The sequence below is a fragment of the Sphingobium sp. JS3065 genome (assembly GCF_026427355.1).
GTDB lineage: Bacteria > Pseudomonadota > Alphaproteobacteria > Sphingomonadales > Sphingomonadaceae > Sphingobium.
In genome coordinates this window covers 2,218,507-2,324,223 of sequence record NZ_CP102664.1, presented here as the reverse complement: position 1 = coordinate 2,324,223, position 105,717 = coordinate 2,218,507, and the positions used below count along the sequence as shown (strand labels likewise).

General features: G+C 63.6%; 134 protein-coding genes and 4 tRNA genes (2 of these 138 cut by a window edge). 66 read left to right on the top strand and 72 right to left on the bottom strand.

The genetic code is table 11. The annotated features are described in order from the left end of the window. From thrS to NUH86_RS11285, 5 genes are all read left to right on the top strand, one after another. A protein-coding gene (gene thrS / locus NUH86_RS11305) for a threonine--tRNA ligase (RefSeq protein ID WP_267252112.1) crosses the window boundary here: on the top strand, nt 1-945 show its final stretch. The gene continues 1,038 nt to the left of window position 1, outside the view; only the last 945 of its 1,983 coding nucleotides appear in the window; the start codon falls outside the window, past its left edge; the stop codon is at nt 943-945. A gap of 222 nt (nt 946-1,167) precedes the next feature. After that, nucleotides 1,168-1,701: a translation initiation factor IF-3 gene (infC, locus tag NUH86_RS11300; RefSeq protein ID WP_013847538.1), complete on the top strand. Its 534-nt coding sequence runs from the start codon at nt 1,168-1,170 to the stop codon at nt 1,699-1,701. A gap of 271 nt (nt 1,702-1,972) precedes the next feature. Then, entirely contained in the window at nt 1,973-3,430 is a 1,458-nt protein-coding gene (gene guaB, locus NUH86_RS11295; protein WP_267249596.1) for an IMP dehydrogenase, read from the top strand. A 119-nt stretch (nt 3,431-3,549) separates the two neighbouring features. Next, on the top strand, nt 3,550-4,725 hold the full coding sequence (locus NUH86_RS11290) for an RsmB/NOP family class I SAM-dependent RNA methyltransferase (RefSeq protein ID WP_267249595.1): 1,176 nt from the start codon (nt 3,550-3,552) through the stop codon (nt 4,723-4,725). Between the two features lie 104 nt (nt 4,726-4,829). Then, a complete protein-coding gene (locus NUH86_RS11285) occupies nt 4,830-5,348 on the top strand; it encodes a tetratricopeptide repeat protein (protein WP_267249594.1) in 519 nt (172 codons plus the stop codon). 622 nt (nt 5,349-5,970) lie between these two features. On the opposite strand, the gene NUH86_RS11280 is transcribed toward NUH86_RS11285, so the two are convergent. The 5 genes from NUH86_RS11280 to NUH86_RS11260 form a co-directional block, all read right to left on the bottom strand. After that, nucleotides 5,971-6,225: a hypothetical protein gene (locus NUH86_RS11280; RefSeq protein WP_267249593.1), complete on the bottom strand. Its 255-nt coding sequence runs from the start codon at nt 6,223-6,225 to the stop codon at nt 5,971-5,973. Between the two features lie 288 nt (nt 6,226-6,513). Further along, entirely contained in the window at nt 6,514-7,371 is an 858-nt protein-coding gene (rsmA, locus tag NUH86_RS11275) for a 16S rRNA (adenine(1518)-N(6)/adenine(1519)-N(6))-dimethyltransferase RsmA (RefSeq protein ID WP_267249592.1), read from the bottom strand. 5 nt (nt 7,372-7,376) lie between these two features. Beyond that, nucleotides 7,377-8,414 carry a 4-hydroxythreonine-4-phosphate dehydrogenase PdxA gene (gene pdxA, locus NUH86_RS11270; protein WP_267249591.1) on the bottom strand — a complete coding sequence of 346 codons (1,038 nt, stop codon included), beginning with the start codon at nt 8,412-8,414 and terminating at the stop codon, nt 7,377-7,379. Continuing rightward, nucleotides 8,392-9,777 (bottom strand): peptidylprolyl isomerase, encoded by a 1,386-nt coding sequence (locus NUH86_RS11265; protein WP_267249590.1) that lies wholly within the window; start codon nt 9,775-9,777, stop codon nt 8,392-8,394. The genes pdxA and NUH86_RS11265 overlap by 23 nt, the downstream gene beginning before the upstream one ends. 86 nt (nt 9,778-9,863) lie before the next feature. Further along, nucleotides 9,864-12,128, bottom strand: coding sequence for an LPS-assembly protein LptD (locus NUH86_RS11260; RefSeq protein ID WP_267249589.1), 2,265 nt, complete (start codon nt 12,126-12,128; stop codon nt 9,864-9,866). Between the two features lie 174 nt (nt 12,129-12,302). Here NUH86_RS11260 and NUH86_RS11255 point away from each other — a divergent pair, with 174 nt between their 5' ends. The 3 genes from NUH86_RS11255 (at nt 12,303) to ndk (ending at nt 14,726) form a co-directional block, all read left to right on the top strand. Next, a complete protein-coding gene (locus NUH86_RS11255; protein ID WP_267249588.1) occupies nt 12,303-13,748 on the top strand; it encodes a leucyl aminopeptidase in 1,446 nt (481 codons plus the stop codon). Beyond that, a complete protein-coding gene (locus tag NUH86_RS11250; protein WP_267249587.1) occupies nt 13,748-14,197 on the top strand; it encodes a DNA polymerase III subunit chi in 450 nt (149 codons plus the stop codon). The genes NUH86_RS11255 and NUH86_RS11250 overlap by 1 nt, the downstream gene beginning before the upstream one ends. Before the next feature lie 106 nt (nt 14,198-14,303). Then, a complete protein-coding gene (ndk, locus tag NUH86_RS11245) occupies nt 14,304-14,726 on the top strand; it encodes a nucleoside-diphosphate kinase (protein WP_013847527.1) in 423 nt (140 codons plus the stop codon). Between the two features lie 305 nt (nt 14,727-15,031). Here ndk and NUH86_RS11240 read toward each other — a convergent pair whose 3' ends face one another. After that, complete coding sequence (locus NUH86_RS11240; RefSeq protein ID WP_267249586.1) at nt 15,032-15,706, bottom strand: glutathione S-transferase; 675 nt, start codon at nt 15,704-15,706, stop codon at nt 15,032-15,034. Between the two features lie 163 nt (nt 15,707-15,869). Between NUH86_RS11240 and NUH86_RS11235 the strand changes: the two genes are divergently transcribed. The 3 genes from NUH86_RS11235 to NUH86_RS11225 all read left to right on the top strand — a co-directional run bounded on the left by NUH86_RS11235 (nt 15,870) and on the right by NUH86_RS11225 (nt 19,448). Continuing rightward, nucleotides 15,870-16,661: a sulfite exporter TauE/SafE family protein gene (locus NUH86_RS11235; RefSeq protein WP_267249585.1), complete on the top strand. Its 792-nt coding sequence runs from the start codon at nt 15,870-15,872 to the stop codon at nt 16,659-16,661. Nucleotides 16,662-17,323: 662 nt separating this feature from the next. Further along, complete coding sequence (locus NUH86_RS11230; RefSeq protein ID WP_267249584.1) at nt 17,324-18,514, top strand: MFS transporter; 1,191 nt, start codon at nt 17,324-17,326, stop codon at nt 18,512-18,514. A 571-nt stretch (nt 18,515-19,085) separates the two neighbouring features. Continuing rightward, nucleotides 19,086-19,448 carry a hypothetical protein gene (locus NUH86_RS11225; RefSeq protein ID WP_267249583.1) on the top strand — a complete coding sequence of 121 codons (363 nt, stop codon included), beginning with the start codon at nt 19,086-19,088 and terminating at the stop codon, nt 19,446-19,448. 24 nt (nt 19,449-19,472) lie between these two features. Here NUH86_RS11225 and NUH86_RS11220 read toward each other — a convergent pair whose 3' ends face one another. The 3 genes from NUH86_RS11220 to NUH86_RS11210 all read right to left on the bottom strand — a co-directional run bounded on the left by NUH86_RS11220 (nt 19,473) and on the right by NUH86_RS11210 (nt 22,194). Further along, the gene (locus tag NUH86_RS11220) at nt 19,473-20,594 is read right to left on the bottom strand and encodes a S8 family serine peptidase (RefSeq protein WP_267249582.1); all 1,122 of its coding nucleotides are present in this window, start codon (nt 20,592-20,594) and stop codon (nt 19,473-19,475) included. A 314-nt stretch (nt 20,595-20,908) separates the two neighbouring features. After that, nucleotides 20,909-21,685 carry a transporter gene (locus NUH86_RS11215; protein ID WP_267249581.1) on the bottom strand — a complete coding sequence of 259 codons (777 nt, stop codon included), beginning with the start codon at nt 21,683-21,685 and terminating at the stop codon, nt 20,909-20,911. Between the two features lie 65 nt (nt 21,686-21,750). Continuing rightward, the gene (locus tag NUH86_RS11210; protein ID WP_267249580.1) at nt 21,751-22,194 is read right to left on the bottom strand and encodes a hypothetical protein; all 444 of its coding nucleotides are present in this window, start codon (nt 22,192-22,194) and stop codon (nt 21,751-21,753) included. A 50-nt stretch (nt 22,195-22,244) separates the two neighbouring features. Here NUH86_RS11210 and NUH86_RS11205 point away from each other — a divergent pair, with 50 nt between their 5' ends. Further along, nucleotides 22,245-23,078, top strand: a complete 834-nt coding sequence (locus NUH86_RS11205) for an IS5 family transposase (RefSeq protein ID WP_267249579.1) — start codon at nt 22,245-22,247, stop codon at nt 23,076-23,078. On the opposite strand, the gene NUH86_RS11200 is transcribed toward NUH86_RS11205, so the two are convergent. Continuing rightward, nucleotides 23,069-23,272 carry a hypothetical protein gene (locus NUH86_RS11200; RefSeq protein WP_267249578.1) on the bottom strand — a complete coding sequence of 68 codons (204 nt, stop codon included), beginning with the start codon at nt 23,270-23,272 and terminating at the stop codon, nt 23,069-23,071. The genes NUH86_RS11205 and NUH86_RS11200 overlap by 10 nt on opposite strands. Before the next feature lie 135 nt (nt 23,273-23,407). Between NUH86_RS11200 and NUH86_RS11195 the strand changes: the two genes are divergently transcribed. Next, nucleotides 23,408-23,938 carry a S8 family serine peptidase gene (locus NUH86_RS11195; protein ID WP_323749019.1) on the top strand — a complete coding sequence of 177 codons (531 nt, stop codon included), beginning with the start codon at nt 23,408-23,410 and terminating at the stop codon, nt 23,936-23,938. 96 nt (nt 23,939-24,034) lie between these two features. Here the strand turns inward: NUH86_RS11195 and cueR are convergent, their stop codons facing one another. The 3 genes from cueR to NUH86_RS24840 form a co-directional block, all read right to left on the bottom strand. After that, nucleotides 24,035-24,421 (bottom strand): Cu(I)-responsive transcriptional regulator, encoded by a 387-nt coding sequence (gene cueR, locus NUH86_RS11190; RefSeq protein WP_267249577.1) that lies wholly within the window; start codon nt 24,419-24,421, stop codon nt 24,035-24,037. Continuing rightward, the gene (locus NUH86_RS11185) at nt 24,418-26,760 is read right to left on the bottom strand and encodes a heavy metal translocating P-type ATPase (RefSeq protein WP_267249576.1); all 2,343 of its coding nucleotides are present in this window, start codon (nt 26,758-26,760) and stop codon (nt 24,418-24,420) included. The genes cueR and NUH86_RS11185 overlap by 4 nt, the downstream gene beginning before the upstream one ends. Nucleotides 26,761-26,866: 106 nt before the next feature. Next, nucleotides 26,867-27,094 (bottom strand): hypothetical protein, encoded by a 228-nt coding sequence (locus tag NUH86_RS24840; RefSeq protein WP_267252199.1) that lies wholly within the window; start codon nt 27,092-27,094, stop codon nt 26,867-26,869. Here NUH86_RS24840 and NUH86_RS11175 point away from each other — a divergent pair. The 3 genes from NUH86_RS11175 (at nt 27,023) to NUH86_RS11165 (ending at nt 29,490) form a co-directional block, all read left to right on the top strand. Further along, the gene (locus tag NUH86_RS11175; RefSeq protein ID WP_267252110.1) at nt 27,023-27,181 is read left to right on the top strand and encodes a DUF2933 domain-containing protein; all 159 of its coding nucleotides are present in this window, start codon (nt 27,023-27,025) and stop codon (nt 27,179-27,181) included. The genes NUH86_RS24840 and NUH86_RS11175 overlap by 72 nt on opposite strands. 125 nt (nt 27,182-27,306) lie before the next feature. Next, a protein-coding gene (locus tag NUH86_RS11170; protein WP_267249575.1) for an IS3 family transposase occupies nt 27,307-28,445 on the top strand; the annotation gives its coding sequence in 2 pieces (ribosomal slippage) (nt 27,307-27,565 and nt 27,565-28,445; 1,140 coding nt in all). Nucleotides 28,446-28,551: 106 nt separating this feature from the next. Then, nucleotides 28,552-29,490, top strand: coding sequence for a tyrosine-type recombinase/integrase (locus NUH86_RS11165; protein WP_267249574.1), 939 nt, complete (start codon nt 28,552-28,554; stop codon nt 29,488-29,490). A gap of 14 nt (nt 29,491-29,504) precedes the next feature. Here the strand turns inward: NUH86_RS11165 and NUH86_RS11160 are convergent. Next, nucleotides 29,505-29,578, bottom strand: a tRNA-Cys gene (locus NUH86_RS11160). A gap of 200 nt (nt 29,579-29,778) precedes the next feature. Between NUH86_RS11160 and NUH86_RS11155 the strand changes: the two genes are divergently transcribed. The 5 genes from NUH86_RS11155 (at nt 29,779) to NUH86_RS11135 (ending at nt 35,463) form a co-directional block, all read left to right on the top strand. Further along, nucleotides 29,779-30,411, top strand: coding sequence for a protein-L-isoaspartate O-methyltransferase family protein (locus NUH86_RS11155; RefSeq protein ID WP_267249573.1), 633 nt, complete (start codon nt 29,779-29,781; stop codon nt 30,409-30,411). 73 nt (nt 30,412-30,484) lie between these two features. After that, on the top strand, nt 30,485-31,912 hold the full coding sequence (locus tag NUH86_RS11150) for a TolC family outer membrane protein (RefSeq protein ID WP_416365320.1): 1,428 nt from the start codon (nt 30,485-30,487) through the stop codon (nt 31,910-31,912). A gap of 70 nt (nt 31,913-31,982) precedes the next feature. Continuing rightward, a complete protein-coding gene (locus NUH86_RS11145) occupies nt 31,983-32,474 on the top strand; it encodes a DUF2497 domain-containing protein (RefSeq protein ID WP_267249571.1) in 492 nt (163 codons plus the stop codon). A gap of 189 nt (nt 32,475-32,663) precedes the next feature. Beyond that, a complete protein-coding gene (murA, locus tag NUH86_RS11140) occupies nt 32,664-33,947 on the top strand; it encodes a UDP-N-acetylglucosamine 1-carboxyvinyltransferase (RefSeq protein ID WP_267249570.1) in 1,284 nt (427 codons plus the stop codon). Continuing rightward, complete coding sequence (locus NUH86_RS11135; RefSeq protein ID WP_267249569.1) at nt 33,940-35,463, top strand: sensor histidine kinase; 1,524 nt, start codon at nt 33,940-33,942, stop codon at nt 35,461-35,463. The genes murA and NUH86_RS11135 overlap by 8 nt, the downstream gene beginning before the upstream one ends. Here NUH86_RS11135 and NUH86_RS11130 read toward each other — a convergent pair. From NUH86_RS11130 to NUH86_RS11120, 3 genes are all read right to left on the bottom strand, one after another. After that, nucleotides 35,408-35,845: a response regulator gene (locus NUH86_RS11130; RefSeq protein ID WP_267249568.1), complete on the bottom strand. Its 438-nt coding sequence runs from the start codon at nt 35,843-35,845 to the stop codon at nt 35,408-35,410. The two genes, NUH86_RS11135 and NUH86_RS11130, sit on opposite strands and share 56 nt — an antisense overlap. A 70-nt stretch (nt 35,846-35,915) precedes the next feature. Continuing rightward, on the bottom strand, nt 35,916-36,143 hold the full coding sequence (locus NUH86_RS11125) for a DUF2188 domain-containing protein (protein WP_267249567.1): 228 nt from the start codon (nt 36,141-36,143) through the stop codon (nt 35,916-35,918). After that, nucleotides 36,144-36,761: a DNA-3-methyladenine glycosylase family protein gene (locus NUH86_RS11120; protein WP_267249566.1), complete on the bottom strand. Its 618-nt coding sequence runs from the start codon at nt 36,759-36,761 to the stop codon at nt 36,144-36,146. Nucleotides 36,762-36,839: 78 nt separating this feature from the next. Here NUH86_RS11120 and NUH86_RS11115 point away from each other — a divergent pair, with 78 nt between their 5' ends. After that, nucleotides 36,840-37,157, top strand: coding sequence for a 2Fe-2S iron-sulfur cluster-binding protein (locus NUH86_RS11115; RefSeq protein WP_267249565.1), 318 nt, complete (start codon nt 36,840-36,842; stop codon nt 37,155-37,157). A gap of 52 nt (nt 37,158-37,209) precedes the next feature. Here the strand turns inward: NUH86_RS11115 and NUH86_RS11110 are convergent, their stop codons facing one another. Together NUH86_RS11110 and rlmB are read right to left on the bottom strand one after the other, a co-directional pair. Continuing rightward, entirely contained in the window at nt 37,210-37,968 is a 759-nt protein-coding gene (locus NUH86_RS11110) for a hypothetical protein (RefSeq protein WP_267249564.1), read from the bottom strand. A 26-nt stretch (nt 37,969-37,994) separates the two neighbouring features. After that, nucleotides 37,995-38,735 carry a 23S rRNA (guanosine(2251)-2'-O)-methyltransferase RlmB gene (gene rlmB, locus NUH86_RS11105; RefSeq protein WP_267249563.1) on the bottom strand — a complete coding sequence of 247 codons (741 nt, stop codon included), beginning with the start codon at nt 38,733-38,735 and terminating at the stop codon, nt 37,995-37,997. A 101-nt stretch (nt 38,736-38,836) separates the two neighbouring features. On the opposite strand from rlmB, the gene NUH86_RS11100 reads away from it, so the two are divergent. The 4 genes from NUH86_RS11100 to NUH86_RS11085 all read left to right on the top strand — a co-directional run bounded on the left by NUH86_RS11100 (nt 38,837) and on the right by NUH86_RS11085 (nt 41,119). After that, nucleotides 38,837-38,923 (top strand) — tRNA-Tyr (locus tag NUH86_RS11100). Between the two features lie 182 nt (nt 38,924-39,105). Beyond that, nucleotides 39,106-40,380 carry a tyrosine-type recombinase/integrase gene (locus tag NUH86_RS11095; protein WP_267249562.1) on the top strand — a complete coding sequence of 425 codons (1,275 nt, stop codon included), beginning with the start codon at nt 39,106-39,108 and terminating at the stop codon, nt 40,378-40,380. After that, entirely contained in the window at nt 40,377-40,616 is a 240-nt protein-coding gene (locus tag NUH86_RS11090) for a hypothetical protein (RefSeq protein ID WP_267249561.1), read from the top strand. The genes NUH86_RS11095 and NUH86_RS11090 overlap by 4 nt, the downstream gene beginning before the upstream one ends. 317 nt (nt 40,617-40,933) lie before the next feature. Continuing rightward, nucleotides 40,934-41,119 carry a hypothetical protein gene (locus tag NUH86_RS11085; RefSeq protein ID WP_267249560.1) on the top strand — a complete coding sequence of 62 codons (186 nt, stop codon included), beginning with the start codon at nt 40,934-40,936 and terminating at the stop codon, nt 41,117-41,119. Here the strand turns inward: NUH86_RS11085 and NUH86_RS11080 are convergent. Next, a complete protein-coding gene (locus NUH86_RS11080; RefSeq protein WP_267249559.1) occupies nt 41,116-41,769 on the bottom strand; it encodes an SOS response-associated peptidase family protein in 654 nt (217 codons plus the stop codon). The genes NUH86_RS11085 and NUH86_RS11080 overlap by 4 nt on opposite strands. Before the next feature lie 91 nt (nt 41,770-41,860). Here NUH86_RS11080 and NUH86_RS11075 point away from each other — a divergent pair, with 91 nt between their 5' ends. Together NUH86_RS11075 and NUH86_RS11070 are read left to right on the top strand one after the other, a co-directional pair. Beyond that, nucleotides 41,861-42,001, top strand: a complete 141-nt coding sequence (locus NUH86_RS11075) for a hypothetical protein (RefSeq protein WP_267249558.1) — start codon at nt 41,861-41,863, stop codon at nt 41,999-42,001. A 6-nt stretch (nt 42,002-42,007) separates the two neighbouring features. Beyond that, nucleotides 42,008-42,268 (top strand): hypothetical protein, encoded by a 261-nt coding sequence (locus tag NUH86_RS11070; RefSeq protein WP_267249557.1) that lies wholly within the window; start codon nt 42,008-42,010, stop codon nt 42,266-42,268. Here the strand turns inward: NUH86_RS11070 and NUH86_RS11065 are convergent. The 13 genes from NUH86_RS11065 to NUH86_RS11005 all read right to left on the bottom strand — a co-directional run bounded on the left by NUH86_RS11065 (nt 42,249) and on the right by NUH86_RS11005 (nt 54,015). Continuing rightward, nucleotides 42,249-42,797, bottom strand: a complete 549-nt coding sequence (locus NUH86_RS11065) for a hypothetical protein (protein ID WP_267249556.1) — start codon at nt 42,795-42,797, stop codon at nt 42,249-42,251. The two genes, NUH86_RS11070 and NUH86_RS11065, sit on opposite strands and share 20 nt — an antisense overlap. Then, complete coding sequence (locus tag NUH86_RS11060) at nt 42,794-43,351, bottom strand: glycoside hydrolase family 108 protein (RefSeq protein WP_267249555.1); 558 nt, start codon at nt 43,349-43,351, stop codon at nt 42,794-42,796. The genes NUH86_RS11065 and NUH86_RS11060 overlap by 4 nt, the downstream gene beginning before the upstream one ends. Before the next feature lie 74 nt (nt 43,352-43,425). After that, entirely contained in the window at nt 43,426-43,881 is a 456-nt protein-coding gene (locus NUH86_RS11055; RefSeq protein ID WP_267249554.1) for a hypothetical protein, read from the bottom strand. A 4-nt stretch (nt 43,882-43,885) separates the two neighbouring features. After that, nucleotides 43,886-44,170 carry a hypothetical protein gene (locus tag NUH86_RS11050; protein ID WP_267249553.1) on the bottom strand — a complete coding sequence of 95 codons (285 nt, stop codon included), beginning with the start codon at nt 44,168-44,170 and terminating at the stop codon, nt 43,886-43,888. Continuing rightward, entirely contained in the window at nt 44,167-45,663 is a 1,497-nt protein-coding gene (locus tag NUH86_RS11045) for a tail fiber domain-containing protein (RefSeq protein ID WP_267249552.1), read from the bottom strand. The genes NUH86_RS11050 and NUH86_RS11045 overlap by 4 nt, the downstream gene beginning before the upstream one ends. A gap of 87 nt (nt 45,664-45,750) precedes the next feature. Next, complete coding sequence (locus NUH86_RS11040; protein WP_267249551.1) at nt 45,751-46,494, bottom strand: hypothetical protein; 744 nt, start codon at nt 46,492-46,494, stop codon at nt 45,751-45,753. Then, on the bottom strand, nt 46,494-46,823 hold the full coding sequence (locus NUH86_RS11035; RefSeq protein ID WP_267249550.1) for a hypothetical protein: 330 nt from the start codon (nt 46,821-46,823) through the stop codon (nt 46,494-46,496). Before NUH86_RS11035 ends, NUH86_RS11040 begins: the two co-directional genes overlap by 1 nt. After that, nucleotides 46,823-49,363 (bottom strand): phage tail protein, encoded by a 2,541-nt coding sequence (locus NUH86_RS11030; protein WP_267249549.1) that lies wholly within the window; start codon nt 49,361-49,363, stop codon nt 46,823-46,825. The genes NUH86_RS11035 and NUH86_RS11030 overlap by 1 nt, the downstream gene beginning before the upstream one ends. Then, nucleotides 49,363-49,782: a DUF6950 family protein gene (locus NUH86_RS11025; protein ID WP_267249548.1), complete on the bottom strand. Its 420-nt coding sequence runs from the start codon at nt 49,780-49,782 to the stop codon at nt 49,363-49,365. Before NUH86_RS11025 ends, NUH86_RS11030 begins: the two co-directional genes overlap by 1 nt. Continuing rightward, a complete protein-coding gene (locus NUH86_RS11020; protein ID WP_267249547.1) occupies nt 49,779-50,420 on the bottom strand; it encodes a hypothetical protein in 642 nt (213 codons plus the stop codon). Before NUH86_RS11020 ends, NUH86_RS11025 begins: the two co-directional genes overlap by 4 nt. A 67-nt stretch (nt 50,421-50,487) precedes the next feature. Next, nucleotides 50,488-51,009, bottom strand: coding sequence for a hypothetical protein (locus tag NUH86_RS11015; RefSeq protein ID WP_267249546.1), 522 nt, complete (start codon nt 51,007-51,009; stop codon nt 50,488-50,490). A 1-nt stretch (nt 51,010) separates the two neighbouring features. Continuing rightward, nucleotides 51,011-51,613, bottom strand: a complete 603-nt coding sequence (locus tag NUH86_RS11010; protein ID WP_267249545.1) for a hypothetical protein — start codon at nt 51,611-51,613, stop codon at nt 51,011-51,013. Next, nucleotides 51,613-54,015, bottom strand: a complete 2,403-nt coding sequence (locus NUH86_RS11005; RefSeq protein ID WP_267249544.1) for a phage tail tape measure protein — start codon at nt 54,013-54,015, stop codon at nt 51,613-51,615. Before NUH86_RS11005 ends, NUH86_RS11010 begins: the two co-directional genes overlap by 1 nt. 35 nt (nt 54,016-54,050) lie before the next feature. Between NUH86_RS11005 and NUH86_RS11000 the strand changes: the two genes are divergently transcribed. Beyond that, the gene (locus tag NUH86_RS11000) at nt 54,051-54,284 is read left to right on the top strand and encodes a hypothetical protein (RefSeq protein WP_267249543.1); all 234 of its coding nucleotides are present in this window, start codon (nt 54,051-54,053) and stop codon (nt 54,282-54,284) included. A gap of 16 nt (nt 54,285-54,300) precedes the next feature. Here the strand turns inward: NUH86_RS11000 and NUH86_RS10995 are convergent, their stop codons facing one another. From NUH86_RS10995 to NUH86_RS10920, 16 genes are all read right to left on the bottom strand, one after another. Further along, nucleotides 54,301-55,146, bottom strand: coding sequence for an exonuclease domain-containing protein (locus tag NUH86_RS10995; protein WP_267249542.1), 846 nt, complete (start codon nt 55,144-55,146; stop codon nt 54,301-54,303). 56 nt (nt 55,147-55,202) lie between these two features. Continuing rightward, complete coding sequence (locus NUH86_RS10990; RefSeq protein WP_267249541.1) at nt 55,203-55,355, bottom strand: hypothetical protein; 153 nt, start codon at nt 55,353-55,355, stop codon at nt 55,203-55,205. Nucleotides 55,356-55,411: 56 nt separating this feature from the next. Next, on the bottom strand, nt 55,412-55,843 hold the full coding sequence (locus NUH86_RS10985; RefSeq protein WP_267249540.1) for a hypothetical protein: 432 nt from the start codon (nt 55,841-55,843) through the stop codon (nt 55,412-55,414). Then, on the bottom strand, nt 55,843-56,274 hold the full coding sequence (locus NUH86_RS10980) for a phage tail tube protein (RefSeq protein ID WP_267249539.1): 432 nt from the start codon (nt 56,272-56,274) through the stop codon (nt 55,843-55,845). The genes NUH86_RS10985 and NUH86_RS10980 overlap by 1 nt, the downstream gene beginning before the upstream one ends. Nucleotides 56,275-56,286: 12 nt before the next feature. Continuing rightward, nucleotides 56,287-56,682 carry a hypothetical protein gene (locus tag NUH86_RS10975; protein ID WP_267249538.1) on the bottom strand — a complete coding sequence of 132 codons (396 nt, stop codon included), beginning with the start codon at nt 56,680-56,682 and terminating at the stop codon, nt 56,287-56,289. Nucleotides 56,683-56,684: 2 nt separating this feature from the next. Further along, the gene (locus NUH86_RS10970; protein WP_267249537.1) at nt 56,685-57,140 is read right to left on the bottom strand and encodes a hypothetical protein; all 456 of its coding nucleotides are present in this window, start codon (nt 57,138-57,140) and stop codon (nt 56,685-56,687) included. Further along, nucleotides 57,140-57,469 carry a head-tail adaptor protein gene (locus tag NUH86_RS10965; protein WP_267249536.1) on the bottom strand — a complete coding sequence of 110 codons (330 nt, stop codon included), beginning with the start codon at nt 57,467-57,469 and terminating at the stop codon, nt 57,140-57,142. The genes NUH86_RS10970 and NUH86_RS10965 overlap by 1 nt, the downstream gene beginning before the upstream one ends. After that, nucleotides 57,466-57,753: a head-tail connector protein gene (locus tag NUH86_RS10960; protein ID WP_267249535.1), complete on the bottom strand. Its 288-nt coding sequence runs from the start codon at nt 57,751-57,753 to the stop codon at nt 57,466-57,468. Before NUH86_RS10960 ends, NUH86_RS10965 begins: the two co-directional genes overlap by 4 nt. Next, nucleotides 57,753-58,478 carry a hypothetical protein gene (locus tag NUH86_RS10955; protein ID WP_267249534.1) on the bottom strand — a complete coding sequence of 242 codons (726 nt, stop codon included), beginning with the start codon at nt 58,476-58,478 and terminating at the stop codon, nt 57,753-57,755. Before NUH86_RS10955 ends, NUH86_RS10960 begins: the two co-directional genes overlap by 1 nt. After that, nucleotides 58,471-59,817: a phage portal protein gene (locus NUH86_RS10950; protein ID WP_267249533.1), complete on the bottom strand. Its 1,347-nt coding sequence runs from the start codon at nt 59,815-59,817 to the stop codon at nt 58,471-58,473. Before NUH86_RS10950 ends, NUH86_RS10955 begins: the two co-directional genes overlap by 8 nt. Then, nucleotides 59,817-60,095 carry a hypothetical protein gene (locus tag NUH86_RS10945; protein WP_267249532.1) on the bottom strand — a complete coding sequence of 93 codons (279 nt, stop codon included), beginning with the start codon at nt 60,093-60,095 and terminating at the stop codon, nt 59,817-59,819. The genes NUH86_RS10950 and NUH86_RS10945 overlap by 1 nt, the downstream gene beginning before the upstream one ends. A 54-nt stretch (nt 60,096-60,149) precedes the next feature. Beyond that, on the bottom strand, nt 60,150-61,529 hold the full coding sequence (locus NUH86_RS10940) for a phage major capsid protein (protein WP_267249531.1): 1,380 nt from the start codon (nt 61,527-61,529) through the stop codon (nt 60,150-60,152). Between the two features lie 39 nt (nt 61,530-61,568). Beyond that, nucleotides 61,569-62,189: an HK97 family phage prohead protease gene (locus tag NUH86_RS10935; RefSeq protein WP_267249530.1), complete on the bottom strand. Its 621-nt coding sequence runs from the start codon at nt 62,187-62,189 to the stop codon at nt 61,569-61,571. 35 nt (nt 62,190-62,224) lie between these two features. Then, complete coding sequence (locus NUH86_RS10930; protein ID WP_267249529.1) at nt 62,225-63,811, bottom strand: terminase large subunit; 1,587 nt, start codon at nt 63,809-63,811, stop codon at nt 62,225-62,227. 108 nt (nt 63,812-63,919) lie between these two features. After that, nucleotides 63,920-64,474 carry a hypothetical protein gene (locus NUH86_RS10925; protein ID WP_267249528.1) on the bottom strand — a complete coding sequence of 185 codons (555 nt, stop codon included), beginning with the start codon at nt 64,472-64,474 and terminating at the stop codon, nt 63,920-63,922. Nucleotides 64,475-64,860: 386 nt separating this feature from the next. Beyond that, nucleotides 64,861-65,220, bottom strand: a complete 360-nt coding sequence (locus tag NUH86_RS10920; RefSeq protein ID WP_267249527.1) for an HNH endonuclease — start codon at nt 65,218-65,220, stop codon at nt 64,861-64,863. Nucleotides 65,221-65,405: 185 nt separating this feature from the next. Here NUH86_RS10920 and NUH86_RS10915 point away from each other — a divergent pair, with 185 nt between their 5' ends. Then, the gene (locus tag NUH86_RS10915) at nt 65,406-65,576 is read left to right on the top strand and encodes a hypothetical protein (RefSeq protein ID WP_267249526.1); all 171 of its coding nucleotides are present in this window, start codon (nt 65,406-65,408) and stop codon (nt 65,574-65,576) included. A gap of 70 nt (nt 65,577-65,646) precedes the next feature. On the opposite strand, the gene NUH86_RS10910 is transcribed toward NUH86_RS10915, so the two are convergent. The 14 genes from NUH86_RS10910 to NUH86_RS10845 form a co-directional block, all read right to left on the bottom strand. Further along, nucleotides 65,647-65,721: transfer RNA gene (locus NUH86_RS10910), tRNA-Thr, on the bottom strand. A 105-nt stretch (nt 65,722-65,826) separates the two neighbouring features. Continuing rightward, complete coding sequence (locus tag NUH86_RS10905) at nt 65,827-66,882, bottom strand: hypothetical protein (protein WP_267249525.1); 1,056 nt, start codon at nt 66,880-66,882, stop codon at nt 65,827-65,829. Between the two features lie 29 nt (nt 66,883-66,911). Continuing rightward, nucleotides 66,912-67,127 carry a helix-turn-helix domain-containing protein gene (locus tag NUH86_RS10900; protein WP_267249524.1) on the bottom strand — a complete coding sequence of 72 codons (216 nt, stop codon included), beginning with the start codon at nt 67,125-67,127 and terminating at the stop codon, nt 66,912-66,914. Beyond that, on the bottom strand, nt 67,124-67,693 hold the full coding sequence (locus NUH86_RS10895; protein ID WP_267249523.1) for a hypothetical protein: 570 nt from the start codon (nt 67,691-67,693) through the stop codon (nt 67,124-67,126). Before NUH86_RS10895 ends, NUH86_RS10900 begins: the two co-directional genes overlap by 4 nt. A 528-nt stretch (nt 67,694-68,221) precedes the next feature. Beyond that, on the bottom strand, nt 68,222-68,632 hold the full coding sequence (locus NUH86_RS10890) for a VRR-NUC domain-containing protein (protein ID WP_267249522.1): 411 nt from the start codon (nt 68,630-68,632) through the stop codon (nt 68,222-68,224). Then, a complete protein-coding gene (locus tag NUH86_RS10885; protein ID WP_267249521.1) occupies nt 68,632-69,231 on the bottom strand; it encodes a hypothetical protein in 600 nt (199 codons plus the stop codon). Before NUH86_RS10885 ends, NUH86_RS10890 begins: the two co-directional genes overlap by 1 nt. Then, entirely contained in the window at nt 69,228-69,416 is a 189-nt protein-coding gene (locus NUH86_RS10880) for a hypothetical protein (RefSeq protein ID WP_267249520.1), read from the bottom strand. Before NUH86_RS10880 ends, NUH86_RS10885 begins: the two co-directional genes overlap by 4 nt. A 1-nt stretch (nt 69,417) precedes the next feature. Further along, nucleotides 69,418-69,993: a hypothetical protein gene (locus NUH86_RS10875; RefSeq protein WP_267249519.1), complete on the bottom strand. Its 576-nt coding sequence runs from the start codon at nt 69,991-69,993 to the stop codon at nt 69,418-69,420. 4 nt (nt 69,994-69,997) lie between these two features. Then, nucleotides 69,998-70,948 (bottom strand): DUF2303 family protein, encoded by a 951-nt coding sequence (locus NUH86_RS10870; RefSeq protein ID WP_267249518.1) that lies wholly within the window; start codon nt 70,946-70,948, stop codon nt 69,998-70,000. Between the two features lie 14 nt (nt 70,949-70,962). Beyond that, entirely contained in the window at nt 70,963-71,388 is a 426-nt protein-coding gene (locus NUH86_RS10865; RefSeq protein WP_267249517.1) for a hypothetical protein, read from the bottom strand. Then, nucleotides 71,385-71,630 (bottom strand): hypothetical protein, encoded by a 246-nt coding sequence (locus NUH86_RS10860; RefSeq protein ID WP_267249516.1) that lies wholly within the window; start codon nt 71,628-71,630, stop codon nt 71,385-71,387. The genes NUH86_RS10865 and NUH86_RS10860 overlap by 4 nt, the downstream gene beginning before the upstream one ends. Further along, nucleotides 71,627-72,379 carry a site-specific DNA-methyltransferase gene (locus tag NUH86_RS10855; RefSeq protein ID WP_267249515.1) on the bottom strand — a complete coding sequence of 251 codons (753 nt, stop codon included), beginning with the start codon at nt 72,377-72,379 and terminating at the stop codon, nt 71,627-71,629. The genes NUH86_RS10860 and NUH86_RS10855 overlap by 4 nt, the downstream gene beginning before the upstream one ends. 41 nt (nt 72,380-72,420) lie before the next feature. Next, nucleotides 72,421-72,942, bottom strand: coding sequence for a hypothetical protein (locus tag NUH86_RS10850; RefSeq protein ID WP_267249514.1), 522 nt, complete (start codon nt 72,940-72,942; stop codon nt 72,421-72,423). Further along, complete coding sequence (locus NUH86_RS10845) at nt 72,942-73,151, bottom strand: hypothetical protein (protein WP_267249513.1); 210 nt, start codon at nt 73,149-73,151, stop codon at nt 72,942-72,944. The genes NUH86_RS10850 and NUH86_RS10845 overlap by 1 nt, the downstream gene beginning before the upstream one ends. A gap of 82 nt (nt 73,152-73,233) precedes the next feature. Here NUH86_RS10845 and NUH86_RS10840 point away from each other — a divergent pair, with 82 nt between their 5' ends. From NUH86_RS10840 to NUH86_RS10730, 23 genes are all read left to right on the top strand, one after another. Continuing rightward, entirely contained in the window at nt 73,234-74,004 is a 771-nt protein-coding gene (locus NUH86_RS10840; RefSeq protein WP_267249512.1) for a LexA family transcriptional regulator, read from the top strand. A gap of 267 nt (nt 74,005-74,271) precedes the next feature. Further along, nucleotides 74,272-74,508, top strand: coding sequence for a hypothetical protein (locus NUH86_RS10835; protein WP_267249511.1), 237 nt, complete (start codon nt 74,272-74,274; stop codon nt 74,506-74,508). Nucleotides 74,509-74,579: 71 nt separating this feature from the next. Further along, a complete protein-coding gene (locus NUH86_RS10830; RefSeq protein ID WP_267249510.1) occupies nt 74,580-75,176 on the top strand; it encodes a hypothetical protein in 597 nt (198 codons plus the stop codon). Next, nucleotides 75,173-75,562: an HIRAN domain-containing protein gene (locus NUH86_RS10825; RefSeq protein WP_267249509.1), complete on the top strand. Its 390-nt coding sequence runs from the start codon at nt 75,173-75,175 to the stop codon at nt 75,560-75,562. Before NUH86_RS10830 ends, NUH86_RS10825 begins: the two co-directional genes overlap by 4 nt. Before the next feature lie 116 nt (nt 75,563-75,678). Further along, the gene (locus NUH86_RS10820; RefSeq protein WP_267249508.1) at nt 75,679-75,990 is read left to right on the top strand and encodes a hypothetical protein; all 312 of its coding nucleotides are present in this window, start codon (nt 75,679-75,681) and stop codon (nt 75,988-75,990) included. Beyond that, nucleotides 75,987-76,121, top strand: a complete 135-nt coding sequence (locus NUH86_RS10815) for a hypothetical protein (RefSeq protein WP_267249507.1) — start codon at nt 75,987-75,989, stop codon at nt 76,119-76,121. The genes NUH86_RS10820 and NUH86_RS10815 overlap by 4 nt, the downstream gene beginning before the upstream one ends. 142 nt (nt 76,122-76,263) lie before the next feature. Beyond that, nucleotides 76,264-76,455 (top strand): hypothetical protein, encoded by a 192-nt coding sequence (locus NUH86_RS10810; RefSeq protein WP_267249506.1) that lies wholly within the window; start codon nt 76,264-76,266, stop codon nt 76,453-76,455. Continuing rightward, nucleotides 76,452-76,748 carry a hypothetical protein gene (locus NUH86_RS10805; RefSeq protein WP_267249505.1) on the top strand — a complete coding sequence of 99 codons (297 nt, stop codon included), beginning with the start codon at nt 76,452-76,454 and terminating at the stop codon, nt 76,746-76,748. The genes NUH86_RS10810 and NUH86_RS10805 overlap by 4 nt, the downstream gene beginning before the upstream one ends. Continuing rightward, the gene (locus NUH86_RS10800; RefSeq protein WP_267249504.1) at nt 76,745-77,263 is read left to right on the top strand and encodes a hypothetical protein; all 519 of its coding nucleotides are present in this window, start codon (nt 76,745-76,747) and stop codon (nt 77,261-77,263) included. Before NUH86_RS10805 ends, NUH86_RS10800 begins: the two co-directional genes overlap by 4 nt. Beyond that, on the top strand, nt 77,263-77,736 hold the full coding sequence (locus tag NUH86_RS10795; protein WP_267249503.1) for a cupin domain-containing protein: 474 nt from the start codon (nt 77,263-77,265) through the stop codon (nt 77,734-77,736). Before NUH86_RS10800 ends, NUH86_RS10795 begins: the two co-directional genes overlap by 1 nt. Then, nucleotides 77,736-78,146 carry a hypothetical protein gene (locus tag NUH86_RS10790; RefSeq protein WP_267249502.1) on the top strand — a complete coding sequence of 137 codons (411 nt, stop codon included), beginning with the start codon at nt 77,736-77,738 and terminating at the stop codon, nt 78,144-78,146. Before NUH86_RS10795 ends, NUH86_RS10790 begins: the two co-directional genes overlap by 1 nt. Beyond that, nucleotides 78,146-79,918 (top strand): DNA cytosine methyltransferase, encoded by a 1,773-nt coding sequence (locus NUH86_RS10785; protein WP_267249501.1) that lies wholly within the window; start codon nt 78,146-78,148, stop codon nt 79,916-79,918. The genes NUH86_RS10790 and NUH86_RS10785 overlap by 1 nt, the downstream gene beginning before the upstream one ends. Beyond that, on the top strand, nt 79,915-81,120 hold the full coding sequence (locus NUH86_RS10780; RefSeq protein WP_267249500.1) for a phosphoadenosine phosphosulfate reductase family protein: 1,206 nt from the start codon (nt 79,915-79,917) through the stop codon (nt 81,118-81,120). Before NUH86_RS10785 ends, NUH86_RS10780 begins: the two co-directional genes overlap by 4 nt. Beyond that, nucleotides 81,117-81,467: a hypothetical protein gene (locus NUH86_RS10775; protein ID WP_267249499.1), complete on the top strand. Its 351-nt coding sequence runs from the start codon at nt 81,117-81,119 to the stop codon at nt 81,465-81,467. The genes NUH86_RS10780 and NUH86_RS10775 overlap by 4 nt, the downstream gene beginning before the upstream one ends. Beyond that, nucleotides 81,464-81,748, top strand: coding sequence for a hypothetical protein (locus tag NUH86_RS10770; protein WP_267249498.1), 285 nt, complete (start codon nt 81,464-81,466; stop codon nt 81,746-81,748). The genes NUH86_RS10775 and NUH86_RS10770 overlap by 4 nt, the downstream gene beginning before the upstream one ends. Continuing rightward, complete coding sequence (locus NUH86_RS10765; protein WP_267249497.1) at nt 81,745-82,701, top strand: 3'-5' exonuclease; 957 nt, start codon at nt 81,745-81,747, stop codon at nt 82,699-82,701. The genes NUH86_RS10770 and NUH86_RS10765 overlap by 4 nt, the downstream gene beginning before the upstream one ends. Continuing rightward, nucleotides 82,701-83,036 (top strand): hypothetical protein, encoded by a 336-nt coding sequence (locus tag NUH86_RS10760; protein ID WP_267249496.1) that lies wholly within the window; start codon nt 82,701-82,703, stop codon nt 83,034-83,036. Before NUH86_RS10765 ends, NUH86_RS10760 begins: the two co-directional genes overlap by 1 nt. A gap of 261 nt (nt 83,037-83,297) precedes the next feature. After that, nucleotides 83,298-83,435: a hypothetical protein gene (locus NUH86_RS10755; protein WP_267249495.1), complete on the top strand. Its 138-nt coding sequence runs from the start codon at nt 83,298-83,300 to the stop codon at nt 83,433-83,435. A 115-nt stretch (nt 83,436-83,550) separates the two neighbouring features. Further along, a complete protein-coding gene (locus NUH86_RS10750; protein WP_267249494.1) occupies nt 83,551-83,784 on the top strand; it encodes a hypothetical protein in 234 nt (77 codons plus the stop codon). Further along, the gene (locus NUH86_RS10745; protein ID WP_267249493.1) at nt 83,781-84,077 is read left to right on the top strand and encodes a hypothetical protein; all 297 of its coding nucleotides are present in this window, start codon (nt 83,781-83,783) and stop codon (nt 84,075-84,077) included. Before NUH86_RS10750 ends, NUH86_RS10745 begins: the two co-directional genes overlap by 4 nt. Then, a complete protein-coding gene (locus NUH86_RS10740; RefSeq protein WP_267249492.1) occupies nt 84,070-84,294 on the top strand; it encodes a helix-turn-helix transcriptional regulator in 225 nt (74 codons plus the stop codon). Before NUH86_RS10745 ends, NUH86_RS10740 begins: the two co-directional genes overlap by 8 nt. Before the next feature lie 211 nt (nt 84,295-84,505). Then, nucleotides 84,506-86,764, top strand: a complete 2,259-nt coding sequence (gene bglX, locus NUH86_RS10735) for a beta-glucosidase BglX (protein WP_267249491.1) — start codon at nt 84,506-84,508, stop codon at nt 86,762-86,764. A 366-nt stretch (nt 86,765-87,130) separates the two neighbouring features. Further along, a complete protein-coding gene (locus NUH86_RS10730) occupies nt 87,131-89,011 on the top strand; it encodes an ABC-F family ATP-binding cassette domain-containing protein (RefSeq protein WP_267249490.1) in 1,881 nt (626 codons plus the stop codon). Nucleotides 89,012-89,041: 30 nt separating this feature from the next. Here the strand turns inward: NUH86_RS10730 and NUH86_RS10725 are convergent, their stop codons facing one another. After that, nucleotides 89,042-90,151 carry an AI-2E family transporter gene (locus tag NUH86_RS10725; RefSeq protein ID WP_267249489.1) on the bottom strand — a complete coding sequence of 370 codons (1,110 nt, stop codon included), beginning with the start codon at nt 90,149-90,151 and terminating at the stop codon, nt 89,042-89,044. 42 nt (nt 90,152-90,193) lie between these two features. Further along, nucleotides 90,194-91,426 carry a YceI family protein gene (locus NUH86_RS10720; protein WP_267249488.1) on the bottom strand — a complete coding sequence of 411 codons (1,233 nt, stop codon included), beginning with the start codon at nt 91,424-91,426 and terminating at the stop codon, nt 90,194-90,196. Between the two features lie 213 nt (nt 91,427-91,639). Between NUH86_RS10720 and NUH86_RS10715 the strand changes: the two genes are divergently transcribed. Then, nucleotides 91,640-92,077, top strand: a complete 438-nt coding sequence (locus tag NUH86_RS10715; RefSeq protein WP_267249487.1) for an acyl-CoA thioesterase — start codon at nt 91,640-91,642, stop codon at nt 92,075-92,077. Between the two features lie 3 nt (nt 92,078-92,080). Here the strand turns inward: NUH86_RS10715 and NUH86_RS10710 are convergent, their stop codons facing one another. Further along, on the bottom strand, nt 92,081-92,464 hold the full coding sequence (locus tag NUH86_RS10710; protein ID WP_267249486.1) for a DUF983 domain-containing protein: 384 nt from the start codon (nt 92,462-92,464) through the stop codon (nt 92,081-92,083). Nucleotides 92,465-92,559: 95 nt separating this feature from the next. On the opposite strand from NUH86_RS10710, the gene pabB reads away from it, so the two are divergent. The 6 genes from pabB (at nt 92,560) to NUH86_RS10680 (ending at nt 97,887) form a co-directional block, all read left to right on the top strand. Next, complete coding sequence (gene pabB / locus NUH86_RS10705) at nt 92,560-93,735, top strand: aminodeoxychorismate synthase component I (protein WP_267249485.1); 1,176 nt, start codon at nt 92,560-92,562, stop codon at nt 93,733-93,735. A 32-nt stretch (nt 93,736-93,767) separates the two neighbouring features. Next, nucleotides 93,768-94,391, top strand: a complete 624-nt coding sequence (locus NUH86_RS10700; protein WP_267249484.1) for an aminotransferase class IV — start codon at nt 93,768-93,770, stop codon at nt 94,389-94,391. Nucleotides 94,392-94,551: 160 nt separating this feature from the next. Then, complete coding sequence (locus NUH86_RS10695; protein WP_267249483.1) at nt 94,552-95,754, top strand: pyridoxal phosphate-dependent aminotransferase; 1,203 nt, start codon at nt 94,552-94,554, stop codon at nt 95,752-95,754. A gap of 180 nt (nt 95,755-95,934) precedes the next feature. Continuing rightward, a complete protein-coding gene (locus NUH86_RS10690; protein ID WP_267249482.1) occupies nt 95,935-96,102 on the top strand; it encodes a hypothetical protein in 168 nt (55 codons plus the stop codon). After that, nucleotides 96,089-96,760: a peptide-methionine (S)-S-oxide reductase MsrA gene (gene msrA / locus NUH86_RS10685; protein WP_267249481.1), complete on the top strand. Its 672-nt coding sequence runs from the start codon at nt 96,089-96,091 to the stop codon at nt 96,758-96,760. Before NUH86_RS10690 ends, msrA begins: the two co-directional genes overlap by 14 nt. Before the next feature lie 14 nt (nt 96,761-96,774). Then, entirely contained in the window at nt 96,775-97,887 is a 1,113-nt protein-coding gene (locus tag NUH86_RS10680) for a zinc-binding dehydrogenase (RefSeq protein ID WP_267249480.1), read from the top strand. Nucleotides 97,888-97,933: 46 nt separating this feature from the next. On the opposite strand, the gene NUH86_RS10675 is transcribed toward NUH86_RS10680, so the two are convergent. After that, on the bottom strand, nt 97,934-98,386 hold the full coding sequence (locus tag NUH86_RS10675) for a hypothetical protein (RefSeq protein WP_267249479.1): 453 nt from the start codon (nt 98,384-98,386) through the stop codon (nt 97,934-97,936). 78 nt (nt 98,387-98,464) lie between these two features. Between NUH86_RS10675 and NUH86_RS10670 the strand changes: the two genes are divergently transcribed. After that, nucleotides 98,465-99,142, top strand: a complete 678-nt coding sequence (locus tag NUH86_RS10670) for a spermidine synthase (protein WP_267249478.1) — start codon at nt 98,465-98,467, stop codon at nt 99,140-99,142. A gap of 10 nt (nt 99,143-99,152) precedes the next feature. Here the strand turns inward: NUH86_RS10670 and NUH86_RS10665 are convergent, their stop codons facing one another. The 3 genes from NUH86_RS10665 to NUH86_RS10655 form a co-directional block, all read right to left on the bottom strand. After that, entirely contained in the window at nt 99,153-99,695 is a 543-nt protein-coding gene (locus NUH86_RS10665) for an rRNA large subunit pseudouridine synthase E (RefSeq protein WP_267249477.1), read from the bottom strand. A 6-nt stretch (nt 99,696-99,701) separates the two neighbouring features. Beyond that, the gene (locus tag NUH86_RS10660) at nt 99,702-100,853 is read right to left on the bottom strand and encodes a cupin domain-containing protein (protein ID WP_267249476.1); all 1,152 of its coding nucleotides are present in this window, start codon (nt 100,851-100,853) and stop codon (nt 99,702-99,704) included. Nucleotides 100,854-100,901: 48 nt separating this feature from the next. Then, nucleotides 100,902-100,978: transfer RNA gene (locus tag NUH86_RS10655), tRNA-Arg, on the bottom strand. 86 nt (nt 100,979-101,064) lie between these two features. On the opposite strand from NUH86_RS10655, the gene NUH86_RS10650 reads away from it, so the two are divergent. Continuing rightward, nucleotides 101,065-101,787: a queuosine precursor transporter gene (locus NUH86_RS10650; RefSeq protein ID WP_267252109.1), complete on the top strand. Its 723-nt coding sequence runs from the start codon at nt 101,065-101,067 to the stop codon at nt 101,785-101,787. Here NUH86_RS10650 and truA read toward each other — a convergent pair. Then, complete coding sequence (gene truA, locus NUH86_RS10645; protein ID WP_267249475.1) at nt 101,782-102,531, bottom strand: tRNA pseudouridine(38-40) synthase TruA; 750 nt, start codon at nt 102,529-102,531, stop codon at nt 101,782-101,784. The two genes, NUH86_RS10650 and truA, sit on opposite strands and share 6 nt — an antisense overlap. A gap of 5 nt (nt 102,532-102,536) precedes the next feature. Beyond that, complete coding sequence (gene fmt / locus NUH86_RS10640; protein ID WP_267249474.1) at nt 102,537-103,445, bottom strand: methionyl-tRNA formyltransferase; 909 nt, start codon at nt 103,443-103,445, stop codon at nt 102,537-102,539. A 185-nt stretch (nt 103,446-103,630) separates the two neighbouring features. Here fmt and recR point away from each other — a divergent pair, with 185 nt between their 5' ends. From recR to NUH86_RS10620, 4 genes are all read left to right on the top strand, one after another. Beyond that, on the top strand, nt 103,631-104,227 hold the full coding sequence (gene recR / locus NUH86_RS10635) for a recombination mediator RecR (protein ID WP_267249473.1): 597 nt from the start codon (nt 103,631-103,633) through the stop codon (nt 104,225-104,227). Between the two features lie 31 nt (nt 104,228-104,258). After that, nucleotides 104,259-104,789, top strand: a complete 531-nt coding sequence (gene def / locus NUH86_RS10630) for a peptide deformylase (RefSeq protein WP_267249472.1) — start codon at nt 104,259-104,261, stop codon at nt 104,787-104,789. Between the two features lie 208 nt (nt 104,790-104,997). After that, nucleotides 104,998-105,180 (top strand): CsbD family protein, encoded by a 183-nt coding sequence (locus NUH86_RS10625; RefSeq protein WP_267249471.1) that lies wholly within the window; start codon nt 104,998-105,000, stop codon nt 105,178-105,180. A 127-nt stretch (nt 105,181-105,307) separates the two neighbouring features. After that, on the top strand, nt 105,308-105,717 hold the beginning of the coding sequence (locus NUH86_RS10620) for an aminopeptidase P family protein (RefSeq protein ID WP_267249470.1). 913 nt of this gene lie beyond the right edge of the window; 410 of the gene's 1,323 nt are visible here — the first part of the coding sequence; the start codon lies at nt 105,308-105,310; the stop codon falls past the right edge of the window.

Below are 105,717 nucleotides of genomic sequence, written 5' to 3'. Positions count from 1 at the left end.
CTGAAACCGATGAACTGTCCGGCGCATATCCTGATCTTCAAGCAGGGGATCAAGAGCTATCGCGACCTGCCGCTGCGCTTCTATGAGAATGGCTGCTGCCATCGCAATGAGCCGCATGGCGCGCTGCACGGGCTGATGCGCGTGCGCCAGTTCACGCAGGACGACGCGCATATCTTCTGCCGCGAGGATCAGATCGTGGAGGAAGTTCGTGCCTTCTGCGCGCTGGCGGACCGCATCTACAAGGACTTCGGTTTCACCTACTCGATCAAGCTGGCGCTGCGCCCGGAAAAGCGCTTCGGCACGGAGGAGATGTGGGACAAGGCGGAAGAAGAACTGCGCAATGCGGTCGCTGCGGCGGGGCTGAACACGCCGGAATATGGCTGGGAGGAACTGCCGGGCGAGGGCGCCTTCTACGCGCCCAAGCTGGAATGGCATCTGACCGACGCGATCGGACGGACCTGGCAGGTCGGGACGATCCAGTCCGACCGCGTGCTGCCAGAGCGACTCGACGCCTCCTATGTGGGGGAGGATGGCGAGCGGCATCGGCCGGTGATGCTCCACCGGGCGATTTTCGGCAGCTATGAGCGCTTCATCGGCATATTGATCGAGCATTATGCGGGCAAATTCCCGCTCTGGCTGGCGCCGGTGCAGGCGGTGGTGGCGACCATCGTGTCGGACGCTGACGACTATGCCCAGACGGTTGCCGAAAAGCTGCGGGCGGCGGGAATCCGGGCGGAAACCGACATTCGCAACGAGAAGATCAACTATAAGGTGCGTGAGCACAGCCTTGCGAAAGTGCCGAATTTGCTGGTCGTCGGGCGTCGCGAGGCGGATGAGGGCACGGTGGCGCTGCGCGAACTGGGCAAGGATGGGCAGACCATCCTTTCGGTCGATGACGTCATCGCCCGTCTTGCAAAAGAGGCGCTCGCACCCGATATGCAGTGAGGCAGCGATGCCACATGGGGCTGGTAAATCCGCAATTGCGGGCTTGCCGCCCCTTTCGGCTTTGCGCTAGAGCCTGCTCCGATTTGAATCGGATCATGCTCTAGTTCGTCTTTTGCCGCATTTTGCGAGCCATCGGCTGTTCCAGCCGACTTCAAAATGCTCTAAAGCGCCGCCAGAGTCGTTCTATCAACTACCGTAGGAGAAGCTGCTATACGTCCGCCAATGATGCGCCGCCCGATGGCGCCGCCGCCTAAGTCCGGTCCCCGTTACAATGAGTTCATCACCGTGCCCAAGGTGCGCGTGATCGACGACGAAGGCGAAAATCTGGGCGTGATGTTTACGCAGGAGGCGATGGAGCGCGCTTACGAACTGGGCCTGGACCTGGTCGAAGTGTCGCCGACCGCCGATCCGCCGGTCTGCAAGTTCCTGGACATCGGCAAGTATAAGTACGAAGCCCAGAAAAAGGCGAACATCGCCCGCAAGACCCAGAAGACGCAGGAACTCAAAGAGATCAAGATGCGTCCGAACATCGACGATCATGACTATGATACGAAGATGAAGAAGGTCCATGATTTCATCGGCGACGGCGACAAGGTGAAGATCACCCTGCGTTTCCGCGGCCGCGAATTGTCGCACCAGCAGCTTGGCATGCAGTTGCTCCAGCGCGTGGCGGAAAATGTGGGCGAGATCGCCAAGGTCGAAGCCTATCCCCGCATGGAAGGCCGCCAGATGCTGATGGTGCTGGCGCCGAAATAAGGGTTTCCCGGTTTCAGGAAGCGATGTCGGGCGGGGTCTGGATGCAGGCTCCGCCCGATCTGTTTCTGGGATCGAAAGATCGAGGGGTTTGGACAGTCAAAGACATCCCCCCCTTCCATAGACCGGCCCATATCCGATCACCCAGCGCGCAATAAAATATCTCCGGGGGTCTGGCTGTTTTCCTGCTTAATGGTTACATGGGCCGCCACGAATCCCCCAGCGACCGGCTATCCCTCCACTGGCCGGGCGCGCAGCAGAAAGTGGCTTTCACATGGATATCCGCCTCGGCCTCACCTTTGACGACGTGCTTTTGCAGCCCGCCGAATCCGATGTGCTGCCCAGCCAGGCTGACACCAGCACCCATGTGACGAAGGCGATCAGGCTCAACATCCCGGTCCTGTCCTCCGCCATGGACACGGTGACGGAGGCGGACATGGCGATCGTCATGGCGCAGTTGGGCGGGATCGGCGTGCTGCATCGCAACCTGTCGGTGGAGGAGCAGGCGGACGCGGTGCGGGCGGTCAAGCGCTTCGAAAGCGGCATGGTGGTGAACCCCATCACCATCACCCCCGGCGCCACGCTGGCCGATGCGCAGATGCTGATGGCGCGCCACAAGATCAGCGGCATTCCGGTGGTGGAGGCGTCGGGCAAGCTGGTCGGCATCGTCACCAACCGCGACGTGCGCTTCGCCGAAAACCCGGCCCAGCCGGTCAGCGAACTCATGACCCACGACAATCTCGCCACTGTGAAGACGGGCGTGGGCCAGGAGGAGGCGAGGCGCCTGCTGCACCAGCGCCGCATCGAAAAGCTGCTGGTGGTGGACGATCATTATCATTGCGTGGGCCTGATCACAGTCAAGGATATCGAAAAGGCGGTCACCTATCCGCAGGCGACCAAGGACGCATCGGGCCGCCTGCGCGTGGCGGCGGCGTCGACCGTGGGCGAGAAGGGTCTGGAGCGCAGCAAGGCGCTGATCGACGCGGAATGCGACCTGATCGTCATCGACACCGCCCATGGTCACAGCAGGCAGGTGGCCGTCGCGGTCGAGGCGGTGAAGAAGCTGTCCAACCATGTTCAGGTCGTGGCCGGCAACGTCGCCACCGCCGAAGCGACCAAGGCGCTGATCGGCGCGGGCGCGGACTGCGTGAAGGTGGGCATCGGCCCCGGTTCGATCTGCACCACCCGCGTCGTCGCGGGGGTCGGCGTGCCGCAGCTTACCGCGGTCATGGATTCGGCGGAGGAAGCGGCCAAGCAGGGCGTTCCGGTGATCGCGGACGGCGGCCTGCGCACGTCGGGCGACGTGGCGAAGGCGCTGGCGGCGGGCGCGGGCTGCGTCATGGTCGGATCGTTGCTGGCGGGCACGGCGGAGGCGCCGGGCGAAACCTTCCTCTATCAGGGCCGCGCCTATAAGAGCTATCGCGGCATGGGCAGCGTCGGCGCGATGGCGCGGGGGTCGGCGGACCGCTATTTCCAGGCCGATATCAAGGACCAGATGAAGCTGGTGCCCGAAGGCATTGAGGGCCAGGTGCCGTTCAAGGGACCGGCGAAGGACGTCATCCACCAGCTCGTCGGCGGCGTGAAGGCGGCGATGGGCTATACCGGCAGCGCCACGATCAAGGATTTGCAGGAGCGCGCCCGCTTCGTTCAGATCACCAATGCCGGGCTGTCGGAAAGCCATGTGCATGATGTGACGATCACGCGGGAAGCGCCCAATTATCCGACGCGCTGAGGCCTATTAATTCCCCTCCCTTTCAAGGGAGGGGTCAGGGGTGGGTGCGAGCGCAGCGAGCCTCTTCTGGAGGCTGCCCACCCCCGACCCCTCCTGCTTGCGGGAGGGGGGAGAAGATTATGACCCCATCCGCTCGTGTTCAGGCCGCCATCGAACTGCTCGACGCCATCATCGCGTCGGCGCGGGATGGCGGTCCTGCGGCGGACACGCTGATCGCCCGTTATTTCAAGGAACGGCGCTATGCCGGTTCCCGCGACCGGCGGGCGGTGCGCGACCATGTTTATGACGCGGTGCGCCGCGTGGCCGAGCGGCCCGAAAGCGGTCGCGCCGCCATGGTCGGGCTGGCGCGGGAGCGGGCCGAACTGGCGGCGCTGTTCGACGGGACGGCGCATGGGCCTGCGCCCATGGCCGATGGCGAAGCGGGCGCCCCGGCGGGCGTGGTGCCCGGCTGGATCGAACCGCTGCTGGCCGCGCCGGTGGAGCGGGATGCCTTGCTGGGCCGGGCGCCGGTCGATCTGCGCGTCAACCGATTGAAGGCCGATCCGGACCGGGTCGCGCAACATTATCCCGATGCGGCCCGGATAGCCGGACTGCCCGATGCCCTGCGCCTGCCCGAAGGATCGCCCGTCGAGCAGAGCGATCCCTGGAAATGGGGCCAGGTGGAGGTGCAGGATGCGGGCAGCCAGCTGATCTCCGCCGCCTGCGATGCCGCGCCGGGCATGACCGTCATCGACCTTTGCGCCGGGGCGGGGGGCAAGACGCTCGCGCTGGCGAGTGCGATGGGGGGCAAGGGTGTACTGATCGCCGCCGACACCATTCGTTCGCGCCTGGCGCGGCTCGATCCGCGGGCCGAGCGCGCCGGGGCTACCTTCATCGAGACGCTGCTGCTCGATCAGGGGCATGAGGCGGGCGCGCTGGACAGCCTGAAGGGCCGGGCGGATGTCGTGCTGGTCGATGCGCCCTGTTCGGGCACCGGCACATGGCGGCGCAATCCGGAGGCGCGCTGGCGGCTGACCCCGGCGCGGCTCGACCGGCTGGTGGCGGAACAGGCGCGAATCCTGGATTTCGCGGCCCCCCTGCTGGCGCCGGGCGGGGCGTTGGTCTATGCTGTCTGCGCGCTGACGGACCGGGAGGGGCGGGATCAGGTGCGGGCATTTCTGGAACGGCATGACGGATGGGCCGTCGAACGGATCGAAGCGGCAATGGGCCGCGCCCATGGCGACGGCCTGCTGCTGACGCCGGGCCATGACGGCACCGACGGTTTCTACGTAGCGCGCCTGCGGCGGACCGTTTGAAAGAGTCGATGGACAAGCGGGCGCAAAATCGCGAGACTTGCCCACCGGAATCCGGACCGGAAACTGGCCCGGAATCAATGCCTGAAACATGGCTGGAGTTGTGCATGCGTTTTACCCCTGCTTCGATCGCCTTGGCTGTGCTGTTGACCACCGTTTCCAGCGCGGGCCTGTCGCAGCGGCCGGATTCGCAGATTTCGCCGCTGTCCGTCGAATGGCAGAAGGCGGGCGAGGCAGCGCGCAAGGCGGGCAATTATCAGGGCGCGACCGACGCGCTGGAAAGCGCGCTGACGGTCGATCCGCGCAACCGCACCGCCTATATCGAACTGGCGCAGGTGGCGCGGGCGCAGGGTTTGCAGGGCAAGGCGATCCGGCTGTATCGCGAGGCGCTGTTGCTGGAACCCAATGACGTCGCAGCCCTGGTGGGTCAGGGAGAGGCGATGGTCGAAAAGGGCGCCATCGCCAAGGCCAAGGAAAATCTCGCCCAGGCGCAGGGGCTGTGCAAGGCGAACTGCGCCGCTGTCGGCCAGTTGGCGGCGGCGATAGAGAAAGGCCCGCCCGCGACCGTGCTCAGCGCCAAGGACAAGGTGCCCGCACCCAAGGCAGCCGAAACCGAGACGCCCTGATCCCCGGTCTTTCGGGCTGATTCCGGCCATTTTGCGTCGAAGTTCACAGTGTATGCGCGCGCATGCCTGCGCGCCCGTGCGCGGAGATGTGATGGATCGGACGTTTCAAAGAGAGGGGCGGGATAGACTGGCCGGGGTGAAGTAGGACAGGCTGAATCGCGGTTGGCTTGAGAAATAGGACGTTTTTCGGGAGCCTGTGGTCATTCGGCCGCGCATGCTCCTGAAATGGGCTGGGAGAGGCGTATTCGGTCCGCTTTGTTGATTTGAAGGCCGGGATGATGGGGATGAGAGTGTCTGAAAACGACCATTTTTCGACGTTCGCATGGCCTCCCACTGATCTCGATTGCAGACGTTCTGGCAAAGTTGCAAACACGCTCGATGGAACAGCCCGTTGAGCCTAGATGCAATACATGCGGTCGCATTCTAGGCATAGATGCCGATCCCCTTTCCACGAACTGCGGCGGTGATTGTTGGGGATGTGTGGGCGAATTAGAGGCGGATGGATGGCCAGCCTCTGCGGAAAAGGTATCTGCTGAGGTCGCTTCTGGGCTTCGCAACCCTGACGGCTCAGCAAAGCCTCCGTCACTATAGGCCAAGATCGACCATCTACAGACGTTGGCAACTATTTATTCGCAGATTTTGCGGAACGACTTTGTTGTGCGCCTCTCGCTCTAAGCACCTTCAACACGAAAAAGGCGGAGATGCTGAAAATGAACAGTGCCTTAAACCATTTGCCGTGGCGCACGATATCGATCGTCATGAAAATGCAGCCGAAAACAACCGCTGTTACTATAAGCCAGGCAACCACCTTGGCGCGCAGGGGGTTAGCGTGAAACCAACGTGCGATGTTTCGACCTATCTGCTCACCTTCCGTCATGCTTTGAGAGCTAACCGCTTTGCGTTAATAACATGATAAACCAGACAGTCCGCAATCCACCCCTTTTCACCGTTCGTCCTGAGTAGCCATTAAGCCCTTCGACAGGCTCAGGTCAGGCTTGTCGAAATGGCGTACCAAGGACATGGACAGAGGCCCTTCGATACGGGCCCCTTCGACTGCCTGCCAAGGCAGGCGCTCAGGACAGGCTTCGACTTCGCTCAGGCCCTACTCAGGGCGAACGGAAGTGGAAGCGAACCGCCTGCCTTGACTCAAGCCGGACTTAGCCGCCTAAACCCGCCCCATCACCCGCGCCACCGCCACGAATTCCTCGACGCTCACGGTTTCGGCCCGGCGTTGGGGGTCGATGCCCACCGCTTCCAGCGCCTCCAGCGCGCCGGGCAGCCCCTTCAGGCTCTGGCGCAGCATCTTGCGGCGCTGGCCGAAGGCGGCGGCGGTCAGGCGTTCGAGATGCTTCAACTGCACACCCTCCGGCGCGGGCTTGGGGGTGATGTGGACGACCGCCGACATGACCTTGGGCGGGGGGGTGAAGGCGCTGCGGTGGACCTTCATCGCGATGCGGGCGTCGCTGCGCCATTGGGACAATATGGCGAGGCGGCCATAATGGTCGCCGCCGGGCCTGGCGACGATGCGCTCCGCCACCTCCATCTGGAACATCAGGGTCAGGCTCGACCACCAGGGGAGGGGCGTCCAGTTCGTGGAAAGCCAGCCGATCAGCAGCGCGGTGCCGACATTATAGGGCAGGTTGGCGATGATATGCGCGCCATCGCCCGCTTCGGCGCGGGCGTCGACCTCCATCGCGTCGCCGGAAATGACGCGGAGCTGGCCGGGGAAGGCGGTGTCCAGTTCGGCCAGGGCGGGGAGGCAGCGCCGGTCGCGTTCGACCGCCACCAGCTTCGCGCCTGCGCGCAGGATGGCGCGGGTCAGGCCGCCGGGGCCGGGGCCGACCTCGAAGGCGGGCTGGTCGTTGAGCGGGCCGGGAATGGCGGCGATGCGGTCCAGCAATTGTTCGTCCAGCAGGAAATTCTGGCCGAGCGCCTTGCTTGCCTGCAATCCATGGGTGGCGATGACGTCGCGTAGCGGGGGGAGCCTGGGCGGGGTAAGCGCCGGACCGGTTTCAGCAGCCATGGGCCTCAACAACCATGGGTCAGGCGGGCGCGGGCGGCTTCGGCGGCCATCTTGATCGCCGCCATCATCGCGCCGGGATTGGCGCTGTCCCTGCCTGCGATACCGAACGCCGTGCCATGGTCGGGCGAGGTGCGCACGATGGGCAGGCCCAGGGTGATGTTGACGCCCTCATCGAAATTCAGCGTCTTGATCGGGATCAGCGCCTGGTCGTGATACATGCACAGCGCCGCGTCGTAGGTTTCGCGGGCGCGGCTGTGGAACAGCGTGTCGGCGGCGAGGGGGCCTGTAATGTCGTAGCCCTCCGCCTGGAGCGATTCCACGGCGGGGCGGATGATGTCGATCTCCTCCCGGCCCAGCGCGCCGCCTTCGCCCGCATGGGGGTTGAGACCCGCGACCACCAGCCGGGGACGCCCGATGCCGAAATTGCGCTGAAGCCCCTTGGCGGTGGTGATGGCGCGGGCGCGGATCAGGTCGATGGTCAGCGCGGACGGCACGGCGGAAAGGGGGATATGGATGGTGATCGGCACGACCTTCAGCGACGGCCCCGCCAGCATCATCACCGCATTATGCGGCGACACGCCGCACCGTTCGGCGATGAATTCCGTCTGGCCCGGATGGGTGAAGCCGACGCCGTAAAGCTGTTCCTTGCCGACGGGCGCCGTGACGATCCCCGCCGCCGATCCGCTGCGGGCGAGGCCGACCGCGACCTCCAGCGCCTGAAAAGCCGTGCGCGCCCCGTCGACGCTGGGCGTGCCGGGGGTGATCTCTCCGGCGTCGGCGACTTGCAGGCAGGGAAGGGCGCTGTCGAACACAGCCGCTGCATCCTCCGGCGTGCCGACCGTCTGGACCGGGCCGGGCCAGACGGCGCGCAGTGATGCGGCATCGCCCACCGCGAAGAAGGGCGGCAGGCCCAGCGCTTCCCGCATGACCCAGCTTTTGGCGACGATTTCCGGCCCGATGCCCGCCGGATCGCCGAGCGACACGGCGAAGGACGGCCCCATCGCGAGAGGGTCCGCCGGATCAGTTATAGTCGATAACGGCATCGCGGCGAAGGTCGCGCAGATAGATGCGGGCGCGCTTGTTGACCCGTTCTTCCTCAAGCTGCGCCATGATCTGGTCGGCGTTGGGCGCGGCGGCGGAAGAGGCTTCGTCGCGGCCGCAGACGACCAGCACGCGCACGCCGTCGTTGATCGATCCGAAGGGCGGCGTCGCCTCACCCACCTGGAGGTTGAGCAATATGTCCTGCAACTGCGGCGGCAGGTCGCGCAGCTTCACATTGTCGTTGTCGACCACGTCCGCGCCGATCTTGCCGCCCAGTTCATTGGCCTGGCCGCAGCCCTTGATCGTCCGGATCTGCGCGGCGAAGGCGGCGGCCTTCGCGCTCGCCTGTTCCTTGGTCGTGCCGGCGGGGAAGCTGACCGAAAGCTGCTTGAGGCTGAGCAGCGCGTCGCGCGGGTCGGCGGTCAGCACCTTGCGCTTGTCCATCACATAGATGATGGACACGCCGCCGGGCACGCCGATCGGCCCGGCGAGCTGGCCGACCTGCATTTCCGCCGCGGCCTGCGCCAGTTCGTCGGGCAACTGCGCGGGGCGGACCCAGCCCAGGTCGCCGCCGACCGCCGCCGTGGAGGCTTCGGAAAATTGCCGCGCATAGGCGGCGAAGCTGCCGCCCTGCTTGATCTGGTCGATGATGTTGCGGGCGTTGGCGACGATCTGCTGCTGATTTTCCGGCGTGGCCGACAGGTAGATTTCGCCGATGCGATATTCGTCGCTGCCCTTCGCCGCGTTCATGCGGTCGACCACCGACTTCACCTCATCCTCCGACACGTTGACGAAGGGCTGGATGTTGCGGCGGAGCAGGCGGCTCCACGCCAGTTCGCCCTCGATCTGGCGCTTGATGCTGGCGGACGCGCTGCCCTGCGCGCGCAGATATTGATCGAATTGCGAAGGCGACTGGCGGAAATTGGCCGCGACCCGCTCATAGCTTTGTTCGATCTCGGCCTTGTCGACATTGATGTCGTTGGCGGCGGCTTCCTGGATCTGAAGCGTCTCGTCGATCAGGTTGCGCAGCACCTGGACGCGAAGCCGTTCCTTTTCCTCGTCCGACACCTTGCCGCCATTGGCGGTGATGATCAGGGCCAGGCGCTGGTCGACATCTGTGCCGGTGATGATGCGGCCGTTGACGATGGCGGTCGCCTTGCGGACATTGGGGTCGCTCTTGCCGAAGATGGTCACATCCTTGGGCAGGTTGAGCTGCTGGACCCCCACGGAATCATCGTCGCCGACCGTCTGGGCAGCGACGGCGTTCACGCCCGTCGCCAGGAGGGCCGAGGACAGGAGCATGGTGCGAAAACCCGACCGGACGTGGCGGCCAATGCGGGAAAACGGGGAAACGACAGGCTGCATCGTCGACAAAACTCTCCAATCGGTTCGGCACGATATGCGCCGATCCGCCTTAACCGGTCCTGAGCAGGAAGCGGGAAGGCTGATCCTTATATGCCAATATTGCGAAAAGCCAGCCGAAGCTGGAAGCTGTTGCCCTTTCGTGCGTCGCCCAGCACCTGATAGTCGCGCCGCCAGGTCAGGCCCAGCGTCAGGCAATCATCCTCATAGGCTATCCCCAGGCGATGGCGGACGGGTTCGTAACCGTCCGCGTCGGACAGCGGTTCCTCCTTCGCGTCGGTCAGGTCGATGACGGTCGAGCCGAAGACGGACCAGAAGCGCGCGAACTGGACGCGGCCGCCCAGCCGCAATTCCTCACGGTCCTGCAAATCCTCCAGATTGAGGTTCGCGTCGCGGTTCAGGCGCAGATAGCCGATCGTCGCATAGGTCTTGCGGCTGCCGACGGTGGCGTTGATTTCGTTACGGCGGACCGCCAGATTATCCTTGTCCAGCCGGAAGCGGTGGGTGAAGCTGAGGAAATCCCGGTAGCGGACGGTGGTGCGGCCGACGACGTCGGACAGACGATCCGACAGGCCGGTGCCGTCCGGGAGGATGCTTTCGCGACTGTTCAGGCGATAGCTTTGCCCGACCACGCTCTCCAGCGAGAAGTTGGGCAGCGACAGGCCATATTCGAGACCATAGGTGACGCGGGTCGAATCCTCGAACCGGTCATAGCCGGAAAAGCGGTTGAGCGCGAAGAGATTGCTGTCCTCCAGGTCGATGGCGCGGGCGTCCTCATTGGGGACGGACAGGTTGGCGATCTTCGGCGCGGCCACGATCTGGACGCGGGGGGCGATGCGCTGCACGCCACCGAACGCCGCGCCCATGAAGGGCCAGCGGACATCGATCGCCGCCGCCGCGATTCCCCGCGCCTTCCATCCCGGATCGCCCGCATAGCCGACCACGCTGTTCATCAGATTGTCGCTGCTGTGGTAGACGTCGCCGCGCAAATAGGTGGTGAAGGCGACTTCCTGACCCATCGGCGTCAGCTTGCGCAGATTCCATTCGAAGGCGGCGAAGGCGCGCTGCGTATCCTCCCCACGGGTGCGGGTGATGGCCAGGCTGTTCGCCTGAAACTGCGCCACGCCGCCCAGCAGCGGATCCTTCATCCGCAGGCGGTAATCGACGACGGGCAGGGCGATCGGCATCTGCCCCTGCGGATCGCCCGTGCGCAGCGTCTGCACCGCCCAGCCCGCGATGGAGAAATAGCTTTTCTCGCCGATCCGCTGGGCATTGAGGGTGGAGCGCAGGCGGTCGTCGCGGCTGATGTCGTAGCGGCGCAGGAAGGTGCGGTCGGTCGCCGCGCGAAGCGATCCCCCGATGCTCCATTCCGGCGTCAGTTGCAGCGCGCCGCTGGTGTCCAGATAGCCGCGGAAATCCTTCTGCGAATCCGCCGGGGTCGTGGACGCGGCGCTGCCGGTGCCGACGCGGCTGCCATAGGTGGCGTAGCCGGTGATCTGATAGGCGCCGCGATCCCATAAATGCCGGTAGTTCGTCTCCAGCATCGGCAGCGTGTCGGTATAGACGTGCGGCGTGATGGTCAGGTCGCGATTGGGCGCCAGCTTCAGATAATAGGGCAGCGCGACCTCGAACCCGTTGGTGCGGTCGTAACGCAGGTTCGGCACCAGCAGGCCGCTGCCGCCATTGTCGCCCACCGGATGGGAAAAGCCGGGCATCGGGATCAGCGGCAGGCCGAACAGTTCGATGCTGGCATTGGTATATTTGACGCGGGCCTTCACCGGATCGTAGACGACCTTCACCGCCTTGATCCGCCAGGTCGGCTCCTTGGGGCAGCCCTCATGATCCTCCACCGCGCAGCCGGTATAGGCGGCCTTGCGCAGCGTGTAGACGCCCTTCGCCCGTTCGCCGTTGGCGGCGGCCAGGCGTCCGCCCGATTGCAGCACCAGCAGCATGTTCCGCACCATCCCGTCCTGGAGGGAGTCGGTGACGTCGAACCGGTCGCCATAGGCGATATTGCCTTCCGGGTCCGTGACGGAGACGTTGCCGGTCGCCTCCACCTTCCCCGTGGTGCGGTTCCACACGACCTTGTCGGCGCGCAGCCGGTTACCCTCCCGCAGCAACTGCACATTGCCGCTGGCGGTCACGACCTCGCTGTCGCTGTCATATTGCAGCGCGTCGGCGGCAAAGCCGATCTGGTCGTCATTTTCCGGCACCGGGGCGTCGGGCGCGCTGACGGCCGTCTGCGGATCCTGAAGCTGCTGCGCGGCGGCATGCGGGATGAAACCCAGGCACGAAAGGGCGACGCTCGCGGCCAGGGCCTGTTGGAAACGCAAGGGGAAACGGGAAATCTGCAAAGGGTGGGGCCTCTTCGGGGGCGCTTTGTTTCCCGCCTATCGCATTGCTTTGCGCGCGCCGCAATCTTTCACGCCCAGTCTTTTGCCCGAAAATCGGTCGAACGGCTTTGCCAGACGGTCGAACCCGCACTATCTGGAGGGCATGAAGCCTTGCAGGAAATAAAAGGATCCTTGATGGAAATCGCGTTCAGCCCTGTCCGTCCCGAAGCCGATACGCTGGTCTTCGCCGTGCCGAAGGGCGGCTTCGACGCCCTGCCGCTGAGCGCCGCGCCCGTGCTGGCGGCGGGCGCCGCCGCCGCGCGCTTCGCGGGAGAAACGGGGACGAGCTTCGAGAGCTTCGTGGAAGAGGATGGCAAGGTGCTGCGCGTGGTGCTGGTCGGCACGGGCGCGGGCAGCGACGCGGATCATGAGCGGGCGGGCAGTGCGCTGACGGCGCGGCTGTCGACCAGCGGCGCGACCCATGCGGCGGTCGAATTCTTCGGCGGCGCGAGCGGGGAGAAGGCGGCGGCGCTGGCGCTGGGCGCGTCGTTGCGCGGCTGGCGGATCGACACCTATCGCACCCGGCAGGCAGAAAAGGCGAAGCCGACGCTGGCCAGGATCACGCTGGTTTCGGCGGATGCCGGTGCGGCATGGGAAAAGCAGGCGGCCGTCGCGGCGGGCGTGGCCTTCACCCGCGAACTGGTGTCGGAGCCTGCGAACATCCTCTATCCCGAAAGCTTCGTGGAGCGCTGCAGGCATCTGGAAGGGCTGGGGGTCAAGATCACCGTGCTCGACAAGGCGGCGATGACGGAGCTGGGCATGGGCGCGCTGCTGGGCGTGGCGCAGGGGTCGGTCCGTGAGCCGCGGTTGATCGCGATGGAATGGGACGGCACGGGCGGCGCGACCGAAAAGCCGCTGGTCTTCGTCGGCAAGGGCGTGACCTTCGACACGGGCGGCATTTCTCTGAAGCCCGGCGCGGGCATGGAAGACATGAAGTGGGACATGGGCGGCGCGGGCGCTGTCGCGGGCGCGATCAAGGCGCTGGCAGGGCGCAAGGCGAAGGTCCGCGTCGTCGGCATCTGCGGCCTGGTCGAAAATATGCCCGACGGCAATGCGCAGCGGCCCGGCGACATCGTCACCTCCATGTCGGGCCAGACCATCGAAGTGCTGAACACCGATGCCGAAGGCCGCCTGGTGCTGTGCGACGTCATCACCTGGGCGCAGAAGACCTATGCGCCGGAGGTGATCATCGACCTGGCCACGCTGACCGGCGCGATGATCATCTCGCTCGGCAACGAATATGCGGGCATCTTCGCCAATGACGACGCCCTGGCCGACGATCTGATCGCGGCGGGCAAGGCGGCGGGCGACCAGTTGTGGCGCTTCCCGCTGGGCGAGGCCTATAACAAGCTGATCGACAGCCCGATCGCCGACATGAAGAATATTGGGCCGCGCTATGGCGGGTCGATCACCGCGGCGCAGTTCATCAAGCGCTTCGTGGACGAGGGCGTCAAATGGGCGCATCTCGACATTGCGGGCATGGTCTGGGCCGACAAGCCCGGCGCGACGTGGGACAAGGGGGCTACCGGCTATGGCGTGCGCCTGCTCGACCGCTATGTCGCGGACAAGTTCGAGCAATAATGCAGGTCGATTTCTACCAGCTCAGCCGCGATCCGGTGGAACAGGTGTTGCCCGCCATCGCGGGCCGCATCCTGGACATGGGTGCGCGGCTGCTGGTGGTGGCGCGGGAGCCGGAACGGCTGGATCGTATCTCCGCCGGGCTGTGGGCCGGGCCGCCGGAGAGCTTCCTGGCGCATGGCCGGGCGGGCGAGGGCGCCGAGTCGGCGCAGCCGGTGCTGCTGGCGTCGGATTGTCCCACCGCCCATCTAGCCGCTAATGGGGCACGGCATGTCGCATTGGCGGACGGCGTCTGGCGCGAGGAAGCGCTGGAATTCGAGCGGGCCTTCTATTTCTTCGATTCGGAAACGATAGAAGCAGCGCGGGCAAGCTGGCGCGATCTTTCCCGGCGGGACGGCGTGACGCCCCGCTTCTGGCGGCAGGAAGGCCGCAAATGGGTGCAAGGTCCGTAGTTGAAGCCCATAGCTGGGGCGATGAGCCAGCCCCTCTTGCGATAGCCATCGGCCCGGTCTAAAGGGCGCGCCAACTCATCCCAACAATTCGGAGCTTTTGAGCCTCATGGCCGTCACCCGCACCTTTTCGATCATCAAGCCCGACGCGACCCGTCGCAACCTGACGGGCGCCGTGACCAAGAAGCTGGAGGAAGCGGGCCTGCGGGTCGTCGCTTCGAAGCGCATCCGCATGAGCCGCGAGCAGGCCGAGGGCTTCTACGCCGTGCACAAGGAACGCCCCTTCTTCGCCGATCTGGTCGCCTTCATGATCTCCGGCCCGGTGGTCGTGCAGGTTCTGGAAGGCGAGGACGCCGTGAAGCGCAACCGCGACATCATGGGCGCCACCAACCCGGCCAATGCCGACGAAGGCACCATCCGCAAGGAATATGCCGAATCGATCGAAGCCAATTCGGTCCACGGTTCGGACAGCGAGGAAAATGCCGCGATCGAAATCGCCTATTTCTTCAAGGCCGACGAAATCGTCGGCTGATCCGGCGCGATAGCGTCAGGACTGGATAAGGGGCCGGGGACGAAAGTCCGCCGGCCCTTTTCTCTTGGCGGGTTTGGGTGGAAGGCGGGCGTTCCTTATCCCTCTCCCTGGAGGGAGAGGGCTGCGAAGACTTGGCAGCTTGCTGCCTTAGTCGTAGCTGGGTGAGGGGGTTGCGATCCAACGGATCGCGCGGGCCGCAGGCCCGCTCCCCCTCATCCAACTCCGCCTAGGCTCCTTCGTCGCCAAGGCTTCGTATCCTTCTCCCTCAAGGGAGAAGGAATGTCTTGGACGGCCAAAAACCCGCCTCACCCCAATTGCGGCGGTGCCTCGAACCGGTCGATCACCCATTCCTCCGCCTGGGCGCCGCCGATCCATTCCTGCATCCAGGGATGGTTGATCACCGCGCGCATATAGGCCTCCGCAAAGCGGGCCACGGGCAGTTGATAGGTGATGAAGCGAGTCACGACCGGCGCGAACATCACATCGACCGCGCCGAACCCCCCGAACAGAAATTCCCCTTCGCCGCCATAGCGCGCGCGGGCCTGCGCCCAAAGCTGCATGATGCGCGCGATGTCCTGCGCCACCGCTTCGGACGGCGGAACCGGCGCGTAGATCTGGCGGATGTTCATGCTGTGCTCGCGGCGCAGCGCGGCGAAGCTGCTATGCATTTCCGCCGCCATCGACCGGGCCATGGCGCGGGCGGCGCTGTCGGCGGGCCAGAATATGCCGCCGCCCGATTTTTCATTGAGATATTCGACGATGGCCAGGCTGTCCCAGACGACCGTCTCATCGCCGTCCCAGAGTATCGGCACTTTTCCCGACGACGGCGCGAATTCGTCGCCTTCCCGCCGTTTCTCCCACGCCTCGTCATAAAGCGGGACCACGACTTCCTCGAAGGGAAGGCCGGACAGCTTGCACGCCAGCCAGCCGCGCAGCGACCAGCTCGAATAGGCCTTGTTGCCAATGAACAGCTTCATCATGCGCCCGTCTTAGACGGCAGGGGCAAGGGAAGTCGAGAGGGCCGCCCGCCTAACAGCAATTGTTTGCGCGGCGATAAATTTCCAATCCGAAAGGGGGCTGGCTGGCGCGGGCTTTGGCTTCTAGATGTCTACCGGATCACGCATGGAGGGTTTGGGGCGGAATATGGATTGGTTGCACGCGGTCGCGGGCCTTTTCGTGGGCCTGATGGTCGGCATGACCGGCGTGGGCGGCGGGTCGCTGATGGCGCCGATCCTGATCCTGCTGTTCGGCGTGGCCCCCACCACGGCGGTCGGCACGGACCTGTGGTTCGCGTCCATCACCAAGGCGGTCGGGGGCGCGGTGCATCATCATCAGGGCGGGGCCGACGGCGGCCCGGACTATGAGGTGGTGAAGCGGCTGATGATCGGCAGCATTCCCGCCTCCCTGATCGTGTTGGCGGTCCTGTCGCAAATGCATATCGGGCAGATCAGGACCGGCGTGGTCACGGGCGCGCTGGGCGTGGTGCTGATCGGCACGGCGTTTGCTACCCTGCTGCGCGGCCGTTTTCATGCCTGGGCGCTGGCCCGCCGGGTGGGCACGGCGGGCGGCTTCACCCGCTGGCAACCGGCGCTCACCGTGCTGGCGGGCGCGTTGCTGGGCGCGATGGTGACGCTGACCTCCATCGGGGCGGGCGCGATCGGGGCGACGTTGCTGCTGGCGCTCTATCCGCTGCGCATGCGGATGCAGCGGCTGGTGGCGACCGACATCGTCCACGCCGTGCCGCTGACCCTGGTGGCGGGGCTGGGGCATTTGTGGATCGGCAATGTGAACCTGCTGCTGCTGGTCAACCTGTTGGCCGGATCGCTGCCGGGCATCGTGATCGGCTCCCTGCTGGCCACGCGCACGTCGGATCGCGTGTTGCAGCCCCTGCTGGCGGCGGTGCTGGTGGTGGTGGGGTGGCGATTGATCGCCTGACGAGCCGGAATCGAATCCCGCAAATAAATGACGTATAAACAGACATCTGCCTATTTGTCTGACAAATGGTTCCATCAATTAGTCCATCGCCACAGAGATCGACTTCGGTTCGATGCTTCATGCATAGTTGCAATTTTGCAACATTCTGACTATTGCGTCTAAAAACAACAATTTGCGCCGATAATTCGACCAACTTTGTTGAGGCGGTTCAAGGAGCGGGATTCTAAGTGCTGAGCAATTGATGGACACGAGTCCCGAACCGAATTGGTGTAGCGGCCTAAATCCTTGAAAGATGGCCATTCAAGCGCTTCCTGCCGCCAGGCAGAACATTGAAGATTGCTGCCACACTTCTTTTGCGGCGATGGGGGAATGAGCATCATGAAATCGCCGCTTTGACAACCGCTCACCGCGAACGCAGCAAACGTTCCTCTCATGCGCGGACGACAGCGTCCGCTGGCGGACTTTGGCCGATTGCAGACTGGCGGTTTCGGAGAGCCTAGAATGGGATCGCTGCCATTCATCGGGTGTCGAAAAACACCTGATTGTCGCGAGCTGATCGGAAAGGCCCAGCGCCTGTCATCGTAATCCGCTATTCGCTTTGCCATGATCCTATTGCAGCGCGCAATTCGGCATAAAGCAGGCCAATACGGAAGGGTTGATGAGTGGGGGTTGAATTCCGGAAAGGCTGGGGGTGGCTGGTCCTTGTAGCGCTGACGGCTTCGACCATCGGTGACGAAATCACTCTGCTGACGCTGATGTTCCGCACGGCCGACAACGCGCCCGCCTACGCCGTGCCGGTACTACTGATCGCGGAACTGCTACCCGGTCTGATCGTGGCACCCTATGCGGGTCGCCTGATCGATAGCCGGGATGCGGCGAGGGTGCTGGTCGTGGTGTCGGCGCTGCAAGCCGTGGTGATCGCGTTCATCGCACTCTATCCCCCGTTCACCCTCGCCGGGGCCGCGCTCTTGAGCATGCTGTTCACGATCAGCAGCGCCGCCACCTTTGCGCTGATCCCGGTGCTGGCGCGCGCGCTGGGCATGACGCTTGCGCGCGCCAATTCGTTTTTGGAAATGGTTCGCAGCCTTGGAATGCTCGTCGGCCCTGTCGCGGGCGGAGTGTTGGTAGGCTGGGTGGGATCGCGCACTGCGCTCCTGGCCGACGCCGCCAGTTTCGGATTGCTGCTACTCGTCGTCGCCGCAAGTGGCCTTCGCCGCAGGCCGCAACGAAGTGAGAATGAGGGGCGGACGCTCCTTGCCGACTATCAGCCGCTGCTCCGCAATCGGCGGGCGATGGTGGCCACCGGGGCGCTCAGTCTTGAAGTGTTCGCGACCGCGATTGCCGATGTTGCCTTTGTGTTCCTCGTCACCGTGACGCTTGGGAGCGGTCCAACGACATTCGGCGTGCTGACGGCACTCTGGGCCGGTGGGATGCTGATCGGCGCGGCGCTGGCTGAACGGGTAATGGGCCGTCGGATCGGTCTGGCCGCATTCGGTACGGCTGCCATCATGGGGGCGACCATGCTGCTGGTCGGCCTTGCTCCGATCGGTGTTACGGTCGTCGCCATTGCCTTCATTGCCGGAGGCGGCGCGAACAGCATCCACAATGTGGCGGTACGGACCTTGCTTCAATCGGAATGCTCGCCCGCTGATCATGGCAAGGTTGCTGCGATCTATGGCGCGGTGACGCGCACCGCCGCGATCGGCGGTTATATCGCTGGCGGTTTCTTCGTGCCGAATGACGCACCGAGCGCCTATGTGGTAGGTGGCCTTCTTGGCGTCGGCGCGGGAATAATAGGCTGGCGGATATTCAATGGCAGATGGTCCGCCTCACCGGTCAGCAGACGAAAATGACCTGTTTTTCGCGTATCGATGATTGGCTGGGACGGGTGGCTAGCGCGCATTGGAAGCGGTAGCAGTTGGCATCAACTGTCGACTATCGGTGGAAAGTATCGTGACCAATTCAAAGCGATTTTTGATCGGGTGCGGTCTAATGGCAGGTGCTGGCGGATTTTTTGGCTGGGCACGTTAGTATCTCGGCCGCCGATGCACGAACAGCAACGAGCGCGTCCTCTGCCGTCGTCAGAACGGTCAACATCGCTGCAGACAGGAAGAAGGATGTTTTCTCCGTCCTTTGCAGACGATCCCTATGTTGTTCAACAGTGGAAAGAACCCATCGAAGCGCTGGAGCGGCAATGCCGAGATACGAATGAGTTTTGCGCCGAAGCCAAAAGCGCGAGACTACGATTTAATGACGGTGACTGATTGTAGCGTGCCGCCAACATTCTCAGTCAGGCATTGGCCGATCCAAGCTATATGAGTTGATCGCCGACGGGCATATCGAAATCGTCAAGGTCGGGGCCATGACGCTGGTGCCGCTGGAAAGCCTGCGCGGGCCCATTGAGCGCGGTAAGCCGGGAGACGGATGATGATCCTGCATCCCGAACTCATCCGCGCCATCGCCACGGTCGCCATTGCCTCAACGCCGGGACAGAAGCGTCGAGACTTGGTGATTCAACAAGAGCTGACCACATCGTCGGCCGACGATAGCATCGTTGATCGCGTCATGGATGCATTGGTCGCGTGCGGAACAGGTTCAGATGAGTTGTCCGAATGCGCCACTTTTCGCCGTTCAATTAACTTTTTGGCGTCCTTGGAAGCCGACATGCCGGTGCCACGGCCCACATGCGCACTTCTGACCCGCTCTTACCCCAGCCCACCAGCGACGGAGCAGCGTTCATCAATATCGCGGGCCGGATCAGTGAAGATCTTATCTTTGCTCGCTTGAAGACGATGTAACGACCGCCATTGCCTATTGGACTCCGATGGGATCTGGACGGCCGTCAGGATCCCGAAGCGCGGAGCCGTTCGTAACCGGCGCAGCACCGCCGCGCAGAAGCAATATGCCCGCGAGGTGGGGTGCCGCCATCGATGTCCCGGACAAGGTGGCGTAGGTTCCGCCTTTGTATGTCGATAAAATCGAACTGCCAGGCTCGGCGAAATCGATTGGCGGGTTACCCCAGTTCGAATAGCGGGCAAAGACATCCTTGTTGTCGATTGCCGAAGCCGTATAAATGCCCGGACCATTGACACGCGCGGGTGAGTAGCTCGCAGCATTGGCAGAACTGTTTCCCGCCGCGATAGCGACGTAGAAGCCGGCATTGGCTGCTCTGACCACAGCATCATCCAGCTCCTGTAGCCCAGTGGTGATCAGGCTAAGGTTGATGACGTCTCCAGGGCGGCCTCTGGTCACGACATGATCCAGGCCCTTGATTACGTCGGAGTCTGCCCCGTTGCCGCTGCTGTCCAGCACCCGAACGGCCACCACTCGCGCGCCGGCTGCGACGCCGACGACGCCGATTGAATTGGCCTTCGCTCCGATTATGCCAGCAACATGGGTGCCATGGCCGTTCGCGTCGTTCGGGTCAGTGCTGCCGGGCAGAAAACTGACATTGTCGTATTGGGAGACGTTGAGGTCAGGATGGGTCATATCGATACCGGTATCGACGATCCAGGCCGTTCCAGACGAGCTGCCCGCACCGCCCACGCGCTTTACACCCCACGGGACGGTTTGCGACGACCCACTGCTAGACGGTGGACCACCTCGCGCGCTGATCTCGCCGACGACTGTTGGCGGGATGCTGGCCACGCGATCCTGAACACACCTGCGGATCAGTCGGTTCTTTGCCACGAGCTTCTCCGCGGCGGTGGCCGACATGTGGGCGGAAAAGCCGCTGAGAACATGACTGTAGATGTGCCTGATGCGACCGCCTACTGCTGCGACGGCAGCTCGCGCCTCGGATCCAGTGCTGATCGGCCCGGGCAGGAATGTGCAGATATAGCTGTTGGGAATTGCGTCGCCTGCCTTTGCTGATGCGACCCCCGGCACCGCCAAAAGCGCAGCGGCGGCAGAAAACAAGGATGCGCCTCTCATTACCCGGTCCCCCGACATTTGTGCGTGTACTGACCGGTGAAAGATAATCCGTCTAATAGAAGAGGGACATTCAACCGACGATATAGGCCGTGAGAATGGTGCCGAGCTGGCGATACGTCCCTAAGGCAAGCCCCACGCCTGTCGGGGCGTGGGACTCGTCGCAAGGGGGATAAACAATCTTACGGCCCGCCAACGGATTCGCCCATATAGCGGGCGCACTATTTCCTTCGGGATCAAAGCGCCCGAATGCCGGTCGAGACCGCGGGACCGCCGCGAACTCCGAGCTCGGAACGGCTCTGCTCCCGTCGAGATTTTCAGAACTTGATGCTGACCATCGAACCAACCCCATAATCGGGCGCGCCCTCGCTCAGCCCGGCTGTGCCATAAAGCGTGAACGTCAGCTTTCGGGCAAATGGTGTGCTGAACGCGCCAAACAGCTCATGGCTGTCTCGCGCCAGACCGCTGGTGCTTTCCCGATAGTCGTACGACGCGATGATCACCGACTTGCCCGCAGCGACGCTCATGCCCCCCGAAGCCGTCCAGGCATTGTGCAGTTCAAAGCCGTCCGGGTCGCCAGGCATGCGATAGCCGACGTTCACGAAAGGCGTAAGCGCTCCGAACGTCTTCGAAATCTCTGCCGAGGTGGTGACATCTACCTTTCCCGTGCCGAGGGCCTTGGAACGCGAAGCGGTCGGAACCTTGACCCGCGCCGACAGGTCGAGATTGAAGCCCAGCTGCTCCTCCGGGATCATGTAGGCCGCGCCAATGGTCAGGTCGCCAAGTCCGCTGCGCGTGGAGCGCGGCGCATTGGGATCGATGATGATACCGCCCGAACCGCCACCAACGATGGCCGACGATCCATTGATCCGCAGCCATGGCAGGGTGGCGGTCAGGCGGATATTGCCGGTCTTGTAGCGGAGGCTCATCGGGACGACGAGGATGTTTGTATCGACACCAGTGCCATAATCACCGCTTGAATAGTCGATGCCGGTGGTAGCGGTCAGGCTGCTTCCCTCGTCCGCCAGCGCGGACGTAGCAGAGGCAGCAAAAATGGTACCGGCAATCGCCAGATGGAAAACCCCCTTCATCATTCTCCCTTTCACATGATGAAGGGTGGGCCGGACTGACCCACCCTCTTTATTCTTGAATTGATGAGTTAGCTGCCGCGACCTGGGCGCGCGGCACGGACAGCATCGCGTATGGCGGTGGCATTTTCCCGAACAGCCGCCGCGTTGCTGCGGGATTCCTGTGCGCTCGTCCGCACTTCTGCGGCTGCAGACCGAGCGGCGGCAGCGTTAAGGCGAGCCTCCGCTGCTGATCCCCGAACGTCGGTGCTGCTAGACCGAGCGGCGCGCAGGTCAGCCACGGCACCCGTGCCGTCCTTGATTGCCGAGTTGGCGCCCTTCGCGGCCGCCACAGCCGCCGCGTCAGCCTTTGCCGACCGGGCAGTGTCGCCAGCTGTTGTGGAGGTGTCGGCGGTTGCGTCAGCCGTATCGTCCGTCGTGGTATCGTCGGTATCGTCCTGACTACGAGCCAGAGCACGGGCGTCATTGCGAGCATGTGCCTTTGCTGAGAGCCAGATCCGAAAGTTGTTGAGCAATACCAGCCTGTTGTGATTCACGCCGTCCTTGCGAAGAGATGGAGTGCCCCATGGCATGGACTGGTATTGCCCGGCGGGAGCATAGCCGGGAAGGATTGAGATATCCAACCGATATGACGGATCGGGAATGGGCGTTGGTTTCGCCTTTTATTCCTCCAGCCAAATCCGGCGGTCGCCGCCGAACGACCGACATGCGGGAATTGTTGAATGCGCTGCTCTATCTTGCCGGGGGCGGGTGTGCGTGGCGCATGCTGCCCAAATGCTTCCCGCCGGTCTCGACGGTGCGGCGCTATTTCTACGCCTGGCGCAATGCTGGATTGTTCGAGGCGATCAACACGGTTCTGGTGATGAACCTGCGTGAGATCGAGGGACGCGACGCCTCGCCCAGCGCTGGGGTGATTGACAGCCAGAGTGTGAAGACCACAGAATCCGGCGGCCCCACGGGCTATGATGCAGGCAAGAAGATCAAGGGAAGGAAGCGCCATATCCTCACTGACACTTGCGGCTTTCTGATCTTCATCCTGGTCCATGCCGCAGACATCCAGGACCGGGACGGTGCCGTCGATGTCCTCAAAGCAGTGCGCCAACGCTTTCCTTGGCTACGACACGTCTTCGCAGACGGCGGCTATGCAGGGGACAAACTCAGAGACGCACTGGCCTCGATGGGAAAGTGGACTGTCGAAATCATCAAGCGGTCCGACGCTGCCAAGGGCTTCCATGTCCTACCCCGCCGGTGGGTGGTCGAGCGCACTTTCGCATGGCTCGGCAGATGTCGTCGCCTCGCCAAAGACTGGGAGGCATCCATCGCCTCATCAACTGCTTGGACCCTCATTGCCTCCATACGCATGGTCACTCGACGAACCGCAAGGTATTGCTATGCTTGATAAACTTCTGAATCGGACACTGAGACATCTGCGCCGATCCCTTTCTGGTCGGAATCGCGCTGCGCCTTGGCCATCGTCGATACCTCTGCGCCGAAACTGGAGTTCTGGTCGGCACTCGTGTCAGCCGTCTGGGCGCTTGCCATGCTCGCGACCAGAGCCAGCGCTGAAATCATGGGGATTGCAGTTTTCGTCATCACGACTCTCCTCTATTATCACCCCTGTCCGGCCAGTAACATTCTAGAAATATGCCGGTTCCCCCCGCTGTGCAGGTATGAAGCTTAACGTGATGTTACCGTCGCTGGCGAAGTCCGCTTTTTCGCGGCAACGTCATCATCGCCGGTTCAGTCGGGATCGACGACGGCAAGGGCGGCACTGACCTCAATCAGATCTCAACCTTTTCGAACCGCGCTGGCGCCGGGGCTGATCGCTATCTGACGGCGCTAGGCTATCGCGACAGGACCATCAACCAGGATGGTGCTGCCTATCTCTATTCGGGCACGAGCTTTTCGGCACCGGTGATTTCGGGCGCGGTCGCGTTGATGGCGCAGGCCTTTCCCAATCTGACCAGCACGCAGATCATCGATATCCTGTTCCGCACCGCCGATGACCTGGGGGGCGCGGGCACCGACGCGACCTTCGGCAAGGGGCGGCTGAATATCGCGCGCGCCTTCCAGCCGATCGGCGCAACCACTCTTGCCGGGACCGGGGTCGCCGTGCGCCGTCGCGACACGTCAATTTCGCTGTCGATCAGCAGGCTGGATGAAAGTCGGACCGTGCTTGGCGGTCAGATGAGCCAGATCTTTGGCGGAGGCGCAGCTGGAAGCTGGCATCGCTCAGCACTGTCCCCCGTGGCACCGTGAAGGCCATCTATGGCGGAAGCGAGATAGCGGTGGGGACGAGTTGGCCAAACGGGCACCCAGTAAGCGCATGAGGCGCCATAGATGGGCCACCCAATACTAACGCTCGAGCTCATCGAGGATCGGGCAGTCGGGCCGCTTGTCGCCGATGCAGTGAGCCGCTAATGCAAGCAACGTGCTGCGCATTGCCTGCAGCGCGGCGGCCTTTCGGCCAAGATCATCAGCACGGGCCTGTGCCATGGCCTTTACCTCGCTACTGGCTCGACGACGATCGGCCCATAGGTCGAGAAGAGTCCGGATTTCCTCGATCGGGAATCCCAGATCGCGAGCGTTGGCGATGAAGCGCAGTCGGTGGACGTCGGTATCGCCATAATCGCGATAGCCGCTGTCACGGCGCGCAGCGGCGGGGATCAGGCCGATTTTCTCATAGTGGCGGATCATCCGCTGCGAGACCCCACTCGCCTTCGAAGCCTGGCCTATGTTCATAGCGATTGCCGGTTGAGCCTGAGCGCATTGGTGACGACGCTGACCGATGAGAGTGCCATCGCGGCTGCGGCGATCATCGGCGACAGCAGGATGCCGAACAGCGGATAGAGCAGCCCCGCCGCGACCGGAATGCCGGCCGCATTGTAGATGAAGGCGAAGACGAGGTTCTGGCGGATGTTGGACATGGTCGCCTGACTGAGCCGGCGCGCCCGCACGATCCCCATCAGGTCGCCTTTTAATAGCGTAATGCCGGCGCTCTCGATCGCGACGTCGGTGCCCGATCCCATCGCGATCCCGACCTCGGCGGCGGCGAGCGCGGGTGCGTCGTTAACCCCGTCGCCAGCCATCGCGACGATGCGGCCTTCGCGCTTCAGCCGCTCGACGACGGCACTCTTCTGATCGGGCAGCACCTCGGCCTCGACCTCGTCTATGCCGAGCGTCCGGGCAACCGCTTCGGCCGTCGTGCGGTTGTCGCCGGTCAGCATCACGACGCGGATGCCCTCGGCCCGCAGGCCGGCGAGCGCTTCGGGCGTCGTCTTCTTGATCGGGTCGGCGATGGCGAGCACGCCTGCGACGATACCGTCGATCCCGGCGAATATCGCGGTCGCCCCGTCGCGCCGCAGTTCGTCGGCCGGCACGGCTAGCGCCGCGGTATCGACCCCGTGCTCCTTGAGAAAGGCGGTGTTGCCAAGCAGCACGCGCTTGCCTTCCACGGTGCCGAGCGCACCCTTGCCCGTCGGGGAGTCGAAGTCCGCAACCTCCGGAATCGCGATCTTGCGGCGGCCCGCTGCCTCGACGATCGCGCGGGCGAGCGGATGCTCGGAGGCACGCTCCACGGCTGCCGCGAGGCGCAGCACCTCGTCCTCGGTGAACCCCGGACCAGCCACGATCTTCGTGACCGATGGGTGGCCTTCGGTCAGCGTGCCGGTCTTGTCGACGACCAGCGTATCGATCTTCTCCATCCGCTCGAGCGCCTCGGCATTCTTGATGAGGACACCGAGACCGGCCCCCCGGCCGACGCCGACCATGATCGACATCGGCGTAGCGAGACCCAGCGCACAGGGGCAGGCGATGATCAGCACCGCCACTGCAGCGACCAGCCCATAGGCGAAGCGAGGCTCAGGGCCCCAGATCGCCCAGCCCGCGAAGGCGAGCACCGCGATCGCCAGCACCACCGGCACGAACCAGCCCGAGACCTGATCGGCCATGCGCTGGATCGGCGCGCGCGACCGCTGCGCGGCGGCGACCATCTGGACGATCCGGGCGAGCATCGTGTCGCGACCGACCTTGTCGGCCCTGATGATGAGCGCGCCGGTCTGGTTGAGCGTCCCGCCGATCACCTTGTCGCCGAGTGCTTTCGTCGTCGGCATCGATTCGCCGGTGACCATGGACTCGTCGAGCGAAGAGCGACCGTCCTCGACCACGCCGTCGACCGGCACCTTCTCGCCTGGGCGAACCCGCAGCCGATCGCCGACGACGATCTGGTCGAGGCCAACCTCTTCGTCGCTGCCGTTCGCGTCGATGCGCCGCGCGGTCTTGGGCGCGAGGTTGAGCAGCGCCTTGATCGCACCCGACGTCCGCTCGCGGGCGCGCAACTCAAGTACCTGGCCGAGTAGCACCAATATGGTGATGACTGCGGCGGCTTCAAAATAGATCGCAACCGTACCATCGGCCGAACGGAAGGCGGGCGGAAAGACGCCCGGCGCTAGCGCTGCGACCATGCTGTAGGCCCAGGCGATCCCGGTTCCCATCGCGATCAGGGTGAACATGTTGAGGTTGCGCGTCCGCACCGAGGCCCAGCCGCGCTCAAAGAATGGCCACCCCGCCCAAAGGACCACCGGGGTTGCCAGCACGAGCTGAATCCAGATCGCGATCCGCATCGGCACGACGTGATGAATTGCCGGGAAGATATGACCGCCCATTTCAAGGACGAGCACCGGCAGTGCCAGCACAAGGCCGATCCAGAAGCGTCGTGTCATATCCGCAAGCTCAGGACTGGGGCCGCTTTCGGCGGTAACGGTCAAAGGCTCCAGCGCCATGCCGCAGATCGGGCAGCTACCCGGGTGATCCTGGCGAATCTCCGGATGCATCGGGCAAGTCCAGATCGTACCGGGGGCTGGTTCCGATACGGCAGGCGCGGCGGGAACGAGGTAGCGGTCGGGATCGGCAACGAACTTGCTGCGGCAGCCTGAGCTGCAGAATTCATAGGTCGTTCCGCCATGTACCGCATGGTGGGCCGTTGTCTCCGGATCAACGGTCATCCCGCAGACCGGATCCTTCACTTCGCCCCCTTGGGCATGACGTGCATGGTTATGTGCATGATGTTCGGCGTACGTCATCGCAGTGCTCCTGATCGACGCTTCATCATATGGGGTCTGACATCGTGCTAAGGTCAAGGGCCTTACCCGGCACTTGGTATCAATACGTAAAGGGCAGCTGTAACCTTCACGATATGCCTTGTTGCAGGAGGGCAGGATCGTAGCTCTGAGCGACACCGATACGCACCATCACAGGAACAGGGCGCCGCGGCGCGCCAATATCGTCTTGATCGGGTTCCTTTTGATTGGCGGCTATTATCTCGTCACCGAGCACCGCGCCCATCTGGTCGGATTTCTGCCACTGCTGCTGTCGCTGGCGCTTTGCCTGGGAATGCACTTCTTCATGCACGGTCATGGACACAAGCACGATGGCTCCGCGACCGACACCGCACAACCTGAAGGCGGTTGGATGCAACCGCCGTCACAAGGAACGTTGTCATGAACCACGATGACATGTCCGCTTATGGCGCGCCGGACCGAATAGAGGTGGCCTGGCAAAATTGGACAGTGGGATAAGTGGATTTTCTGCCTGACGGCGGCCAGAGTAGCCGCGAGACAGGAGCAGAGATGAGCAAACGACCACGCCGGAATCACAGCCCGGCATTCAAGGCGAAGGTGGCATTGGCTGCCGTGAAGGGCGAGAAGACGCTGGCCGAGTTGGCGCAGCAGTTTGACGTGCATCCCAACCAGATCACGCAATGGCGCGGGCAACTTCTGGAAGGGGCCGCTGGTGTGTTCGGCAGCGAGACGCGGAACGACGCTGCCGAGCCGGTGATCGACGTAAAGACGCTGCACGCCAAGATTGGCGAACTGACGCTGGTGAACGATTTTTTGTCAGGCGCGCTCGGCAAGGCGGGTCTGTTGCCGAACGCAAAGCGATGATCGATCGATCGCACAGCTTGCCGCTCGCGCGGCAGGCCCGGACACTTGGGATCAGCCGGGGCAGCGTCTATTACCTGCCCAGGCCGGTTTCGGCGGCTGATCTGACGATCATGCGGCGCATCGACGAACTACACCTGGAATTTCCATTCGCGGGCAGTCGGATGCTGCGCGATCTGCTGCGGCAGGAAGGCATCGAGATCGGCCGCCAGCATGTCGCCACGCTGATGAAGAAGATGGCGATCGAAGCGAGTTACCGTCGCCCGAACACATCGAAGCCGACACCAGGGCACAAGATTTACCCCTACCTGCTGCGCAAACTGCCGATTGTGCGGCCCAACCAGGTCTGGGCGACTGACATCAGCTACATCCCGATGGCGAGGGGGTTCGTCTATCTCGTGGCCATCGTTGACTGGTTCAGCCGGAAGGTCCTGGCCTGGCGGGTGTCGATCACGATGGAGGCCGACTTCTGTGTCGAGGCATTGGAGGAAGCGCTCGCGCGCTTCGGAAAACCGGAGATTCTCAACACCGACCAGGGCAGTCAGTTCACTTCGCTCGCCTTCACAAGCGTGCTGCACCGGGAGAAAATCGCCATCAGCATGGACGGGCGGGGCGCATGGCGCGACAATGTGGTGGTCGAGCGCCTGTGGCGCTCGGTGAAATACGAGGAGGTTTATCTGCACGCCTACGGCGGGGTCAGCGAAGCCCGGGGATCGATCGGTCGTTATCTGAGCTTTTACAACGCGAAGAGGCCGCATTCGAGCCTTAGCGCCAAGACCCCGGACCAGGCATATTTTGACAACCTGCCCGTGGCGATGGCAGCATGAATTTGGCCGCCGATATGGGGCGTCACTCCGGTCGGGCTACGCCCTCCTGCATGACGCCCCATATCGGCAGTGCGAGCAAACAATCGGCAGACGGTCCACTTATCCAATGCCGATCGCCGTTCAGACCAACCCGGCCACCTCTGCTGTGCCGGAGCGGCTTGGCCCGAGCGAGGTGACGCAAACGAAAGTGCGGCAGATTCTGGAGCGATTTGCTGAGGGCAGGGAGGAGAGGCCCGTCAAAGGTATTCGCTTCGATCATATTGACGCGATCATCGCCAAGGCGCGGAACAAGACGGTGGATGAAAAGGGCCGCAAATTCGGGGGGATCGAGGCTGCTCGCAAACTGCATAAGGAACTGCGGCGTTTCTTCGCATTCGCACGCAAACTGGGTTGGATCACCACCAACCCGGTGGACGATTCTCAGACTGTGCAGGTTGCGCCAGGTGAACGGTCCTCGGGCTTCTATACTTGGACCGAGACTGACATCGCCGCATACCGCGCACGTTGGCCGCAAGGGACGAAGCAGCGTCTCGCCATGGAACTAATGCTCTGGACAGATCAGCGTAAGGTGGATGCTATCCATCTTGGCCGACAGCATATCAAAGCAGGCAAGTTTGCGATCCGGCAGACGAAAACCGGCAAGCTACTGCATTTGCCTATTGCCCCACAACTCGCGGCGGCGATCGATGCCATGCCGGCGAGCGATGCTTTGTGCTTTCTCGTTACGGAGTGGGGCAAGTCCTTTTCCGTCAAGGGGTTCGGAGGCTGGTTCCGCGAGCAGTGCAACGCCGCTGGTCTGCCGCGCTGCACGGCCCATGGGCTGCGTAAGGCAACGATGCGGCGCATGGCGGAACTGGAAATGCCGAACAAGACCATGAAGTCGGTCAGCGGCCATTCAAAGGATGATGAGGTCGCGCGTTACACCGAAGCGGCCAATCAGGAACGTCTCGCGGAGGGCGCAATCAAGCGCCTTGCCGAGTGGGAAATGTCTAACCCTAATCCAAGGTTAGACGCCAAATCAGCGCAAAGGACTGAAAATGGCTGATTATCTGAAAGGAATGGAGGCCCGAGCCGGAATCGAACCGGCGTATACGGATTTGCAGTCCGCTGCGTCACCACTCCGCCATCGGGCCTCGGCGTGGGTGGCCGCAAATGTGCGGCTTTTGATGCAAAGTCAAGCAGCGCTGTGATATTGTCGGGCAAGATTCTGGCGCTTGAGCGCGCAAAGCCGCTTGGCGTGGCCTGTCCGCTGATTTAGAGGTCCGATACGGGTTTTGCTGTATTGCTTTCATAATACAGCACTTCTATAAGCTATCCCATTCGAGGAATTGTCGTGACGGAGCAGAATTTTTCATCGATGCGGGCCGCCATGGTCGAAAGCCAGCTTCGCACCAGCGATGTGGATGATCAGCGCGTGATCGCGGCGATGGCCCATGTCGCGCGCGAGGATTTCGTGCCGGTCGAGCGGCGCGCCATGGCCTATGTCGACCGGCCGATTCCGCTGGCGAACGGCCGTGCGCTCAATCCGCCGCTGGTGACGGGCCGCCTGCTCAAGGAAGCGCAGATCGCGCAGGGCGACAAGGTGCTGCTGATCGGCGCGGCCACCGGCTATGGCGCGGCGCTGCTCGCGGCGCTGGGCGCGCAGGTGACGGCGGTCGAGGAAGAGGGCGGCGCGGACATCGCGGTCCCCGGCGTGACGGTCGTTCGCGGCCCGCTGAACGCCGGTGCGGCTGCCGGCGCGCCCTATGATGTGCTGTTCATCGACGGCGCGGTGGAGGAAGTGCCCGCTACGCTCGTTCAGCAGCTTGCCGATGGTGCGCGGGTCGTGACCGGTATTGTCGAGCGCGGCGTCACCCGTCTGTGCGGCGGTCGGGCGGTGTCGGGCGTGCTGGGTCTTGCCAGCCTCGCCGATTTGGAAATGGTTGTGCTTCCGGGCTTCGCCGCTCCGGAAAGATTTGTGTTCTAAAGGGCCGATCGGGGGAAAAATGACGGCAAGAAATCGGTTTCCTGGGGGGTCCGCCCTTGTCCTTTTGCTGTCTATGTCCGCCGCCATGGCCGGGGCGGCCCATGCGGAGACGTTGCAGGGCGCGCTCGCCAAGGCCTACCGGTCGAACCCGACCCTGACGGGCGCGCGCGCGGGGCAGCGGGCGACGGATGAGAATGTGCCCATCCAGAAGGCGTCGGGACGGCCCGCGCTGGACGCGACGGGCAGCTATTCGGAAAGCATCCTCAAGCCGACGATCAGCTTCACGTCGCCGCAGCGGACGCTGAACGCGAGCGCGCAGTTGAGCGTGCCGCTCTATGCGGGCGGCAGCGTGCGCAACAGCGTCAAGGCCGCCAGGACGCGGGTGGCGGCCGGACAGGCCGACCTGCGCGGTACGGAGGCCAGCGTCTTTTCGCAGGTCGTCGCCGCTTATATGGACGTCATTCGCAACAGCGCGGTCGTCGCCCTCAACCAGGCCAATGTGCGGGCGCTGGAGGTCAACCTCCAGGCGACCGGCGACCGGTTCGAGGTGGGCGACGTGACCCGCACCGACGTCGCGCAATCCGAATCGCGCCTGGCGCTGGCGCGCTCCGAACTCCAGGGCGCGGAGGCCAATCTGATCACCGCACGCGAAAATTACATCGCGCTGGTGGGCGAGGCGCCGGACAATCTGGAACCGCCGCCGCCCCTGCCGGGCCTGCCCGCGACCCCGGACAGCGCCGTGCAGGTGGCGCTGAAGGACAATCCGGACATTCTGGCGGCGCAGAAACTGCGGGAAGCGCAGCAATTCGACGTGCGCGCGGCCAAGGGCACGGTGCTGCCGACGGTGTCCGCCTTCACCCAGGCGGGCTACACCAATTATCTCGACACGCTGAATAGCGCGGGTGGTTCTGGCAGCGCCAACGGATCGCAGATCAACAAGCAGGCGTCGGCGGGCGTCCAACTGAACATTCCCTTCTACCAGGGCGGCCGTCCGGCGGCGCAGGTACGGCGCAACCAGGCGCTGGAATCCCAGGCGATGGAACAGGAGATCGAGGTCGAGCGCGGCGTGATCGCGCAGACCCGCTCCGCCTATGCCAGCTGGCAGGCTTCGCTGGAGAGCATCGAGTCGAACCAGAAGGCGGTCGATGCGGCCAACCTGTCGCTGGAAGGTGTGCGGGCGGAAAATTCCGTCGGCAGCCGCACCATCCTGGACATATTGAATGCGGAGCAGGAGGCGGTGAACGCCAAGGTTCAGCTCGTGACGGCGCGGCGCAACGCCTATGTCGCGGGTTTCAGCCTGCTCGCCGCCATGGGCCATGCCGAGGCGGACGACCTGAACCTGGAAGCGGGCACGCTCTACGACCCGATGGTCAATTACGACCGGGTGAAGGGCAAGTGGTTCGATTGGGATTTCGACCCCGCGCCCAGGGTGCAATCGACGCGGACCGTTGACTCCCCTGCGCAAAACGCCAATGTGGCCCCCGGTTTGGCGCAGCCTTAACGCAATTTTAACCCCGAAAGCGTTCCTTTGGTGGTATAGCGTTAATGGGCATTGGGAATAGGGGTTAACCATGGGCGACATGAGCAAGGAACCCTCGATGGAGGATATTCTCTCGTCCATCAAGCGGATCATCGCGGAAGAGGGCGAGGAAGCGGTGCAGACCCTGCCGCGCCGCGTGCGGGGGGATGCGGCGCAGAAGGCCCGGCCCGCGCCCGTCGTGGAGGCGGCGTCGGACTCCGCCAGCGATGAAGTGCTGGAACTGACCGACGAGGTTGCTGTGGAGGAACCCATGCCTGCCCATCGAACGTCCCGCGCCCCCCGATCCGCAGCGGTGCAGGAGGATGCGTCCATCCTGTCCGTCGAGAGCGAAGTCGCGGCCCGCCATTCGCTGTCCGCCCTGTCTTCCATGCTGGTGACGCCCAAGGATGGCGAGGACAACACGCTGGACGGACTGGTCCGCTCGATGCTGAAGCCGATGCTGAAGGATTGGCTGGATGCGCGGTTGCCGCAGTTGGTCGAGGATATGGTGGCCAGGGAAATCGCCCGCATCACTGGCCGCTGAGCCGGTTGCCTGAGTGATTCGCGGCAGGTGGGCGGGCAATGGCTGCCCGCTGGCTGGGCCGCTGGACGAAGAAACAGGATTCGCGCCGACGCGCAAATCTCTCCTGACGAAGCGGGAAAGGGTGGGGACCGGCGGAACGACATGCCGACCGCCTTGCGCAATGCGCAATTAACGGTAAGAACCCAGCCGATGGACCGCATTCAAATCCGCGGCGGCAAAGCGCTCAAAGGCCGCCTTCCCATTTCCGGCGCGAAAAACGCCGCCCTGACGCTGCTGCCTTGCGCGTTGCTGACGGACGAGCCGGTGACGCTGCGCAACCTGCCGCGCCTGGCCGATGTCGACAGTTTCGGCCATCTGCTGAACCAGCTTGGCGTGTCGACCATGATAGAGGGCGCCCGGCCGGAGGATTTCGGCCGCGTCATGACGCTGCGCGCAGGCCGCGTCACCTCGACCGAAGCGCCCTATGACATCGTGCGCAAGATGCGCGCGTCGATCCTGGTGCTGGGTCCGCTGCTCGCCCGCGCGGGCGAGGCCCGCGTGTCGCTGCCCGGCGGCTGCGCCATCGGCAACCGCCCGATCGACCTGCATCTGAAGGCGCTGGAGGCGTTCGGCGCGATCATAGAGATCAACGCGGGCTATGTCCGCGCCAGCGCGCCCGATGGCGGGCTGCCCGGCGGCATCTACACTTTCCCGGTGGTGTCGGTCGGCGCGACCGAAAACGCGCTGATGGCGGCGGTGCTGGCCAAGGGCATCTGCATCCTGGAAAATGCGGCGCGGGAGCCGGAGATCGTCGATCTCTGCAAGCTGCTGATCGCCATGGGGGCGGAGATAGAGGGGGTCGGCACGGACAAGCTGACCATCCACGGCAAGCCCCGCCTGCACGGCGCGACATACAGCGTGATGCCCGACCGGATCGAGGCGGGCAGCTATGCCTGCGCCGCCGCGATCACGGGCGGTTCGCTGGACCTTGCGGGGGCCTGCGCCGACGACATGCACGCCATCCTGGCCGCGCTGCGCGACGCGGGCGTCCATGTCGAGGAATATAAGGACGGCATCAAAGTGTCGTCGGACGGCAAGCTCCGCCCGCTCACCATCTCGACCGCGCCCTTCCCGGCTTTCCCGACCGACATGCAGGCGCAGTTCATGGCGATGCTGACGCTGGCGGACGGGGCGTCGGTACTGACCGAGACGATCTTCGAGAACCGCTACATGCACGTTCCCGAACTGGCGCGCATGGGCGCAGACATCGGCGTCAACGGCCGCACGGCGGTCGTGCGCGGGGTCGACCGGCTGGTCGGCGCGCCGGTCATGGCGACCGACCTGCGCGCCTCGATGAGCCTTATCCTGGCGGGACTGGCCGCCGAGGGCGAGACTCAGGTCAACCGCGTCTACCATCTCGACCGCGGCTATGAACGGCTGGAGGAAAAACTTTCCGCCGTGGGCGCCGACATAGAACGGGTCAGCGATGGCTGAAGGACGCGGGCTAGAGACGGATCGCGCAGCGCTGATTGCGCGCTACGATCTCGATGCCGGCGGCTTTGCCACGCTGGACCAGATCACCGCCTTCGCCGCCGCGCTCTGCGAAACGCCGATCGCGCTGGTCAGCATCGTGGAGGACGAGCGCCAGCGCTTCCTTGCCCGCACCGGCCTGGATGCGGAGGAAACGCCCCGCGACGTCTCCTTCTGCGCCCATGCCATGCTGGGCGACGCGATCTTCGTGGTGCCCGACGCCACGCTGGAACCGCGATTCGCCGACAATGCGCTGGTCACGGGCGCGCCCTTCATCCGCTTCTATGCCGGGGCGCCGCTGATCGGCGGCGATGGAACTCCGCTCGGCGCGCTCTGCGTCATCGACGACCGGCCCCGCGCCGACCTGACCGACCTCCAGCGGCAGGGGCTGACCCTGCTCGCCCGGCAGGTGATGGTGGAATTGGAGGGCCGCCGCCGCGACCGCGCCATCATCGACCAGCAGGAAAAGGATGCGCAGGCGCTGTTCGAAAGCGACCGCATGTTCCGCACCCTGGCCGACACTATGCCGCAGATGGTCTGGTCGACGCTGCCGAACGGCTATCACGACTATTATAACGCCCGCTGGTATGAATTTACCGGCATGCCCTTCGGTTCGACCGATGGAGAGGGTTGGAACGGCATGTTCCATCCGGAGGATCAGGACCGTGCATGGGCGCGGTGGCGGCACTCGCTGGACACCGGCGAACCCTATGAGATCGAATATCGGCTGCGCCATCATAGCGGCGATTATCGCTGGACCCTGGGCCGCGCCCTGCCGATCCGGGATGCCGAGGGGGCGATCGTTCGTTGGATCGGCACCTGCACCGACATCAACGACCAGATATTGATGGTGGAGGAACGGGAGGTCATCGCGCATGAACTTTCCCACCGGATCAAGAATATCTTTTCGGTGATTTCCGGCCTGATCGGCCTGTCGGCGCGCACGCATCCCGAAATCCGCGCCGCTGCCGACGATCTGCGCGACCGCATCATGGCGCTGGGCCGCGCCCATGATTTCGTCCGGCCCCATGGCCCCAATTCCCAGCCGGATCAGGGCGAGGGGCTGCTGTGGGGCATATTGGAACAGATTTTCGCGCCCTATCGCGACGCGCTGGGTCCGCGCATCCGCTATTCGGGCGACAATCCGGCCATCGACGACCGCTCCGCCACGCCGCTGGCCCTGCTGTTCCATGAACTGGCGACCAACGCCGCTAAATATGGCGCGCTTTCGGTGCCGGAGGGCCGGATCACGATAGAGGTGAAGGGCGAGGACAAGAATATCCGCATCGACTGGCGGGAGGAGGGCGGGCCGCGCCCCGTCCCGGCCACCAGCGAGGGGTTCGGCAGCCGGTTGATGCAGCTCAGCATCGAACGGCAATTGGGGGGACGGATGACGCGGGACTGGCGGCCCGAAGGCCTGTGCCTCAGCCTCTGGATTCCATCGCGCTCCATGAGCCGGACACCGGTGGGAAGGGCGTGAAGCCCGCAATGTCCGCCGCTTCCAGTTCCGGCCGTTCGGCCGCCGCCAGCCGCAGCGTTTCAGCTATGCTGCGCGCGCGAAACGGTTTGGTGATGACGCCCAGCGCCGCCGCGGACGCCGCGCCGATCTGCGCGGGATTGGCGGTGACATAGATGACGCGGATGCCATATTGGCTGGCCAGTTCGACGCCGATGCCAGGCCCGGTCGGCCCATCGCGCAAATTGAGGTCGACCAGCGCGATGTCGCAATCGTCGGCGGCATCCAGCGCGGCCTGACGATCGGCCGCGATGGCGCCGACGGTGAATCCGGCGTCCTCCACGATATGCTCGATTTCCAGTGCGACGAAAATCTCGTCCTCTACGATCAGAACCTTTTTGCTCATCCGGAAGCCTACGTAACTGGAGCCGATAAATGCATAAGGGGCTGTCCGGTTCCCATGGGCGTGAAAAAATCTAGCCGCTATTTTCCGGCACGCTGGTCCAGAGCGTTTCGAAATCGGCGCCCCGCATCAGCAGCACGGACGCCGGATAGCCGGCCTCTCCCGCCTGCCGCGCCGTGGCCGTGGCGCTTTCCACGGCGGCTTCCCGTGTCGCGAACGGACCATAATAGCGGTTGTCGAGATTGATCTTCCAAACGCCCTCATGTTCCAGGACGATATAGCGGGCATGGGGCAGGGCCACTTAAAAAACCTCCGTATTATAATGGTGCCAGGCCATGATCGCCGCCGCGCTGCGATGGGGCCGCCAGCTTTCCGCCAGTTCGCGCGTCCGCTTCTCGCTGGGCCGTTCGGGCAGGGCCAATATGCGCCCGACCTCGATCTGGACGGCCAGGTCGCCCGCGGGCCAGATGTCCGGACGGCCTTCCGCGAACAGCAGATATATTTCCGCCGACCAGCGCCCGATCCCCTTGATCCGCACCAGTTGGGCGATGGCTTCCTCATCGTCGGCGGGCAGGTCGTGCAGGTCGATCCCGCCGCTCACCACCATTTCGGCCAGGCTGCGGGCATAGCCCTGTTTCTGCCGCGACAGGCCGCAGGCGCGCAGGGCGTCGAAGTCGCGGGCGAGCAGGGAGTCGGGCGCGCAGCCCGCGCCCAGTTCCTCCTCCAGCCTGCGCCAGACGGCCGCCGCCGCCGCGACGCTCACCTGCTGACCGACGATGGTGCGCAGCAGGGTTTCATAACCCGGCTCGCGGATACGGGGCGTGGGATAGCCGACCCGGCCGATCGCCGCGCCGAAAGCAGGCTCCAGCGCGGCGATCGCATCCAGACTTTCTCGCAGCCGATCTGCCGTGGTTACCATTTAATCGTCGTCCAGCCCTTGATTTCCCGCTGTCTGTCCGACATGAGCGGCGGGAAAAAATTTGAGGAACCGGGGTACATGGCGAAACTGATTGTGGTCAACCGTTCGGGTGAAGAGCAGGCGGTAGAGGCGCAGAGCGGCCTTTCCGTGATGGAGATCATCCGCGACAATGGTTTTGATGAACTGCTGGCCCTGTGCGGCGGCTGCTGCTCCTGCGCGACCTGCCATGTCTTTGTCGACCCGGCCTTCGCCGAAAGCCTGCCCGCGGCCAGCGAGGATGAGAACGACCTGCTCGACAGTTCCGACCATCGCAACGAAACCAGCCGCCTGTCCTGCCAACTGACCTTCAGCGATTCGCTGGACGGCCTGCGCGTCACCATCGCCCCGGAAGACTGAGTTCGGCTGTTGGATGAGGGGGGGAGCGGGCCTTCGGTCCGCACCCTCCCGTCTACGGCTCGACCCGCAGCGTGGCGGCGGGCGCTTCGCTGGTCAGCGGCGTCACTTTCCAGACGATTCGCTTGCCCTGCGGCGTGCCCTGCGCGCCGTCTTCCTGATTCTGGCTGACGATCTCCGCATTGGTGGTGAGGGTGAAGGTGCCGTCCAGCGCCTTGGCCGCATCGTCGCCCGCACCGCTGCCGCCCATCGGGTTCTGGCTCTTGTCATAGCCGTTGGAATAGCCCGGCGCCTTCACCCGCACCCGATCCTCCCCGCGCAGTTCCACCGCGACGAAGGGCAACACGATCTGCGCATCGCTGTTGAAGGGAAAGAGAAAGGCGTGGGTCAGCCTGCCGCTGATCGCATAGTCGATCTCGAACCGGTGATTGCCCATGTAGCGGGCGGCGCGAAACCCCTTTTCCTTCGAAAGCGCCGCCGCGATTCCCTGCATCTGCTGCGCGTCGTTCTTGTTGTCCTTGACGTCGAAGCCTTCTTCCTGCTCCTTGGCCCCCTGCTCCCTGGACTGGAGCGCGGTGCGCAAGCTGCTCTGCTGGTCCTTGGGCGTGACGCCGTCGATCGGACCGTCGCCTGAGGGCGTCGAACCGAAACCCTTGCCCATGTCCGTCGCCAATATCTCGCCCTTATAGGTGAAGCTGAAGCTCCGGTCGGCGCGGATATCCAGCGTCGACTGGAACTTGCCCGGCGTCACCAGACAGGCCGAGAGCAGCAGACTGGCCGCCAGAACACCGGCGGCGCGCAGAAAAGCGATCATGAGCGACCCCCCTGTGGTTCGTGCCCCTACCGGCTGGCAGCCGCGTAAAGGGCGATGGCCGCGGCATTGGACACGTTCAGGCTTTCCATGCGCGGACTGATCGGCAGTTTAGCCAAAATGTCGCAATGCGCCATGCTGTTATGGCGCAGCCCTTCGCCCTCGGCCCCCAGCACCAGCGCGACCCGCGACGTGCCGATGGCTTCGCTCAATGTCGTATCGGCCTCGCCATCCAGCCCGATGCGCCAATAACCCGCTTCGGCAATTTCATCCAGTGCGCGGGCCAGGTTCACCACCCGCACCCACGGCATGATTTCCAGAGCGCCCGAAGCCGCCCGCGCCAGCACCCCCGATTCGGGCGGCGCATGCCGGTCCTGCGTCACGATGCACAGCGCGTCGAACGCCGCCGCCGACCGCAGGATCGCGCCGACATTATGCGGGTCCGTCACCTGGTCCAGCACCAGCACCGGACGGTTATCGTCCCGCCCGGCCTCCAGCGCGTCGCCCAGCCAGACATCGTCCAGCGGCTCCACCTCCGCCACGATGCCCTGGTGCGGCGCGTCCGACGGCACCATGCGGCCCAGATCGGCCACGTCGGCATAGACGATGGGCAGGACCGGCGGCAGGTCGAGCGCGTTCAGCGCGTCCCGCGTCCCCCATATCTTGCGCACGATCCGGTCCGGATTGGCGAGCGCGGCGATGACGGCATGCCGTCCATAGAAGCGGGGGAAAGTGCCTTTGGCCTTTCCGGTGCGATTTCCTCTTTTCATGGACAGGCTCTTTTCACATTGCACCATTGACAGGCAAGTCTCCTTTCGCCATTGGGTCGCCCTCCAGCCGATCGGGGCTTCCCCGAAACGGTTAGGCGACTGGACAGGTGGCCGAGTGGTTAAAGGCAGCAGACTGTAAATCTGCCCGGGTTTCCCGTACGCTGGTTCGAATCCAGCCCTGTCCACCATTTGTTCTTCCAGAACAGCCCAAGAACGTCTATAAGAACCCCGCACTTAGCGGGGTTTTTCATATGTGGGCTGTCTCGGACGTTCTCTCTTTGTTTACGGTCAGTAGGGCGGATTTTGGGGTATCCGTGGGGGTATCTTCAGATCTCCGGTGGCGAAATACCCCCAGACAGGAGAACGCCGGGTGCTGACGGACGTCCGGTGCCGGAAGGCGAAGGGCGCCGAGAAGCCCTACAAGCTGAGCGATTCTCAGGGCCTGTTCCTCTATGTCACGACGAACGGCTATCGCTCGTGGCGGCTGAAATATCGCACTATGGCCGGGAAGGAGAAGCTGCTGACGCTCGGCAGCTATCCTGAGGTGTCGCTGGTGGAGGCCCGCGACGCGCGAGACGAGGCGCGCAAAGCGATCCGCGCCGGCCGCGATCCCGCGCTTGAGAAGAAGCAGGCAGCCGTCACCGCCCGCACTGACGCAGAGAACAGCTTCGAAGCCGTCGCCCGGGCATGGCATACCCTCCATATCCCGCGCTGGAGCAAGCACCACGCCCGGAACGTCATCGACAGCCTGGAGGATGATCTGTTTCCCGAGATCGGGCGCCTGCCGATTCGTGACGTGACCGAAGCGCTGCTGCTCGACGCGCTGCGCAAGGTCGAGCGGAGAGGTGCGATTGAGACCGCCCACCGCATCCGACAGCGCGCCTCGGAGGTCTTCGCCTATGCCGCGGCGAACGGGATGCGGACCGGCGACCCCGCTTCGGTGATCAAGACGCTGCTGAAGCCTAAGCCGAAAGCGGCGAAACAGCCTGCTCTGACAACGTTGTCCGAGGTGAAGGGGCTGATCTGGGACGTCGACAATGAAGAGGCTCAGCCCATCACGAAGCTGGCGAACCGCTTCCTTGCGCTGACGTCGGTACGGTCCGCCGTGCAGCGCGGGGCGAAATGGTCGCAGATGGAGGGGCTCGACGGCTCGCAGCCGCTATGGCGCATCCCGCCATCGGCGATGAAGCTGGCGCTGCGCCTGAAGGATGAAGAAGCTTATGAGCATCTCGTTCCGCTGTCCCGGCAGGCCGTCGAAGTGCTGGAGGCCATAAGGCCTCTGACCGGTTCGAGGGAATATATCTTCCCGAATGCATGGCGCGGCACGCTTCCGATGTCGGAGAATGCCGTGAGAGCGCTGATCATCAGGGCGAACGGTGGAAAATATCATCGGCGTCATTGTCCGCACGGCTACCGCTCGTCTTTTTCCACCATCATGAACGAATGGCGGCGGGAGCACGGCCGGCCGGATGATCGCGAGGTGATTGACCTGATGCTCGGCCACGTCGCCGTCGATAAGGTCGAAGGAGCCTATAACCGCGCGGCCCATATGGAACGGCGGCGCGAGCTGGCGCAGATCTGGGCAGAGATGCTGTTGGAGGATGCTATGCGGGCGAAGGATTTGCTGTTCCGAGTCGCCGCATGACGCGCTATCGCTATGTCATGCCGACGCGCAAGGGGCGCTGGCTGCCGACAAAAGAGGCGGCGCAGGACGCAGCGGCCAAGGCTGGCTTTGGCAGCCGGTCGGAATATGATGATCCAAACGGCCCGCGGCGCGCCACTTTCTTTGGCGATCCGATGCTCAAGATTGAGGAGAGGGAAATTGCCTCCACTCGAACACGCCGTCCGCGCGTCCTCGCCACGGATGAGAAAGGGAAGTGATCGGCCCCACGCTGGAGTCGGGGTTTTTCATGCTCTATGCACTCCGACATAACCCATAATATCCCCGCCACTTAAACCGCTTACCAGCATTGTAGCTCCGCAGGCTTAGTCCTGTGTGCGACCCAAACTTGCCCCGCCGTCTCGCGTGGATGGTGGGGCTTTTTGGTGGTGATAGGCGCTCGCGGTGCTGGCCGGACTGTCGCTGCTGGCAATCGGCATGGCGTGTGGTCAGCGATCAACGCTTGACCATATGCTTAGAGACGGATCGCGGAACCGTTCCGACGGTGAAGCGATATATCGACATGGAGGCCGCTGTGATGATCGCTGAGTTCACGCTGAACGACGGAAATCCTGTTTCCGTCAATCTGGAGCAGATCGACTATTTCCAGCCATCCGATGACGGTACTCTGATCGTATTTGCCGATGGTCGCCATATCGAACTGATGGAAAGCTATGACGCCGTGGCCGAGGTGATGAACCCTGAGCGTCAGGCCGGTTGCTAGAGCAGCATCGATCCCGAAGGCCCGCTCCCCTTTTTCCGATACCATGGCGCGTCAGTATGCTGCACGATCATGCGATCTGCCGGATAGGGCCGGTCAAACTGATATAGATCGTCCAGCGGCGCATGGAGCCAAGTATCCCAATCCTTCGGGTCAAGAATGACCGGGGAGCGATCATGGATGTCTATCAGTTCCGGCGCGTTTCCGGTCATGACGCCGGTATAGACCCCTTCCCACTCCGCACTGTTGTCCCATAGTCCGGCCCACGCGAAGATCGGCTGGTCCTTCACGGAAAGCCACGTCTCGGTCATCCGACCCGTTTCGCCCACGGCTTCGGCATATCTCGCGGTCGGGATCAGGCATCGGTTGCGCGGATTGGTTGCCCATCGCTTCCAATAGCTGCCCAGTTTGTCGAACCTGGCATTGTTGACCGGCTTCGGCTTCAACGCCTGTCCGGTTCGTTTGCTTTTCTGAACCAGCGGAAAGCCCCAGGTCATTTGCTCAAGAACCCGCTCTCCATCCTCAAGCCGCACGACCGTGCCGGGCTGGGCCGGATGCGTCTCCAGCGGGCCTTCGTTGAACCGTGCGCCGCGCCGGGCGCCGAACAGGTTCAGCACCTTCTGCGTATCGCCGCGTTCTGCCCGATTGCACATATGGTTAGCCTGAGACGCGCCAGACCGAGAGTCAATCCGCTTGACCGACTCGAATTATGTTCTTCATATGTACTCATGTCGGAGATGAGAAATGGAACGAATTGACGACATTCGCGGAGCCGTCGCGGATGCGCTGGAGAAGCGCGGCCATGAAAACCGGCGGTTCTTGCAGGACATTCGCGAGGGACGCCGTGACGACGGAAATGCAGATGACGCCATTGTCGACGCATAGATTGAAATGAAGCGGAACCCGACAATCTCTCGCTTCCCGACGCGGACGGAAACCAATCGGGAAGCGAATTTAATCGTCGATCGGTGTCCGCCAACTGACACCAGCGAAATCCTGCGGGAATATTATGCGATGACGCTACAGATCGAGCGCGGCGACCCCATGCACCCGCAAGAGGTCCAGGACATGGTCGACGCGCTTATAGAGGCGAGCTACTATTTCCAGGCCGATAAATTGGCGGACATGAAGGTTAATTGGGATCGGGGGTGACCGGCTCCACCTTCACCGACTCCTGCTGCCGGACCCATGCCCGGAGCGCGACTAGATTCCACGCCTGCCGCTCCGCTATTGCGAGTTTGGCAAGAAGTCCGTCACAACTTCCCCCTCCATAAGCTCGGCAGGTGGCGTCGGCGGTGATGGACACTGGAGCCGGGTCGGAACTGCTGAGATCGGTTCGGGCCGCGAGTTGCAGGCGGACACGGTCATAGCGAGCGCCGACATCAGCGAGGCGATCTTGATAGTCATTCACGGTCCTTTCGGTAATTGCTGCCTGTTCGGCCTTCACGCGCTGGACGTTGGCGGCGGCCTGCCGCTGCGCCTCCGCGCTCGCGGCGCGATAGTTGGCCACAGTCTGCTTGTGGCCCTGCTGTTCGGCGGCAAAATCGGTGCGGGCCTTGTCCCGTTCGGCGGTCCGAACCTCGACCTTCATCGATGTCAGCGCGAGGGCCACGCCCAGGCCGATGAAGACGGGCGCCCACCAGAAGCGGCGGGCGAGCGCGAAGGTGGCGGCCCAGGTCATGCTGCCGTCGCTACGCGATTGAGCAGCCAGCCATAGACGAACGCTTCCTGCGACGCATTGCGCTCGGCAATGCCGATATACCGCTCGCCTTGCAGGGCGTTCATGGCGGCCAGCAGGACATCGACCCGGCCGCGCCGGGGGTGAGCCAAATAGGCGGCCAGCGCCGCATCGCTCTTGCCCCCATAATCGCCGTCGATCTTCGCTAGATCCGGCCACAGCTTGCCGCCCTCGTTGAAGGCGTTGAGCGCACGCTGAAGGAACATGACGCCCCACGGCGCGCCCATGTTGACGCCGGTGTCCAGCGCCTCCGCAGCAAGGCCAGGGGAGCGCTTGGCGAGAAGATCGATACCCGTCGCCGTCACGAACTTCCGCCAATAGATGTCGAAGGCGAACTGGCGGGGGAGCGCTTTCATGTCGCCTTGGTAGCCATTCTCCCGTGCGAGGGCTTGGGTGATGCCGAATCGGGTCGGGCCACCGCGATCAGCGGGATTGTTCACATAATCGCCTTCGCGGGCGATCACGTCATCGATCATCGTCTTGGGCGTCTTGGGCATGTCAATCTCCCATGAAAAAGGGCGCCCGAAGCGCCCTGTCGTTCGTCAATTCCCAGAAATGGGGTGGCGGCCGCTTACTCCCCGCCGATGGCCCGCTTCCCCTTGGCGATGTCCTGCATCGTGCGATTGGCGCTCAATTCCGCCTGCACCTCCTCACGGATCGCCGCCTTGCGCTGCACCACGCTGTCCATCAACACGGCATCGACCTGCCGGAGGAACCGGTCGGTGTAGAGCTTGACGACGCGATCGGCCCCCACGGTTGCTCCGGCGGTGAGGAGCGCGGCAGCTTCGCCACGAACGCCCGCCTGATTGACAATCCAATAGGCGATGAGCGCCACCATCGGCAGCAGCAGCAAATCGGCCAGCACCAGCACCGGCTTAATCTTCACGCCCTTCTTGATGAGCAGCGCATATTTCGCCGCCAGCCCGAACGTCAGCCCCAATACAATCCAGCCATATTTTGCGATGGCTGCCTCAAACCATGGCGTCATCGCCTTTGCCCCCTGATGTGTGATGATGGCGTCGTGCATGGCATCAGCCCGAAACATATGCGGCCGCGCAGGTAGCCAGCACCGGCCCGATCCAGTCGATCCACTGGTCCAGCTTCGGCCAGACGCGAGGATCGAGACGGCCCCACCAGGGCATGTTGGCGCGCAGCCCACCCCCGAACCGCTCGATCCAACGATATTCCGCCTGGGCGACTTCCCGGCCGATGAAATAGGCAGAACCCAGCGCCGCGCCCGCCCACCAGTTACCTGTGAGCAGGCCGACGATCGCTTGGACAGCCAGCGCCATGATGATGTGCGGAAGGTAGATCATGCTGCCTCCAACGCTTCGAGACGGACCGCGAATTCAGCGACCTCTGCTTGCCTGTCCTTGTCTCGCTCGCCCATTTCCCAGTTGAGCAGCAGACCCATTTGATCGACTCGTAGGCCGAACCGATTGCCTGCTGCCCTATCTAGCCGCTGACCGACTTCGACCATTCCCATGATTGGCCGTTCTTCGATGAGGTTGCGCATGATCGGCGAGCCGGTGGCATCGAGGAGGCCGGTCGGCTCCTGCCCGACGACAACTGTATCCGTGCCAACTTGCCGCTGTTCCATGATCGGGTCGAAGCGGTCAGGCCAAATATCCCAGCACAGCCACGCGGGCGGAGGCGAGCCGGTCCATGATGGATCAGGCCGCTGCTCAGCCCCTTCGCCAATCAGTGGAGCGCACAGACCTTCGGCGGCCACGATAGACCAGACGCGCTGCGCCCGCACGCCGAAGTGCCAACGTGCACCATCTTCTCCCTTTTCCTCGATCTGATCGAGCAGCTGGAACCAGCCCAACTCACGAATGATGGCATCCGCAATCCGGCGAAACTTCGCCTTCAGATCCTCCGAGAAGCCGCGCCACAGCTTCTCGCGTTCATCAGAGGTGTTGATCGACCCGGTGCCAGCAAAGAAGACCGACGCGCGCTTATCGGCCCGGCCTACGCTCCAGACGTTGTCGACCTCCGGGTGAAATACGCCGCTATTGGCACAGCGCCATGTCGTGGTTGCATTGGCGCCCAGGCAGAGATCGCCGCCTGCATTGGTGGGGCGCACGAAGGCGTTGGAGCCATCCCCGCGCAACAGGAGATTATTGCTCTGGATGTCGCTGGAGCTGGTAATCCCCTGCGCGAAGAGGTGAACGCCGCCGGTTTCGTTCTGATACGATAGCGGCTGCGCCCCACCAGTCGTCGTGATGAAACCGATATAGCCGCGGCGAACATCATTCGCTGCGTATAGTGCCAGAAATCCGGTATGCGTCGCGTCTCCCGGCGACAAATCCGCTCGCCCACCGCCAGCATTCTTGGCGGTAACCGCACCCGTCACCGCCAGTCCGCCCGTGGTGAGCCGCCAACCCACAGCCCCTCCGACAATGCCGGAAAGTTCATTGGCAGCAGTCCGCGAGAGCCCAGTATCCTCATCCCCGCTGAACCGGATGCCGGGCGTGCCCACGGTTCCGACAGGGAAGATGCCTTGACCGACACCATCGCGCACACTGCTGAATGATAGCACCAGATCCTTCGCTTGCAGGGCAAGATCGCGCAGATCGCCCTGGACCGGCATGATGCTGTAGGCTTGTCCTGCCGCCGTCACCCCGCGATAGGGGCGCGCCAGAGTGAGCGAGGTCGCCGACACGACCGAGGCGATCTCGATCGTCAGCCCGTCCGGTCCAACGAATGATTGCCCCGCACGGACGTTATCGACCCAGGCGGTCCCGGCGCCCGTCACATTGACGCTGTCGTTGGTGACGCTGACCGTCCCCGCATTATACCAAGGCAAAATGCGTCTCCTTTAATATCGATGTTAGGTGGCACGACGATCGTGGATTACCGTCGTCAGAAACTGGAGCTGGTGGGCCTCACAGGCTCACCACTCAGGAACGTGGGTCATGTCGGCGATGATGATCGCATAGGAGCGATCAACGCTGTCCTGATGATCCCACGCCGCGTCCGGGAATGCGTAATCGCTGTCGTCCATGTAGGACATGTCGGTTGAGGTCAGCCCCCCTCCTGCCAGCCTGATCGCCATGATCTCGCGCCGGGTGCGATAGAAGCGCAAGTTCGATCCTATCTGGTCATAGGCTCGATCATCATCGAGCCGCGTTCGACCCGCCCATTTGAAGCAGCAGAAGCCCCACTTCCGGTCTGTTGGAAGCGAAAGATTGATGGGGTTGGTAAGATAGTTGCTACCGGTCAGCACTGAATGGACCCGCAGATATTTGTAACCCGAATAATAGGTGATGACGCCGCCGGCGGTCCTGACAATTCGACCCCACTTATTGATAGGCGGCGGCGTAGGGACATCAAATATCGCCAGTTTTGTCACACCGCCTCTGGCTTTGTTCGTCACCAGCGATCCAGAGCCGCCACCCCCATAAGTTCCGGTGTAGGCGTCAGCCGGGAAGAAAATGAGCGGGGTGGTTACAGGATCCTCATTGGCGGCATTCAGGTAGCTATAGCCGTTCTTCGGATACTGAGTGAATGTCTGATAATTGGTCTTATCGGGCGACGTTGTCGTGACGGATTGAACAGACCGCAGCATCAGGTTGCGATAGTGCTGATCGATCTGCACAGCCCCGGAAGGGCCAAGTATCCGGTAGCCGTGCGGCATCAATACACTCCATAGAGAAGGCGGACGGTGTTGACGTTGGGCGCGGGCGTGACATTCCGATCAATCGACCAGCTGAGCGTTTGCCCCGATACGGAGATGCTGACGCCTGCCACCGGGACGTTCGGTATCGTCGAATAGAGATAGTTGATCGCCCACCATGCTGCGCCGGTGAGGAAGATGGGGTCATTGAACGACCCCGTCCAGGTGGTGCCCGACACAGTCGAGTTGGCTGCTGTGATGTCGAAAAAACCAGACACGCGGCCATAGCGCGCGCCTTCCTCGACCTGAAGGTTGCCAGCCTCATCGCGGACGCGAGTGCCCCAGCCCATTAGGTGAGCCAGCCTTCTTCGAGCACTCGAACTCCACCGCTCAGGATATACTCGGTCGTTCGCCCGTTACTGTCGACGGTGATGTATTTCCCGTCCGAGCCATTCCCGCCCGGCGGGATCATGCGCAGGCGATTGGACTGGATCGTAAGGTCCACCACGGTTCCGTTGTTCAGGAACTTCATCCCGCCGATCACGCCATTGACATCGACGTCCAACGACCACTGAGCAAACAGCGTTGTGATGTTCTCCTGGATCAGCCCAACGATCGCCTGCTGCACCGTGATCGCCGCCGCCTGACTGCCCAAGGTAACCGCCAGCTGATCGACGGATCGCGCAATTACCTCTTCGGAATTCAAGCGTAGCGTGCGCTCCTGCGAAAAGGCCGCACTCTGCTGACTTGCCTTGATCGTGGCGGCGAGCAGCGCACCGGCGGCCGCGTCATCATCCAGCGCCAATACGCCAACCTGATCGCGCACCGTCGCCAGCGCGCCGCCCTGCTTGCTCAGCTCCTGCCCGAGCAGCGCCGCAGCATCGCTGTTGGCAGCGACGGCAGCCTCGATGGTGTCGATCGCGGGTTCGATCGCATCGAGGCGAACGCCTGCGGCCGCAGCATCTTCGGCCAACTGGTTCATCTGCTCATCGATTTCGCTGATGCGCCCTTCGATGATCGTGATCTTGCCCAGACCAGTGACGACGTTAACGAAGATTGTCATGTTGCCGAGACTGGTGCCCACGCGATAGCCGATCCGCACGTCATAGGCGGTCTCGCTTTCCAGCGGCGCGATGACATGGCTGACCGGCTCGACGGCAGACAGGATGGCCGAGCCGGTCCAGGCTTCATCACCCGACTTGCGATAGTCAATGACGATGGCATCGGCCGACGGCATCTCGCTCGCCCCTACAACCTGCAGGGCCGGGAAGCCTTCGCCGGAAATTACGCCGGTAACGTTCCAGTTCTCCGCGAGCGGCGATGCGGGCTTCAGGTCCGGCGCCTCCAGACGAAACGGCGCCGGCGGCGTTGTGCTCTGGCCCAGCGCATAGGCGTGCTTGGAATAGGTCTCCGTCTCGGCCGAGAATGACACCTTGCCCGTAGCAGGGTCCGGCGAGCGCCGGGTGATGAGGACCGGCTGATTGACCAGACCTTCCTCTGGCACATTGAGCAGCACGACATCGCCGGTCTTAAGGCCGATCCACTCCGGCCCGGTCGTCCAGGTGAACGGACCGGCCTCGCGGCTGTTGACGACGGCATAGGCGGCCAACTGGCCGGGCTGGGCCGCTGTTTCTCCGCTGAATACCTGCACAAGCGGGAAATCGACTTCTTTGGTGCGCTGGCCGCCGTCAGCCGCGACATAGTCGTTCACCGTAATCGCGGTTCCAGAGATGACCGCCCAATCGCTGTCCTCATCGACGTAGCGCGGGATGACGCTGTTGAAACGGTCCCGCCGGCTCTTCGTCGCCGCGATCGACAGCCCATCCAGCAGATGGCGGCTCTCAATCGTCGCCACGGCCGTGCGCGGCATGGAGGTGAGGCAGCCGATCATCGCGCCCGTCTGGGTCGGTATCGCGCCGCCAGCTTGCAGGATGCGCTTCAGCGTGTCCCACTTGGCATCGGTCGTCCATTCGACGCCGCCGACCTTCCACCCGTTGGCGTCGCAGACATTGGCGCACTCGACGAAATCGGCGACGCGAATGGTCGAGATCGGCGCGCCAATGCCGCACACCCGTTTGCCGTTCTGCCAGCGGCCTAGCGCCCATGTGAGGGCGTGCAGGCCGGGGTTGTCCGACCATTCATAGGTCGCTTCATTAAGGGCGCGGTGCGCACCCGATCCGCCGGGATAGGTGCTATCCTTGCGCGGATCATAGACCTTCACCCACTTGCCGATCCACGCCGGCTCTGGTGCGCCGGCGCCGTACAGGTCGCCGTCGGTGTCGAAGCGGAGCGCCCATTGCGCGTGCGCGATGCCGCTCAGCTTATGATTGGCGGTCCAATCGGGGAAGAACTTGCCGCCGAAGCTGGAATCCAATGCGGGGCCGCTCGAAGGCCCAAGCGAAAGGCGCTGCGCCATGTAGCGGTAGAAGCGGCCATTCGCGTCGCCGACGCTGGTCGCCGTCTCGAAGGTCACAACCTCATTGTCGGCGGTGAACTGCTCGATGCTGTGAATCGGCCCGGCGATGCTGAGCAGGGCGACGAACGCGAGAATGTCGTCCTTCGACTGCTGCTTGAACCCGTCATAGGTCCGGGCATAGACGCGCAGGCCCGACATGCGGGTGCGGCCGATGGCATAGGGCAGCCCACTCTGCGGGTTCGTGGTGAAGGTGGTGGCCGAGCCCTCCACGCCCAGCTTGGGAGCGGTGAAAGCGGCCGCCATCGACAGCACGCCCGCGCCCAGGCTGGCATAGGTGCCGATGGAGATCGCCGTCGCGGCCGTGGTGGAACCGGCAGCCGCCGCCGCAGCCCCGCCCGCAGCGATGCCGACGCCTGTGGCGACAAGGGCAACCGCAGCGACGACCATGCCCACGGTTCGGAGCGCCTTTGCCATTACAGGACACTCCATGCGCGAAGGATATTGTTCGGTGCCATCGTCACCAGGCCGGGATGGTCCTCATGAAAGCAGAAGAGGTTGCCATTGCCGGCATAGAGACCGATCGCGCCTACCGGGCTGTCACCCTCGATTTCCGCCACGTCGCCCAGCAACATGCGGGCATAGGGAATGGGCGTGAGACCAATGCCGTCCGCCATCTCAGCGAGCGTGGTGTAGCCGAGCCGGCGAAGCGCGCGCGTTGCGCCCAGAGGGGAGCTATAGCTGCCCGCCTTGCTGATCAGGATCTTGTACCCCAGGCGCTTCAGGTGAAAGGCGGCGACCTTCGCGCAATCCACCTTGCCCCACTGGAAATGCTGATCGCGGTAGCGGGCCATGGTGGCCTCGATGGCAGCGTGACGCCGCTCGATCGGCGTCATAGGGCCGGCCTCGCTGCGGCGGCGCGCTGAAGCAGCCCGGCCAGTCCGCTCTTCTGCCCGCTGGCCTGCGGCGGCTTCGCTCCCCAATAGAGGTTCACGTCCGTGCCAGTCATATGTTCTAGGCCAAGCTCGCCGGGCCAGATGGATTGATGCCAGCCGTTCGAGGCGCGCTGCCCTTCTTCCACCTCGAACAGCCGCTCGAACACACTGACCACCGTGAAGCTGACGCTGCGCTCGCCCTGCGCGTCGATGTCGACCGTGGGGACATCGACCTCACCCAGGAACACGACCTCCGGCACGCCGATCACCGTTCCGGTCGTCATGTTGACCGCGCCGACCAGCAGCTGCACCGAGCAGCCCTGCATGTCGGGACTGGCGAGGGTCGCCGCTGCGCTGATGTTGGGCGGGAGCAGCTTGATCGTGATCTCGGGCGCCTGGTCGCCAATCTCCTCTGTCAACTCGGACAGCTCTGCGATCGTGCCGAACAAGTCATCACAGCCGACATAGGTTTCGCCGGCGATCTGGAGCGTCCCTGCGCCGTCCAGCAGGCGGAGCGTATAGGTCGGCAGCGCGATCTTGAGCGCGCCAAACAGCAGCACGCTGGGCTGCGCCAGCGCGTTCTTGAGCGTCGGGTCCAAGGAAAGCCCCCAATGAAAAAGGGCCGCCTGTCAGGGCAGCCCTTGTGATGTCTGGATGACGTTTAGATCAGGCGGGCAGAACGCCTGCCAGCGACAGCCCGGCTCCGAGCACGAAGCAGATCAGTGATGCCGAAAGCGTCAGTATACCGACCTTCATGCTCCTGTTCCCGCGCGCGTGGAACTTGGCTTCTTCGGTCTGATCCCGGTCCAAAGCTCCGTTGCTCAACGTGCGCTGGTGACGCCACATTTCATTGGCCGCCTGATTGTAGAAGGCCAGTTGGCTGAAGAAGGCGAATAGGTGCGTGATCAGCACCAGGGCGACGCCCAACGAGAAGCAGGCGAATCCGCCCCAAAGGTGGCCGGTACTGAACTTCAGCGGCGCATCCGCCTTGCCGACGACATTACCTATGAAGGTGAACAAGCCGATGAGGGCGCCGCCGTTGGCGAGCAGCAGCGCGGCGAGCGCTTTTTCTGCGAATAGCATCTGATTCCGCAGGCGTTCCACGACCTCTTCGCGCGCAGCCTTCAGGTCGAATTCGGTCTCTGCCAGTTGGGCTGCCGAGAGCGGCTTCGTTGAGAGATCGTCCATGTCATGCACCCTCGGAAATCGTGAAACTGAAGCTGGCTAGCCGATCAACTGAGATTTGCCACGAGAGTTCGTCGCCCGGCGAAACCAATCCTTCGATCTTTGGCGCCGCAATCTCGACCACGTCATTGACGGCCAGAGGTGAGCGGAGGAGCGGCCAGATGGCAGCACTGACGGTGCCACCGGCACCAACAGTCGCATCGGCCGACGCCATCTCCATGTAGCGACGGCCGCCGTGGATGATGGAGAGCATCTGGCCTTCCTTGATGACATAGCCTGGCGTCATGCCCTTCAGCGGCAGAGTCGTGCCGGAAGCGACCATGGCCGACACCAGCGGGGCACCAGGGTCACCCGCGTCGAAGTCTGGCTGAGGCCATTCCATCAGTAAACGGTCTTCACGGGCGCGCAGCAGGCGGGACTGAACGATCAGAGCCTTGTCCCGCGTCGGCATGGGCGGCAGCGTCACCCGCAGCCCGAAGCGGGTGCCGAGGCGGTTGATGCGCTGCTCCGGCCCACCGAGGAACGGGGTCAGGACCGTCCCGAAGTCGCGCAGGAACGGCTCTGCGCCGCTGGGCACGGCCCAGTCTGGTAGGCTGATGACAGCCATCAGCCGCGCCCCGGTATGCGACGGCGGCCGACGCGGGCAACATCGGAGCCGGCGGCCTTACGCGCCTGCACCCCAGATGCGACGGCCATCAGTCCGGCGACGCCTGCCGCTTCATGGCGCACTATCACATCGAACAGATCGCCCTTGATCACTTCCACCTGTGTCCGCCTGCCATTCTCATTCGCAGCATTGGGATGCACCGTGATCCGCTCATTAGCACTCACCCGCGCCGCCGGGATGCCGTTGATCGACAAAATATTCTTGTCGACTCCGGGGATGCCACCGATCGTACCGCCCACAGCCAGGCCGGGCAGTGCATAGGCATCAAATGAGCCCCTACCGACCCCAGCTGCCAGGCTGGCGATGTTGCTGTTGGCGGTCGTCAGCGAGCCGGCGAGCGGATTGCCGCCGCCGAACAGCGAGCCGCCAAGCTTTAGCAGCCCTCCGAAGATGCCACCCGTGCCGCCCATGGCCGCCTGAATGTTTAGCTTGATCACATCCGCGATCAGCTGGTTGAACAGCTGACCGGCCAGCCCTTTGAGCTTCAGCGTGTTCGCTGCCGCGCTGGCCAGCTGGTCATTCATGTTGGCGAGGCCATTGGCTGCTATCTGCTCGAATGCCTCATTCACCTCCCCCGCAGTCTGGGGCAGGCTGTCCAGATAGGTCGCCATCGGCCCCATGGTTTGCCGGCTGATATTGGCCTCATCGATCCAGCGCTGTTGCCCCAGCCGGTCCATCTGCATCTGAGCCAGCTCTTTTTCGGCCTGGCTGCTGTCCTGCGAGTTGATGACCTGATCCAGCTTTGCTTCGCGCAGCTTATATTCGAGGTCCAGAATCTCGAGTTCGATGCGGCGCCGCTCTTCGGCTGTCCGCGCCATGTTAAGCTGGCCCTGAAGATCGCCGCGGCGGATTTCGATGTCCGCGCTCTGCATGTCGAACGCCTCCCGGGCGAGGCGCTCCTGCATTTCACGCGAAATCCCGGCCGAAAGGGAATTGCGGTTTCCGCCAACAACCAGGTCATCTCCCTCGCCGCTGACTCCATAAAGCGCCTTCAGCGCTGCGACCTGGGCTTTCTTTTGATCGACGGTGAAGTGCTCGTCGTTTTCGACCTGTGCCTTGCGCTCGGTATATTCCTCCAGCAGCAACTGGCTCTGGAGGTCGGCCCGATCTTCTGCGTTGTTCGTCAGCTGCAACTGAGCCTGAAGCTGCTCCTGGCGCAGCCGTGACATTTCCTGCTCGTGCTTCTGCGCGGTCTCTTCTGCCGTAGGGCCGCTGGGCTTCCTCGGCTTCTTGGCCGTTTCAGCGACAGTAGGAAGGGCGCCCTCAGGCGCGGTTCCAGTTTTCGCCTTTGCAGCAGCAATTCGATCGGCCGCGCGACCGGCGCGTATGACGGCATTCCGCGCGCGAACAAGGTTCTTGAACTCCGCATCGAGTGCGCCGGCATCGCCTTCCCCAGACGCCCTTGCCGCCATGTTGCGGTCCATGCGGCTCTGGATGTCCCGAGCGAGCACCTGGCGACCCTGAGCCGTGGACAGCAGATTCTTAGCGGCAGTGGGACTCGCGGCGAAATTGACACCGCGCAGGTTGCGGAGATTGGAGAAGTTCGTGACTGCTTCAAGCGATTTGGCCGCAAGCACTCCCAAGGCGTTCGCAAGCGTCAGAATGGCGTCGGCATTTTCCGCTACGGTGCTCGCCATCTTGGCCTCCAGCACCTGCTTTATCGCCGCGAGCTTGTCGGCGGTCTCGTCCGCCTTCTGTATCTGCTCATCAGACAGTACGAGGCCAAGTTGCTGAGCGGCATCGCGCAACTCATTCACGGCTGCGCTGCCGCTGGCCAGCAGCGTGTCGAGCTTCTGCCCCGCCTTGCCGAACAGCTCGGTTTCAATCCGAGCGCGGGTAGCTGGATCCTTCACCTGCGATAGGGCGTCCGCCAGCTTCGGGATCACTTCACCGGCGGTATATACGCGACCATTGGCATCTTCGACCGCAACGCCGAGCTCGCGGAAAGTCGTGGCCTGTGCCTTCGATCCCGCCTTTGCCTCGCCTATGGTACGGGTCAGCTTCGCCAACCCCCTATCCATCTCGTCTTGGGAGATGCCAGCCTGCGACGCAGCATAGCGATAGGTTTGCAGGTCTTTGGTGGTAACGCCCAGTTGCTGCGCCACCTCCCCAAGCGATGAGGCGTAATCGAGAGCGCGTTTCCCCGCCGCGACGAGTTCGCTGCCCGCCCAGATCTGGGCAAGCGCAGCACCGGCATTTCGGAGCTTGTCGAACTCGGCTTGGATGGCGCTGACCTGGGATTTGGCAGCTGCCCGCGCCTTTTTTGTGCCTGCTTCGAACTCGGCAGAATCCAGTCCGAGCGTCACACGCAAGGCGCCAATCAAGGCTCCGCCAGTAGCCATTGCGTTCTCCAGATCCTGAATTTAGGGTCACGGCCATGAAAGTGACCGCTCTTTACGTCGCCGCAACGCTCTGCCTGCTGATGGCTGGAGCGCTGGCTGTGCTTGGAATGAACGTAGATATCGCCCCGACTGGCGAAGGCTTCGGGCTTGGTGAGACGATCAACTTCGGTCAGATGCACCGACAGACCGTCGCCTTCATCGGCGGCGGCGCTTTTCTAATTTCATCGGCCATTCTGTTCAGCGCCGCGGCATTAATCGACCGGCAGTGAGCCGCCGATCCCCCCGCTAATCTTTGATGGCGGCGAGAGACATGAAGTCGTTCTCGCCCACAATTCTGATGTCCTGACCCTTCTCAATCAGAGCCTCGGCCTTTAGGTGCTTTCCGCTCTTCTCGCCCCATCCTGGCATTAGATCGCGCTCACCTACCACGAGCATCGTAGTCTTCTTGGTCACGCCGCTGTCGACGTTTCCGCCAGCCTCAGCTGCCATGTTTGCCGCTAGAGATCGGGGCACCGACAGTTCGCCGGTAAACACGATGTTTTCTCCCGTCAGCGCACCATCGCCATCACCAGTGCGACGCAGCGTTTCTTTCACATACGCTGCGGCCTGACGTTTGAGAATCTCTGCAAGCGAGCTTCCGGTTTCTTCCATGGCGCGCAGCGCGATCTGGCCGCAAGCACGCGCATCGTGAACAGCATCGTGATGTCGGAACGTGATGCCCAGATGGCCCGCCACCACTTTCAGCTTGAAGCCTGCGCTGGCGAGCTGCGGCCAGACCCGCCGCGCTATAGCGGCGCTGTCGAACCAATTCCATGTCGGTGTCGGTAGCGAGTGGTCTTCGCAGGCCAGCCGTACCGCGCTCCTGTCGAAATGCGAATGGCTGACCACGATACTGTCGTGGGTCCATTCATGAAGGAGATCATGCACCTCATCGAACTTCTTGGCGCCGGATACATGCTTTTCACTGATGCCGTGGATTCTTGTGTTGATCGGTGAGAAGTGCGTGCACGGATCGATGTAGATCGACTCTGCTGCAACCTCTTTCCCGTGCTCAAAGCGAACCATTCCGAGTTGGCAGATGCTGCTGTACTTCGCGTTGGCCGTCTCGACGTCAATTGCTACGAATCGCATGACTTACCCCCATTTACCGCAACGATGGCGGGTAGGAGGTAAAGAGTCGATTTAGATCAGTGCCGGGTCGCGCTGACCCAAGCCTGCATCGCCGATAGCATCTGCTCTGGCGTCTGCTGCTCTTGGGGCTTGCTGTCTCCCAGCAGTTCCGAGAGCGTCGGAAACGTCTTCTGAAGCGGAAGGGCGGCGGCATGCCACGCCTGTGACATGGCGATCCGCTGCTGCTTGTTGATCCGTTCCTGATAGCCGTCGATGACGGAGCGGATCAGCCGCGGGGTTTCCGACCAGAAGATCTGGCTGTCGCCACCGGCTTCGCAGTATTGCCGGTGGAGCCGGAGCCAGTTCCAGGGGTCGTCGTCGGAGGGTTTTCACCCTCCTTACCCTCCTGCTTTTCGGCCAATCCGAATGCGGCGGCCAGGCCGTCCGCCAGCGCCGCACGCACGGCTGGCTGCCCCGCGTCAGAAAGCAACTCCCCGGCCGCCAGCAGATGGCAGGCGTGATGCTTCTGAAGGCCAGCCCAGAAAAGACCGCGCAGCGTCACCAGGTCGTCTGGATCCGCCGAGAAGTCGGCGACCATCTCGAGCGGCTTCTTCCCGAGCGCGTCCTGCGCATGGCAGAAGGCGTTCACGTCGAAAACGAGTAGATAGCGGGTTTCGGCGATCGTGATCGCCACCTCGCCGCGCAGCGGGTTCGCCATTAGGCCGCAGCCTCCTGCGTGACAGCGCCCGCGACGCGGATGGTGATGGTCGCCGTCTGGCGATCGTCGATCGGGATCGTCTTTTCGAATCCCTTCACGATGCCGGGGAAGGTGAATTCCTGATTGACGCCCGACACCGTCGGCACCGAGATCGTGACTTCGATGGGCGCGGTTTCAGCCATCGCATCGTTGACCAGCGTGTCGGTCGCGGAACCCGCATCATAATTGATGCCGATCGCGATTTCGCCGTTGTCCTTCAAGCCCGGGATATATTCGCGAGCACGGTCGGGGCTGTTGAAGTGCGTCGCCTCGACATCGGCGATCTGCGGATTAGGCAGACCGATCGAGGTGACCTCGCCCAGCAGGACAGCGGCAGCCGCCCCGATCTTGAAGGATACGGTCGAGCCGTAGCCAATACGTACATTTGCCATTGCAGGCTCCTTTTAGAGGGACTTCCACCACACGAAAAAATCAGCGCTGATGCCGCCCACGGCGCCCACGCCATCGACATCGACAAAGGGCATGTCCCTCTCGCTCTCGAGGAAGGACATGCTGAAGGCAGTCTGGCCGACCGTTTTCGCCTGTTCCATTTCAGCCTTCAGGGCGTTGAAAACGGGCTCGAAGTCGCGGACTTCCAAGCCGATGCTGTCGAACTGGATGCGGCTGCCATAATAGCCACTGTCGCCATTGTGCGTGTACTGGATGCCCGGCGAGATCTTGTAGAGGACGATAGCGGGCAGGGGGTCTCCCTGCTTTCGCTTGTTCCAATAGACGCGGCTTCCGACCAGGCCCGCGATCGTCGGGTTGGCTACCAGCCGAGAGCGAAGATCGATGCGCATCGTCACCGCCCTTTTTTGGCCAGCCGTTGGGCCGACTTGTAAATTTCATCCCAGAGCAGCGCGCCGATGGTGTCCAGAACCTCTTTTTGAACGCCGTCCCAGGCGGGTCGGGCGTGAGGCTGCGGCGCCTGATGCGCGTTTCCGAACTCGGCCTGGATGCCAGCCGGGTCGTTCGTCCCGGCGTAGACTTCCGCAAAATTCTTGCCTTCTTTCCGGGCCATCTTTGCTTGGCTCTTATTGAGCCTGGTGCCGATCACGTAACTGTCCCGCAGCGTGCCGGGCGGTCGATTGGGGGTGCTCTGAGGATCAGCATCGACCGGCGCGAGACTGCGCACATCGTCGATGAACGGCTCCAGCGCCTTCTTTCCGGCACGAACAAGGGCGGCCCGTGCGGTCGACTTCGGCAGTTGGCCAAGAGCGAAATCGAGGGCGGCTAGCCCTTCCACCTTTTCCGCCATCACGTTGCCGCCCTAATTGCCGTCAGCCGGACCCCCTCATTAAGACCGAGATCCTGCTTCGCGGTGATGTTCCAGATGCCGCCGTCGAACGCGATCCGGTGATTGATCACGCTGATGGCGCGGGTTTTGCCGTTGCTCAGCACCTCGAAGGATGCCACCTGCGAACCGCCTTGCTGCGCCGCCTCCCGCTGTTCTGAGCCGGTGCCATAGTAGACTGCGGCGTATTCCTGCCCGAACTCCGCCCATGTCTCTTGCTCGCCGCCATAGCTATCTTCAACCGTCGTGCGCGCCTCGATGACTATGAGGAATGGGCGATTGCGGGCTTTCATGCGACCGCCGGATCCCGGTCCCTATGAAGCAGCGCCTTCGCGGCATCGCTCAACGGCTCGCCCTCATCGGAGAAGAAAAGGGCCCGAAGAACGAGAATGATCGCAGCCTTGATCCGGAAGGGGACAGTTTCCGCTGTCCATTCCTGTTCGGCAGCATCCTTCTTGATGTAGCCCATGACAATGTCGGTTGCCATTTCAGCGTCGAGCGCGATCGTCGCGTCCTGGTCGTCGGAGAGCACTCCGAGTTGAGTCTTGGCCTCCGCAGTGGTGATAAGGGCGACCATCAGCGCACATCCTTCCCATCGCGCCCCTTCTTGACGCACAGGGTCCATTCGCCCGCATCCGGCTTTGCAGTGGTGGCCTTATCGCAGTGCCACAGACTCCCTCCCCAGGTGCAGACATCACCTTCGGCATAATCCTGACCCTCCCCCCAAACGCCGCGGTAGATCATCACGGGGAAGTTCAGTTCGAAGCTATGCTTCGTTCCACCATGGATGAACGACATTTCGATCGTGCGTTGACCGGTTGGAACGATATCGAAGTCGTCGAGCGTGAAGGGTGGCGCGTCCTTGCCGTCAGTGCCGTCGCGACCATCCTTGCCGATGATAGACCCAAGCTGTTTCGTTCGACCATCTGTCAGCGTGAGAACGAGATGGCCATCCTTGTCGATAAGCGCGTCAGCAAGGCCAACTCCGTCCTTGCCGTCAATTCCATGTGCCCCATCGCGTCCGTCAGCACCGTTCTCGCCCGCGGCCCCGGGTTCTCCCGGATCGCCTTTCTCCCCCCGCTCAGCAGGCGGCAGCGCTGCCACTGCGGCATCGATCATTTCCTTGACCCGATCCATGTCCACTTCGCCAGCCGGGCCTTGCTCACCCTGCGGGCCCTGCTCGCCGGGGATGGCCTCGGGAAGCTCGCGGTCTTCCAGCGCAGCGATGCGCGAGTGGAGGGGAGCAGTTGCCACCTTCACTGCCTCTGCGATGATGTCCGCGACATCGCTCAGTTCAAGCATTCATGCGCTCCTGGACCTGTTCCCGCAGGAACGCCTTCTGTTCGGCGCGGCGTTGTGCCCGCTCTTCCTCTGTCGGATCTGGCGCGACTGGCTCTTGTGCTGGCGCATCGATCGGCTGCGCATCGCGACGAGCCAGCCATTCAAGGCTGTGGTCCTGCTCTTGCAGATAGACGGTATTCCCGCCCTCGACTGGCTTGCGATCGAGCTTGGCCCGCTGCTCGTTGACGGTGAGCTTGCCCTTGCTCTTTTCCAGAACATCCATCTGCGTGGCTGCATCCATGCGAAGGAGGTTCTCGGTGTCGAACTCAGTGCCTAGCGCCTCACCAGTGCCGAGACCTTCATCCAGGCAAAGCTCGATCGCTTCGATTAGCACCTGAAGGCACTGGCCATAATATTCAACGTTGAGCGCCTGGACATTGTTATAGGTAGGCTGCTGGCCGATGCCGACCTTGTACGGAGGGACATGGTAGGTTGAGCAGACGACCTCCGCTGACCATTTTAGCTGTTCGACCAACTGAGCGTCGGTGGCCTTCATCGACATCGCTTCGAATTTCAGTCCGTCCCCCAGCACGGCGACCTTCCCGGAATTCGCACCAGAATAGTTATTGTCCCAATGGTCCTTGAGCCTGGCGGCGGTCTCGTTGCTGATGGCGCCTGGCGCAGTCAATATGCCGCCGGGCCGCGCGCCATTTTGGAACATTCTGGTGCTTGCGGTCTGCACAGCAAGACCCTGGGTCGCCGCGAGACCATTCGCGAAGATTGGAGATAGGCCGACAAGAGGATGAAACAGGCAGTTGTAGCGATCATGGATGATCTCCCGAGCTGGGACGATCACGCTTTCCGTCACGCCGGCCAGGTCATCGATCTGTAGATCATAGAAGACGCTGCCATCAGGTGCGACCAGTGGCGTCACCCGGTCGGGGTTGAGCACATAGAGCGCCGTGACGACGTTGCGGGCGTCACGCTGCTTGAGGACATACGTATTGCCGCGCTGGAGCTTTGAGAGCACCCATGTCTCAAAAAATTGAATGCGGTTCTGATAATGGTTCGGCTTGCGAAGGACAGGGCTATAGGCGGGACTCTTCACCTCAGACCAGATGCCGTCGCTGTCTTGCGCGACCAGCTTGACGCGCAGTTTGGCGACGTCGCTGGCGATCAGGGTCTGGCAGGCGAACACCGCGTGATTTGCAACGACAGCCGCCTGGTTTACCTTAACATCCTGTTGCCATGCACCTGGCGAAGATTCGAAGACGATCGGCCACCAGCCGCCGCGGTTGTCGACGGGTGAGAGCCCGGTCGCAGCCTTTGTGCGCGTTATGGTGAGACCGAAGATGCGCATCAGGCTTCCGCACGCGCTTCCGCGATCTTGGCGGACAATTCTTCTTCACTCCATCCGTGGTATGGGCGTTTGCCCAATACCTCGACATACTCGGCGCGCAGGGTATCGATGTTGGACGCACGCTGATCTTGGGGAACCGCCGCGTCGTCCAAAGCCAAACGGGCGCGACCGGTCGCAACAAGCGCGCGACCATCAGCCGAGTTCCGAGTGGTGAAATAATCACCGGCTTTCAAACGTCGGGTGGCGTAGGTGAAGGCCTTCGCTGCGACCAGTTGCATCAGCACTACTCCAGTAAGGGCCGGGCGGAACTTTTGGTCCCGCCCGGCTTGTCATTAGGGGGTTACTTCGGGCGTGCCGTAATCGGCATCGCCGATATAGGCGACCGCGCTGGCGCGGCGCTTGGCGAAGTTGAGAGGTCGCACGACCTTGATGGCCACCGATTCCGTCTGGAACATCGACACGACGCTGGCGTTCGCCACCGGCGTGTCGCTGGCGCCATCCGGGGCACTATCCATCTGGATCGCCGCCTCGGTCGACAGCGAAACCTCAACGCCGCGGTCGCCGATCTTGTAGATGTCGGATGGCTTGAGCAGGATGAGGTCGCCAGCACCGACGTTGCCGCCGGCATTGAGCGTGTCGCCCAGGAGTGCGCCGCCATTCGCGGACAGACCCGGGAAGGCGAAGTTGCCCATGACATTCTGCATCAAGCCAAGGGCTTTCGCCAGCGACTGGGTTGTGACGAATTCGAGACCATCAGCGTTGTTCGCCGCGATGAAACCTGCATAAAGCGCCTTCACGTCGGCGATGACGCCTTCAACATCGGGGCCGGCACTGGTGCCGGCAGCCAGCCCGTTCAGAATGCCAGCCGGCGAGACACCGGCTACGGCCGCCGAAGCGCTGAAAAAGGTCTGATCGACACGCTGAGCCGACGCGTTGACGAGGGAATCTCGCACAAGCATTTCTGCCGCCGGCGACGAATCTCGCAACAGTTCCTTCGACACCACGGCAAGCGCCGCAACTTTCAGGGGCGTCAGGTTGACGTCCATGAAGTCAGCCTTGCTGACCGGAATCGACTTGGACTGACCGACCCAATAGGCGGTCGCGGTTCCATCTTGGCCCGCGATGTTGATATTCGCCGGAACCTCGCGCAGCGGCAGCTTGTCGAACACGGTGCGGCTGTAGAGATAGTTGATGAAATCACCGGTGTAGCGGTCAATATGGACCAGTTCGGCACCCCATTCCCCGCCGTCAGTGCCGCCGCCAGCAACCGCCGCGCGGACGACCTGTACCAGATTCGGATTGCTCTTGCCCCAACGCTGCTGGGCAATGCCCGCCGCTGATACCCCATCGAGGCGCGCGAGGGTCTTGGCGATCACCATCCGGGTATAATTCTGACCCTCGAACTTCTCGTCCTGGTCACCCTTGATGATGATCTGCTGGCCGCCGCCGTTGCGCGACTGGTTGCCCTCATCCTGGGATTTGCCCTTGATGGGAGCCGCTTTCTCAGCCTGCGCTTTTTCCATGGCGCGGAGGCGCGTCAGGTGCTTGTCGATCGCGTCGATGTCGGCCTGGTTGCCGTCGAATTGCTCTTCCTGCTCGGCATCGAGCGTCGAGCCGGCGTCGGCGGCCTTGGACATGATGGTTTCGTTCGCGGTGACCAGGGTCGCCCGCTTCGCCTCGAACGCGGCGATCTGTTCGGCAATGGTGGCCATTGCTCGCTCCTTTCTTTGGGTGATACCCCAGATGGGGGGTCAGGACCGCACGATGCGGTTGATGACAAAGGGTTTTGCCCTGACGCGGGCGGCGTCATCCAACTTCACGACACGCGATTTGCCGGGCGCGGCAGGCGATTCGGAAGGCAGAATTTCAAGGTCGGGAATGCCCTGAGCTTCCCTGAGAATGCGATCAAACTGCTTGACTGCCGTGATGGCGGCATCCGGGTTCGCGGGAATGGTGACGCCCGACAGCTCCAGCCAGTCCCACTCTTCGAAGTCGATGCCGCCATTCTCGATGAACGAATATTTCAGCGGCCGGAAGCCGATCGACGTCGCGCGGACCAGCTTGAGTTTCAGGCTCAGCCACGCCTCGTCCAGCCGATCCTTGAGCTTGCCCGGTTCGTCAGTCTTCTCAATCTGGGCCTTGAACCGAATGCCGCTGGGCCTCGGGTCGGCATCGATGACGTGGCCAACGGGCTCGTCATGGCGATGCTGCCAGAGAAAGGGCAAGGGCAAACTGAATTTTGCGCCCATGGGGCGGACGATATCCTGCGACCGATCAGGCGTCGGCGTAGTCGCCACCCCCTCGATGATGCGCCGATCGTCATCGGCGGCCTTGATCTCGATGAACGAGTAGGCGCGGGCCAGATTGCTCATGGCAATTTCCTATCTTTTACGTGAGTAGACCCTGATCAGAGGATCAGCATCTGGAATGCCTTTTCGGCTTCCGCTTCCGGGTTCCTTGTCATGAGGACAACCGCATCAAATGCGGCGATCAGCGGGTCGATCTTAGCCTTACCAGACACCTGTTTCGTAATCAGGACGGCGTTGCCGCGAGGTTCCGCCTTCGCGTTGCCGACACACCAAGACATCAACTCCTGGCCGCCGTGCAGAAGGGTTCCGTCCTTCAGCTTCCGTTCCGATCCCCAGACTGCTCCCGACAGTCGAAAACCCTGCGGAATGGCGACCATCTGCTCAGCGGTGAAACCACGGCTCGCAAGTTCGTCCACAATCGCCGTCACGCCCGCAGGATCGAGGCCGATGGCCCCCTCCTTTGGAAATAGGTTCCGCAGCTTCACGCGCTCGAGTAAGTCGGCAATTTCAACCAGGTCCTGCGTCGGAGATTCGCACCTGACCAGCGATCCCTCTCGAATGAAATCGGTCAGGCGGCTGACGATATCCTTTCGTCGCTCGAAAACATCTAACTGTGCCCACGCGCGGCACCAGAGCAGCCATATCCGAGGGTCCGTTTTCAGTCGTCCGAGCAGTCCGAGCCCGAGAAGATCGTCCAGTCCGCCGCCGTCTATTCCCGCCACCGCAACTTCAACCAGATCAAGGAACTGATCGAGCGAGCCGTCCCATAATTCAGGAGATGCGGTGGCGCCCTGCCAGTAAACAGCCCCGATCCAAGCATCATATCGCAGGCCTACGCCGATCTCGACGTTCAGGTGCTTGGCGAAGAATGTCTGCTTCTCACCGTCCTCAGCGTTGGCGACCTTACGAAACTCGGTGTCGAGCCACTTCTGGCTGACGGATAGTCCTATGTTGGGATTGGTGATGTAGAAATTGGCCGGGTCGAGATGCTCATTAGCAGCGAGCATCTCCTCCGGAAATTCATACAGGACCGGCAGGAATTCCCGGTCTTCTATAACTCCGTCGCGCACATCGCGTGCATAGGCCAGCTTCTGCTTGAACACGCCTGCGGGAGGCTTGTCTGACTGGGTGGTAAGGAAGAGGTTATACCCCTCCGCTCTGGAGATTTGTCCGCCTGTAGCCTCGCCCAGCATCGCGTCGGCATTGTTCATCTCGCCGAAGAGCCATAGCTCGTCGACGAGGACGCGACTGGCCTTCTTGCCCGCGACCGTCCGCGCATCAGCGGCCACAACCTTAAGTTTGGCCTTCGTGGTCATATGCGTGATCAGGCGAAGATGATCCTGCACATGCAGAAGATCGATCAACTCTTCATCCGCCCGCACCATAGCGGCGGCGGGCCCGAAGCTGTTCGCGGCGACCTCGATTGTGGGTGCGAGAATCAGGTTTTCATCATGCTCGCGCCAGCCGCAAATCAGTTCGGTAAGCATGATACCGGCCGCAATGGTCGACTTTGTATTCTTCTTGCTCACCAGTAGCATTGCATTTTTAATCAACTGATCGCCGGTCTCCGGATCGTATGCTCCGAAAATCGCCGCGGCGAAATCTAGTATCCAATCGGCGCATGCCTCGCCGATCGTAGGCTGGCCCGGAAGGTCAACAATCTTGAGCGATGTAAAGACTGCCATCTTCGCCTCTGCTGAAGCGGGGAATAGCGGCTCGAACGGTATGAGCGATCGGCGTTCCCGAATCCGGCGTTTCCAGTCCGGGCACGCGGTGGTCCATGTGACCACGGCCTATTTCACCGCTTTGAGGCTAGGAGGTCCAATGGGGCGGAACCGGCCGGCGACCGCGTCTGCTCGTTCTTGCTTGGCGGCCTTCTTGCCCTGTGGCGCCGAGGCCTCGTTGATCGTCTTCAGCGCCAGTGCCAGCGTCTTCAACGTGTTGGCGCGTCCGGGCAGACTTACCGCCCGCATCAGTGAATTTCGCTTGGCATCATCCTCATCGTCGGCCGTCGCCTCGATAATCAGGTCTTCAAGTTCGCCACGGCGGCTGGTCACGACGTCCAGCTCATCCAGCATTCGGGCGACCAGCGAGCGCCCACTGTCGGCGATTTCACCGGCGGCGAGCGGCCGCTCAGGGTCTGAGGGCGGAGGCGGGGGAGGCGATCGGTCAGGTTCGCACCGGTTCGCACTGCGAACTGCGCGCTTCCAGCCCTCCGCCTTCGCGCGCTTACGAATAGCGGTGTCAGAAATCTCATGTCGATCAGCTATTTCCCTGATCGAATCTTCACCAGCCAAGTATTCGAGTTCGATGCGAGCCCAGTCGGAAGAAGTCTTTCGGGTTGCCATTTGGCATCATCCTCCAGCGAAAGTTCGCACCTCCGACCCTTCCACTAGGAAAAAATCTCTGCGTGTGGGCACCACCGGTCGGCAGAAGAGGCGCCTTTCAACTTTGGGCGCACCCCCCCCCCCGGGGGTGGGCTCCGGATCAGCGCGAGGGTCTGTCCGGACGCTGTCGAGCAGCGCTCTCAGCGACATGCACGGGATCACCGCACACGGGGCACGAGACCGTCAGGAAAGCACCGTCCCTTTGGTCATCGGTGAACTTCGCATCGCGGCGAAGGAAGCGCAGGGAGGACTTGCACTTCCTGCAGTCAGCGTCGAATTGATCGTTTTCCGGCAGGAGGCCGCGGCGGGTCACTACGATGGCCATGCTGTTATTCCTATTTCCGTTTTCAGATCAGCCCATCGCGCTCCGCCTTCTGCTTCGGGCCATCATGGCATGCCTTGCAGAGCGTCCACAGATTGCGCTCGTCCCAGAAGCGGACCTCATCGCCTCGATGAGGCGTGCGGTGATCGGCCACGAGCAGAGAGGTGTTGCCCTGAACTTTCCCGCACCCTGGCCACTGGCATGTGAAATTATCACGCACGAAGATTTTCATGCGCAGTTGGCGCCACCGTGCGGTGCTGTAAAGCCGCCGCCATGGGGAGAACGTCTTACGGTTGGCTTCCTTGCGAGACGGATCGGGAGCAAGATAACCGAGGGTTTGCTTCAGAGGGGACAACCGGCTGCCAACAAACTTTAACTTGCCCATGTGCCCACACCCTATGCTTAATGGCGAAGGTGGCAGCGCATTTCAGCCTCACCCAACCTCTATGGAATGAAATTGAGAAGCGACAAGATGTCGTTCGGTGTCACAACACGGACTTCATCACAGGCGACACATGGATATCATTCAAGCCCATCGAATCGGAGCAGGAGGTAGATATGAGAACGTCAGTGGACGCCGACTATCTGTTGCAGAGAGCCCAGCAAGAAGCGCGTAAGGCCAGGGAAATGACCGAGCAGGGCGGCCACAAGATGGCGATCTTCGCACACCGCGAATTGGCGGTGATGTATCAGGCGAAGGCCATGCTCATGAAAGACAGCGCCGGGGCAACCTCCCACTGACCTGCTGCCGCTGGCCTATCCATCCAGGGGTGACCGAAAGGCCAGCGGCTTCCATCTTTGCCGATGAAACTGGAGCTAGGGGCGGGACTTGAACCCGCAGCCTTCTCATTACGAGTGAGCGGCTCTACCGTTGAGCTACCCCAGCAGAAACGATAAATCCGCCCGACGCTCATCAGCTTCGGGCGGATTTATCCAAGGCCGTTTTTGGAACATTTCGGGGCCACTTGCAAGCCAAAAAGAGAACGGGTTGCTATGCTGCCTCTTCTTCCACTGCGCCAAGCCGTGCCCGGATGATGTCGGCTATATCCTTCCATTCCTTCAGCAAGCCGCGTTCATCAAGGAACTCGGGATCGATGTCATAGAGGTGGCAGCGCGTGACCTGCTCCTCCGCGATCTCCAATGCGTCGACCGTGTCCTGGTCGGTCGCCGCAGAATGGCGCCGGGCAGGCCCGCCGAGCCAGCCGGGAATGACCTTCTGACCCGCGTTGAGAGCATCAACGGTATGCCGATCCACCATTGAGAAGGCGTGCGCCACACACATCGGCCAGCGGTTCAGCGCATCGAGCAGGAAGCGCTTGGCCTTGCGCTTATGGACCCGGTAGCGATGGGCGGCGACGGAATAGCCGATCGTATCGCCAACGATCATATCCAGCACCATCTGCCGGGGCAGGGGCAGCATGTCGCGCCAATAGCCATAAGCCAGATGCATCCGCACGCGGTAGACGCTCTCCGCCGCCATGCCGCCCGTCCGGCGCGACTGATCAACGCGCGCTTCGAGGCTGGCGACCTTGACCGCAACGTCGGCCTCCAGACTGCGATAGACGTTCGCGATCTGCGCCGCCCATTCGAGCTGGTCTTTGTCGATCGTGCCGTTGCGATGCAATTGGACGAGCGAGCCGTCATGTGTGCGCGTCGAACGGTCCCATGTCTCGGGCGTCCCATAGGCTTTATGGTTCCACGATTCGCGCACCTGCACCGCTTCCTCGATGCCGGGCTCCAGCCGAACCGGACGTTCGATCAGCTTGGGCTTGCTGCGGCCCTTCCGCTTGCCTTCGGTCACGCGCTCAATGGGGCGCGGCAGACCCAGCACCAGATGGTCGATGCGCTGGCGCTCGCGTTTGCGGGCCGCATCCATCCGCGCCAGCCGGGCATTGAGCGCGGTGACGCGGTCAGGGTCACGCGCCGCATCCTCGATCAGCGCCTGGCGCGCCGCCGCGATCATGGCCGAGCGCGCTTCGGCTGGGCTCGCACCCTCGAAGACCTCGCCCAGCCTATTCACCACTTCAAATTTCGGCTTGTCCGCCATGTCCCCGTAAACTCCGTTCTCTTCCTGTTCTACTGATGCGACGCGCTGAGTGCCAGCGGCTGGTAGAGGTTAGCGAGGTTCACGCCCAGCCTGGTAAGGGCCTGCTCGATCGCTATGACCCTCTCTTCGGTCGGGATGCGCGTGCCTTGCTCCCAGCGCTTCACCGTGCCGCGGTTCACGCCGACGGCCTTGCTGAAGCGGTCGCGGGACATCCCGGTCAGACGGCGGGCGTGCCTGATGTTCATGCTGCCGCTCCTACGCTCTTGCCCATCGGATCGGCGAGGATATGGCCGAGCAGCTTCGCCTCATCCTCCGTCAGCATCTCCTGCGGCTCCGTCCACTCCCGGTCATGCTTGAGCAGAATCATGCGGGCGATGCTTTCGCGGCGCGTCCGGCGCCCCTTGATGGGAGCGACGATCTTCTCGATCTCGGCCACCGTGGGGAAGAAGCGGCAGGTGCGGACGATCACGTCAAATGCGGCGTGCAGGTCCGGCAGAGCATGGACGCTGAGCGCGCGGGTGTAGAGGTTCAGCCGCTCCTGCGCTTCCTTGTCGGTCAGCTTCGGGCTGGGCATCATCACCGCGATGCGGCCGATCATGCGCTCGATCTGCTCGCGTGCCGGCATGGGCGGCTGACAGGAGGCGACGTAATCGCGCAGATGCCCGGCACTCACCGGGCCGACGACGGGCAGGTCAGTGAAGCTCTGGTTCTCCTCCAGCAGCGCGTCGAGCTTCGGCGGCAACGACGGCTCGGACCATCGGATTGGCTGGCTCGTCTCGGTCCTGGTGGTGATGGCGGTTTGTGCGGTCATGTCGATTGTCCTGGCGAGGGTCGTAGATCGCGGCCCATCCTCTGGCCGCAGCGTGTTCGATCAGGCGGCCGGGCGGCCATTCCTCGTCCGACAGACGGGCAATGTCGGCCATCAGCCGCTTGTGCGCCGTCGGTGTATTCGGAAGGTTCTTCCGCCTCCGGTTGGCCAGCAGGTCTCGCCAGTGCTCCGGGGCGACGCCGTCGGGCATCGGAAACTGGTCGGCCTTACGCGTGCGCGGGGTAACACCCTCGGGGGTATGGGTGGGGGCGGGGGGTTGTTGGGGGTCTGGGGGAAGAAGGGGGGAGGGGGCGGGAAAGGGGGCTTCGACCGTGACATCACGTGCGGTAACGTGATCTCCCGTGACGTCACGTGACGTCACGCGACGGCGGGAGGAGCGTTCGCGATCACTGGCACGGCGGCCCTCTATGGCGGCGCGATCTGCCTGCGCCTGCGCGGCCAGCATCGCCACTTCGGCGACGAGGTCGGCAGGCGTGCCAGCCGCGATCAGACGTGCAAGCAAGTCGGCGTTCACTTGATCCACCCCCATTCGCGGACGGCGGCGAGCGCCTCTTCAGGCTGGCGGATCATAGCCCAGCACATACCGCGCGACAGCAGAAGGTCGCGCCACCAGATCTGCTCGTCTTCGAGGTCGTTCCCGATCTCGCGTTTCACTTCCATGAAGCCGATCTCCAGCGGGCGCTTGCCGAACAGGATCAGGTCAGGGAAGCCGGGACGCAGACCGTCAGCGCGCATGGCGGCCATCTGCTTGATGCGGGCGATCTTATCTCCTGCGAGGTGCGCACCGTTCGGCACATGGGCCGCTTCGATGCCCTGCATGGCGAGCAGGCGGATGGCGCCGCGCTGTACAGGCCGTTCAGCCATGCCGCCGGCGCGTTTGCCGCTCTTGCGTGCGGGCTGGAGATACCAGGCGCGCGTCATCAGATCATCCCCGATGCGACGCCGCCCAGCGTGTAGGGCCCGGTGTCGGTGGTGGGCTTGAACTTCGGCGCCACGGTGGCCTTGCCTTCGCGGATGAGCTTGAGCTGGCGCTCAAACGGCGTCAGCTTCGCCTGGTCGGCCGCGATCTGCTGTTCGATGATCTGGCGGGCCTCCAGGGCAGGCACGCCCTTCTTATTCACGAGATCGCGGTACTGGTCGCGCAGATGCATCGGGCACCAGCCGAGATAGCGTTCGGTCTGCATCCGGCCGACCCTGATGCGAGGCTCCGACCCTGCACCCTGGGCAGCATGGCCTAGCCCACTCTTGCCGAGCGCGCGGCCAGCCTCGCGGCGGCGCGCTGCTTCGTCCGGATCGCTGGCCAGCCGGGCGCGAAGGCCCTCGGACGTGCGGCGGATATGCTCGGCCTTGAAGGCAGGATCCTGCATCCGCTTCTTCATGGAAGCGCGCGCCTTTTCCACCTTGGCGCGATCCTGCCCATTCACGGTGCCGATGCACGAACGGCAGAAGCGCGTCTTGCGGCGGGGGAAATCCTTGATCTCGCGACCGCAGCCGCCCTCGCATTGGAAGGTGTTGGTCATCTGTCCTGCGCCTCCCCGCGGAGCCGGGCGGCCGTTTCCATGATGGCAGTATGCTCGCGGCGCTTCGCCGATATAGCGGCCTTGCTCGCCACCCGGCGCCGTTCGCGCATGGCGACGACGGCGGGGTGGGGAAAAATCCGGCGATAGGCGTTCACCAGCCGGGCGCGGATGTACAGCGCGCTCATCTTAGGCGGCCCACTTCGCGCTGATCGCGCCGAGCTGCTGCTTCAGCGTGGCGATCTCGGCCAGGAAGGAGGCTTGCGACTCCTGATGCAGCTTCTCCAGCGCGGCGATGTCGCTGCGCAGGGCCTGCACCTCATCGGGCTCCTTCAGTTTTCCGAAGCAGGTTTCCCGGTACTCGACGACAACAGCGACAGAGAGGCCGGTGTCGGCAGCGATGCGGGTATCATCCCAGTTCTGGGAGAACACGCCCTTGTTCGGGTCGAAATGGTTCTGGAGCAGACTGAACATCTGGGCCTGCGCGCGCATGGCGTCAGGCGAAGGCTTGGCCGACATGGCTTTCCTCTCATTGGCCTTGGAGCGGCAGCCGGGGCAGATGTGCGGATCGAGCGCCCAGCCAGCCTGCGTGAATTTCTTGTCGATCTGCTCCGGGGGCATCCGCACGCTCAGCTTCAGCGAACCCTCGTGCGGGCAACGGCTGCACTGGAGGAAGGCGGTTGCCGTCGGCGAGCCCACGCCAGGCCGGATTTCCATCCGGCGGGCCAGCACGCCATTGCGATACGAATGCTCCCGGTGCTTCATGGGTTTATTCCGGGGCGCCGACGAAGATCGGGAGGCTGGTTTTGCTGGCCACCTCTTCGAGCGCTTCATTGAAGGCCGTTTCGAAAGTCAGGTCGGGACGCCACAATTCATACCAGAACAGCAGCCCATCGCTGGTCTTCCGGTAACGGAAGCGGGCGATCAGGCGGAACACCTCGGTGGAGCGGGCGAACACCGGGATGGTGATGGAGAACATCGTCGGAAGAGTAAGGGGCTTGCCGTCGCCGTCCGTGTGCTCACTGTCGAAGGTGAATTGCGCTTCACCGGTCGAAAGGTTCTTCGCTTCTTTGATGACTGCCCGCTCATAGACCTGAAGCCCGCGCGAGATCTCGACCAGCTTCGAAGGTGTCGCGAGCGAGCCGCGATTGGCGCTGACGAAATCCTGCGAGGCCTTGGCAAACACCTCTACCGGGTCGGCGGATACGTCCACGATGTTATCTTCGATAAACCGGGCGAAATCACCCATGCCCATCGGCTTCGCGTTCATGTTGATCCAGGCTTGCCATTCCTTGGACAGCGGAAAGGCATAGCTGGCCTTATGGCGCATCGCTTGAACGGCGTTCACCGATGCTTCGCCATCGGTCTCTGCGTTGTCCGGATGGTAATCGAAAATGGCGGTCAACGACGGCTTGGTGAAATCGTCGCTGGCGAAGATCGCCGAATGCAGAAATTTGAACCGGTTCACCAGATCGATGAAGGATTGAAGCTGGGTCAGCGCCACGATGCCGGTACGGTGGAGCGGGAAGGGGCGGAAGGCATCCCACGAGTGCGGTGACACTGGGGTCAGGCCGCCGGGCGTCATGGCGAAATGCGCTTTCGTGCCGTCGCGCGGGTCCGCCAGCTCGACCGGCTTCGCCTGGATGTGATTTTCGGCAACCGTGAAGGCGGTTTCCATCAATTCGCCGGTGCGGTCTGCAACAGTCTTGGTATCGGTCATGTCTACGTCCTTGTTCAGCCGCGAACGACGCGGGCTTCGGTGTTGATTTCGCGGATGGAGCCGAACAGATTTCCTTGGTTCGGCTTATTGGGGCTCAACCGGCCGTCGCTGGTGAACCACGCCACGGTCGCGCCGTGCTTCTCGACGGGCAGCTTGAACGCGAGGCTGGGCGTCAGCACCGAAAACTCGCGATCATGGTCATAATCGACCTCGATCGTCAGCGTGATCTTGCCCTTGGCCTTCTTGCCGGTGTCGATGCCGACCGCCTCCAGCTTTGTGGCGAATTCACGCAGAGGCTCGCAGCTGTCTGCATTGAACTGGCCATCCTTCAGCATGAGGATGAGGTCGGACAGGGTGGAAGCTGCGGGGAAACGCCGCCCACCGTCGGCTGCGGTCTGCTCGATCAAATCCCCGCCGCCGGGGTCGTCCTGATTGTTCACTGCTTTTCTCCTGAGGCAGGTTCAGATCCGGTGAGATGCAGGCCCTGCTCAACCTGCTCCACGAAGGCGGCCAGGCGTGCGCGCAGGAGCGATCCGCTCTCCGCGTCGACCGTCCCGGCGGCGATGAGGTTGGTGACGGCGGCGATCTGCCACCGGCCGAACTCGGCGACCTGCGCGCGTTCGGCGGTGCGGGCCTGCGCGGTCACCTCGGCGAAGGTGCGGCGGCGGTAGCGGCGCGTCATGCGGCGCGCTCCAGTCCTTGCGCGGCGGCCAGCCGGGCACATGCGGTGGCGAAGTGCTTCGGGTTCTTCTCGATGCCGATGAAGGGGCGGCTGGCCTTTACCGCGGCGACGCCGGTCGATCCGGTGCCCATGAAGGGATCGCAGATCAGGCCGGGCGCGCAGTTGGTGATGATCTTGTCCATCACCGCATCTGGCTTCACGGTCGGATGGCTGAAATCCTTGGCGCGGCCGACCGGCGCGATGATCTGCCGGCGCTTGTCGGCCAGCTCACCATGCGGATGATAGTCGCGGTTCCAGGCGTGGATGTAGAACTCGGTGTCCGGCTGGTAATGCTTGTTCGCCACCGGCATCGGGTTCGACTTGATCCAGGAGCAGATGACGAAGCGCGAGAAGCTGCCGGCGAGATAGGCCGTCAGATCGGGGATCTGGTCGTTATGGCAGAAGACAACGACGGAGCCGCACAACAGCGGATTGATGATCTCGTGATCGAACCCATCCGCCAGCCCTTCGGCCTCGATCTGGTCGGTATGGCCGCGCGCGGCGCGGAACCGTCCACCGCCTGACGTCTCGAACTCATAGGGCGGGTCGGTCACGAGGTTGGGAACCCAGCCGAGGCGGGGCAGGATCTCGTAGCAGTCGCCCAGATACAGCGTTGCCGCGCCGATGATCACAGCGGTCGGCGCGGCAGGCAAAGAAAGAGCGTTCGCGGAACTGGCCATCGCCAGCGCCGCGCCATTGGCGTCGGTCATGGTTCACTCCAGGGCGATCAGCGCCCGCTCAGTTTCGTTCGTTAGGCCGCGTCGCGCAGCCGCACCTCGTCACGGCGCCGCATCAGCAGGTTGGCCGTCTTGATCAACACGTCGATGACGCCCGCCCGGTCGAGCTGGCGCACATCGCTGTCGCTGCAATCATTGTCGCCCAGCAGGGTGATCAGCATCGGCACGGCCTGCGCAATCTCGACCGGGATATGGGCGACATTCGAGCAGCAGATCGATTCCAGCGGAACAGCCTTCGCGCCGATCAGGGCAAGGATGGTGTCGAGCGCTTCAGGGCCGAAAGCCTTGCCGATGCCGAGCAGGCCGCGCGCTGACAGGTCGCCTTCCCGGTTGCGGGCATTACCAACGGTCGACTTCGACGTGCCTATCAGTTCAGCGAAATCGCCATCGCTAAGCGCGTTGTTCGCCGCAGCGAGGCCGCTCACCGTCTCGCTGACGGCCTGCCGGTAAGAACTCTGGGTGAGACGGAGTGCATTGCCCAGCACTTTGGGCGCGCCTGCGCGTAGAGAATTCCCATGATCACAGCACGCAGACATCAGGCAGCATCCTTTTGCTGGCTTAGCTCCAAGGCCGGGCGGCCGACACTCGAGAGCGTGGCACGGGCATCCTTGCCGATCCGGCGGGCGGGCCAATTCGCCGGATCGCGGAACCATTCGAAGAGTCGATCGAGGTTGCGTCCCGAACAACCAGCTCCGTCGCGAAGTCGCTCGAAAAAGGAACCGCGGTTCACAACGATGGTCGCCACGCGCGCGAGGGATTTCCCCCCGTGCTTTGCGACCTGCTCTGCGTATGCGTTCGCGACCCTCAAAAGCGCGGCTTCGTAGGTTATGTCCATCCCCAACGAATACGGCATATCTGCCGCACAGTCAACGGCATATCTGCCGCATGATTTCCAAACTTCTTTGCGGCATAAGTGCCGCATGTCTTCGTCTATCGAAATCCTGAACGAGCGAATTGCGCAGCGCTTGGAAGCTCTCGGGATGACGGAGCGCGACGCTTCGATTAAAGCCACGGGAAAGCCCGACGCCTTGCGCTACATCCGGACGCGCAATGCGATGCCCTCGGCAGATCGGCTCGATTTGATCGCGAACGCGCTCCAGACATCGTCAGATTGGCTGCTCGCGCGGAGTTCAGTGCCGCCCAAGGTCCCGGACATCCCTCCCGTGCGAGGTTCTGCCGATTCTGACGGCGCGATCACCCTGAAGCGGATCAACCTGGGTTTTGCGATGGGCGATGGCTCGAACCTCGACGACTATATCGAGGAGGGCACCGTCGAGTTCGACCCGAACCTTCTGCGCGCGATCAGCCAGTCGCCAGCGCATCGCCTCCTCGTCGCTCACGGCGTCGGCGACAGCATGCAGCCGACCTTGCTCGACAGCGACATGCTAGTGATCGACACGCTACAGACGCGCTTAAACATGACGGACCGGATCTGGGCCATAGGCTTGTTCGGGGCGGGCGCGGTGAAGAGACTGCGCCCAGCCGCTGGCGGCGTGGTGGAAGTTATTTCCGACAATCCGATGCATGAGAAGCAGGTGGTTTCGGCGGAGGATGTGCGGATCATCGGTCGTGTGGTTTGGTCGGGTCGGAGGCATTGATGCGGGAGCATAGCTGATAATTTGCAACGGGTTGCACGTTTTCAGGTCCGTAAATTAGCAATCGACCGTTGCCCATCAACGAATTTGTCGCAATGAAAATTTGACGAGACGTTGAAAGATGTGTTCAACATCGCTAGATGGCGCGCGACGGAACGGACCGGAACGAATCATAGTCGTTTGTATTCAGGTCTGCGAAATCTCTCGTCGTTTACCAATTGGTCATGGATCGTGAGGTAAAAGGCACCGCGAATTTTAAAGGAGGCAACCATGTCGCAGCTTGAAAAGGGACAGGTCGATTGCCCGTTCTCCGGGCATGGTGCAGACCTGATCAATGTTAAATTTTTCCGTGGTCGTCGTGATGACATTATCACGGTCGAAGAGTTGAAGGCCGAAGCTCAGTCGGCTGAAAATCAGCGCTTGATGAAGACGGCGACGATTTCCGCGACTGCACCGACAAGCCTGCATCATGTGATCGATGTGAGGGAGTTTGCTGCCCATCTTTGACGGTCACTAAAAGATACGCACCCGTAAGGGCTTCGGTAGACACCGGAGCCCTTTTATTTTATCGGCAATGGATGACTACGGCCAAGCTGATCGAACATTTTGCCCAAGAAACTCACCTTCCGGTGGACGTGAACGCGGTTTTGCAAAAAATCCGCCAGTTGGGTCACGACGAGGATGACATTGAGTTCGTCGGCGTGGACATAAACGCGGACATCATGCTCGGTGAGATCAAGATGTTCTACGTGCGGCCCGGTCCTTATGCCGATCCCATTCGACATGCGAACATCTACTATTGTCAGTCACTCGATCTATCCTGGCAGCGTATGATCTGTTGCAAAGAATTGACGCACCTGATGGACCCACCACACACGCGCACCACGAATGTCGCGGACATCGAAAAGCTGGCTGAGAAGATCGGTCTTCCCCCAGAAATGCAGGATCCTGTCACGGACGGACCGGAGACAAATCGTGATCGATTGGCTGAGTGGAGGGCGGCGGCGATATTGCTCCCGCTGGCGGCGCGCGGCGCTCTGCTCGATGCGTACAAAAGCGGCAAGGTTTCAGTTGCGGATATCGCCCGGCTTGCCGACATTCCCAGCAAGTACGCGGCATTTGTGATGTCCGATAGCTGGCCGAAGATCCACGATCTGCTTCTTAAAGCTGGGTGAGCCAGTTATCTCTCATCATCGTCGGCGCCGACCATCCGAACAAGGACAAGTCCAACCGCCGCTTTGAAATCCTCCTGTGCAAGCCGCAGGAGGAGGTGCATCTCGTTCCCGAACCAAAAAACCCGGTCGATCCCCAGGCGGTGGCGGTGTTCAGCGCCCGCGGCGTCCAGATCGGCTATGTGCGCGGTCGGCAGTCGCAGCTGATCCGGTCCTATCTTTCGCGCGGCAAGGTGACTGCGGCCATCTTTCAGGATCGACATGATGAAGGCGCCATTATTCGGGTTGGCATGGACGGTGAACTTCCGACTTTGCCTGAGCGTCCGGCCGAAGCGGAAAAGGACGACGACAGCGGGTTCTATCCGGATTATATCCCGCCGGACGATTGATGCGGCAAATATGCCGTATTGAGTATTGACACGGCAAATATGCCGCATGTAAGTATATCTCCATCACCTGACCTCCCGCGCATAGAGCCGGGACGCGAGAAGGTGGGGAGATCATCATGTCCCACACAAGCTATTCCGTCGGATCGGCTTTCGCCCAGGCGCTGAGCCAGGCGAGCATGATCCTTCACGGCGACAGCCTCGTCGCCCTGCGGCCCGTCGACTTCATCAATGTGGGCCGCTTCTGCGCCGAAGAGGCGCATGCCCTGATCCGGACCGATGCGGCGCGGGCTCGCGATCTGCTGATCACGGGCGCATCGCGCATGCTGGCCGCCGCGGAGATGCTGGATCGCCGGGATGCGCCTCCGTCGGCTGATGTCATCCCGTTTCCCGGCGGGGCGGGGCGTTCGATCCTGCGGGTGGTGTCGTGACCTTCGTTGCGCATGCTGCCGCGGGGCTGGCCGTCCTGGGCATGATCTCCAGCGCCGGCTGGCTGATCTATGTCCACTTCAACGCATACGCAGAGCGCATCATCGACGCGCTTCTGATGGGCGATAGCTGATGTCGGCCCGCTTCCACACTCGCGGACGCGATCCGCTGCTGAGCGCGCCGCAGACGCAATGGCAGGCCGAGCGCCAGCGTGGGCCGATTCTCCCGATGGAGCAGCCCCGCCGCGCATGGTTCCGTTTCCGGAGGATCGGCTGATGCAAGGTGATCCGATCGTCGAGGCGGTTCTGACCGCCGTCGAAACCTCTGTCGCCTATTTCGCTAACGCTGCCGGCGTCGAGTGTGCGGTGATGACGAACCGCGTTTTCGGTCCTGATGGGCAGCCCGCGATGCGTGTGCATGCCTCCGGCCGGGTCTGGAAGGTTCGCGTCGAGGAGGCGGAACTGTGATCAAGTCCTCCAGTCTTCTCGCAGGCATCGCGTCGAGTGCCGCCGCTGCCACCGAGCGCCGCCTCCGGCTGCTCAACAAACCCCCACTGTCCCAAGTGCGAGCCTGCCCCCTGGGCGCGCACCGGACGGGAGCCTCGGACGACCTACCCCCTCCCGGGTCGTCATCTGATCCGCGCGGGTCGGCCGTCGAGGCCGGTCGGCCCGCCACCCATCCTGAGCCGGGCTGCGACTGCCCGGTCTGCACCAGCGATCTGGCCGCCATCGTGCCGTGCCAGCGGGAGAATGAACTGTGAGCTTCGTCACGTTGAATCAGTGCCCGCCGGGCGTGTTTCGCACCGAGGTTGGCACCTATGGCTTCAAGTCCGAATATGCGACGAAGGTCAGCGATGGCTACAAGTGCGATGCTTACTGCCTCGAGAGCGGTGAGTATTTCCAAGGCGGTGTCGAAGGCACCGAGGCGCGCGGTGAGTTGCTGGTCGAGCCGGTCAACTTCCTTGACGAACTGGACAAGCTGCGGATGCAGCACAAGCATCTGGCTGCCGACCTGGACGAGACGAAGGCCGCGCACGACCGCACCCGCGATCGCCTACGCGAAGCCGAGGCGGCCAAGCGCGATTCGGACAATCAGCGGAGGTTCTTCGAAAGCCGCGCCACGGAGGCGGAGCGGCGGCTTGAGCAGGCGCAGGGCGTCGCCATGGAACTGCGCGGGCGGCTCCTGGAGATCCGCGACAATCGGATGGTGCGGCGGGGCGATCTGGTCCCGCCCCAGGGCCTGCCCGATCCCTATGACGATGGAATACCGTTCTAATGATCGGCTATGCCTCCCTGGTCGACATGATGGGCTGGGCGCGCGCCGCGATGGTGCGCAAACCCGACTTCGTGATCGGCGAGCCTGTCGCGCCCTATCTGCGCCGCTGGTGGATCATCCCCCGCAACGAGCAGATGAACGTCTATCTGCACGAAATACTGCGCGATGATGATGACCGCGCGCTGCACGATCACCCTTGGGCGAACACCTCCTATGTAATCGAGGGCTGCTATCGGGAGATAACCCCCGAGGGCAGTTTTATCCGCGAGCCGGGCGACGTCGTGATGCGCCAGGCGACCGACATGCACCGCCTCGAACTGATCGACGGCGAGCCCTGCATTTCGCTGTTCATGACCGGGCCCAAGGTCCGCGAATGGGGCTTTGCCTGCCCGAAGGGCTGGGTTCACTGGCGCGACTTCACCGGTGGCGCCAATGGCGAGCTGGTCGGGCGCGGGTGCGGGGAAATGGCCTGATGAAACTCGGCGTCGGCATCCACGAATACGAAATCGTCAAGACACGATGGGGCCTGTGCCATGCATTCAAGCAGGGTGACGGCACTTATGTTCATTGCCGTCGCAATCCGGCGACGTGCATCGCCTGCGCGAACGACGGCGTACCGCCGGTTGAGCCCGACCCCTTCGATGTCAAAGTGAAAGCGCTGGTCGCCAATTGGAACAAGCGCTGGGCCGAGAGCAACCGCCACCCCGCGACGCTGGCGGATAATCAGATCTGGGAGGGCAGGGGCCTGCACATCGTTGCCTTGGCCGATGACGACCCGTCCGACCGCACGATGCTGATCAGTTTCGGAGATGACGACACGGCGATGTCGTCCATCAGCGCACTGGTCGCCGCGCATAACAAGATGATCGGGAAGGCAGATTGATGGGAATCATCGTAGATAATTTTGCGGGCGGGGGCGGCGCGTCCACTGGCATAGAGGCTGCGCTGAGTCGGGCGGTGGATATTGCCATCAATCATGATGAGCAGGCCATCCGGATGCACGAGGCCAATCACCCCGGCACCCGTCATATCCGCAACAACATCTGGCAGATCGACCCCAAGGAGGTCACCGGCGGACAGCACGTCGATCTCGCGTGGTTCAGCCCCGACTGCAAGCATTTCAGCAAGGCGAAGGGCGGGAAGCCTCGCGAGAAATCGATCCGCGATCTCGCCTGGGTTGTCGTACTTTGGGCGCAGCGGGTGAGGCCGGACGTGATCCTGCTGGAGAATGTCGAGGAGTTCCGCACCTGGGGGCCGCTCTGTGACGAGGGCAAGCCCATCAAGGAGCGCGCCGGTGAGACGTTCGCCAAATGGACGCGCGAGCTTCGCAAGGCCGGTTACAAGATCCAGTGGAAGGAACTGCGCGCCTGCGACTATGGCGCGCCGACCATCCGCAAGCGCTTCTTCATGATCGCGCGCCGCGACGGTAACCCGATCGTCTGGCCCGCGCCGACGCACGGCAAGTCGGGCTCGCCGGAAGTCCTGAGTGGGAAGCTGCTGCCCTGGCGCACCGCAGCGGAGATCATCGACTGGTCGATCCCTTGCCCGTCCATCTTCGAGCGCAAGAAGCCGCTGGCCGAGAAGACCCTGCGCCGCATCGCGCACGGCATAATGAAGTTCGTCGTCAACAATCCGTCGCCCTTCATCGTGCCGATCTGCAACACGAACTGGGCCGGTGACCGTTTCTATCCCGGTGATGAGCCACTGCGCACCATCACGACGGCGAAGGGAGGCGAGATGGCCGTGGTCGCCCCGCACATCACGAAGTTTCGCGCAGGCGCCATCGGCCATGCCGCCGACGAGCCCCTGCATACGGTCACCGCCAACAGCTACATCAAGCGACCGGGCGGCTCTGCGCCGCTGGGCGTCGTCGAAACCGTCCTGTCTCCGGTGATAGTCGGCTGCGGTGGGCGGCGCGGGCAGAGCGGGCCTGTTGGACCCGAGCAGCCTTTCCCCACTACCACCACCAAGGCCGACGCCTGCATTGTCTCTGCCTTCATGCAGAAGTTCGCGGAAAATGGCAAAGGCGTCGACCCAACCGAGCCGCTGCATACGGTGATGGCGGGCGCCCCGCGTCACGCTGTCGTCTGCGCACACCTGGAACAGGCGAACGGCGGCCCCAACAATGAGAACCTGGCCGGCCGCGCTGCCGACGCGCCGCTCTCGACGGTGCAGACGGCTGGATCGCAGCAGCGGCTCGTGACTTCGAACCTCGTGAAGCTGCGCGGCACCTGCCGGGACGGTCAGCCGACCGACGAGCCCCTGCATACCGTCAGCGCGGGCGGCACACACATGGCCGAGGTCCGCGCCTTCCTGATCAAATATTACGGCAACGAGCAGGACGGCCATGGCCTCGACAACCCGCTCGGCACCGTGACGGTGAAGGAACGCTTCGGGCTGGTCACCGTCATGGTCGATGGCGAGGAATATGTCATCGTCGACATCGGCATGAGGATGCTCAGCCCGCGCGAACTGTTCAACGCGCAGGGCTTCCCGGCCGATTATCAGATCGAGACGGACGCCCACGGCCAGCCGATCACGAAGACAGCGCAGGTCGCCAAGTGCGGCAACAGCGTCTGTCCGCCGATTGCCGAGGCGCTGGTGCGTGCGCAGTTCCCGGCCGAGGCCGCGCAGGGCGAGCGGGCGGCGGCATGACGGCAGTCGACAACCTTTTTGCCGCCGGTGCGCGTATGGTTTCGGAGGAAGCGATCGAGCTGACCCTTCAATCCCTGCGCGCCTATTGGGATCGGCACGAGCATGTCGCCGTCGCCTGGTCGGGCGGCAAGGACAGCACCGCCACGTTGACGCTGCTGGTCCACCTGATCGAGGTCGGCGAATTGCCGCGCCCGTCGAAGCTGTTCGTCTTCTATGCCGATACCCGGCAGGAACTGCCGCCGATCCAGATGGCAGCCGACCAGATCATGGCGCTGCTGCGCTTGCGTGACTGGATCGAGGTGATCGTGGTTCGCGCGCCGCTCGATAAGCGGTTCATGGTCTATATCCTCGGGCGCGGTGTGCCTCCGCCGAACAACAACACCCTGCGGTGGTGCACGCGGCAGATCAAGGTCGAGCCGATGGCGGAGGCGCTCGGCGTGGCTATCGCGGCGCTGCCCGGCTCAGCACTGATGATCACCGGCGTTCGCCAAGGCGAGAGCGCGGTGCGCGACGGCCGGATCGAGATGTCATGCTCGAAAGACGGCGCCGAGTGCGGGCAGGGCTGGTATCAGCAGGCTCTGCCGGAAAGCAAAGGCGTGCGCGGCAGAATCTCGACGCTGGCGCCGATCCTGCACTGGCGGGTGTGCATCGTCTGGGACTGGCTGAAGGTCTATGCGCCCCAGCCGGAATTCGGCGGCTGGCCGGTCCGCATCCTTGCCGATGCCTATGGCGGCGACGATGCGGAGGAGATCAACGCCCGCACCGGTTGCATTGCCTGCCCGCTGGCGGTGAAAGACACGGCGCTCGACTATCTGATCGGCACGGAAGCATGGGCGCACCTCGCGCCGCTGAAAGAGTTGAAGCCGCTTTATCGCTGGATGAGGGAGCCCGCTCAGCGTCTCCGCAAGGCGGGCGCTGAGACGCTGAAGGATGGCAGCCTCGCCAAGAATCCGCAGCGCATGGGGCCGCTGACGCTGGAGGCGCGCGAAGAGGCCCTGGCCAAAATCCTCGATGTCCAGCGCCAGGCGCGCGTCGATCTGATCAATGCCGAGGAAGAGGCGCGCATCCGCGAGCTGATCGCCGCGCGAACCTTCCCCGACAAATGGGACGGCAGCGAGCCAAGCGCCGCGGCATGGCTTGACCGGGTCAATCAGGATGGCTCGATCGAGCCGATCCTTTTCCGGGAGATGGTCGGCTCATGAAGCGCCCGCTCCCCAACTATCAGATCGGCGATGTCGTGCCGGTGCCAGCCGATGCAGACCTGAACCTCGCGCAGATCCAGATGGCGAAGCGCGGCCTGCTTGCGCGGAACGCCAGGTCTGCGCACCGGAGCGCCGCCGGGATCACCGCCAAGCGCATCATGGCGGGGCTGAGCGAGGCTGAGCGCATCCGGACGGACCCGTTCGAGCGCGCCCAGACCTTCCTGCGCCGCAAGGGCTTCGTGCCCGTCTGCGCCATTGAAGGCCGCCGCTTTCGGGTCGGCCGCCACACCTTCGCCAAGCAGGCGGAGGTCATCGAATTCGCAAAGTCGAAAGGATTTGAAGGATGAGCATCGGCGACAAGGCCGACTATGTCCGCTCGCGCCTGGATGGGCCGGCTGGCGGGCACCACTGCCACTGGTCGGGCTGCACCGCGAAGGTGCCTCCAGCCGCATGGGGTTGCCGCAAGCACTGGTATCGCCTGCCGCACACCATCCGCAACCGCATCTGGGCCTCGTTCCGGCCGGGGCAGGAACAGAGCAAGACGCCCAGCCGCGCCTACGTCGAGGCCGCGCGCGAAGCGCGGGAATGGATCCTTGCCAATCACCCGCCCGAGGAGAAATTGCTGTGAAGACCGACCTATCAGATGCGACCCATATCGAGGTCGAGGCGGAGGTTCGCTATTGGGAGGACGCTTGCGTCAACGGACTGATCGACGAGGACGGCTCGCGCATCTTCGGACGCGAGGGCGACTTGTGGAAGGTCCGGATCGAGTTGCTCGACGGCATCGTGGAAGGCTGGCCAGCCGGTGAGACGGCCGAGATCCATTACAAGGTCTGCGATCAGGGCCTGTATTGGCTGACGGATGCGAGCGGCAAGCGCTTGGCGAAATGGCGCGGTCACTATGTCCCCGGCGCCTTCCTCTGCCACGGCTCCGAAGGCTTTGGCGATTATATCATCATGAACGTCGCCATCGGCGGCGGCATCGAGGGCTATCGCACGCCCAAGATCGACCCCGCTCAGTGGGAAGTGCTGGAGGATCCCGCGCCAGCCGTCCTCGCGACCCATGTCATGAACGACATCGAGACGCTCGGCACCGGCGACGATGCGCTGATCACGTCGATCGGCGCGGTCAAGTTCAACGCGAACGGCATCTTCGACGGCTTCCATATGGGTGTCGACCCGAGCGATGCGCAGGCGATGGGCCTGAAGCTGGATGCTCGGACTGTCTTCTGGTGGTTCGATGAGGAGCGCGCCGAGGCTCGCCGGGCGCTGCTCGCGCTGGAGCGCCACCCGCTGGCCGTCGTGCTCCAGCGCTATCGCGAATGGTATGGCGACGAGAGCCTTCCCACATGGGGCAACGGCGCGAGCTTCGACAATGTCCTGATGCGCAGCGCCTTCCGCGCGGCCGGGCACCTGATGCCTTGGGATTTCCGCTTTGACCGCTGCTACCGCACCATGAAGTCGCTGCCAGGCGCGCCTCGGATGGTGCGCGACGGCGTCCACCATGATGCGCTCGACGACGCGCGCAGCCAGGCGCTGCACCTCATCGACATCGCCAAGCATATGGGGGTGCAGCTGTGATGGCGGACACCTATAAGCCCCGCCCGTTTCACGAATGGCACGAGGAGGACGGCCCGGTCCTTTGGTGGCTGTGGCCGATCGAGCAGCCGCCCTATGTCGGGTCGCCTTTGGATCTGGGATTCACCGTCGAAGCCGATATCGATCTCGCCGCGTCCTGTGGCGCCACGACCGAGGGCAAGCTGCGAATGAATGTCGGCGGTTGGCCGTGGGGCAATGCCGACGAGGAGACCGAATCCCGCTTGTTCTGGACGCAGCTGCCCGACTGCAATCGACTGGATGAAGCGATCCGCGATCACATTCGCGGCGGCCCTGACCCCATGAAGGAGCCGCGCTAATGACCTGCGAGCATGTCCAACTGCCCGGCGGTGGTTCGGCTATCGTGTGCTCGTCGAACCGCCGCCCGAAATGCGTCGGGTGCGGAAAGCCCGCGCGCCTGCTCTGCGACTGGAAAACGCCGGGCGTCCGCAATGGGACGTGCGACGCGCCGGTCTGCGCGCACTGCTCGACAAAGCCTGCGCAGGACAAGGATCTCTGCCCAGCCCATGCCAAAGATTACGAGCGGTGGAGTGCAGAGCGGGCTGATCGGGAGGCGTCCCATGGGTGACCGGATCAAGATCGCGATCAGGAGAAAGCCACCACTGACAGCGCTCGAACCTTTCGAGTGCGCCATCTGTCAGGAGCAGATCGAGCGCGATCCTTACTCTCCCGATTTTCAGGCGCCGCCGGTCTGCTAGCGGTGCTCATGGGCCGGACAGAACAGGCTCCAGACGCACCAACTGCCGGTCTCGATGTGGACCGGATTTCGAGTGGCTTACGCGTTGCTGCGCGCCATGGATAAGGAGATTGAGCGTGCAAGACGCACCCACTGACATTGGTGATCGCTACAGCCTGGACATGATCGTCAAAGGCATCGCCGATGACCTTGTGGCGCTTCGGGCTGGCCGGATCAGCATCAAGGATGCGCAGGCCCGCGCTCTGCTGGCGAAGCAGTACATGAACGGCGTCCGCCTCGTCATCAACGCGCGGAAGAGCTTGGAGGCCGATGCGCGTCCTGCGGCGATTAGCGCCGGAGGGCAGCCGTGATGACGCTACGCATCGACGAAGCGGCGAAGAGGGCGACCAATCTCCAGCATCGGCTGTGGAATGGCGAGCGGGCGATCAAAGCGCTGACATGGCTCAAACAGCCGGACCTCATCAAGCACGCTGAACTGCGGATTGTCAGCCAGTGGGGGGCGTCTCACGACGGCAACAAGGCCGCCCTCGAATATCTCAACATCGAGCTGGCGAAGGCGATGGAGAAGATCGTGGGCGATGCAACGCGCCAGGCGCAGCGCGACATGGACAATTATCTTGGAAGGCAGGCTGAGCATGACTGACGAAACCGAAACCCCCGTCGCGCGCCACGAGCGCCTGCTGCGCATCCGTCAGGTGCAGGACCGCGTGCCCCTCGGCCGGGCGACCATCTACAAGCGGATGGCGGCTGGCACATTCCCGAAGCCGGTCGAGCTGGGCGGTGGTATCGTGGCGTGGCGCGAATCGGAAATCGAAACGTGGATCGCTGGCTGCCAGCCGCAGGCAAGCAAGGCAGCTTAGGGGGTATCCTTGGGGGTATCGGAAAAAGCGGGGTTTCTGAGAGGCGCAGAAAACCGTTGATTTTTGGCTCTAGTTTAATAGAAGCCCTGTCCACCATCGTCGCCCTCCGGCCGGATTGTCGGCCCCACGGCTCCGCCCATCTCTCCGCCGGTTGCATGCGCGCGTTGACGGGATAAGTGCGGTTCATCCGACATCTGCTACACTTCCCCCGATGACCATCGACCGCCGCGCCGTCCTGACTGCCGCCCTTGCGGGCATCCTCACGCTCCCGCTCCCCCGCCGCGCCTTCGCGGCGAGCGAGGTGGAGCGGGTCGACGACCTCATCGCCCGCATGACCATAGAGGAGAAGGCGGGCCAGATGACCTGCCTGGCCGACAGTTTCCGGCCCTATAACCCGCCCAATCCGCAGGTCGGCATCCAGAATGAGAGGGATCTGGCGGGCGAAATCCGCAAGGGCCGTGTCGGCTGCCTGTTCAACGGCATCGGCGTGGCGGGCGCGCGGCGCGCCCAGGATATCGCGCTCAAACAAAGCCGTCTCGGCATCCCCCTGCTGTTCGCGGGAGACGTGATCCACGGCCTCAAGACCATCTTCCCCGTGACGTTGGGCGAATCGGCCAGTTTCGATCCGTCGCTGGCCGAACGCATCGCCCGCGCCATGGCGGTCGAGGCGACGGCGGCGGGCCTGCACCTGACCTTCGCGCCGATGGTCGACGTCGCCCGCGACCAGCGCTGGGGTCGGGTGGTCGAGGGGGCGGGGGAGGATGTCACGCTCGGCGGTCTGTTCGCTGCCGCCCGCGTGCGCGGCTTCCAGGGGCGCGACCTGCGCCGCGACGACAGCCTGCTCGCCTGTCCCAAGCATTTCGCGGCCTATGGCGCGGTCGCGGGCGGCCTCGAATATGGCAGCGTCGACATCAGCGACGAGACGCTGCGCGAAACCCATCTGCCCCCCTTCGGTTCGGCCTTCGCGGCGGGGGCGCTCACCACCATGGCCGCCTTCAGCGAGATCAACGGCGTCCCCGCCACCGCCGACCGCGACCTGCTCACCGACCTGCTGCGCGGCGAGATGAAGTTTCGCGGCTTCGTCTTCTCCGACTATACCGCCGACGAGGAATTGATCGCCCATGGCTATGCGGAGGATGAACGCGACGCCACCCGCCTAGCCATATTGGCGGGCGTCGACATGTCGATGCAGAGCGGGCTTTATATTCGCCACATCCCCGATCTGGTGAAGAGCGGCGCGGTGCCGATGGAGACGGTCGACGTCGCCGTCCGCCGCATCCTCTATGTGAAGACCGCTATCGGCCTGTTCGACAATCCCTATCGTTCACTCGATGAGGAAGCGGAAAAGACGCGCATCTTCACGCCAGCGCACCGCGCCCTCGCCCGCGAGGCCGGTGCCCGTTCCATCGTGCTGCTCCAGAATAACGGCATCCTGCCGCTCGATCCGGACAAGCGCCAGACCATCGCCCTCATCGGTCCCTTCGGCGAAGACACCATGAATGTCTATGGCCCCTGGGCCTTTTACGGCGACAAGGGCAAGGGCGTCGACATCGCCACCGGCCTGCGCGCCGCCATGCCGGACCCCGGCAAATTGCGCATCGCGCCGGGCAGCGGCATCCTGACCCCCATTGACGGCGGCGTCGCCCAGGCGGTGGAAACGGCGAAGGCGGCGGATGTCGTCATCCTCGCCCTGGGGGAATCGCAGGACATGTCGGGGGAGGCGCAATCGCGCACCGCCATAGAAATTCCCGTCGTGCAGCAGGCGCTGGCCGACGCCGTAGCCGCCACTGGCAAGCCCGTCATCGTCCTGCTGCGCCATGGCCGCGCCCTGGCGCTGCATGACGGCGTGGCGAATGCGCAGGCGATCCTCGCCACATGGTTCCTTGGATCGGAATCCGGCCATGCCATCGCCGACATCCTGTTCGGCAAGGACAATCCCTCCGCCAAGCTGCCGGTCAGCTTTCCCTGGGAATCCGGGCAGGAACCTTTCTTCTACGACCGCAAGTCGACCGGCCGCCCGGTGATCGACAATCGCACCGAATATCGTTCCCGCTACGCCACGACGGACAACAGCGCCCGTTTTCCCTTCGGCCATGGCCTCAGCTACAGCGATTTCGCGCTGGAGGATTTGAAGCTGTCCGACACGGCGCTCCGCTGGGACCGCGCCATCGAAGTCACCGCCCGCCTCACCAACAAGGGCCCCCGAAAGGGCAGCGAAGTGGTGCAGCTCTATATCCGCGACCGCGTGGCCAGCCGCACCCGTCCGATCCGCGAACTCAAACGCATCCAGCGCGTCACGCTGGCGCCGGGGGAGAGCAAGACGCTCCGCTTCTCCCTCTCCCGCGCCGACCTGCAATTTGTGGGGGCCGGGAGCAGGATCATCGCGGAGCCGGGCGCGTTCGACCTGTGGGTCGGCCAGTCGAGCGTGGGGGGATTGAAGGGGTCGTTCACCCTCTATGCGGAGGGGTAGAGGCCTTGCGCGTTTCATCACGACCACCTCCGTCCCGTTCGGGCTGAGCCTGTCGAAGCCCATTCTTTCCCGAAGAGAAGAACACCCCCTCTACTAGCTGCCTGCGCCACAGCGCAAAATCCTGTCCTACACCCCCCAACCCATGGCATCACTCCCACGGCTCTTTCCCACCGTCCACCTTTTCCACCCCGCATCGTCCGGGCGCCAATTCGCAAAAATTCTCCTATTGCGAAATCCACGCCACCGGTCCGTATCTACGCAAATGCGTCAGCCACGACGCCGTGAACTTCGCAATCACAGGACCGGCTGCAAAACTCCGCCCTGACGCCTTCACCACGCCTTGCCGCTCTGCTAGAGGCCCCCTCCATGCTTAATCTGAACGGGATCACCGTGCGCCTCGGCGGCCGCACCATCATCGACCGCGCCAGCGCCGCGTTGCCGCCCCGCAGCCGCGTGGGCCTGATCGGCCGCAACGGCGCGGGCAAATCGACGCTGATGAAGGTGATGATCGGCCAGCTCGATCCCGATGAAGGCAGTTGCGACATGCCCCGCGACACGCGCCTGGGCTATATCGCGCAGGAGGCCCCATCGGGCAACGCCACCCCCTTCGACACCGTCCTCGCCGCCGACAAGGAACGCGCCGCGCTGATGGCGGAGGCGGAGCATACCGAAGACCCCGACCGCCTCGGCCATATCTACGAACGGCTGAACGCCATCGACGCCTACACCGCACCCGCCCGCGCCGCGCGCATCCTGGTGGGTCTCGGCTTCGACGAGGAGATGCAGGGCCGTCCGCTCGACAGCTATTCGGGCGGCTGGAAGATGCGCGTGGCGCTGGCCTCGCTGCTTTTCTCCAACCCCGACCTGCTGCTGCTCGACGAACCGTCGAACCATCTCGACCTTGAAGCGACGCTGTGGCTGGAGAATTTCCTGAAGGCCTATCGCGGCACCGTGGTCGTCATCAGCCATGAACGCGACCTGCTCAACAATGTGGTCGACTATATCCTCCATCTGGAGGGCGGGAAGATCATGCTCTATCCCGGCGGCTACGACGCCTTCGAGCGCCAGCGCGCCGAACGGCTCGCCCAGCAGGAGGCCGCCCGCGCCAAGCAGCAGGCGGAGCGGGAGAAGTTGCAGGACTATGTCGCCCGCAACTCGGCCCGCGCCTCCACCGCGAAGCAGGCCCAGTCCCGCGCCAAGGCGCTGGCGAGGATGCAGCCCATCGCCGCCGCCATCGAAGACCCCACGCTGCATTTCGGCTTTCCCAGCCCGCCCGAACTGCGCCCGCCGCTCATCACCATGGACATGGCGTCGGTCGGCTATAACGACACGCCGGTCCTGCGCCGGGTGAACCTGCGCATCGATCCGGACGACCGGCTGGCGCTGCTGGGCCGCAACGGCAATGGCAAGACCACGCTCGCCCGCCTGATCGCCGCCCAGCTAAAGCCGATGGAAGGCGCGATGAACGCCTCCGCCAAGATGAATGTCGGCTATTTCACCCAATATCAGGTGGAGGAACTGGACGTCACCGACACGCCGCTCGAACATATGACCCGGGTGATGAAGGGCGCCACCCCCGCCGCCGTCCGCGGCCAGCTTGGCCGCTTCGGCTTCTCCGGCGAGCGCGCCACGCAGAAGGTCGGCAGCATGTCCGGCGGGGAGAGGGCGCGGCTGGCGCTGGCGCTGATCACCCGCGACGCGCCGCATCTGCTGATCCTCGACGAGCCGACCAACCATCTGGACGTCGACAGCCGGGAGGCGCTGGTGCAGGCGCTCAACGACTATAGCGGCGCGGTGGTGATCGTATCCCACGACCGCCACATGATCGAACTGGTGGCCGACCGGCTGGTGCTGGTCGACAACGGCACCGCGCAGCCCTTCGACGGCAGCCTGGAGGATTATACCGACATCATCCTGCGCAAGGCCGACGGCAATGGCGGCAACGGCGGTTCAGGCGGCGACGCGCCCAAGGCCGACCGCAAGGCGGAAAAGCGCAACGCCGCGCAATGGCGCGAAAAGCAGAAGGCGGCGAAGAACGCCGTCAGCAAGGCCGAAAGGGAAATGGCGGCGCTGAACGCCGAACGCAGCCGCATCGACCAGGCGCTGTTCGACCCCAAATCCGTCACCGGGGCGGAGGCGAAGATGACCATGACCGAACTGATGGTGAAGCGCGCCGACCTGGAAAAGAAACTGGAAGCGGCGGAAGAAGTCTGGATGGAGGCGAGCGCGGCTCTGGAGGAAATATAGGGGCCTGAAGCATATCGTCGAACCGGCGGTTCAACCGCCGGAAGACTTCTCCGTCAGCGGCCCCTCCAGCCCATCGGCCCCGGTCCGCATCCGCGTCACGATATTCCAGGTCGCGATGAACAGCGCCGCGATCACCGGCCCGATGACGATGCCGTTGAACCCGAACAGATCGATCCCGCCCAGCGTCGTGATCAGCACCACATAGTCGGGGATCCGCGTATCCCGCCCGACCAGCACCGGGCGCAGGATATTGTCGACCATCCCGATCACGAACATCCCGCAAAAGGCGAGGATCAGCCCTTCCACCACTGCCCCGGTGACGAACAGATAGATTGCGACAGGCACCCAGACCAGCCCCGTCCCGACCGCCGGGATCAGCGAGAACGCGCCCATCAGCACGCCCCACAGCAACGCCCCCGGCAACCCCAGCGCCCAGAACACCATGCCGCCGATCACCCCCTGCACGATGGCGACGACGATGCTGCCCTTGATGGTGGCGCGGGTGACGATGACGAACTGCCGCATCAGCGCCTGGCGATAGGTGGTGCGCATCGGCGCCGCCCGGTCCACCATCGCCGCCAGCAGCGGCCCGTCGCGCAGCAGGAAGAAGGTCAGATAGAGCATCACGCCCAGCGCCATCAGGAAGCTGAACGCGCTCTGCCCGATCTGCAGCGCCTGCGTCGCCACCGTGCGGAAGCTCGACGCGATGCCCTCGCTCAGCATCTCGCGCACCGCGGCGAAATTGGTGATGCCCAGCCGTTCCAGAAAGGCGGCCGCCCAGCCGGGCAGGCTCGCCTGGAACTGCGCGAATATGCGGGCGAAATTGATCTCGCCCGATTGCACCTTGGCGGTGAAGATCGTCGCTTCCTGCACCAGCGCCATGGCCAGGATGAAGGCGGGGACGATCACCAGCGCGATGATCAGCAGCAGTGTCAGGGCCGCCGAACTGTTTCGCCGCCGGGGCATCATATCCAGCAGCGCCTGGTTGACCGGCGCGAACAATATGGCGGCGATCACGCCCCACAGGATGGCGGCGAAAAACGGTTCGATCACCAGCGCGAAGGCGATCGAGACGATGAGGACGAAGCCCAGGAAAACCCCGTCCTCTATATGCGCGGCTGACGACTTTCTGCTGTCCATGACTCGCTTTGGCAGAAGTCCCGATGCAAATCTATCCGCCGATCATTCCGTCACGGCATTGAAATCGAAGCTGACCGCCACTTTGGGGTCCAGTCCCCCGCTGCTCTCCCCATTGCCGACGCCATAGGAGGCGCGGGCGATGGTGGCCGATCCCGAAACCTTCCGCGCCTTGCCCGTGCCGGACAGGGTGAAACGGATGCTCTGCGGCTTGCTCACGCCCTTCAGCGTCAGCGTGCCCGCGGCGCGATAGCTGTTCGCGCCCGTCTTTTCCGCGCCCTTGGCGGTGAAGACCGCCCTGGGATGGGCCGCCACGCCAAAGAATTCGTCTCCGGTCAGCATGCCGTCCTTGTAGCTGTCGCCGACGCTGGCGCTCGCCAGATCGATCTCCACGCGGATGTCGGCGCTGTCCGGATGGTCCGGGTCCATCGCGATCTTCGCCGTCCATTTCGAAAAGCCGCCGCTGATCGTCTCGCCGCTATTGCCCACCGAAAAGCCGATATTGCCGCCCGGCCGCACCGCCCAGGAAGGCGGCGGCCCCACGGGTTCCTCGGCCGCGGCCGCATTGTCCGCGCTGGCCGGGACCGCTGCGTTGGCGGCATTGCCGGCGGGCTCGGCGACATTGGCGGGCGCTTCCTCCTCCACGGCGGCGGGTACGACTGCGGCGGCGGCGGCTTTGGGCGCCGGGGCGGGCAGGATGACGCGCCCCAGCAGGAACCCCGCCGCGACCAGCGCGGGCAAGGCCGCCAGCAATGCCGGCGAACGCGCGGGCATCATGCGCCACAACAGCCCGTCGCCCATCAGGAAATGATGCCGCAGCGCCCCCGCGACGTGCAGGGCGAACAAGGCGACGCCGATCCAGGCCAGTATCTCATGCGCACCATGGGCGGTATCGCCGACGCTCATCGGCAGGGGCAGATGGGGCAGGGGGATGGCGCGGAAGATCAGCGTCGGCACCTTCACCTTCGCGGTCGACACCAGCGCCCACCCCGTCAGCGGCGCGCCCAGCATGAAGACATAGAGACCGGCGTGCACGGCGTTTGCCAGCGCGCCTTGCCAGCCGCCCTCGACGGACGCCGGACGCGGCTTCCAATAGCGCAGGACGATGCGCGCCAGCGTCAGCGCCAGGATGGAGATGCCGATCGACTTGTGCAATTGGAACAAGGCGAAACCGCGTGCGCCCAGATCCTCCAGCGCCCATCCGACGGCGATCTGGAAGGCCAGCAGGGCGGCGATGGTCCAATGCAGGAAAATGGCGGTCCGACTATAGCGTTGCATGAAAACCCCGTCCATGAAACCGGTCCGGGAAACTATGCTGCAACTGCGCCGAAGTCCACCGCCGCCCTTGGGAACGATCCGTTACCGGCCCAAATGATCGTCTTCGCGCCTGTGTCAAAAAGGTCGCAGTTCGACCAATTTCAACCGGAAGATTGCATCCCCGCCGCGAGCGCTTAAGAGCGTAGGGCAAACAGGACATATGGAAAGCAGGACATGGCCAAACCCGAATCCTGGCGCCTTCGCCCGGACGCTTATCGTTTCGTCACCAGCATCGACACCCGCTTCCAGGACATCGACACGATGGGCCATGTCAACAATGTGGCGATCTCCGGGATTTTCGAAACCGCCCGCATCCGTTTCCACCATCATCTCGGCCGCCACCCGCAGGAACAGGGCGTGCGCTGGCTGGTCGCCAATGTGAACCTCAACTTCGTGGAGGAATCGCACTTTCCCTATCCGTTCGAAGTGCATTGCGCGATCGGCCATATCGGCCGCACGAGCTGGACGATCAGTTCGGCCGGCTTTCAGAAGGGCGCGTGCGTCGCCACCTGCGACACGACGGTCGTCACCCATGGCTCGGAAGGCCGCCGCAGCATCGATGAGACGTTGCGCGAGTCGATGGAGCGTAACTTCATCATCCGCCCCGAATAAGGCTCAGCGGAACCCGTCCATCCGGCGGCTCCATTGAAAGGCGATGACCGCCGCCTTGGCTGGCTGGATCATCGCCACCGCCAGCAGGATCGCCAGCCCAGGCCACAACATCGCCTGCACGCCCAGCGGGATATCCAGCGCCGCGTTCACCTCGATCATCAGCGGCACCAATATGTGACCCAGCAGCAGGATCACGATATAGGCGGGGAAATCGTCCGCCCGCGACTGGTCCCACGCCTGCCCGCAGGTCTCGCAGGCCGGGATGGGCTTCAGGAAGCGCGCGAACATGCGCCCTTCGCCGCAGGCCGGGCAGCGTCCCCGCAGCGCCAGCCCCAATGCCCGCCGCACCGGCCGCGCCGCATCATCCCTGATCGAACCGTCGCTCATGCCTGAAGTCCCTATGGCCGATGCCCGGCCCGCGCAACAGCGCATTGCCTCTCTTGGGCCTTCCGCCCGCGGCAAAGCCTGTTAAGAGGGCCGCCATGCGCCTTCCGGGACCGACCGAAGCCTTTGTCCTGTTCGACGACGCCCGCCCGCGGGGGGCGGCGCCTGCGCGCCTTTATCGCGACCCGGTGTCGGTCATCGCCGCCCACCGGCTGGCGGAGGTACAGCCCGCCCTGGACCGCCTGGCCGAAGCGGCGGAGGAGGGGCTGCACGCCGCCGGCTTCATCGCCTATGAAGCGGGCCTCGCGCTGGAGGAGCGCCTTCGCCCGCTGGCGGAGCGGCACCGGCAGGACCGCCCGAAGACGCCGCTGCTCTGGTTCGGCCTCTTCGAAGGGGTGCGGCTGATCGACGCGGCGGACATGCCCGGCCTGCTGCCAGATCCCGCCGCCGCCAGGGTCGACCGGCTCCAGCCGCTGATCGATGAAGCCGCCTATCTCGCCGCCTTCGCGCAGGCGCAGGACTATATCCGCGCCGGGGACATTTATCAGGTCAATCTGACCTTCCCCTGCGCCGCGCATTTCAGCGGCGACCCGATGGCGCTCTACGCCGCGCTCCGGCCCCGGCAGCGGGCGGGCTATGGCGGCGTGCTGCGCATGGGCGGGCATGCCATCCTTTCCTTTTCCCCCGAACTCTTCTTCACCAATGTTAGGGGCCAGTTGACCGCCCGGCCGATGAAGGGCACTGCGCCCCGCGATCCGGACCTCGCCCGCGACGCCGAACTGGTCCAATGGCTGGAGCGGGACGCCAAGCAGCGCGCCGAAAACCTGATGATCGTCGACCTGCTGCGCAACGACCTTTCCCGCGTTTCCCGCGCCGGCACGGTCGCGGTGCCCGACCTGTTCAAGGTCGAAACCTATCCCACCGTCCACCAGATGGTGTCGACCGTGCGCGCCCGCCTGCTGCCCGGCCTGTCGCCGGTCGACGTGCTGCGCGTCCTTTTCCCCTGCGGGTCGATCACCGGCGCGCCCAAGGTCCGCGCCATGGAGATCATCGACGCGGTCGAGGCCTTTCCGCGCGGCGTCTATACCGGCTCCATGGGCTGGATCGATCCGGCGGGCGACGCGGCCTTCAATGTTGCCATCCGCACCATTTGCGTCGAAGAAGGCAGCAGGGAAGGGCGCCTGGGTCTGGGATCGGGCATCGTCGCGGATTCGGAAGGTCATTCCGAATGGGCGGAATGTCTGGCCAAGGGGCGCTTCGTCAAACCGGCCTGACGGACGACATCTAGGGAGTTGCAGGGTTTTTCATGGCATTGGCTGACGGACGGTTCGATCTGCTCGAAACCATGGCCTTCGATCCGGTCGAGGGCATCAGACTGCTGGAACTGCATCTGGAGCGGCTGAAGGCCAGCGCGGAGGCGCTCGATTTCGCGTTCGACCGCCATGACGTGCGCAACGAACTGCAAGCCGCGACCTTCCGCCTGAGCGCGCGCAGCCGTCTGCGCCTGCAATTGTCGCGCCGGGGTTCCATCGCCATCGAGGTGCGCGAGTATCGCACCTGGCCGCAGGCGATCATGCAGGTGGCGCTCGTCCCCCGCAACGCGCCCGCCGGAGATGCGCGGCTGGCGTACAAGACCACGGATCGCTCGCTCTACAACGATGCGTTGAGGCGTGGCGGCACCTTCGAAGTGGTGATGACCGACGAGCAGGGCTTTCTGACCGAGGGCAGCTACTCCTCCATCTTCGTCGAGCGCGGCGACAAGCTGTTGACCCCGCCATTGTCGCGCGGCGTGCTGCCCGGCGTGTTGCGCAAAAGCCTGATCGACATGGGGGAAGCGGTCGAGGCTGACCTGCGTCCCTATGATCTGGAACAAGGTTTCTTCATCGGCAACGCCGCGCGCGGCATGGTGGCGGCTTCGCGGGCGCGCTGACGCAGGAACATGACTCGCTAAAGCGGCCCTCAAGCGTCATAATCCGCCGTTACGGCCAGTGGACGCAAACTGGCCGGTTGCCCCTTCTTTCGTTGCGCACTAAGGAGCCTCGCGTCCGCTTCATTGCGGATCTAGGGGACTCTAGAGAAAGATCGTCACAATGAGCCAGACTTCCGCTGCCCTCGGCCGCATCCAGCCCTCCGCCACCCTGGCGATGAGCGCGCGCGTGAATGCCCTTAAAGCCGAAGGCGTGGACGTCATTGGCCTCTCCGCCGGGGAACCGGACTTCGACACGCCCGACTTCGTGAAAGAGGCGGGCATTGCCGCGATTCGCAACAATCTGACCCGCTATACCGATGTCGACGGCACCGCCGACGTCAAGGAAGCCGTCGCCTTCAAGTTCAAGCGCGACAACGGCCTGATCTACAAGCGCAGCCAGATCAGCGTGAATTCGGGGGGCAAGCACACCCTGTTCAACGCGCTGGTCGCGACCGTCGACGTGGGCGATGAGGTCATCATCCCGGCGCCCTATTGGGTCAGCTATCCCGATATCGTGAACTTCGCGGGCGGCACCCCAGTCTTCATCGAAGGCCCGGCGAGCCAGGGTTACAAGATCACCGCCGCCCAGTTGGAAGCCGCGATCACGCCGCGCACCAAATGGGTCATGCTGAATTCGCCTTCCAACCCCAGCGGAGCGGCCTATTCGGCGAGGGAACTCAAGGAACTGGGCGAAGTTCTGCTGCGTCACCCGCATGTGCTGGTGATGACCGACGACATGTATGAACATGTCTGGTACGCCCCGACCCCCTTCGCCACCATCGCGCAGATCTGCCCCGACCTCTACGATCGCACGCTGACGGTGAACGGCTGTTCCAAGGCCTTCTCCATGACCGGCTGGCGCATCGGCTTCGCGGGCGGCCCCGAATGGATCATCAAGGCGATGGGCAAGCTCCAGTCGCAGTCGACCAGCAACCCCTGCTCGATCAGCCAGGCCGCCGCCGCCGCCGCGCTTACCGGCCCGCAGGATTTTCTGGAAGAACGCAACGCCGCCTTCAAGAAGCGCCGGGACATGGTCGTCGCCATGCTGAACGACGCGCCGGGTCTCGACTGCCCGACGCCGGAAGGGGCCTTCTACGTCTATCCCGACGCCAGCGGCCTCATCGGCAGGAAGACCCCCAAGGGCGAGGTGATCACCAGCGACGAAGCGCTGATCGGCTATTTTCTGGATGAAGCGAAGGTCGCCGCCGTCCATGGCGCCGCCTTCGGCCTCTCCCCAGCGTTCCGCATCAGCTACGCCACTTCGGAAGAAGTGCTGAGAAAGGCCTGCACCCGCATTCAGGAGGCCTGCGCCGCCCTGAAGTGACGCGCCCGATCCTCCCCATCGCAAGATGGGGGAGGGGCTGCGCAAAACAGAAACGATAAATTTCCGCCGTGCCGCCTTGCGGATGGCGCGGTGGAATCTATATCCCGTTTTGAACAAAAACTGGTTTTCCCTTCATTTCCGCCCCGATTGGCGGCCAAGACGACCGAAAGGAAGAACGCCATGGCGGCATTCTTGAAATCCGACCTGTTCCTGCGCTTTCTGGGCGGGTTCGTGATCGGCGCCATTGGTGTTTTTGTACTCCAGCCGAATGACGACCACCCGGCGCTGACCAGCCCCGCCATGGCCGCTCCGGCCTCGGCTTCGGCTGCGGACGATGCGGCGCTCTGACGGCATAGCCCTGGTCTTTCTGGCGGCTCTGGCCGTCGCATCGCCGCTGCGCGCCGAACGCCCGGTCCTCGCTCCCGTCCCGGCCGTCGACGCCACCCCCGGCCGCGAACTTGAAACCGCCGTCTTCGCGGGCGGCTGCTATTGGGGGGTGGAAGCCGTCTTCTCCCATGTGAAGGGCGTCCATCTCGCCGTATCGGGCTTCGCCGGCGGTCCCCGCGGACGCAAGGTCGATTATGAGCAGGTCAGCCAGGGCGACACAGGCTTTGCCGAGTCCGTCCGAGTCACCTATGACCCCCGGCGGGTCAGCTACGGCACGTTGCTGCGCATCTTCTTCTCGGTGATCGCGGACCCGACGACGCTCAATTATCAGGGTCCGGACCATGGCACCCAATATCGCAGCGCGCTCTTCCCGCTGAACGCCGAACAGGACAGGGCCGCCAGGGCCTATCTCGCTCAATTGGGACAATCGAGCCTCTGGCCGGGGCGCATCGTCACCCGCGTCGAACGCTTCACGGGTTTCCAGGACGCGGACCGCGCCCATCAGGATTTCCTGCGGAAAAACCCCCGCCACCCTTATATCCAGCGCTGGGACATGCCCAAGCTCGACGCCTTGAAGGCGATGTTCCCCATGCTCTACAGTGACCGCCCCTCCGCCTGATCAGGAATCCTTTCATGAGCGACGCCCACGGCCTCAAACTCCTCTCCACCCTGCATGAGGACGGTCGCCTGATCGTCGAACTGGTCGAAGAGACACTGCCCGCGCCCAAGGGCGAGGAAGTGCTGGTCCGGCTGGAAGCAGCGCCGATCAACCCCTCCGACCTCGCGCTGCTCTTCTCCTCCGCCGATCTTGCCAATGCCCATTATGAGGAAGGCCGGATCGTCGCCCAAATGCCCGACGGCGCTCGCCGGGCGCTGGCCGGGCGGGTCGGCCAGCCCATGGTCATCGGCAATGAAGGCGCCGGCACCGTCATCGCTGCGGGCGAAGCGCCCGAAGCGCAGGCCTTGCTGGGCAAGCGGGTGGCGGTGATCGGCGGCGGCATGTTCGCGCAATATCGGCTGATCGGCGCCGACGCCTGCATGGCCCTGCACGATGACGCGACCGCGGAGCAGGGGGCTTCGGCCTTCGTCAATCCGCTGACCGCGCTTGGCTTTGTCGAGACCATGAAGCGGGGCGGGCACAAGGCGATCGTCCACACCGCCGCCGCCTCCAATCTGGGCCAGATGCTGGTGCGCATCGCGCAGGAGGACGGCATTCCCCTGGTGAATATCGTCCGCAATGAGGCGCAGGTGGCGATCCTGGAAAGTCTGGGCGCCGACCATATTATCGACAGTTCGAAGGGCGATTTCCCCGCGCGGCTCCAATCCGCCATCGCCGCGACCGGCGCGACCCTCGCCTTCGATGCGATCGGCGGCGGCGCAATGATCAGCCAGATCCTGCACGCCATGGAACAGGTGGCCAGCAAGGATGAACCCTATAGCCGCTACGGCTCCAACCGGCCCAAGCAGGCCTATATCTATGGCGCGCTGGACATGTCCCCGACCATATTGACGCGAAGCTTCGGTTTCGCCTGGAATATCGGCGGCTGGCTGCTCTTCCCCTTTTTGCAGAGTGCAGGCTCCGAAACCATCGAACGCATGCGGCGGCGCGTGCGCGATAATCTGACCACCACCTTCGCCAGCCATTACAAGGCCCGCATCTCCCTGGCGGAAGCGCTGAACCGTGACGCAGTTCTGGAATATAACGCCCGCCGCACCGGGGAGAAATATCTGATCGTCCCGAATTGAGCGGTTCGTCAGGCCTGCTGGAATCGCGAAATCGCCGCCCGCTCCGTCAAAGGACCGGATTCAGATAGAATTCTTTCAGCGCATGGGCGTCATGCAGGGCGTTGTGCGGCATCTTGCTGTTGGCGGCGGCGCTGAATCCCGCGGCGTTGATCAGTTCCAGGCGAAGTCCGTTGAGGTCGATCATCTCGCCTGGACCGGTCACCAGCAGCGCGCAGAAATAAGCGAGGTCGTCCGGCCAGTCCGCCACGATCAGCGGATCGGGATCGTTCGCCAGATAGGCCTCCAGATGCCGCGCCGCGTCCACCCGGCTTAGCTGATGGTCGACGCCCTGGGGCACGAAGCGGAGATAGGGGATCACATTCTGCGCCACCCAGGGATGGATGTCGGCGGGCAAGGGGACGGAGACGTAAAAGTCCTGGTCGCCATATTCCGGCGCGAGGGCGAGGCTGATCAGGTCGCCGCCATAGCCATTATATTCAGTGTCGAGGAAATATCGCATGTTTCCTCCTTTGACGCCGCGATCCCCTGCCGTAAAGCCCGGCCATCATGAATGGACGTCAGGCCGAGAGAAACTAGCATGCAAACGCGCGAATTTATCGGATCGGCCAAGGTGCCTGGCGGGGCGGAACTCACCCTCTACCGGCGCGGCGGGGACTATATGATCGTGCTCGACCGCAATGAGCTGATGAGCAGCCGGATGAGCGGATCGGAAGAAGCGCTGGCCAATCTGACGTGCGACCGGCTGCGCGGGCGCGCCCGCCCGCATCTGCTGATCGGCGGCTATGGCATGGGTTTCACCTTGCGGGCCGCGCTGGCCGCGCTTGACGGCGGCGGGCAGGTCACCGTCGCGGAACTGGTGCCGGAGATCATCGAATGGGCGCGGGGACCGATGGCGGAACTCGCGGCGGGATGCCTGGACGATCCGCGCGTGCGCCTGATGCAGGCGGATGTGGCGGATGTCATCGCCGACGGTCGCGGAACCTATGATGCGATCCTGCTCGATGTGGACAACGGCCCCGATGGGCTGGTGCGGCAGGCGAACGACCGCCTCTATTCGGCGCAGGGCATATCTGCCGCCATCGCGGCGCTCAAGCCCGGCGGCATAGTGGCGATCTGGTCGGCGGGGCCGGACCCCGCCTTCGCCCGCCGCCTGTCCCGCGCCGGCCTGTCGGTCGAGGAGGTCGTCGTGCGCGCCCGCAGCAACGGCAAGGGGCCACGGCATATCATCTGGTTCGCCACGAAGCGGGGCGGCTGACCGGCGCGCCCTATTCGGCTTCGCGCGATTGCCCCGGCGCGATGCCGTCCAGTGTCCAATCGCCGATGCGCCACCGCACCAGCCGTAACGTCGGATGCCCCACCGCCGCCGTCATCCGCCGCACCTGCCGGTTGCGCCCTTCGCGGATCGTCAACCGCAGCCAGCAGTCCGGCACGCTCTTGCGGAACCGGACCGGCGGATCGCGTGGCCATAGTGCAGGATCGTCCATGCGCTCCACCTGCGCGGGCAGGGTCGGGCCATCCTTTAGCCGCACGCCGCGCCGCAGCGCCTCCAGCGCGGCTTCGTCGGGATCGCCCTCGACCTGCGCCAGATAGGTTTTGGGCGTCTTGAACCGAGGATCGGCGATCCGCGCCTGCAACCGGCCATCGTCGGTCAACAGCAGCAAGCCTTCGCTGTCCAGATCGAGCCGTCCCGCCGGATAGACGCCGGGCCGGTCGATGAAGGCGGCCAGTGTGGGGCGGGGCGGACCCGTGCTTTCATCGGTGAACTGGCACAGCACGCCATAGGGCTTGTTGAACAGGATGAGCGTCATCGCCGCTCAATCCCCACCGTCGAACGCCAGGCTGCCCTGGTCGATCAACGCCGCGATCAGCGTGACCACTTCCGCCGACGCGGACAGGGCCGGGTCCACGATCATGGTCGGTGCCGCGCACAGATTTTCGGCCAGCGCCGCCATCCCGCCCGCGCAGTCGAAACAATGGCCGTCCACGAACAGCAAATTGGCCCGCTCCCCCTGCCGGATGAAGGAAAAGCGGCTGGCCGGGTTCCGGCTCAATGGCGCGCCCTGGGCCAGCAGCCCGCGCACCTCCTGCGCGTCGGCAGGCTCCTCCGGCCGCCAGTCCGTTTCGGCATATTTGGGCAGGCTGTTGTGGAGGCCGAACCAGCGGGCGAATGCGTCGCGGTCGGACAGGCTCTCCATCACCATGGCATGCAGCCGGTCCAGCGCCGACGCGGTGATTTCGCCGGGATTGTCCTGGACCACCAGGTCGGGATCGGCATAGCGATCCTCCTCCGCCATGCCGTCGGCCTGATGTTCGCACCAGCCCTCCACCAGTTCGGCGCGGGACGGCGCCCGAAAGCCGATCGAATAGGTCATGCAATCGTCGCCGACCGCCACGCCGTCATGCGCGAAACGGGGCGGCACATAGAGAATGTCGCCCGGTTCGAGAATCCAGTCGTCCGTCGCCTCGAAATCAGCGATCAGGCGCAGGTCGTCATGCGGCAGAAGGGGCGTCGCCGCATCGCATCGCGGCCCCACGCGCCAGCGCCGCCTGCCCAGCCCCTGTATCAGGAACACGTCATATTGGTCGAAATGCGGCCCGACGCCGCCGCCGTCCGTGGCGAAACTGACCATCACATCGTCGATGCGCCAGTCCGGCACGAAACGGAAGGGTGCGATCAGCCCGGCGACTTCGGGAACATGTTGGTTCACCGCCTGCACCAGCAGGGTCATGGGGGCTCTGCCAAGTTCGCTGAAGCGTTCTTCGGGCCACGGGCCGCTTTCCATCGCCAGACGATCCGCCTCCTGCGTGATCAGGCGCGACTCGACATCCTCCTCGCAGGCCAGCCCGGCCAGTTCGTCGGGGTCCACAGGATTGCGCCACGCCTTCCAGGGATTGCGGATCAGCAGCGGTTGTTTCTGCCAATAATCGCGCAGAAACAGGTCGACGTCGAAGTCATGAATTTGCATGCCCCGCCCATGCGCCTGCGGGGAACCTCTGTAAAGGCGCGGGATGATTGGCGACCCCGACAGGATTCGAACCTGTGACCATTCGCTTAGAAGGCGAATGCTCTATCCAGCTGAGCTACGGGGCCGTCGTCGCGTTCGATAGCGGGCCTTCGTTCGGCTTGCAATCATGGGCGGCATTGCATTTGCGCGGCGGCCCGATATGCAGGGCCGCATGACCGATCCGGGGGTAATGAAAATCGATGCCCATGCGCTGGGCGCCCGCCCGCTGCGCTATTTCGATTTCTGCATGGCGGCCTTCGTCGCCATATTGCTGCTGTCCAACCTGATCGGCGCGGCCAAGCTGTCGACGCTGGGCGGCTTCACCTTCGGCGCGGGCATCCTCTTCTTTCCGCTGGGCTATGTGCTGGGCGACGTGCTGACCGAAGTCTATGGCTATGCGCGGGCGCGGCGCTGCGTCTGGGCGGGCTTCGGCGCGATGCTGTTCATGGCGCTGATGAGCTGGGTGGTGGTGAAGCTGCCCCCGGCGGAGGGCTGGCCCGATCAGAAAGCTTATGAGGCGGTGTTCGGCAGCACCTGGCGCATCGTCTTCGCTTCCGTCACCGCCTTCTGGGCGGGGGAGTTCGCCAACAGCTTCGTCCTCGCCAGGATGAAGCTGCTGACGGAGGGCAAGCATCTCTGGATGCGGACCATTGGCTCGACCGTGGTGGGTCAGGGGGTGGACAGCCTGCTTTTCTATCCGCTGGCTTTCTACGGCGACTGGACCAATGCCCAGGTGGCGACGGTGATGGTCACCAACTGGCTGATGAAGGTGACGTGGGAGGCTGTGCTGACGCCCGTCACCTATGTCGTGGTGGGCCGCCTCAAGCGCGCCGAAGGATTGGACGTGTTCGACGAAGGCACGAACTTCACGCCGTTCCGGGCGAGCCTGTCATAGACTGTCCGGGTAACGGGCGCTGACGAAATACAGCCCGTCCGGCGGGGCGTTGAGCCCCAGTGCCGCCCGGTCCTTGGCATCCCGCGCCGCCTCCAGATCGCCGATGGACCAGCGGCCCATGCCGACCATGGCGAGGCACCCGACCATCGACCGCACCTGATGATGCAGGAAGGACCGCGCCTCCGCATGGATGGCGATGCGGTCGTCCATACGCTCCACGTCCAGCCGGTCCAGCGTTTTCACCGGACTTTCCGCCTGGCAATGGGCCGACCGGAAGGTGGTGAAGTCGTGCCGTCCGACCAGAAGCTGCGCCGCTTCCTGCATGGCAAGTTCGTCCAGCGGCTGGATCACACGCCAGACCAGGCCGTTTTCCCAGGTCAGCGGCGCCCGGCGGTTGGCGATGCGATAGACATAAGACCGGCCGACGCAGGAAAAGCGGGCATGCCAATCGTCCGGCACCCCCTCGCAGGCGATGATCGCCACCGGATCGGGCCGAAGGCGCGCATTCAGCGCCTCCATCAGGCGAAAGGGCGTCATGTCCTTCGCAATGTCCGCATGGGCGCGCATGGCAAGTCCGTGAACCCCGGCATCGGTGCGGCCCGCGGCGTGGATCGCGACTCGCTCGCCCGTGACGGCGAATATGGCGTCCTCGATCGCCTGCTGGACGCTGGGTCCATGGGCCTGCCGCTGCCAGCCCATGAAGGGGCGGCCGTCAAATTCCACGGTGAAGGCGAAGCGGGTCATGATGCTCAGGCGTCGATCCGGCTGCCTGCGGGCATGTCATAGCCGCGCAGCAATTCGCCCGCCGACATCGCGCCCTTGCCTGCGCGCTGGATCAGCGTCGGGCGGATCGCGCCATGGCCGCAACCGATCAGCAGGCTGTTGTCGAGCAACTCTCCCGCCGGGCCGTCATTCTCCTCGACCTGGGCGGCCAGGATGCGAAAGCGCTCGCCGTGATATTCGAAGAAGGCGCCGGGGAAGGGGTTGAAGGCGCGCACCTGCCGTTCGACCTGATGGGCGTCGTGGCCGAAATCGATGCGCGATTCCATTTTGTCGATCTTGGACGCATAGGTGACGCCCTCTTCCGGTTGCGGCACCTGAGGATGCAGAGCGATATCGTCCAGAACCTCCACCATCAGTTCCGCGCCCGCCTCCGCCAGTTCCTGCGTCAGCGCGCCGGCGGTCTTGTCCTCTATGGGGGTGACATGCTTGGCGCGCATCGGTCCGGTGTCCAGCCCCGCCTCCATGTCCATGATGGTGACGCCGGTGACATTGTCGCCCGCCAATATGGCGCGCTGGATCGGGGCCGCGCCACGCCAGCGGGGGAGAAGGGAGGCGTGGATATTCATGCAGCCCAAGCGCGGTGCATCGAGAATCGGACGGGGCAGGATCAGCCCATAGGCCGCGACGACCGCGACATCGGCGTTGAGCGCGGCGAAGGCGGCCTGCACCCCGGCATCCTTCAGCGAAACCGGGGTGCGCACTTCGACGCCCATCTCCTGCGCCTTTGCATGGACCGGAGAGGGACGCAGCGCCTTGCCGCGCCCGGCCGGACGGGGCGGCTGGCTGTAGGCTGCGACGATCTCATGCCCCGCCTTCGCCAGCGCGACCAGCGCCGGGACGGCGAAATCGGGGGTTCCCATATAGACGATACGCATGGCGGGCCTTTTGTTGGGTTCCGGCACCGGCCCGCTCCCCCACCCGGCCACCCAACGACAGTATCCTATGGGTGGCCGGGTGGGGGAGCGGGCCGGTGCCGCCTCTGAAACGCGCTGGAGGCGTATTTCAGGGACGCCTCTCAAACCCCTTGTGCCCACGACTTGCAAGCCCTTATTCCGGTTCCATGGCTTCTCCAGAAATCGAAGCGCTGACGCAGGCGCTGTCCCGCCTGCCCGGCCTTGGCCCGCGGTCCGCGCGGCGCGCCGTCCTGCATCTGCTCAAGAAACGCGAATCCGCGCTGGAGCCGCTGCTGCGCGCGCTGGACGCGGTGAACGACCGGCTGGTGACGTGCGGCCTGTGCGGCAATGTCGACACCGTCGACCCCTGCGGCATCTGCGCCGATCCCCGGCGGGATGCGCGGGCGCTTTGCGTGGTGGAGGATGTGGCGGACCTGTGGGCGCTGGACAAGTCGCGGCTGTTTCCGGGCCGCTTCCATGTGCTGGGCGGGCGGCTCTCCGCGCTGGAGGGGGTGCGGCCGGAAGATCTTTCCATCGATGCGCTGGTGGCGCGGGTGGAGGCGGGCGGCATAGACGAGGTGGTGCTGGCGATGAACGCCACGCTGGAAGGGCAGACCACCGCCCATTATCTGGCCGAACGGCTGGAACGCTTTCCCGTGCGCCTGACCCAGTTGGCCCATGGCGTGCCGGTGGGCGGGGAACTGGATTATCTGGATGAAGGCACGCTGGCGCAGGCATTGCGGGCGCGGCGTCCGATCGCTTGAATTTTTCGGGCCGCCCGATTATTTTAGGGTCATGGCCATTCTTCCCATCCTGGAGGCGCCCGATCCGCGCCTGCGTACCATCTCGTCTCCGGTGGAGGCGATCGATGACGATTTGCAGCGTCTGATCGACGATATGCTGGAGACCATGTATGACGCGCCGGGCATCGGTCTGGCCGCGATCCAGGTCGGCGTGCCCAAGCGGGTTCTGGTGATCGACCTTCAAGAACCCGAATCGGATGAGGAAGACGCGCCGCCGGTCAAGAAACCGATGGTGTTCATCAATCCGGAGATACTGGAAGGGTCGGAGGATCTGTCAGTCTATAATGAAGGCTGCCTGTCGGTTCCGGACCAGTTTGCGGAAGTGGAACGGCCCGCCGGCATCCGGGCGAGCTGGATGGACCGCGACGGTCGAATTCATGAGGAGCGGCTGGAAGGGCTGCTCGCCACTTGCCTCCAGCATGAGATGGATCATTTGCAGGGCGTGCTGTTCATCGACCATCTCTCGCGGTTGAAGCGCGACATGTTGATGAAGAAACTGACCAAGGCGCGCAAGGCGGCTTGAGGCGGCGAAAGATCGACGCAAAAGCCCCGGCCGGAAGGCTGGGGCTTTTTGTTTTGACATGGGGCCGCTTCGGCCATGTGTGGAGGGACAATCCTCTCCTGCCGATCCGCTTTCTCCCAAAAAACGCATCATTCCGTGTTCGCACCAATGGCAACCTTCACCCGCCCCGCTGGTTGACCCTGCAACAACAACAGACAGGAGAAGTCCCATGGGCGAACTGACCGACAAGGCAAAGGCCGCTGCCAACAAAGCGGCGGGCGCCGTCAAGGAAGCCGTCGGCAAGAACCAGCGCGATTCCGATCTGGTGGCGGAGGGCCGGGCGCAAAAGGCCAAAGGCACCGTGCAGGACGTCAAGGGTTCGGTGAAGGGCGCGCTCGGCGACAAGATCTGATCCGGCGCCGCTTTCGCCATAAAAGGCCTCGCCAGTTGGCGGGGCCTTTGCTGTATCGTCACCTTCATACGCCTCTTGCCGCTCGCTTCCTTTCATGTTCCTGTCTGGCGCAGCAAGGGAGATTTCTATGTATGATCGGCGGACCATGCTGGCGGGCGCTACGGCATCGCTGCTCCTTCCCATGCGAACCGTCGCGCAGACATTGCCGCCGCAGGGCTTCGCGACTCCGGCGGGCACGGCGCCTTTCGCCCCCGCCATATTCCGCGAGCGCCGCCGCCGCGTCATGGAGGTGCTGAAGGACGGCGTCGCGGTCGTCTATGGCGCGGGTCCGGTGGAAAGCAGCGCCGCCGTCGCCCCACCCTTCGTGCAGGATGGCGACTTCGCCTGGCTGACCGGCATCGTCGATGAACCCGGCGCGATCCTGGTGATGGCGCCCGCCGAACGGACCGTCAGGGAGTGGCTGCTGCTCCCCTCCCGCGATGCGGAGGCGGAACGCTGGGAAGTCGAGCGCCTGCCGCTCGGCACGGAACTGGAGCG

Excerpts from the sequence above, each read along its gene's own strand:
- infC (WP_013847538.1), top strand. The coding sequence starts at position 1,168 with ATGATGCGCCGCCCGATGGCGCCGCCGCCTAAGTCCGGTCCCCGTTAC.
- guaB (WP_267249596.1), top strand. The coding sequence starts at position 1,973 with ATGGATATCCGCCTCGGCCTCACCTTTGACGACGTGCTTTTGCAGCCC.
- NUH86_RS11290 (WP_267249595.1), top strand. The coding sequence starts at position 3,550 with ATGACCCCATCCGCTCGTGTTCAGGCCGCCATCGAACTGCTCGACGCC.
- NUH86_RS11285 (WP_267249594.1), top strand. The coding sequence starts at position 4,830 with ATGCGTTTTACCCCTGCTTCGATCGCCTTGGCTGTGCTGTTGACCACC.
- NUH86_RS11280 (WP_267249593.1), bottom strand. The coding sequence starts at position 6,225 with ATGACGGAAGGTGAGCAGATAGGTCGAAACATCGCACGTTGGTTTCAC.
- rsmA (WP_267249592.1), bottom strand. The coding sequence starts at position 7,371 with ATGGCTGCTGAAACCGGTCCGGCGCTTACCCCGCCCAGGCTCCCCCCG.
- pdxA (WP_267249591.1), bottom strand. The coding sequence starts at position 8,414 with ATGCCGTTATCGACTATAACTGATCCGGCGGACCCTCTCGCGATGGGG.
- NUH86_RS11265 (WP_267249590.1), bottom strand. The coding sequence starts at position 9,777 with ATGCAGCCTGTCGTTTCCCCGTTTTCCCGCATTGGCCGCCACGTCCGG.
- NUH86_RS11255 (WP_267249588.1), top strand. The coding sequence starts at position 12,303 with ATGGAAATCGCGTTCAGCCCTGTCCGTCCCGAAGCCGATACGCTGGTC.
- NUH86_RS11250 (WP_267249587.1), top strand. The coding sequence starts at position 13,748 with ATGCAGGTCGATTTCTACCAGCTCAGCCGCGATCCGGTGGAACAGGTG.
- ndk (WP_013847527.1), top strand. The coding sequence starts at position 14,304 with ATGGCCGTCACCCGCACCTTTTCGATCATCAAGCCCGACGCGACCCGT.
- NUH86_RS11240 (WP_267249586.1), bottom strand. The coding sequence starts at position 15,706 with ATGATGAAGCTGTTCATTGGCAACAAGGCCTATTCGAGCTGGTCGCTG.
- NUH86_RS11235 (WP_267249585.1), top strand. The coding sequence starts at position 15,870 with ATGGATTGGTTGCACGCGGTCGCGGGCCTTTTCGTGGGCCTGATGGTC.
- NUH86_RS11225 (WP_267249583.1), top strand. The coding sequence starts at position 19,086 with ATGATGATCCTGCATCCCGAACTCATCCGCGCCATCGCCACGGTCGCC.
- NUH86_RS11220 (WP_267249582.1), bottom strand. The coding sequence starts at position 20,594 with ATGAGAGGCGCATCCTTGTTTTCTGCCGCCGCTGCGCTTTTGGCGGTG.
- NUH86_RS11215 (WP_267249581.1), bottom strand. The coding sequence starts at position 21,685 with ATGATGAAGGGGGTTTTCCATCTGGCGATTGCCGGTACCATTTTTGCT.
- NUH86_RS11205 (WP_267249579.1), top strand. The coding sequence starts at position 22,245 with ATGGCATGGACTGGTATTGCCCGGCGGGAGCATAGCCGGGAAGGATTG.
- NUH86_RS11200 (WP_267249578.1), bottom strand. The coding sequence starts at position 23,272 with ATGACGAAAACTGCAATCCCCATGATTTCAGCGCTGGCTCTGGTCGCG.
- cueR (WP_267249577.1), bottom strand. The coding sequence starts at position 24,421 with ATGAACATAGGCCAGGCTTCGAAGGCGAGTGGGGTCTCGCAGCGGATG.
- NUH86_RS11185 (WP_267249576.1), bottom strand. The coding sequence starts at position 26,760 with ATGACGTACGCCGAACATCATGCACATAACCATGCACGTCATGCCCAA.
- NUH86_RS24840 (WP_267252199.1), bottom strand. The coding sequence starts at position 27,094 with ATGACCGTGCATGAAGAAGTGCATTCCCAGGCAAAGCGCCAGCGACAG.
- NUH86_RS11165 (WP_267249574.1), top strand. The coding sequence starts at position 28,552 with ATGCCGATCGCCGTTCAGACCAACCCGGCCACCTCTGCTGTGCCGGAG.
- NUH86_RS11150 (WP_416365320.1), top strand. The coding sequence starts at position 30,485 with ATGTCCGCCGCCATGGCCGGGGCGGCCCATGCGGAGACGTTGCAGGGC.
- NUH86_RS11145 (WP_267249571.1), top strand. The coding sequence starts at position 31,983 with ATGGGCGACATGAGCAAGGAACCCTCGATGGAGGATATTCTCTCGTCC.
- murA (WP_267249570.1), top strand. The coding sequence starts at position 32,664 with ATGGACCGCATTCAAATCCGCGGCGGCAAAGCGCTCAAAGGCCGCCTT.
- NUH86_RS11135 (WP_267249569.1), top strand. The coding sequence starts at position 33,940 with ATGGCTGAAGGACGCGGGCTAGAGACGGATCGCGCAGCGCTGATTGCG.
- NUH86_RS11130 (WP_267249568.1), bottom strand. The coding sequence starts at position 35,845 with ATGAGCAAAAAGGTTCTGATCGTAGAGGACGAGATTTTCGTCGCACTG.
- NUH86_RS11120 (WP_267249566.1), bottom strand. The coding sequence starts at position 36,761 with ATGGTAACCACGGCAGATCGGCTGCGAGAAAGTCTGGATGCGATCGCC.
- NUH86_RS11115 (WP_267249565.1), top strand. The coding sequence starts at position 36,840 with ATGGCGAAACTGATTGTGGTCAACCGTTCGGGTGAAGAGCAGGCGGTA.
- NUH86_RS11110 (WP_267249564.1), bottom strand. The coding sequence starts at position 37,968 with ATGATCGCTTTTCTGCGCGCCGCCGGTGTTCTGGCGGCCAGTCTGCTG.
- rlmB (WP_267249563.1), bottom strand. The coding sequence starts at position 38,735 with ATGAAAAGAGGAAATCGCACCGGAAAGGCCAAAGGCACTTTCCCCCGC.
- NUH86_RS11090 (WP_267249561.1), top strand. The coding sequence starts at position 40,377 with ATGACGCGCTATCGCTATGTCATGCCGACGCGCAAGGGGCGCTGGCTG.
- NUH86_RS11085 (WP_267249560.1), top strand. The coding sequence starts at position 40,934 with ATGATCGCTGAGTTCACGCTGAACGACGGAAATCCTGTTTCCGTCAAT.
- NUH86_RS11080 (WP_267249559.1), bottom strand. The coding sequence starts at position 41,769 with ATGTGCAATCGGGCAGAACGCGGCGATACGCAGAAGGTGCTGAACCTG.
- NUH86_RS11075 (WP_267249558.1), top strand. The coding sequence starts at position 41,861 with ATGGAACGAATTGACGACATTCGCGGAGCCGTCGCGGATGCGCTGGAG.
- NUH86_RS11070 (WP_267249557.1), top strand. The coding sequence starts at position 42,008 with ATGAAGCGGAACCCGACAATCTCTCGCTTCCCGACGCGGACGGAAACC.
- NUH86_RS11065 (WP_267249556.1), bottom strand. The coding sequence starts at position 42,797 with ATGACCTGGGCCGCCACCTTCGCGCTCGCCCGCCGCTTCTGGTGGGCG.
- NUH86_RS11060 (WP_267249555.1), bottom strand. The coding sequence starts at position 43,351 with ATGCCCAAGACGCCCAAGACGATGATCGATGACGTGATCGCCCGCGAA.
- NUH86_RS11055 (WP_267249554.1), bottom strand. The coding sequence starts at position 43,881 with ATGCACGACGCCATCATCACACATCAGGGGGCAAAGGCGATGACGCCA.
- NUH86_RS11050 (WP_267249553.1), bottom strand. The coding sequence starts at position 44,170 with ATGATCTACCTTCCGCACATCATCATGGCGCTGGCTGTCCAAGCGATC.
- NUH86_RS11040 (WP_267249551.1), bottom strand. The coding sequence starts at position 46,494 with ATGCCGCACGGCTACCGGATACTTGGCCCTTCCGGGGCTGTGCAGATC.
- NUH86_RS11035 (WP_267249550.1), bottom strand. The coding sequence starts at position 46,823 with ATGGGCTGGGGCACTCGCGTCCGCGATGAGGCTGGCAACCTTCAGGTC.
- NUH86_RS11030 (WP_267249549.1), bottom strand. The coding sequence starts at position 49,363 with ATGGCAAAGGCGCTCCGAACCGTGGGCATGGTCGTCGCTGCGGTTGCC.
- NUH86_RS11025 (WP_267249548.1), bottom strand. The coding sequence starts at position 49,782 with ATGACGCCGATCGAGCGGCGTCACGCTGCCATCGAGGCCACCATGGCC.
- NUH86_RS11015 (WP_267249546.1), bottom strand. The coding sequence starts at position 51,009 with ATGGACGATCTCTCAACGAAGCCGCTCTCGGCAGCCCAACTGGCAGAG.
- NUH86_RS11010 (WP_267249545.1), bottom strand. The coding sequence starts at position 51,613 with ATGGCTGTCATCAGCCTACCAGACTGGGCCGTGCCCAGCGGCGCAGAG.
- NUH86_RS11005 (WP_267249544.1), bottom strand. The coding sequence starts at position 54,015 with ATGGCTACTGGCGGAGCCTTGATTGGCGCCTTGCGTGTGACGCTCGGA.
- NUH86_RS11000 (WP_267249543.1), top strand. The coding sequence starts at position 54,051 with ATGAAAGTGACCGCTCTTTACGTCGCCGCAACGCTCTGCCTGCTGATG.
- NUH86_RS10995 (WP_267249542.1), bottom strand. The coding sequence starts at position 55,146 with ATGCGATTCGTAGCAATTGACGTCGAGACGGCCAACGCGAAGTACAGC.
- NUH86_RS10990 (WP_267249541.1), bottom strand. The coding sequence starts at position 55,355 with ATGTCACAGGCGTGGCATGCCGCCGCCCTTCCGCTTCAGAAGACGTTT.
- NUH86_RS10985 (WP_267249540.1), bottom strand. The coding sequence starts at position 55,843 with ATGGCGAACCCGCTGCGCGGCGAGGTGGCGATCACGATCGCCGAAACC.
- NUH86_RS10980 (WP_267249539.1), bottom strand. The coding sequence starts at position 56,274 with ATGGCAAATGTACGTATTGGCTACGGCTCGACCGTATCCTTCAAGATC.
- NUH86_RS10975 (WP_267249538.1), bottom strand. The coding sequence starts at position 56,682 with ATGCGCATCGATCTTCGCTCTCGGCTGGTAGCCAACCCGACGATCGCG.
- NUH86_RS10970 (WP_267249537.1), bottom strand. The coding sequence starts at position 57,140 with ATGGCGGAAAAGGTGGAAGGGCTAGCCGCCCTCGATTTCGCTCTTGGC.
- NUH86_RS10965 (WP_267249536.1), bottom strand. The coding sequence starts at position 57,469 with ATGAAAGCCCGCAATCGCCCATTCCTCATAGTCATCGAGGCGCGCACG.
- NUH86_RS10960 (WP_267249535.1), bottom strand. The coding sequence starts at position 57,753 with ATGGTCGCCCTTATCACCACTGCGGAGGCCAAGACTCAACTCGGAGTG.
- NUH86_RS10955 (WP_267249534.1), bottom strand. The coding sequence starts at position 58,478 with ATGCTTGAACTGAGCGATGTCGCGGACATCATCGCAGAGGCAGTGAAG.
- NUH86_RS10950 (WP_267249533.1), bottom strand. The coding sequence starts at position 59,817 with ATGCGCATCTTCGGTCTCACCATAACGCGCACAAAGGCTGCGACCGGG.
- NUH86_RS10945 (WP_267249532.1), bottom strand. The coding sequence starts at position 60,095 with ATGCAACTGGTCGCAGCGAAGGCCTTCACCTACGCCACCCGACGTTTG.
- NUH86_RS10940 (WP_267249531.1), bottom strand. The coding sequence starts at position 61,529 with ATGGCCACCATTGCCGAACAGATCGCCGCGTTCGAGGCGAAGCGGGCG.
- NUH86_RS10935 (WP_267249530.1), bottom strand. The coding sequence starts at position 62,189 with ATGAGCAATCTGGCCCGCGCCTACTCGTTCATCGAGATCAAGGCCGCC.
- NUH86_RS10930 (WP_267249529.1), bottom strand. The coding sequence starts at position 63,811 with ATGGCAGTCTTTACATCGCTCAAGATTGTTGACCTTCCGGGCCAGCCT.
- NUH86_RS10925 (WP_267249528.1), bottom strand. The coding sequence starts at position 64,474 with ATGGCAACCCGAAAGACTTCTTCCGACTGGGCTCGCATCGAACTCGAA.
- NUH86_RS10920 (WP_267249527.1), bottom strand. The coding sequence starts at position 65,220 with ATGGGCAAGTTAAAGTTTGTTGGCAGCCGGTTGTCCCCTCTGAAGCAA.
- NUH86_RS10905 (WP_267249525.1), bottom strand. The coding sequence starts at position 66,882 with ATGGCGGACAAGCCGAAATTTGAAGTGGTGAATAGGCTGGGCGAGGTC.
- NUH86_RS10900 (WP_267249524.1), bottom strand. The coding sequence starts at position 67,127 with ATGAACATCAGGCACGCCCGCCGTCTGACCGGGATGTCCCGCGACCGC.
- NUH86_RS10895 (WP_267249523.1), bottom strand. The coding sequence starts at position 67,693 with ATGACCGCACAAACCGCCATCACCACCAGGACCGAGACGAGCCAGCCA.
- NUH86_RS10890 (WP_267249522.1), bottom strand. The coding sequence starts at position 68,632 with ATGACGCGCGCCTGGTATCTCCAGCCCGCACGCAAGAGCGGCAAACGC.
- NUH86_RS10885 (WP_267249521.1), bottom strand. The coding sequence starts at position 69,231 with ATGACCAACACCTTCCAATGCGAGGGCGGCTGCGGTCGCGAGATCAAG.
- NUH86_RS10880 (WP_267249520.1), bottom strand. The coding sequence starts at position 69,416 with ATGAGCGCGCTGTACATCCGCGCCCGGCTGGTGAACGCCTATCGCCGG.
- NUH86_RS10875 (WP_267249519.1), bottom strand. The coding sequence starts at position 69,993 with ATGAAGCACCGGGAGCATTCGTATCGCAATGGCGTGCTGGCCCGCCGG.
- NUH86_RS10870 (WP_267249518.1), bottom strand. The coding sequence starts at position 70,948 with ATGACCGATACCAAGACTGTTGCAGACCGCACCGGCGAATTGATGGAA.
- NUH86_RS10860 (WP_267249516.1), bottom strand. The coding sequence starts at position 71,630 with ATGACGCGCCGCTACCGCCGCCGCACCTTCGCCGAGGTGACCGCGCAG.
- NUH86_RS10855 (WP_267249515.1), bottom strand. The coding sequence starts at position 72,379 with ATGACCGACGCCAATGGCGCGGCGCTGGCGATGGCCAGTTCCGCGAAC.
- NUH86_RS10850 (WP_267249514.1), bottom strand. The coding sequence starts at position 72,942 with ATGTCTGCGTGCTGTGATCATGGGAATTCTCTACGCGCAGGCGCGCCC.
- NUH86_RS10840 (WP_267249512.1), top strand. The coding sequence starts at position 73,234 with ATGTCCATCCCCAACGAATACGGCATATCTGCCGCACAGTCAACGGCA.
- NUH86_RS10835 (WP_267249511.1), top strand. The coding sequence starts at position 74,272 with ATGTCGCAGCTTGAAAAGGGACAGGTCGATTGCCCGTTCTCCGGGCAT.
- NUH86_RS10830 (WP_267249510.1), top strand. The coding sequence starts at position 74,580 with ATGACTACGGCCAAGCTGATCGAACATTTTGCCCAAGAAACTCACCTT.
- NUH86_RS10820 (WP_267249508.1), top strand. The coding sequence starts at position 75,679 with ATGTCCCACACAAGCTATTCCGTCGGATCGGCTTTCGCCCAGGCGCTG.
- NUH86_RS10810 (WP_267249506.1), top strand. The coding sequence starts at position 76,264 with ATGCAAGGTGATCCGATCGTCGAGGCGGTTCTGACCGCCGTCGAAACC.
- NUH86_RS10795 (WP_267249503.1), top strand. The coding sequence starts at position 77,263 with ATGATCGGCTATGCCTCCCTGGTCGACATGATGGGCTGGGCGCGCGCC.
- NUH86_RS10790 (WP_267249502.1), top strand. The coding sequence starts at position 77,736 with ATGAAACTCGGCGTCGGCATCCACGAATACGAAATCGTCAAGACACGA.
- NUH86_RS10785 (WP_267249501.1), top strand. The coding sequence starts at position 78,146 with ATGGGAATCATCGTAGATAATTTTGCGGGCGGGGGCGGCGCGTCCACT.
- NUH86_RS10780 (WP_267249500.1), top strand. The coding sequence starts at position 79,915 with ATGACGGCAGTCGACAACCTTTTTGCCGCCGGTGCGCGTATGGTTTCG.
- NUH86_RS10775 (WP_267249499.1), top strand. The coding sequence starts at position 81,117 with ATGAAGCGCCCGCTCCCCAACTATCAGATCGGCGATGTCGTGCCGGTG.
- NUH86_RS10770 (WP_267249498.1), top strand. The coding sequence starts at position 81,464 with ATGAGCATCGGCGACAAGGCCGACTATGTCCGCTCGCGCCTGGATGGG.
- NUH86_RS10760 (WP_267249496.1), top strand. The coding sequence starts at position 82,701 with ATGGCGGACACCTATAAGCCCCGCCCGTTTCACGAATGGCACGAGGAG.
- NUH86_RS10755 (WP_267249495.1), top strand. The coding sequence starts at position 83,298 with ATGGGTGACCGGATCAAGATCGCGATCAGGAGAAAGCCACCACTGACA.
- NUH86_RS10740 (WP_267249492.1), top strand. The coding sequence starts at position 84,070 with ATGACTGACGAAACCGAAACCCCCGTCGCGCGCCACGAGCGCCTGCTG.
- bglX (WP_267249491.1), top strand. The coding sequence starts at position 84,506 with ATGACCATCGACCGCCGCGCCGTCCTGACTGCCGCCCTTGCGGGCATC.
- NUH86_RS10730 (WP_267249490.1), top strand. The coding sequence starts at position 87,131 with ATGCTTAATCTGAACGGGATCACCGTGCGCCTCGGCGGCCGCACCATC.
- NUH86_RS10725 (WP_267249489.1), bottom strand. The coding sequence starts at position 90,151 with ATGGACAGCAGAAAGTCGTCAGCCGCGCATATAGAGGACGGGGTTTTC.
- NUH86_RS10720 (WP_267249488.1), bottom strand. The coding sequence starts at position 91,426 with ATGCAACGCTATAGTCGGACCGCCATTTTCCTGCATTGGACCATCGCC.
- NUH86_RS10715 (WP_267249487.1), top strand. The coding sequence starts at position 91,640 with ATGGCCAAACCCGAATCCTGGCGCCTTCGCCCGGACGCTTATCGTTTC.
- NUH86_RS10710 (WP_267249486.1), bottom strand. The coding sequence starts at position 92,464 with ATGAGCGACGGTTCGATCAGGGATGATGCGGCGCGGCCGGTGCGGCGG.
- pabB (WP_267249485.1), top strand. The coding sequence starts at position 92,560 with ATGCGCCTTCCGGGACCGACCGAAGCCTTTGTCCTGTTCGACGACGCC.
- NUH86_RS10700 (WP_267249484.1), top strand. The coding sequence starts at position 93,768 with ATGGCATTGGCTGACGGACGGTTCGATCTGCTCGAAACCATGGCCTTC.
- NUH86_RS10695 (WP_267249483.1), top strand. The coding sequence starts at position 94,552 with ATGAGCCAGACTTCCGCTGCCCTCGGCCGCATCCAGCCCTCCGCCACC.
- NUH86_RS10690 (WP_267249482.1), top strand. The coding sequence starts at position 95,935 with ATGGCGGCATTCTTGAAATCCGACCTGTTCCTGCGCTTTCTGGGCGGG.
- msrA (WP_267249481.1), top strand. The coding sequence starts at position 96,089 with ATGCGGCGCTCTGACGGCATAGCCCTGGTCTTTCTGGCGGCTCTGGCC.
- NUH86_RS10680 (WP_267249480.1), top strand. The coding sequence starts at position 96,775 with ATGAGCGACGCCCACGGCCTCAAACTCCTCTCCACCCTGCATGAGGAC.
- NUH86_RS10675 (WP_267249479.1), bottom strand. The coding sequence starts at position 98,386 with ATGCGATATTTCCTCGACACTGAATATAATGGCTATGGCGGCGACCTG.
- NUH86_RS10670 (WP_267249478.1), top strand. The coding sequence starts at position 98,465 with ATGCAAACGCGCGAATTTATCGGATCGGCCAAGGTGCCTGGCGGGGCG.
- NUH86_RS10665 (WP_267249477.1), bottom strand. The coding sequence starts at position 99,695 with ATGACGCTCATCCTGTTCAACAAGCCCTATGGCGTGCTGTGCCAGTTC.
- NUH86_RS10660 (WP_267249476.1), bottom strand. The coding sequence starts at position 100,853 with ATGCAAATTCATGACTTCGACGTCGACCTGTTTCTGCGCGATTATTGG.
- NUH86_RS10650 (WP_267252109.1), top strand. The coding sequence starts at position 101,065 with ATGACCGATCCGGGGGTAATGAAAATCGATGCCCATGCGCTGGGCGCC.
- truA (WP_267249475.1), bottom strand. The coding sequence starts at position 102,531 with ATGACCCGCTTCGCCTTCACCGTGGAATTTGACGGCCGCCCCTTCATG.
- fmt (WP_267249474.1), bottom strand. The coding sequence starts at position 103,445 with ATGCGTATCGTCTATATGGGAACCCCCGATTTCGCCGTCCCGGCGCTG.
- recR (WP_267249473.1), top strand. The coding sequence starts at position 103,631 with ATGGCTTCTCCAGAAATCGAAGCGCTGACGCAGGCGCTGTCCCGCCTG.
- def (WP_267249472.1), top strand. The coding sequence starts at position 104,259 with ATGGCCATTCTTCCCATCCTGGAGGCGCCCGATCCGCGCCTGCGTACC.
- NUH86_RS10625 (WP_267249471.1), top strand. The coding sequence starts at position 104,998 with ATGGGCGAACTGACCGACAAGGCAAAGGCCGCTGCCAACAAAGCGGCG.